Raw genomic sequence first — 115,343 nt, 5'->3', positions numbered from 1 at the left:
CCCTGCTGAGGGACGACGGCTTCACCGACGAAGAGATGCTGGAGTGGCTCTTCACCCCGGACCCCACCCTGCCGGGCACCCCCGCCGAGGCGCTCAGCGAGAATCGCGGTACGGAGGTGAAGCGCCGGGCCCAGGCGCTCGCCGTCTGAACCTTCCCAACCGGCGGATCCGTCCAGGCTCCTGTCCCGCCGATCCACACCGGATGCGCCGGATGCACCGGATGCGCCGGATGCGCCGGATGCGCCGGATGCGCCGGATGCACCGGACAAGGGTCGATCGGCGGAGTGCGGCCGGTCCGCCGGGCAGCGGCGTGTTCGGCGGACCGTGTTCCGTGAGCGGTCCGCCGTCCACCGCCGCAGCTGTCCGCACCGGGCAGCCGACAAGCCAACCAGCCACGGGGGAACAAAGCCATGTCCACCGCTCGCGCGCGTCTCTCCGACGCCCGGCTCTATCTCTGCACCGACGCCCGCAGGCGCCAGGGCGACCTGCCCGAGTTCCTGGACGCCGTGCTGTCCTCCGGCGTGGACATCGTGCAGTTGAGGGACAAGGGCCTGGAAGCCGGAGAGGAGCTCGACCACCTCGCCGTCTTCGCCGACGCCTGCCGCCGCCACGGCAAGCTGCTCGCGGTCAACGACCGGGCCGATGTCGCACATGCCGTCGGATCCGACGTGCTGCACCTGGGTCAGGGCGACCTGCCGGTTCCGGCGGCCCGGGCCATCATCGGCGGCGAGGTGCTCATCGGGCGTTCCACGCACACCCCGGAGGAAGCCGCCGCAGCGGCCGTGCAGCCGGGAGTCGACTACTACTGCACGGGGCCCTGCTGGCCCACGCCCACAAAACCGGGCCGCCTGGCGCCCGGGCTCGATCTGGTGCGCTGCACGGCCGCGCTCCCGCAGGACCGCCCCTGGTTCGCGATCGGCGGTATCGACGCGGGCAACCTGGAGCAGGTGTTGGAGGCCGGGGCCCGCCGCGTCGTCGTCGTCCGGGCGGTCACCGAGGCCGACGACCCAGGCGCTGCGGCGGCCGATCTCAGCATGCGGATACGCGGATACGGGAACCAGGCGGCTCCCGTCCTAAAGTAAACCTTTGGTGTCCGATGGGTGGACATCGGTTGGGTCCCCCGGTAGCCCCCGCTAACCTGCGAATATGGCCCTTGGCACAGCTTCGACCAGGACTGATCACGCGCACACCGTGCGAGAGCTGCTGGCGACCGGCAAGACCTCGTACTCCTTCGAGTTCTGGGCGCCCAAGACGGAAAAGGGCGAGCGCAACCTCTGGAACGCGTTGCGCAGGGTCGAAGCGGTGCGCCCGAGCTTTGTCTCCGTGACCTACGGAGCGGGTGGCTCGACCCGGTCCGGCACGGTCAAGGCCACCCAGGAGATCGCCGCCGACAGCACGCTCACCCCGGTGGCCCATCTCACCGCGGTCGGCCATTCCATCGCCGAACTGCGCAATATGATCGGTCAGTTCGCCGACGCGGGCATCCGCAACATGCTCGCTCTGCGCGGTGACCCGCCGGGTGACCCCATGGGCGAGTGGATCAGACACCCGGAAGGCTTGGACTACGCCGCCGACCTGGTACGGCTCATCAAGGACGCCGGCGACTTCTGCGTCGGGGTCGCCGCCTTCCCCGAGATGCATCCGCGATCCACGGACTGGGACACGGACGTCGGGTACTTCGTGGACAAGTGCCGGGCGGGTGCCGACTATGCGATCACCCAGATGTTCTTCGACCCCGATGACTATTTCCGGTTGTGTGACCGAGTCGCCGCGGCCGGCTGCTCGACCCCGATCATTCCCGAGATCATGCCTGTGACCAGCGTGAAGCAGATCGAGCGGTTCGGTCAGCTGAGCAATGCGGCCTTTCCTTCCGCCCTGGAGGAGAGGATGCGCGCGGTCGCGGGCGATCCCGCCGCTGTACGCTCCATTGGCATCGAGTTCGCGACGGAGTTCTGCGCACGACTGCTGTCCCAGGGTGTCCCCGGTCTGCATTTCATTACGCTGAACAACTCCACGGCAACACTCGAAATCTACGAGAATCTCGGACTGCACGAGCAGTCGTAACCGGCCACATCCGCCATCACCCCGCGGCGGCGGCCGATGAGGAGGGGCGGGCATGGGCTGGACGGCGCTCTACATCGCGTTCGGCATTGTCGCGCTGTGGCTGCTGGGCGAGGTACTGCTCCAGTACAAGGCACGGCTGCGCTGGCGCCTGCTCGCGTTCGGTGGGTTCCTGGGAGTGGTCCTGGGTGTGCTGCTACCGAACGTGATCGTCATCGGGCTCGGCGCCGCGTGCTTCGCGGTCGGCCAGACCTATGTCACCTTGTCGTTCCGGCGCGGGTTCTCCACCGGATGGGCCATTGGGGGCAAGCCCGGCTCCAGCCGCCGCCGCAAGGCATCCGGCCCCGCCGCGGGCCCCGCGGCCGAACGTGAGCCGACACTGGAGGTCTCCGACCTCTCGTACGAGCCGGGTTCGGGCGAGTCCTACGAGTCGTACGACCTGCACGCGGGCGCGGAGCCGGTGTACGAGCCCCTGCCGCTGCCGGATGACACGAGCCAGTACGGCGTCTACGAGGGCTACGGCAGCCAAAGCTCTCCGTACGAGCAGCCGACCGCCGCGCAGGCGCAGGACGCGTACGACTACGGCGCGGGACAGCAGCAGTACGCCGCCTACTCCGACCCGTACGTCGGGACCACGGGTTACGGGGCGTCGTATTCCGACCCCTATGCCGCGCAGCAGTACGCCGATCCGTACGCCACTCAGCAGGGGTACCAGGAGACCCCTCCGGGCGGAGTCTGGGTGCCCCAGCAGCGCGATGGCGCCGAGGCGCCTCAGCAGTCGTACGGTTACGGATACCCGAACACCGAGCCCGACCACGGCGGCTACGAGAACGGCCAGCCGTACCGCTACTGAGCGTCGCGCGCAGCGGGCCCGGCTCGCGCGGGGTGCGGCACACCCCGAAGCCCCGCAGCGCCACCCCATGGGCGGTCACCGTGGAACTCGCTCACTACGCGGCGCGAGACCACATGCCACCGGTTCGTGCCCGGGAGTGCACCGGCACCGCGAGGCCGTCCTCACTGCGAGCCGCGGAAGTCCTCGCCTTCCACGATCAGGCCCGCCACCAGCGCGCCCGACATACCGGCGTGGGCGAGACCGCCGCCGGGGTGGGACCAGCCGCCCGCGAGGTGCAGGCCCGGCAGACGGGTGCTGTTCGACGGGCGGAGGTAGGCGCCCCCCGAGCCCGCCAGCGCGGGCGGGCGGACCCGGCCCGTCTCCGCCGGGGTGAGGACCTCGTGCCAGAGCAGCCGCTCCCGTATGTCCGGGATCACCTGCTCCGCAGCGGTGGCGAGCGCTCCCGCGAAGCAGTCCCGGACCGCCTTCTCCGACCAGTGGGCCGGATCGCCCGGGGCCGTCGCGGTCAGCGTGACCGCCTCGTGGTCCTGGTCCGGACGCGTCGTCGGATCGTCGGGGCGCAGCACCATGACCGTCGGCCGCCCGGCCGGTCCACCGCCGAAGACCGCCGCTGCCTCTGCCGCCGTGTCGGGTGAGTGCACCACGGTCTGATGCGCTGCTTCCGAGGCCCGGGCTCCGCGTAGCGCCATCAGCATCGTGAACCTGCCGGGGGCCTGATCCGCGGCGCCCGGCCGCACATCGCCGTCCCGCCACGGCTCACGGTCGCCGAGTCCGCCGCGCCCGGCCGCCGCCACCACCTCGTCAGCCTCGACGGTGGAGCCGTCGGCCAACTCCAGACCGGCAGCCCTGCCGTCCCGTTCGAGCACGCCGACCACCTCGCTGCCGAAGGTGAAGTCCACCCCTCGCTCCAGGCAGCGCTCGTACACCGCCCGTGCGAGGGCCCGCATCCCACCCCTGACGTACCAGGCGCCGAACGTGTGCTCCATGTACGGCAGCAGAGCGGCGGCTGCGGGTGCCCGCCGAGGGTCGAGTCCGTAGGACAGCGCGCACACGTCGAGCAAAGACGCGAGCCGGGGGTCGGCCAGCTCCCAGGCGCCGACCTGGGCCAGCGTGGCCGCCTGCCGGACGCGCAGCATCCGGCGCTGCCGCAACGCCGGATACGGCTCACGGCCCAGCACCTGCCAGTTCGGCCACAGGGGCTCTTCGAGCAGGGGGCGGCGCGAACGGTCCCAGCACTCACGGGCACGCTTCAGGAAGTCGCCCCAACGCTCGCCGGTCCCGGCGCCCAACGCCGAGTCCAGCGCGGCTACGACGCCCCCGCGTGAGGCGTTCGGCAGGGACACCGCCGTGCCGTCGGCGAACAGATGGCGGCTCGCCGGGTCCACCTGGGCCATCTCGATCCGGCTCTCCAGCGGCTGCTTGCCGGTCTTGAGGAACAGATCGCGGTACACCGCGGGCAGGTGCAGCAGACCGGGGCCCGTGTCGAAGGCGAAACCATCCCGCTCGAACGCGCCCACCGCACCGCCGAAGGTCCCCGAGCGCTCGTGGACCATCACCCGATGCCCTGCCACCGCGAGCCTGGCCGCCGCCGCCATGGCGCCCATCCCCGCACCGATCACCGCAATCCGTGCCATGAGAAGGACTGTATCGGCAGGCACCGACACCGCCGCGGGCAGTGCCGGTGCGCTGGCTGGGGACGAGCACGGGGCTCTGAGTATCCGTACCTAGGCCACGAGATGAGTAGGCGCACGGATGGGGTCCCACCATGGCGGACGCAAGAGTGGAGCCAGGTGGAAGACGCAGCGCCGCACCGCCGACACGGGGCGGCGGAACGGCGCGGCGTACCCATCCGAATCGGGGGTTGCCCGGACCGGGGGACAGGGGAATCGCGGTCCCGGGCAAGGACACACCGGGGAGACGGGGAGACGGGGAAAGCCGGGGGACACGGAGAAAACGCCGGTCCGGCGAAACTCAGGGGGATCGAGCTTCGGCGGACCGGTTTCTCCGCTCGTCTCCGCTCGGTCGTCCGTGTCTCCGGAGGCCAGGGCTCAGCGCCCGCTCACCCGGCCGTGCAGCAGCCGGGACAGCGCCGAGTGGACATCGTCGATCGACCTCTCCGGCTGGAACGCCTGCCAGTCGAGCGCGGCCACCAGCACCATTCCGACCAGCGCCGCGGCGGTGAGCTGCACGTCGATCTCGTCGCTCAGCTCACCACGCTCGACGCCCTCCCGCAGTACGGTCTCGACCACGGCGACCGCCTTCTGGCGGACCACCATCAGCGTCGACTGCCAGGCGCGGTTGGTGCGCCAGAGCTCGGCGACGTAGAGCTGGGTGAAGGCGGGGTAGCGGTCGATGAAGACCAGACCGGCCCGCACCATGGCGTCCAGCGCCTCGACGCTGGTGCCGCCCCGCTCCTCGGTCTCCTCCGCCGCGGCCTGGAGGGACGAGCTGAGCAGGCCGACCCCGTACCGCAGCAACTCCTCGAAGAGCTCGGTCTTGCTCTTGAAGTTGTAGTAGACCGTGCCCTTGGCGACGCCCGCCCGCTCGGCGATCTCATCGACGGTCGTCGCGGAGAAACCCTGCTCGGCGATGAGGGTGACGGCCGCTTCGTAGAGTTTGGCGCGCGTCGCCTGCCGCCGGGTGCTGCTGCTGTTCATGGCGTTGATTCTCACAGGTTCGGCGATCTCACATGCTCAGCTCGGGGTGCAGGCGGTCGAACGTCCACACCTGCTTGCCCCGAGCGGCGAGCGAGGAGAGCGCCAGCGCCCCGGCGGTGAAGGCCAGCAGTACGGCGCAGGCTCCCCAGACCGATCCGGTGTCGCCACCCGTGATGAGCCGACGCAGGGACTCCACCACGTATGTCATCGGCAGGTAGGGGTGGATGGCGTTGAAGAAGCCGGGGCTGGTCTGGACGGGATATGTGCCCCCGGCCGAGGTCAGCTGGAGCATCAGCATGGCGAGCACGAGAATCCGGCCCGCCGCGCCGAAGCGGGCGTTGAGCCATTGGATGATCGCGGCGAAGCAGAGCACGGTCAGCACCAGGAACCCGAGCGTGCCGGCCGCGTGGGCCATCTCGAGCCCCAGCCCCCAGTGCAGCACCGACATCAGGGCACCGACCTGGACCAGGCCGATGGCGGCGACCGGAAGCCAGCCCGCGAGCGCGATGCGCCAGGCAGGCGACCCCGCAGCGAGAGCGCGACGGTTGAGCGGCTGGATCAGCATGTAGGCGACCATCGCGCCCACCCACAGGGAGAGCGGGATGAAGTACGGGGCGAAGCCGGTGCCGTAGTTGGACGCCTTGTGCAGTGACTGGGACGCGAGCTGGACGGGGTCGGACATGACCTCCGTACGGCGGTCGCGCTCGTCCTTGCCGTAGTCGGGGATCTTGGCCACGCCCTCGTTGAGGCCGCCGGCCAGCTCGGACGAGCCATCGACCAGCTTGAACATCCCGCCGTCGAGATCCTGGGCACCGGTCCACAGCCGCCCGACCCCGGAGTCGAGGTCGGCGGAGCCCGTCTGCGCGCTGCCGAGACCGGTGTGGATCCGGTCCGCGCCCTGGGCCACCTGCTGCGCGCCGGAGTTGAGCCGGTTGATGTCGCGGACGGCCTGCTCCACGTCCTCGTCCAGGCGAGGGGCGCTCTCGGCGAGCTTCCTGGCCTGCGTCTGCAGGGTGTCCAGTTGGGAGTCCAGCTTCCTCAGGTCGCTGTCGTTGTCCTTGACCAGCTGGTTGATGTCGGCGCCGATCTCGGCGACATCCGCGGCGTCGGTCTTGGCGTGGCCCAGGACGTCGCACAGGCTCTTGTCGGGCGGTAGGGCGCCGTCGCACCGCTCGTCGTAGTACCCGGCCAGGAGGTCCGCGCTCTTGCGTGACGCGGCGGCGGCCAGCGGAGCCTGCTCCACGAGGTCGTCCAGGTGCCGCTGGGTGGCCCGGGCGGAGTCCTCGACCAGGCGTGCGGTGTCGCCGATCGACTTGCCGTTGTCCTTGAAGTACGGGCGGATGGCGCCGGCGATGCCGTTCACACGGTCGGCCAGCTTCTGTGTGCCGCCCGCGACCTCCCTGGCGCCCTTCTCCAGGTCGCCCGCTCCCTCGTTGAGGCGGACGATGCCGCCCTTGAGCTCGCCGCTGCCGGTCTTGGCGCTGCCGAGGCCGTTGGCGAGGTCCTCGGAACCCCTCTTGGCCTTGCCGATGCCGCCCTTGAGCTCGTCGGCGCCGTTCGCGGCCTTCTCCGTCGCGTCGTGGATGTCGGAGAAGGAGATGAAGATCTTGTCGAGGATCGACCGGGAGGCGTTCTGCGACGCGGACTTGCGGACCTCGGAGAACACCGAGCGGGATATCTGCCCGACGATGTAGTTGTTGGCGTCGTTGGTACGCACTTCCAGGGCGCTGGTCTCCGGCGAGTCGCCGGAGTTGGAGGCGATCCGCTCGCTGAAGTCGGTGGGCATGGTCAACGAGAGGTAGTACCTCCCGTCCTCCACGCCCTCGCGGGCCTCGGCATCGCTCACCTGGTGCCACTTGAAGACCTTGCTGTCGAGCAGGCCTTCGGTGATCTCGTCACCAGCGGTGAGCTTCTTGCCCGAGGCGGTGGCTCCCTTGTCGTCGTTGACGAGTGCCACGGGTATCCGGTCGAGGCGGCTGTAGGGGTCCCAGAACGACGCCAGATAGAGGGCGCCGTAGAGCAGCGGCAGCAGGAGTACCGAGATCAGCGCACCCATCGGCAGCGGCCCCCTGCCGAAACGCTTCAGCTCAAGCGCGGCCAGTTTCGGCGAGCGCATCGTCCGCCCCCTCCTCGGTGTCTTCGGTGTCCTTGATTTCCCTGGTATCCGAGGCGTGCTCGGCGTGCTCGCTGCCCTCGGAGGCGTCGGTGCTCCCGCTGTCCGTGCCGGTGCCGTCGGCGCCCTCGGCGCGTGTCTCGCGGCCCTGGCGGACCTCGTGCTTCCCGGTGGCCGGGGCGATCGGGGCGGTGGTGTCCGCCGTGTCGGCGGCGGTCGTGCCGGTCGCTTCCGCCGGCTGCGTCCCGGTGCTGATCAGCACCACGCCATCCGGCGCCTGGCTGCACGCCACGAGGACGGTCGTGCCCTGGGCGGCGATGCCGCGCAGCAGATCCCAGGCCTCGGCCCGTTCCGCGTCGGAGAGTTTGAGGTCGATGTCGTCGACGGCCAGCAGCCGGGGCCGCCCGGTCATCGCGAGCGCGATCGACAGGCGCAGTGCCTCCAGGCGCTCCAGATCCCGCACGGATGTGCGGTTCCCCTTCGGTAGCATCTCCACGTCGAGGCCCGCGGTCCGCAGGGCCTCCTCGACACGGGCGAGCGCCGCCGCCCGCCGCTCGCCGCGCGGACGCAGCAGCGCCCGCAGGGAGCCGTCGTACCGCCGTTGGAGCATCGCGCGCTCCCGCAGGTGTTCGGCGACGGTGAGCGCGGGGTCCAGCTCGCTGACACCCTGGACCGGTCCGAGCGCGGTGACCTGACGTACGGTGGCCATCTTCCGCGGCAGTCGCAGCCCGGCGACCTCCGCATGCCCCTCCGAGGGTTTCATCCGGCCTGTGAGGGCGAGGAGCAGGCAGGTGCGGCCCGAGGCCGACGGGCCCTCGACCGCGATCAGCGAACCCGGCTCGGCCTTGATGCCCACACCCCGGAAGGCCCAGCCGCGCGGGCCCTTGAGCCCGAAGTTCTCGGCGGTGACGGCCGCCCCGTGCGTTTCCACGGACCCCCTCCATACTTTTGAACTGACTGGTCAGTTCAAAAGTTAGCGCCTGATCTCCGCGGAGACAAATTCGCCTTCCGGTGAGGCACGTTCAGCGCTCCGGACTGCGAGTACTGCAGAGGTTCAGCGCTCCGGACCGCGAGGGTTGCCGGGGTTGCCGGGGTTGCCGGGCTCGATGTTCGCGACCATCTCCTCCAGCCGCTTGCAGACCCGTTTGATCTCCTCATGGGTCTCGTTCCGCTCCGCAATGACTGCCGCGAGCAGCAGGGCCACCAGCGCCGTGGAGCCGTTGAACGCCTGGAGCGTGACCATGCTGGCGAACAGGTCCTGATCCGCGAACGGACCGGTACGCCGCGCGGAGGCGAGTACCGCCATGATCGAGACGCCGAGTGCGCACGGCGCCGCACCCGCCAACCGGAACCGGAACGCCGCCCAGATCAGCACCGGGAACACCAGGAACAGCAGCGATGAACTCGTGGACTGCGTGGCCAGCATCGTGGCCGCGATGGCGCACAGCGTCAGTGCCACCGCCTCCGCCCAGCGGACCGCACTGGCGTCGGCGGGCCACCGCAGTCTGCGCAGCACCAGCACGAACGGCGTGACCACCAGTACGCCCATCGCGTCCCCCGTCCACCACACGGACCAGGTCGGCCAGAAGGAGCCGGGAGCCAGTGCCCCCGAGATCATCAGCACACTGCTGCCCACCGTGGCACTGATCAGCATTCCGGTGAGCGCGCCGAGGAAGACCAGCAGCAGCCCGTCACGCAGCCGGTCGAGTTCTGAACGGAAGCCCGCGCGGCGCAGCAGGAGGTACGCCACGATCGGCGCCAGGGTATTCCCGGCGACGATCACCAGGACGGCGAGCGGAGTGGGACCGATGGACACATTGGTCAGGAAGGCGCCGAGCGCGATGCCGGGCCACACCCGCGACCCCAGCAGAAGCAGCGCGGCCAGCGCCAGCCCGGTCGGCGGCCACAGGGGGGTGACCTGGCCGCGCACCAGTTGCTGGAGGAGACCCAGCTGGGCGGCTCCGTAGTAGACGGCGGCGACAGCGAGGATCCACAGCACCGTGATCCCGTGGCCCCGGACCTCCTCCTTGCGCACCACAGCAGTCTGCGCCGCCGTGCGGCGCTCGGCGAGTCGGGTGGTCCGGGGGACCGGGGGGCGTCAGGGCACTTCCCCCCCGGGGGTCCGCGGACCGAGGGTCACGGGGCCGAGGTGCCGGGCGGATCGGCGAGGAGACTCTCGTCGGGAGTGCCGTCGTAGCGGGCGACCAGTACGGCTGCGTCGTCGCGGTGGCCGGTCAGCTCCGCCACCTTGATCACGGCGGAGGCCAGCACGTCGGGGTCGGCGTCGAATCCGGCGCGCACCAACCGGACCACCTCGGCGAGGCCGGACTCCATCGGGTAGTCGGGGCCCTCCACCACGCCGTCGGTGATCAGGACGAGCACCCCGGCCTCGGTGAGCCTCCGGTGCGTCACCGGATAGCGCTCTCCGGGGAGGATGCCGAGCGGCGGGCCGCCGCGGTCCAGGGCGATTCCCGAGTGGCCGCCGGCAGCTGCCCACACCATCGGGACGTGACCGGCTCGGGACACCGCGAGGTCTCTGCTGCCCGGATCGAAGCGCAGGAAGCAGCAGGTCGCGAACAGTCCGAAGCCCATGGAGATCAGCAGGTCGTTGGTGCGGCTCAGCACTTCGCCCGGATCGCTCGTCGCCTCGGCGAGCGCCCGCAGACTGGTGCGTACCTGGCCCATGAAGGCCACTGCCTCGGCGTCGTGCCCCTGGACGTCCCCGATCGCCAGTCCGAGCGATCCGTCCAGCATCAGGAAGGCGTCGTACCAGTCACCCCCCACGGCGAGCCCGTCCCGCGACGGTGCGTAGCGGGCGCCGATGCGCACTCCGGGGAGCCTCGGCAGCTCGGGCGGGAGCATATGGCGCTGGAGCGCCATGGCCAGCTCGACCCTGGCCCGCTGGAACTCGATCCGCTCCAGGGCCTGGTCGACGAGGCGCCCGAGGGTGAGCAGGAGCTGCTGCGCGTTGTCGGGCGGGTCCGCGTCGTGTTCCCGCATGACCGCTCCGAAGGGTCCCACCTGATCCCTCATCACCCTAACCGCTACTCCCGGAGCTCACCTCCGCAGGCAAAAGCACAGGTCAGGCTCAATTGTCAGTGGCGCCCTCCAGTATGGACACACACGGCCACCGTGTCGTGACACGACGACAGGAGGTTCGTCATGGCCAGCTCCTACGCCGCTGCCGCACACCGGCTCCGCACAGGCGGCCCTGCCCCCTCACTGCCCGGTTCCCCACTGCCCTCGCAGGGTGGTCCGGCGGGCGACATCCATCCCGTCCTGCGGCGCTCGTCCGCGCCGCCCGCCGCCGTCGAACTGCTCGCCCAAGCCCACGCCGGTCTCGAAGAGGCCGCCGGGCTGCCCACGCCCAACGAGCGCTATGCGACCGCCCACCTCGCGGCGCTGCGCACCGCCGCCGCCGTGCTCGCCGTTCGCGGGCGGCCCGAGACCAATCCGCGGCGCAGGGCCCGCATAAGGTCCGCCTGGGAGGTGCTCCCGGAGACAGCCCCCGAGCTCACCGAGTGGAGCGCGTTGTTCGCTTCCGGCGCGCGGCGCAGGGCGCGCGCGGAGGCGGGCATCCAGGGCGCTGCGAGCGCCCGCGACGCCGACGATCTGCTGCGTGACGCGGCCATGTTCCTCCGGCTCGTCGAGCGGATGCTCTCGCTCCAGCCGGTGCTGCCGACCGCCGGTGCGGAGTCCGGGGCCGGCCCCGGCGGAGCGGCGACCGCCGGACCCGGCCGGCCGACGGTGGATGACAGCGCTTCCGGCGCTGCCGGAAGGGGGAATGCCGCGGGGTGACGGGGAGGGCCGGGAGGTGTGCGGAGGCAATAGGGTGGGGCCTGCACCGTCACACGCCCCGCCGAGGAGTCAACTGCCGTGCCGGACCAGACGCGCCCCCAGCGGCCCCGCACCGAGGGCGGACCTTCCCGGGCTTCCCTCCGAACCGCTGTGGTCTGGGATGTCCTGAAGGACGCCCTCGACCGCCGCTCCAGGGCGACCGGGAAGGACGCGCTGGACGTCCTGGACACCGGCGGCGGCTCCGGCAATTTCGCCGTGCCCGCCGCCCGCCTGGGACACCGTGTCACCGTCGTCGACCCCAGCCCCAACGCGCTGTTCGCGCTGGAGCGCCGGGCCGCCGAAGCCGATGTCGCCGACCGTGTGCGCGGAGTCCAGGGCGATATCCACGGCCTCTTCGACGTGGTGGACCGGAGCGGTTTCGACATCGTGCTCTGCCACGGTGTGCTGGAGTACGTCGACGACCCCGCCGAGGGCGTGCGGAACACCGCGGAAGCCCTGCGCCCGGGCGGCTCGCTCAGCCTGCTCGCGGCGGGCCTGGGCGGAGCCGTCCTGGCCAGGGCGCTCGCCGGACACTTCACCGAGGCCAGGCACGCACTCGCCGACCCGGCGGGACGCTGGGGCGAGGGCGACCCGGTTCCTCGCCGCTTCTCCGCCGAGCAGCTCGCCGACCTGGTCGCCGCTGCCGGGATGAAGGTCGGTGCCGTGCACGGAGTGCGGGTGTTCGCGGACCTCGTCCCGGGCGTCCTCGTGGACACCGAGCCCGGCGCCCTCGAGGCTCTGCTGAAGCTGGAGGAGGCCGCGGCCGAGCTGTCGGCCTTCCACGCGGTCGCCACCCAGCTCCACGTCCTGGGCGAAAAGCACGCCTGAGACCGGCCTCCGCGCCGCTGATCAGCACGGCAGCCGCAGACGGAGTACGTCACTCATCCCCCTTTCGGGGCGTCGGCCCCGTATGATCGGGGGACATCGTCCGGCATGACGGGACGGCGGCTGGGGAATCAACGCTTCAGCAGTCGGGCCGCCATGACGGCCCTATGGCAGCGAATTGGGCAGTGGACGGGTTTCACCGGCGTGATTCCCTGCCTATCCTGAAAGGGCCGTTTACCGGTCGCCCCAGCGACCGACGACTAGGAGGACTCCGTGCCGCTCTCAGAGCACGAGCAGAGAATGCTCGAGCAGATGGAGCGAGCGCTGTACGCCGAAGATCCCAAGTTCGCGACAGCGCTCGAGGGAAGCGGGCTGCGTACGTACACCCGGCGACGGGTCTACCAAGCGATCGCCGGCTTCCTGGTGGGTATCGCGCTCCTCATGGCCGGAATGGTCACCACAGTGATCTGGATCAGTGTGGTGGGCTTTCTCGTCATGCTCGGTTGCGCGGTCCTCGCAGTCACCGGCTGGCGCAAGGCGCCCAAGCCGGGCGAGCAGGGCCCCGGGGCGCAGCAGGCGCGTCGGCAGCCCAGGCAGCGCCGGTCCGTGATGGACCGGATCGAGCAGCGGTGGCAGCGCCGCCGCGATGAGCAGGGCCACTGAGCCCCCACCACATCCTGATCGTCGCCGTCCACGACGCCACCCGAGCGTCCCGACCGGAAACCGCGTACGGGTTCGGGAAAACCACATACCACTCCGAGTCCGAGGGGTGACCGCTTCTCAGCGGTCACCCCTCGCTCCTTGATCCGTCACCGAAGCCGGGGAGACCCCATGCCGCCGCGCCGTGCGGAGACCTCCCACGGCGGCATCAGTGGGCCGGTCCCGCTCCGGGGGGAGCGGACCGGGACCCGACAGGGGGAACAATCACCCCTCGGCCGGGTCGCCAGGCGCGTGTGGACCCGGACAGTGCGGTGCCCGGCGGCCGGGCCCACTCACCTCACTCCGTCAGCCGCCATGGCGTACGAGTCGGCGGAGTCGGCTGGCCACAGGGGCGAGGAACCGGTCGCGAGTGGCTGCCCACTGCTCGGTCACCCCGGCCCACCGCTCGGCCAGCGCCCATACGATCCGCACGGATGAGCGCGGCAGCAACAGAGCCCGAAGACGGATGCCACGGCTCGCCTGGGCGGACAGTCCGGAGCGGACCCGCCGCACATCGTCCGCGAGCCCGGACACCGGACCCGGGGCCGGTGCGTACAGCACCTGCTCCACAGCCCCGGCCATCCGGTGGACGGCGTCGGCTGCGTCTCTCGCGCCGCTGCCGTCCAGGCGCCCGAGCCGGACGATTCGCGCCGCGGTCTTGCGCGGCGTCAGCGAATCGTCCGGGGGAATGCCGTGGTCCCAGGCCGAATCGCAGACCTCCCGCCAGGCGGCCAAGGTCCGCGCGCCAGCTGCCGGGGCGTCCGGCTCGCCCTGCAAGGCGGTCGAGTTCGCGTCCGGCTCCACCAGCGGCGCGTCGGCAGTCCCGGGGGTCCGTCCGGGCGTCTTCCCCGACGTACGGACATGCCGGTCCGAACCGAGCCTGCGCGCCCTCGCTCTCAGCCGCCACAGCATCGGCATCAGCGGTACGAGCACGACCGCGACCGCGACGAGGCTCCACCCCAGGACCGCCTGGAACGAGGGACCCTGGTCAGTGGTTCCCGTTGTGTCCTTGGGGGCCGCGGCACCGCACTCCCCAAGCCGCTGGTCTTGGGCCGAGCAGCTCGGCGAGCCGGACGGGGCGGCCGGAGCGGCCGACGGACTGCTCGGATCGGGTTGCGCCGGGGCACTGGGCGTGTCGGACGGCGTCTGCGACTGCGTGTAGTCCGGAGCGCTGCCGCGTGTGGGAGTGGGTTCGAAGCGGGTCCATCCGGCGCCCTCGAAGTACAGCTCCGGCCAGGCATGGGCGTCGCGATTGGTGACCGATATCGCCCCGCCCGTCACTGGCGAACCGGGAGTGAAGCCGACGGCGACCCGTGCGGGGATGCCCATCGAGCGGGCCATCGCGGCCATCGAGAACGAGAAGTGGACGCAGAATCCCTGCTTGCTCTTCAGGAACCGGGAGATCCCCTCGACCCCACCGCCCGAATCCACCCGGGTCGAGTACCTGAAGCCGCCCTTCGTCGCGAACCACTCCTGGAGTCTCACCGCCCGCTCGTAGTCGTTCGACGCGCCCGCGGTCACCCGCAGGGCGGTCTCCCGCACGTCGGCGGGCAGCTCCCGAGGCACCTGGGTGTATTCCTTCAGCACCGCCTCGGGAGCCCTGGGCGCGGCGGCGAGCTGCTCACGGGTCGGATTCACCACCAGACTGGTGACCTTGTACTGCAGTCCGCTCGTGGTCTGCCCGTGGTCGCCGATGATCGTCCTGCGGGCCGGGTCGAACCGCCACTTGCCGCCGACCTCCACCTTCGCCGCGGGAAACGGCATCGGAAGCCAACCCTGCCGGTAGGAACCGGCGACCGAGATGTTCGTACGCACCTCGGTGGTCGCCACGGAGTCACTGAGGCCGTCGGGCGTGGGCAGCTCTTCGGGGATGTCGGTCACCGGACGCTTGGAGAACTTCCAGGAGTCCCCGTCGAACTGGTTCAGCGCCATCAGCCGCAGATACATGCCGCTGACGTCGGGGGCGTTGGTCTTGTACTTCAGCCACTCGCGCTTCTCGGGCTGGTTGAGCGTGTCCTGGAGGGTCACCACCGGGTTGACCGCGCTGATCTCACCGCCGCCCCCGCTGCCTGCCCCTGGCCCGTCGCCCACTCCGCCCAGCAGCCCGCCGTTCAGCGCGGGAAGCATGGCGGGGACGGCCAGTGCCACCCCGAGGGCGAGCACACCGATCCTGCGACCGGTGCGCACCGGCGCCTGCGGCCCGCCACCACTTGGTTCGAGCCCGCCCGCCGTGCGGCTCGCGGCCTGCGGCGTACCACCGAAGACCCTGCCCCACTGCGACAGCCGGTCCCTGCCCTCCGCGAGTAGGAGCAGTAGATAGCCGGTAGCCGCGAGCAGGAACCAGAGCCAGCTGGCATCGCCACCGGACAGCGCCGCGGCCACCGAGTACAGCGCCAGCAGGGGCAGACCGGCCGGGGCGGCGCTGCGGAAGGTCACCGCGAGCGCGTCCACCAGGAGACCGATCAGCAGCACACCGCCGACCAGCATGAGTTTGATGCCCTCGGTGGCCGGCGCCGGGGCCGCGTAGCGGCCGACGTCCGCTACTCCCGACGACAGCAGATCGCCGAAGTGCATCCAAGCGTCCGGGCCCGGAACCACCCCGAGCAGCGCCTGCTCCCGTGCGAAGCACAGCGTGAGCAGCAGCACGGCCACGACGGCCTGTACGGCCACCGTCAGCGGCCTGGCCAGCGGCACCCGGCGGGTCAGAGCGCCGATCCCGCTCTGCACGCCCACCAGGAGTGCCGCGAGCAGGATCCAGGTCGCCGGTTCGACCAGTGGCGACAGGGCGCCGGAGGCCAGCACCGTGGCGGCGAAGGCACACAGGGCCAGCCGTGTGCGACCACTCATGACCGTCCCCCCGACGAACCGAATGAACTCGACGAACCGAATGAACTCGACGGGCCGAACGAATCCGACGAACCGGATGAACCCGCAGTCCCCGAAGGACCGGTGGGGACGGAGTCCGGCCGCTCACCGGCCGCGAGGCGCCACAGCTCGGGAAGCGGCCCACCCGCCGGTACCGCCACCGCTGTCCACCCCGCCTCGCGCAGCGCGCGCAGTCGCTCCTCGACCGCGCCCGCCACCGCCCCGCCGGTCAGCCAGGTGCCGCTGTCCAGCACGAAGGCCACAGCGGCGCCGCAACGCTGCCGCATCCGGGCGGCGACCGCCGCCTGCTCCTCGTCGAGATCGCCGAAGAAGGCGACCAGCAGGCCCTCGTTGCCGCCGCGCAGCACGTCATGGGCCCGGGACAGCCCCGCGCCGTCGGAGTGGTCGACGACCGCGAGGGTGTCCAGCATCAGGCCCGCCGAGTCCGCGGTGTCCTGGGTGGACCCGGCGTAGCCGTCGGCGCCCGCACCGGGCACCGAGCTCCCCGTGTCGGTCAGCAACCGCACCGTGAAGCCCCGCTCCAGCATGTGCACCAGCACCGACGCCGTCGCCGAGACGGCCCACTCGAAGGCCGAGTCGGGCCCCGTGCCCTGGTAGGCGATGCCACGGGTGTCCAGCAGCACCGTGCACCTGGTCCGCTGCGGCTGCTCCTCGCGGCGGACCATCAACTCGCCGTACCGAGCCGTGGAGCGCCAGTGCACCCGGCGCAGGTCGTCGCCGTGCCGGTACGCGCGCGGGATGATGTCGTCGTCGCCCGCGAGAGCCAGTGAGCGCTGCCGCCCGTCCCCGTGCCCCGCGGCCTCGCCGACCAGCCGCACCGGCGGCAGCGGATCGGTCCTCGGTATCACCGTCAGCAGGTCGGCCGCGCTGAACGAGCGGGTGAGCTCGCACATGCCGAACGGATCGCCCAGCCGCAACTGCAGCGGCCCCAGGGGATAGCACCCGCGCAGATCCGAACGGACCCGGTACGACACCTCACGCCGTCCGCCCGGCTCCACCCGGTCGAGCACGAACCGGGGCCGGGGACCCAGCACGTACGGCACATGGTCCTGGAGCATGAGCAGGCCGGTGGGCATCCGCGACATGTTGTCCATCCGCAGACGGACCCTCGCCTCCGACCCGGCCGGCACCCGTGAAGGGGTCAGCCCACGCCGCGCCGAGACCCGGTAGCGCGTGCGGTGCAGCACCGCGGCGGAGATCAGCGGGAGCACCGTGAGCAGCAGTCCGACCCTGAGCAGATCGCTCTGCCCCAGGACGTACGCGCACACCGCGGCGGCGACACCGGCCGCGAGGAAGGACCGGCCGCGTGTGGTCAGCCCGCCGAGAGCAGTCCGCAGCCCGCCCCTGCCCTCATCCCGAGAGGAGGGCCCTTCGCCCGCCGCGGGGCTCCCGGGCGCCATCACAGCCGCCGGGAACCGGGCTGCTGGTGGCCGTAGAGCGGCCCGCCGGACGTCGAAGACCGCGTCGCAGTGCCGTAACCGCTGTCGTTGCCGGAGGTCGGCACCGGAATGCGTCCCACGATCTCCAGTACGACCTGCTCCGACGTACGGCGGTTCAACTGCGCCTGGGCGGTCGCCAGCAGCCGGTGCGCCAGCACGGGCACGGCGAGCGACTGCACATCGTCCGGCAGCACGTAGTCCCGTCCGGACAGCGCGGCGGAGGCCTTCGCGGCGCGCAGCAGGTGCAGGGTGGCACGGGGCGAGGCGCCGAGTCTGAGATCCGGGTGGTTGCGGGTCGCTGCGACCAACTCCACCGCGTAGCGCCGCACCGACTCGGCGACATGCACCGTGCGCACCGCGTCGATCAGCTTCACGATGTCATGGGCGTGCGCCACCGGCTGGAGATCGTCGAGCGGGGACACCTCACCGTGCACGTCCAGCATCTGGAGCTCGGCCTCCGGTGTGGGGTACCCCATCGACACCCGTGCCATGAAGCGGTCCCGCTGCGCCTCGGGCAGCGGGTAGGTGCCCTCCATCTCCACCGGGTTCTGCGTGGCCACCACCATGAACGGGCTGGGCAGCTCGTATGTCTGCCCGTCGATGGTGACCTGCCGTTCTTCCATGGACTCCAGCAGCGCCGACTGGGTCTTCGGCGACGCTCGGTTGATCTCGTCGCCGATCACGATCTGTGCGAAGATCGCCCCGGGCTTGAACTCGAAATCCCGTCGCTGCTGGTCGTAGATCGACACACCGGTGATGTCCGACGGCAGCAGGTCTGGTGTGAACTGGATGCGGCGCACCGAGCAGTCGATGGACCGCGCCAGCGTCTTGGCCAGCATGGTCTTGCCCACGCCCGGCACATCCTCGATCAGCAGATGCCCCTCGGCGAGCAGCACGGTCAGCGAAAGCCGTACGACCTCGGGCTTGCCCTCGATCACGCCTTCGACCGACCTGCGGACACGCTCCACCGTGGCGGTCAGATCTGTGAGGCTCGCTCGATCGTCATAGGTCGTCACCCGGCCCTCCTCGGCCCTTTACACGGGCCGATGCGCTGCTGACGGCACGGCCCACCCCGAAACACGGACATCGCAGCGGCGGTCGCCGCCGCGATGTCACTCCCGCATTCTTGTTGCCGTTGCCGCTTCGTGTCACTCGCCTGTGGACAACCGGGCTCTCGTCCGGGTGCGTATACCGCTTACTACGGCCCGCGCCACCGGTTCACTCAGCCGCCGCGCCGATCTCCTTCAGCAGCCCGGTCCTGACGTCGAACACAAAACCCCGCACGTCATCTGTGTGCAGGAGGAACGGCGACGTGCGCACCCGCTGCATGGACTGCCGTACATCCTGGTCGACGTCGCGGAACGCCTCCACAGCCCAGGACGGCCGCTGCCCGACCTCGTCCTCCAACTCGTGCCGGAAGTCCTCGGTCAGCCTCTCCAGACCGCAGTTGGTGTGATGGATGAGTATCACGCTGCGGGTGCCGAGGGCACGCTGGCTGATGGTGAGCGAGCGGATCACATCGTCAGTGACCACACCGCCGGCGTTGCGGATCGTGTGGCAGTCGCCCAGCTTCAGGCCGAGCGCCTTGTGCAGGTCGAGGCGGGCGTCCATGCACGCCACCACGGCCACCCCGAGTACGGGCCGTGCGTCCATACCGGGGTCGGTGAACCCGGAGGCGTAGTGCTCGTTCGCCGAGACGAGCCGGTCGGTGACGGTGCCGCTCTCGACAGCGGCTTCGGCTGATGGGTGCGCAGAGGTCGACATGGCTAAGACGGTACTGGCCACGGTCCGTCCGGGCCTGCCGTGAGAGCTGGACGAAGAGCGACAAAGAGCGTCAATGAGCCGGGTTGTGAGGTAACCCACAGGCGGGACCCCGTCGAGCCCGTACGAGTGATGGGTGCCGGTCCCGACAGACGCGTCCCACCGGCCGTGCGACGCGCCAGCCGGTTGATTGACCGTCCCGTCCGGTGCACTAAAGTGACGCTCAGTTCATGTCCAGTCCATGCCCATGAGGGGCCCGGACAGCGGCCGTGGACGCAGACCCACCCGCACATACCGAACATTTCCATGATTTTCCCGCGTGTGCGGCCGTGGCACCGGCAACGGCGACGGCATACGTGCGCCTCCGGCGCCCAGGCGGCCGAGCACGTCGGACCTGAGAGGGCGCATTGAGCCAGCGACACGTCCCGGTGATGCTCCAGCGGTGCCTGGACCTGCTGGCACCCGCACTGGAGGCGCCTGAAGGGGCGCCCGCGGAGGGCGGTGGGCGGGCCCCGGTGGTCGTCGACTGCACGCTCGGGCTCGGCGGCCACAGCGAAGCACTGCTCACCCGGTTTCCAGGGATCCACCTCATCGCGCTCGACCGGGACAAAGAAGCCCTGCGGCTGTCCGGCGAACGGCTCGCCCCCTTCGGGGAGCGCGCGACGCTGGTGCACGCCGTGTACGACGAGCTGCCCGATGTGCTCGACCGGCTCGGCACCCCCCGGGTCCAGGGCGTCCTGTTCGACCTCGGCGTCTCCTCGATGCAGCTGGACGAGGCCGATCGCGGCTTCGCCTACGCCCAGGACGCCCCGCTCGACATGCGTATGGATCAGACGACGGGCATCAGCGCGGCGGAGGTGCTCAACACCTATCCGGCCGGTGAACTGGTGCGGATCCTGCGCGTGTACGGCGAGGAGAAGCAGGCCAAGCGGATCGTGTCGGCGATCGTGCGCGAGCGCGAGAAGGAGCCGTTCGACCGCAGCGCCAGGCTGGTCGAGCTGATCCGCGACTCCCTGCCGCAGGCGGCCAAGCGCACTGGTGGCAATCCCGCCAAGCGCACCTTCCAGGCGCTGCGGATCGAGGTCAACGGCGAACTCTCGGTCCTGGAAAGCGCGATCCCCGCCGCCGTGCGGGCCCTCGCGGTCGGCGGTCGGATCGCGGTCCTCTCCTACCACTCGCTGGAGGACCGGCTGGTCAAGCAGGTCTTCGCGGCTGGTGCCGCCAGTACCGCACCGCCCGGGCTGCCCGTCGTACCCGAGCGCTACCAGCCCCGACTGAAGCTGCTGACCCGTGGCGCCGAACTCCCCACCGACGAGGAGGTCGCCGAGAACCGCCGTGCCGCGCCCGCCCGGCTGCGGGGCGCGGAGCGGATCCGCGAGGACGCACAGTGACATCCGCCGGGTGAGGGAGGGCACGTGGTGAAGAAGGCCGCCGGTCAGCTCAGGGGACGCGCCGCCCGGCTGGCCGGGCTGATGCCGTCCGGCCCCAGCACTGCCGCCAGGACGCCGTTCGTCCTGCTCGTGGTGGTGCTGCTGGGGGGTGGCCTCATCACCCTGCTGCTGCTCAACTCCTCCCTCAACGAGGGTTCGTTCGAGCTGAGTGAGCTCAGGAGGAAGACCACCGAGCTCACCGACGAGGAGCAGGGCCTGCAACGGGACGTGGACGGCCGCTCAGCCCCGGACGCGCTCCAGCGGCGGGCCCGCGAGCTCGGCATGGTTCCCGGTGGCAACCCCGTCTTCCTGGACCCGGACGGCGAGGTCAAGGGAGTGCCGCGCAAGGCCAAGGCCGAGCCCTACGTGCCCCCGGAAGACTCCACGGCCCCGTCCGCCGTGCCCCGTACCGCGCCCGGATCCCCGTCCGCCGCCCCGTCGGCGGCTCCTTCCGGGGCCGCGCCCGCCACCTCCGCCTCGGCCCCCGCGGCTTCCGGAAGCCCTGCCGCGCCCGCGAGCCCTGGTGCACCTGAGAGCCCTGCCGCGCACGCGGGCCGCGCCGGGCACGCGAACCCCGTGCCACCGGTGGATCCGGCGGCACCCGCGAACCCCGCGGTGTCCGCCCCGGGCCGGACTCCGCAGCCGCCGTCCCCCAACCCCGGCAGGTGACGCAGTGCCTCCCAAGGAAACTCCGCGCCGCCGCGTTCCCGGTCCCGCCAGGCGACCCGGTCCGGGCAACCGCCCCCGCCCCGCCGCGAACCGCCCGCGCCCTCCCGCCGGCCGCCCGCGTACCGCGGCCCCGCCGCGCAGGATCCGCCTGGGCAGCCCCCGCCCCCGGCTGCGCCTCGTCAGCCTGGCGCTGACCCTGACCATGCTGGTGTTCGTGGTACGCCTCCTCCAGGTGCAGGCGGTCGACGCGAGCACCTACGCGGCCATGGCCGACAAGAACCGCTACATGAGCTACACGCTGACCGCGGAGCGCGGCGAGATCACCGACCGGTCCGGGATCGCTCTCGCCACCAGCGTCGACGCGTACGACGTCACCGCCGACCCGAAGATGTTCACCCCCGAGGAGAGCAAGGCACCGGACGCGCCCGAGCAGGCGGCGGCGCTGCTCGCCCCGATCCTCGGCAAGGACGTCGCCGAACTCGCCAACCGGCTCAAGACCCCCAAGTCCCGCTACACCGTCCTAGCCCGGCGCCAGACCCCCCAGGTGTGGAAGCAGATCAGCGACCTCAAGGGTGTCTTCGCCGAGAAGGCCAGGACCGACAAGGCCGCGGGCGGGACCGGAGCGAATGTGCTGGCCGGAGTGTTCCGCGAGGCGAGCAGCAAACGGGTCTACCCCAACGGCGAGCTCGGGGCCGGGATACTGGGATACGTCAACGCCGAAGGCCGCGGTGCGGGTGGTCTGGAGTCCATGCTGGACGCCGAACTCGCGGGCCAGGACGGTGAGGTCACCTACGCCCAGTCCGGCGGTCGGCGCGTCCCCACCGCAGGGGCTCGCGAGGTGCCGGCGGTCCCCGGCTCCGACATCGAACTCACCATCGACCGCGACATCCAGTGGGCGGCCCAGCAGGCGATCGCCGCCCAGGTCCGGAAGTCCAAGGCCGACCGGGGCTATGTGGTCGTGCAGAACACCCGTACCGGTGAGATCCTCGCCATGGCCAACGCCCCTGGATTCGATCCCAACGACATCTCCCAGGCCGACGCGGCGGCCATGGGCAACGCCGCCCTCCAGGACGTGTACGAGCCGGGCTCCACCAGCAAGGTCATGTCCATGGCGGCGGTCCTGGAGGAGCGGGCGGCGACCCCCGCCACCCATGTCACCGTGCCCAACCGGCTGCACCGCGGCGACCGGCTGTTCCACGACGACATCGACCACCCCACCTGGCATCTGACCCTCAACGGCGTCCTCGCCAAGTCCAGCAACATCGGCACGATCCTGGCGACCGGCCAGCTCGGCAGGACCCAGGCGGAGGCCAATCGGGTCCTCTACTCGTATCTGCGTAAGTTCGGCATCGGCAGCCCGACGGGGCTCGACTACCCCGGGGAGTCCCCCGGCATCCTCGCCAAGCCGCAGAACTGGTCCACTTCGCAGCAGTACACGATCCCGTTCGGCCAGGGCCTGTCCGTCAACGCCGTCCAGGCCGCGTCCGTCTACTCGACCATCGCCAACGGCGGCGTGCGCATCGAGCCCACCCTGATCCGGGGCACCACAGGGCCGGACGGACGGTTCACCTCGGCTCCCGAGCCCGGGAAGACCCGGGTGGTCAGCGAGAAGACCGCCCGCACCCTCGCCACCATGCTCGAATCCGTCGTCGGCGACGAGGAGGGCACCGGCACCAAGGCCAAGATCCCCGGCTACCGCGTCGCAGGAAAGACCGGTACGGCCAACCGGGTCGACCCGGAAACGGGCCGCTACAAGGGCTACACAGCCTCCTTCGCCGGCTTCGCACCCGCCGACGACCCGCAGATCACGGTCTACTGCGCCATCCAGAACCCGACCAAGGGCAGCTACTTCGGCGGGCAGATCTGCGGGCCCATCTACAAGAAGGTCATGGAATTCGCCCTCAAGACCCGACAGGTCGCACCCACCGGCGCACCGCCCGCGCGGCTTCCGGTGACGTTCGAGCCGGGCACGTGAGCCGGGAGGCACCCTCAGTGACAAGGATCACGCCCGATCCCCCCTCATTTAGCACCGGTCCCGGTACGCCCGGTACGCTCACCGCCGTGCCACATGCTGATCAGTACCGAACCGCCCCACCCCGTCCGGCCGAGGTCCGCCCGATCGACCTCAGTGAGCTGGCCGACCGGCTGGGGGTAGAGCCCCCGGGCTCCGGCGCGGTCACCGGCATCACCCATGACTCCCGCGCCGTACGCCCCGGCGACGTGTACGCGGCCCTCCCCGGAGCCCGGCTGCACGGTGCCGACTTCGTCGCCCAGGCGAAGGAACTCGGCGCCGCGGCGATCCTCACCGACCCGACCGGTGCCGAGCGCGCCGCCGCCACCGGGCTGCCGGTGCTGGTCAGCGGGAACCCGCGCGGACAGATGGGCGCCCTGGCCGCCGCGATCTACGGACATCCCGGTGCCGATCTGCTCCAGATCGGCATCACGGGCACATCGGGCAAGACCACCACCGCCTACCTCGTGGAGGGCGGGTTGCGCGGCGCGGACCGCCGTACCGGGCTCATCGGCACGGTCGAGATGCGCATCGGCGACGAGCGCATCAAGGCGGAGCGCACCACTCCCGAAGCCACCGACCTCCAGGCGCTGTTCGCGGTGATGCGCGAGCGCGGAGTCGAGTCGGTCGCCATGGAGGTGTCCAGTCACGCGCTGGTGCTCGGCCGGGTCGACGGCTGTGTGTTCGACATCGCCGTGTTCAACAACCTCAGCCCGGAGCACATGGAGTTCCATTCCGGCATGGAGGACTACTTCCAGGCCAAGGCGCAGCTCTTCACCCCCGCCAGGGCCCGGCGCGGCGTGGTCAACCTGGACGACGAGTACGGCAGGCGGCTGGCCGCCGATTCGGCGATCCCGGTCGTGACCTTCTCCGCAGAGGGGCACCCGGACGCCGACTGGCGGGCCGAGGGGGTCGAACTGGGCCCGCTCGGTTCGACGTTCACCGCCGTCGGCCCGGGCGGTGAACGAGTGGCCGCGCACGCCCCGTTGCCGGGTGCCTTCAACGTCGCCAACGCCCTCGCCGCGATCGCCACTCTCGCCGTCGCCGGGCTCGACCCGCAGGCCGCGGCCGACGGCGTCGGTGCTGTTCCCGGAGTTCCCGGCAGGCTGGAACGCGTCGACGCAGGGCAGCCGTATCTCGCCGTGGTCGACTACGCGCACAAGACGGACGCCGTCGAGTCGGTGCTGCGAGCCCTGCGCAAGGTCACCAAGGGCCGGCTGCATATCGTGCTCGGCTGCGGTGGCGACCGCGACACGACCAAGCGCGGACCGATGGGCGCCGCCGCGGCACGCCACGCCGACACAGCCATCCTGACCTCAGACAACCCCCGCTCCGAGGATCCGCTCGCCATCCTCGCCACCATGCTGGCGGGCGCCGCCGAAGTGCCCGCGCACGAACGCGGCGAGGTCCAGGTGTTCGAGGAGCGTGCCGCCGCGATCGCCGCGGCCGTCGCACGGGCCGAGGCGGGCGACACCGTGCTGGTCGCGGGCAAGGGCCACGAGCAGGGGCAGGACATCGCCGGGGTGGTCCGCGCCTTCGACGACCGCCAGGTGCTCCGCGAGGCGATCGAGGCGCGTACCCCGCGCCACGACGGCACAGCGGACGCAGGGGATGCAGCAGACGCAGTGGACGCAGCCCGTCACCAGAACAGTCAGGGATGAAGCAGTGATCGCCCTCTCCCTCGCCGAGATCGCCCATGTCGTCGGCGGGCAGACCCACGACATACCGGATCCGGCCATCCAGGTCACCGGACCCGTCGTCATCGACTCCCGGCAGGTCGAGTCCGGCAGTCTCTTCGCCGCCTTCGCGGGTGAGCACGCCGATGGCCATGACTACGCGGAGCGCGCGGTCGCTGCGGGTGCCGTCGCGGTGCTCGCGGTACGCCCCGTCGGTGTGCCCGCCATCGTCGTGGACGACGTGCAGACCGCGCTCGGCGCGCTGGCCCGCGCCGTGGTCGAGCGGCTCGGCACGGAGGTCGTCGCCCTCACCGGCTCCGCCGGGAAGACCTCCACCAAGGACCTCATCGCCCAGCTGCTGGAGCGTCACGCCCCCACGGTGTGGACACCCGGTTCCCTCAACAACGAGATCGGCCTGCCGCTGACCGCGCTGCGCGCGACGGCGGAAACGCGCCATCTCGTACTGGAGATGGGCGCCCGCGGCATCGGCCACATCCGCTATCTCACCGGTCTCACCCCGCCGCGCATCGGCGTGGTGCTCAACGTCGGCAGCGCCCACATCGGCGAGTTCGGCGGCCGTGAGCAGATCGCCCAGGCCAAGGGCGAGCTGGTGGAGTGCCTGCCGCCCGCCGAGCGGGGCGGAATCGCGGTGCTCAACGCCGACGACCCCCTCGTGCGCGCCATGGCCTCCCGTACGAAGGCGCGCGTCGTGCTGTTCGGCGAGGCGGGCGAAGCGGACGTACGGGCGGAGAACGTGCGGTTGACGCCGAGCGGGCAGCCCGCATTCCTGCTTCGCACACCATCCGGGTGCGGCGATGTGACCTTGCGGCTGTACGGTGAGCACCACGTGTCGAACGCGCTCGCCGCGGCCACCGTCGCCCATGAGTTGGGCATGCCCGCCGATGAGATCGCCACCGCGCTCTCCGAGGCCGGCACCCTCTCCCGCTGGCGGATGGAGGTCACCGAGCGTCCGGACGGCGTGACGATCGTCAACGACGCCTACAACGCGAACCCCGAGTCCATGAGGGCCGCCCTGCGCGCGCTCGTGGCCATGGGAGCGGCCGCACGAGCCGCCGGGGGACGCACCTGGGCGGTGCTCGGCCCGATGGCCGAGCTCGGGGACGAGGCGCTCGCCGAGCACGACGCGGTCGGACGGCTTGTCGTCCGGCTCAACGTCAGCAAGCTCGTGGCAGTCGGGGGCAGGGAAGCGTCCTGGTTGCAACTGGGCGCTTACAACGAGGGTTCGTGGGGTGAGGAGTCGGTGCACGTGTCCGACGCGCAGGCGGCGGTTGACCTGTTGCGCAGAGAGCTGCGCCCGGGAGACGTCGTGCTGGTGAAGGCTTCGAGGTCGGCCGGGCTTGAGCGGATCGCCCAGGCGCTGCTCGAGAACACGGGGACCTCGGCGGGCTCTTCCGAGGGGCAGGTAGCCGGTCGATGAGGCAGATCCTCTTCTCGGGGGCCATCGGGCTCTTCCTGACGCTCATCGGCACCCCGCTGCTGATCAAGCTGCTGGCCCGGAAGGGCTATGGCCAGTTCATCCGCGACGACGGCCCGCGCAGCCACGGCAGCAAGAAGGGCACGCCCACGATGGGCGGTATCGCCTTCATCCTGGCCACGCTCATCGCCTACGCCCTCGCCAAGGTGATCACCGGTGAGAAGCCCTCGTTCTCGGGCGTGCTGGTGCTGTTTCTGATGGCGGGCATGGGCCTGGTCGGCTTCCTGGACGACTACATCAAGATCGTCAAGCAGCGGTCGCTCGGTCTGCGGGCCAAGGCGAAGATGGCCGGACAGCTGATCGTCGGTATCGCCTTCGCCGTGCTGTCACTCCAGTTCGCCGACATCCGCGGCCAGACACCCGCGTCCACCCGGCTCTCCTTCGTCACCGACTTCGGCTGGTCCATCGGCCCGGTGCTGTTCGTGGTCTGGGCGCTGTTCATGATCCTCGCGATGTCGAACGGCGTGAACCTCACGGACGGTCTGGACGGTCTGGCCACCGGAGCCTCCGTGATGGTCTTCGGCGCCTACACCTTCATCGGGCTCTGGCAGTTCCAGGAGTGGTGCGCCAACGCGAACACGTTGACCAACCCCAACGCCTGCTTCGAGGTGCGCGACCCGCTCGACCTCGCCGTGGTCGCCTCCGCGCTGATGGGCGCCTGCTTCGGCTTCCTGTGGTGGAACACCTCACCGGCCAAGATCTTCATGGGGGACACCGGCTCGCTCGCCCTCGGCGGCGCGCTGGCGGGCCTCGCGATCTGCTCCCGTACCGAGCTGCTGCTCGCCCTGCTCGGCGGTCTGTTCGTGCTGATCACCATGTCGGTGGTCATCCAGGTCGGCTCCTTCCGGCTCACCGGCAAGCGGGTCTTCCGGATGGCCCCGCTCCAGCACCACTTCGAGCTCAAGGGCTGGTCGGAAGTGCTGGTGGTGGTGCGTTTCTGGATCATTCAGGGCATGTGCGTCATCGTGGGTCTGGGCCTCTTCTACGCGGGATGGGCGGCCGACAAGTGAGTACGCGGGACTGGCAGGGCAAGCACGTCACCGTCGCCGGGCTCGGCGTGAGCGGCATTCCGGCCGCACGCGTCCTGCACGGCCTGGGCGCGGTCGTCACGGTCGTCAACGACGGTGACGACGCGGGTGCGCGTGCGCAGGCCGCGCAACTGGAGGCGGAGGGCATCGCCGTCCGCCTCGGCGACGGGGCCACCCTGCCGGAGGGCACCGGGCTGGTCGTCACCGCGCCCGGCTGGAAGCCCGACAAACCGCTGTTCACCGCAGCCGCCGATGCGGGCGTGGAGGTCTGGGGCGATGTGGAGCTGGCCTGGCGGCTTCGCGGCCTGGACGGCAGGGAAGCGGCGCCTTGGCTCGCGGTCACCGGCACCAACGGCAAGACCACGACCGTGCGGATGCTGGCCTCCATCCTGGAGGCGGCCGGTCTGAGGACGGCGGCCGTCGGCAACATCGGCGTCTCGCTGCTGGACGCCGTCCTGGGCGAGGACAAGTACGACGTGCTGGCCGTCGAGCTCTCCAGCTACCAGCTGCACTGGGCTCCCTCGCTGCGCGCCCACTCCGCCGCCGTGCTCAACCTGGCGCCCGACCACCTCGACTGGCACGGCTCGATGGCGGCCTACGCGGCAGACAAGGGCCGGATCTACGAGGGCAACACGGTCGCCTGCGTCTACAACGCCGCCGACCCCGCCACCGAGGACCTGGTGCGCGAGGCCGACGTGGTGGAGGGCTGCCGTGCGATCGGTTTCACCCTCGGTGCCCCCGGACCCTCCCAACTCGGTGTGGTGGACGGCATCCTCGTGGACCGCGCGTTCGTCGAGAACCGGCAGAAGCACGCCCAGGAACTGGCCGAGGTCTCCGACGTCAACCCGCCGGCGCCGCACAACATCGCCAACGCGCTGGCTGCGGCGGCCCTCGCCCGCGCCTTCGGCGTCGCCCCCGCGGCGGTAAGGGACGGGCTGCGTGCCTTCCGCCCCGACGCCCACCGCATCGAGCATGTGGCGGATGTGGCGGGCGTCGCCTACGTCGACGACTCCAAGGCCACCAACACGCATGCCGCCGAGGCTTCCTTGGCGGCATACGACCCGATCGTATGGATCGCGGGCGGGCTGGCGAAGGGCGCGGAGTTCGACGAACTGGTCCGGGTGTCCGCGCAGCGGCTGCGAGCCGTCGTGCTCATGGGCGCCGATCGCGTGCTGGTCGCCGAAGCGCTGGCGCGACACGCCCCCGAGGTCCCGGTGGTCGACATCGACCGGACCGACACTGGTGCGATGGCCGCGGCGGTCCGCGAAGCGGCGGGGCTCGCGCAGCCGGGTGACACGGTCCTGCTGGCTCCCGCCTGTGCCTCGATGGACATGTTCACCAACTACAACGAGCGGGGCGAGGCCTTCGCGGACGCCGTCCGGACACTCGCCGCCGAACACGCCTGACCGGCCCGGTCCCCGTCGCCACCGCCCACGACTGGAGGGGGACACCGCCCATGCCGCAGCACGACCCCGCCGCAGCGCTGCCGCGCGGCAGCTCCGTGCGGAGCCCGGCGCGTGGCCGTCCCGCCGCGCGCCGCGCGGCGACGAGCCGTGGCAGCGGCTCCGGAGGACCACCTGCGGGCGGGCCCCGGCGGATCATCGAGCAGGTGCGACGAGCCTGGGACAGACCCCTCACCGCGTACTACGTGATCCTCGGCGCCGGGCTGCTGATCACCGGGCTCGGCCTGGTGATGGTCTACTCCGCCTCGATGATCACGGCGCTGACGTACTCACTCGCCCCCTCGTACTTCTTCCGCAAGCAGTTCGTGGCTGCGCTCATCGGCACCGTGCTGCTGCTGGTCGCGTCCCGGATGCCGTCCCGGCTCCACCGGGCGCTCGCCTACCCCCTGCTCATCGGCAGTGTGTTCCTGATGGTGCTGGTGCAGATCCCGGGGATAGGGCGTTCCGTCAACGGCAACCAGAACTGGATCTACCTCGGCGGTCCCTTCCAGCTCCAGCCCAGTGAGTTCGCCAAACTCGCCCTGCTCCTCTGGGGAGCCGACCTCCTCGCCCGCAAACAGGACAGACGCCTGCTCACCCAGTGGAAGCACCTGCTGGTGCCGCTGGTGCCGGTGGCCTTCATACTGCTGGGGCTGATCATGCTCGGCGGGGACATGGGCACCTCGATCGTCCTCACCGCGATCCTCTTCGGGCTGCTCTGGCTGGCCGGGGCACCCACCAGACTGTTCACCGGAGTGCTCGCCGTAGCCGTGGTGATCGGCGCCGTGCTGATCAAGACCAGTCCCAACCGGATGGACCGCTTCCAGTGCGTCGGCGCCACCGACCCGGGCCCCGGGGACATCTGCTGGCAGGCGGTCCACGGGATCTACGCGCTCGCGTCCGGCGGATGGTTCGGTTCCGGCATCGGCGCGAGTGTGGAAAAATGGGGTCAACTACCCGAAGCGCACACCGACTTCATCTTCGCTATCACCGGGGAGGAGCTGGGGCTGGCGGGGACGCTGTCGGTGCTCACTCTCTTCGCGGCTCTAGGCTATGCGGGTATCCGCGTGGCCGGACGCACGGAGGATCCCTTCGTGAGGTACGCCGCGGGAGGAGCGACCACCTGGATCACGGCTCAGGCCGTGATCAACATCGGTGCGGTGCTCGGTCTGCTGCCGATCGCCGGAGTCCCCCTCCCGCTGTTCTCTTACGGGGGCTCCGCCCTGCTGCCGACCATGTTCGCTGTGGGGCTGCTGATCGCGTTCGCGCGTGAGGACCCCGCCGCGAAGGCGGCCTTGGCCGTTCGCGGGTCCGGGGTGAGATGGAAGACGATGAGACGGCGCACGACGAAGCGTCCGTCCGGAGAGCGGTGAAATTCGGTGCATGTCGTACTCGCCGGCGGGGGGACCGCCGGCCACATCGAGCCCGCGCTCGCCCTCGCGGACGCCCTGCGCAGGCAGGACCCGACCGTGGGCATCACAGCACTCGGCACTGAGCGGGGTCTGGAGACCAGGCTCGTCCCCGAGCGCGGCTATGAACTGGCCCTCATCCCCGCGGTGCCGCTGCCGCGCAAGCCCACGCCCGAACTGATCACGGTTCCCGGGCGGCTGCGCGGCACCATCAAGGCCGCCGAGCAGATCCTGGAGCGCACCAAGGCCGACTGCGTCGTCGGATTCGGCGGCTATGTCGCACTGCCCGGCTATCTCGCGGCCAAGCGGCTCGGTGTGCCGATCGTCGTCCACGAGGCCAACGCCCGTCCGGGTCTGGCCAACAAGATCGGCTCCCGCTACGCGGCCGGTGTGGCGGTCTCCACCCCGGACAGCAAGCTGCGCGACGCCCGCTACATCGGCATCCCGCTGCGCCGCTCCATCGCGACCCTGGACCGGGCGCGGATGCGCCCCGAGGCCCGCGCCGCCTTCGGGCTCGACCCCAACCTGCCGACACTGCTGGTCTCCGGCGGGTCCCAGGGAGCTCGGCGGCTCAACGAGGTGGTCCAGCAGGTCGCTCCGCTGCTCCAGCGCTCCGGAATCCAGATCCTGCACGCGGTCGGCCCCAAGAACGAACTGCCGCGCGTGGACAACATGCCCGGAATGCCGCCCTACATCCCGGTACCGTATCTGGACCGGATGGATCTTGCGTATGCCGCGGCAGACATGATGCTGTGCCGCGCGGGCGCCATGACCGTCGCCGAGCTTTCCGCCGTCGGGCTGCCCGCCGCGTACGTACCGCTGCCGATCGGCAACGGCGAACAGCGGCTCAACGCCCAACCGGTGGTGAAGGCCGGTGGCGGACTCCTGGTGGACGATGCCGAACTGAGCCCGCAGTGGGTCCAGGGGAATGTGCTCCCGGTGCTGGCGGATCCGCACCGGTTGTACGAGATGTCTCGCGCCGCCGCGGAGTTCGGGCGCCGGGATGCAGACGATCTGCTTGTCGGAATGGTCTACGAAGCGATTGCCGCCAGGGCGCGCCGCTAAGGCGTGTTGCGAAAGTAGCTCCGTCCGCCCGCAGGGTGTGGCTCGCGGCGTTTGGTGCGTGCAATCGCAAGGCGGAGGTTCATCCTCGTACTGGGTGTACTCGGATGAACCCGACAACGCCGCGAGTGCGCGTGCCGGGGCGCGATCCAGGTGGGATCCGTCAGACACAGCCCAGGCCGCGGCGGGCAGGGCGCGGCAGCACGACGAAAGGCAGGGAACGGAGATGGCCGGACCGACGACCGCCGAACGCGGTGCGGGCAAGCAGAACGGCCAGTCTCCGTCCGGTCGGTCCGGTCGGTCCGGTCGGTCCGGTCGGTCCGGTCGGTCCGGTCGCCAGGGCCGGTCGGGTTCGTCGGGTTCGTCAAAGGGGGCTCCCGGTCGCAGTCGGTCCCGGGTGTTCCGGCTGCGGATGATGCTGTCCGTGTCGGCGCTGGTCGTCCTCTCGGGCGCGGGGGTCTGGCTGCTGTACGGCTCCTCCTGGCTGCGCACCGATGAGGTCCGGGTCTCCGGCGCGGCGGTGCTCACCCCGCGCGAGGTCGAGCGAGCCGCGGCCGTTCCGATCGGATCGCCACTGGTCTCGGTCGATCTGGAGGCCATCGAGGCGCGGTTGCGCCGGGAACTGCCGCGGATCGACTCGGTCCAGGCGGTCCGCTCCTGGCCGCACGGGATCGAATTGACCGTGGTGGAGCGAAAGCCTGTGCTTCTTGTCGAAGAGGGCGGGAAGTTTGTCGAGTTGGACTCACAGGGAGTGCGGTTCTCGACCGTCGACACCGCCCCCGAAGGTCTGCCCCTGCTGGAGCTGACTGCCGTCCAGCCCTCCAGCCTGCGTCGCTTCGGGGAACGGCGACTGGTGCGGGAGGCGGTCCTGGCCACTTCCGCGCTTCCGCGGGCCACCGCAAAGGCGCTGCGTTCTGTGGAAATCAGTTCGTATGACTCCATCACCCTGAAGTTGACGCGGGGCAGAACGGTGCTGTGGGGCAGCGGTGACGACGGCGAGGCCAAGGCGCGGGCGCTTACCGCACTGCTGAAAGCGCAGCCGGATGCCCGGCGCTTCGATGTCAGTGCCCCGACGGCCCCTGCGGCTGCGGGGAGTTGACGTGCAAACGCCCAGGTCAGCACCCTGGTTGGTCAGCGCAACGGCTGATCACATAGGGTGAAAAGAAAAACGGGAGGTTCGGCGTGTTCGTTGAACGCGTGCCGCTTGTCGACTTAGTGTCTCGTTCGAGAGAGTCCAGTAGGACGGACACTGGTAACCCTAAACTTCAACGTTAGGGTTTGGGTCGGCACTTCGAACCGTCCCATCGGCATCGTCGTCACGGCGCGGAACCCCCGCGAAGCGGCGACACGTATCTCGAGGCGAGAGGCCTTCGACGTGGCAGCACCGCAGAACTACCTCGCAGTCATCAAGGTCATCGGTGTCGGCGGCGGTGGTGTGAATGCCATCAACCGGATGATCGAGGTCGGCCTCAAGGGCGTCGAGTTCATCGCGATCAACACCGACGCACAGGCGCTGCTGATGAGCGACGCCGACGTCAAGCTCGATGTCGGCCGCGAGCTCACCCGCGGCCTCGGCGCCGGAGCCAACCCGGCCGTCGGCCGCAAGGCGGCAGAGGACCACCGAGAGGAGATCGAGGAGGTCCTCAAGGGGGCCGACATGGTCTTCGTCACCGCCGGCGAAGGCGGCGGCACCGGTACCGGCGGCGCGCCCGTCGTGGCCAACATCGCCCGCTCGCTGGGCGCCCTGACCATCGGCGTGGTCACTCGGCCGTTCACCTTCGAGGGCCGGCGCCGAGCCAACCAGGCAGAGGACGGCATCGCCGAGCTCCGCGAAGAGGTCGACACCCTCATCGTGATCCCGAACGACCGCCTGCTGTCCATCTCGGACCGCCAGGTCAGCGTGCTCGACGCGTTCAAGTCGGCCGACCAGGTCCTGCTCTCTGGCGTCCAGGGCATCACCGACCTGATCACCACACCGGGTCTGATCAACCTGGACTTCGCCGACGTCAAGTCGGTCATGTCCGAGGCCGGATCGGCCCTCATGGGCATCGGTTCCGCCCGTGGCGACGACCGCGCGGTGGCCGCGGCCGAGATGGCGATCTCCTCGCCGCTGCTGGAGGCGTCCATCGACGGCGCCCGCGGTGTGCTGCTCTCCATCTCCGGTGGCTCGGACCTGGGTCTCTTCGAGATCAACGAGGCGGCCCAGCTGGTCAGCGAGGCCGCCCACCCCGAAGCCAACATCATCTTCGGCGCCGTCATCGATGACGCCCTCGGTGACGAGGTGCGGGTCACCGTCATCGCGGCCGGCTTCGACGGCGGCCAGCCCCCGGCCCGCCGGGACAACGTGATCGGCTCGACCGCAGTCAAGCGCGAGGAGCCCGCGCCCCCGGCCCGCCCGGAGCCCCGCTCCATCGGCGGCCTCGGCGCGGTGCCCCCGCGGGAGGAGCAGGCGGCCCCCGCCGAGCCGGCTCCGGTCGCGGGCGACAGCTCGCTCTCCGGCGGTTCCGTACCGCAGGTCCCCCCGGCGCGTCCGTACGACAGCCAGGCCGAAGAGCTGGATGTCCCGGATTTCCTGAAGTGAACTCGCGGTGATACGAGGGCAGGACAGCGTGGGCGGCGCCCACTTCGCCTTCACCGACAGGTGGGGCGGAGTGAGCGCCGCTCCGTACGGGGAGCTCAATCTCGGCGGCGCGGTCGGCGATGACCCCGTCGCCGTTCGCACGAACCGCGAGCTGGCCGCCCATGCGCTCGGTCTCGAACCGGAGCACGTGGTCTGGATGAACCAGGTACACGGCCGTGATGTCGCCGTGGTCGACGGCCCCTGGGTGACGGCGGGCGCCGCGTCCGCCGGGGACGTCCCTGCGGTGGACGCGGTGGTGACCGCACGGCGCGGGCTCGCACTGGCGGTGCTCACAGCCGACTGCACACCGGTTCTGCTCGCCGACCCCGTCGCCGGAGTGGTCGGCGCGGCACACGCGGGGCGTCCCGGGATGGTCGCGGGGGTCGTGCCCGCCGCGGTCGCGGCCATGATCGAGCTCGGGGCCGCCCCGGACCGGATCGTGGCCCGCACCGGACCGGCCGTCTGCGGGCGGTGCTACGAGGTGCCCGAGACGATGCGCGCCGAGGTCGCGGCAGTGGTTCCCGAGGCGTGGTCGCGGACAAGCTGGGGCACTCCCGCCGTGGATGTCACGGCCGGGGTGCACGCCCAGCTCGCGGCTCTCGGCGTACGGGACCGCCGGGCGTCGCCGATCTGCACACGGGAGTCGGGCGATCACTACTCGTATCGCCGCGACCGCACCACCGGCCGGCTCGCCGGCTATGTCTGGCTGGCGGCCGAAGGCGGCGGAAGAGAAGAGCGATGAGCGACCGCAGGACCGAACTCGCCGAGAACCTGGCGCGGGTGGAGGAGCGCATCGCCGCTGCCTGTGCCGCGGCCGGGCGTAAGCGGGAAGAGGTGACCCTCATCGTGGTCACCAAGACCTACCCGGCGAGCGACGTGCGACTGCTGCACGAGCTCGGGGTGCGGCACGTCGCCGAGAACAAGGACCAGGACGCGGCGCCGAAGGCAGCCGAGTGTTCCGATCTCGACCTCACCTGGCATTTCGTGGGGCAGCTCCAGACCAACAAGGTCCGATCGGTGGCGACTTATGCCGATGTTGTGCAGTCGGTCGACCGCTTGAAGCTCGTTCGGGCACTGTCCGCCGCGGCGGTGCGCGAGGGGCGCGAACTGGGCTGCCTGATCCAGGTCGCCCTCGATGCCGAGTCCGGTTCGGCCGGCCGCGGTGGTGTTCCGCCCGGCGGGATCGAGGAGTTGGCGGCGGCGGTCGACGACTCGCCCGGGCTCAGGCTCGACGGGCTGATGACCGTCGCGCCTCTGGAGGGCCCCTATGCCGGGCGTCAACAGGCCGCCTTCGAGCGGCTTATGGAATTGGCATCGGGCGTGCGCGCGACTCATCCTGCTGCGAACATGGTGTCAGCAGGGATGAGTGCGGACCTCGAAGAGGCCGTGGCGGCCGGAGCGACACATGTGCGCGTCGGTACGGCGGTACTCGGAGTCCGACCTCGGCTCGGGTAACGTCGCGATGCAAGTCGGACCACAGTAGAAAATATGGTCATTTCCGTCGAATAGCGGACAGGCCGTGTGGATCGCAGGCACTTGGTGATGTAGCCGAACGAAGCCGATCCACCACAGAGCGGAGGACTCAGAGAATGGCCGGCGCGATGCGCAAGATGGCGGTCTACCTCGGCCTCGTGGAGGACGATGGGTACGACGGCCGGGGTTTCGATCCCGACGACGACTTCGAACCCGAGATGGAGCCGGAGCCCGAGCGGGACCGGCGCCGGCACCAGCCCCCGCACCAGATGGAACGGGACGAGCCGGTGCGTGCGGTGCAGCCGCCCGCGCCCCGTGAGCCGGTGGCCCATTCGGCGCCGCCTGCAGAATCCGGACGTCCGGCACGAATCGCCCCCGTGGCATCCATCACACCTGAACGTCCGAATCTGGAGAAGAACGCCCCCGTGATCATGCCCAAGGTTGTGTCCGAGCGGGAGCCCTACCGCATCACGACGCTGCACCCGCGGACCTACAACGAGGCCCGTACCATCGGGGAACACTTCCGCGAGGGCACGCCTGTGATCATGAACCTCACGGAGATGGACGACACCGACGCAAAGCGACTTGTCGACTTTGCCGCGGGACTCGTCTTCGGTCTCCATGGCAGCATTGAGCGAGTGACGCAGAAGGTGTTCCTGCTGTCGCCTGCTAACGTCGATGTCACGGCGGAGGACAAGGCCCGCATCGCAGAGGGCGGGTTCTTCAATCAGAGCTGAACACCGGGAACGAACGACCCGGCCGCGAGGCCGGACACGAGAGCCAGAGGAGAGGTACGCGCGGTAATGGGCGTCGCAGTGCAGGTTGTCTACATCGCGCTGGTGTGCTTCCTCGTCGTGCTCTTCTTCCGGCTGGTCATGGACTACGTCTTCCAGTTCGCCCGATCATGGCAACCCGGGAAGGCGATGGTGGTCGTTCTCGAGGCCACCTACACTGTCACCGATCCACCGCTCAAGCTTCTGCGGCGGTTCATCCCGCCGCTGCGTTTGGGGGGCGTGGCACTCGATCTGTCCTTCTTCGTTCTGATGATCATCGTCTATATCTTGATCTCCATCGTCCGCGGGGTGGGGAGCGGGATGTGAGCGATACGGTCTTGCCGACTGCCGACGACTACGTAGAGGTGAAGAAGAGATGCCGTTGACCCCCGAGGACGTGCGGAACAAGCAGTTCACGACCGTCCGCCTCCGAGAAGGCTATGACGAGGACGAGGTCGATGCCTTTCTTGACGAGGTCGAAGCCGAGCTGACCCGTCTGCTCCGCGAGAACGAGGACCTGCGCGCCAAGCTGGCGGCGGCGACCCGTGCCGCGGCGCAGAACCAGCAGCAGGGCATGCGCAAACCCCCGGAGCCGCAGGACGGCCGAGGTCCCGGGGCTCCCGTGCCCGCTGCCATATCGGGACCGCCGGTCCAGCAGCAGCCCCCGCAGATGGGTCCCCCCCAGCTGCCCGGTGGTGCTCCCCAGCTGCCGGCCGGTCCGATGCAGGGCGGTCCCCAGGGCCCCAACCCGATGGGTCCCGGTCCGATGCAGGGTGGCCCGATGGGCGGCCCCATGCAGGGCGGCCCCATGCAGGGTGGCCCGATGGGTGGCCCCATGGGCGGTCCGATGGGTGGTCCCGGTCAGGGCCCGGGCGGCGACAGCGCCGCGCGGGTGCTCTCGCTGGCCCAGCAGACGGCCGACCAGGCCATCGCCGAGGCTCGCTCCGAGGCCAACAAGATCGTCGGTGAGGCGCGTTCGCGCGCCGAGGGCCTGGAGCGCGACGCCCGCGCCAAAGCCGACGCGCTGGAGCGGGACGCACAGGAGAAGCACCGCGTCGCGATGGGCTCCCTCGAGTCCGCCCGCGCCACGCTTGAGCGCAAGGTCGAGGACCTGCGCGGCTTCGAGCGCGAGTACCGCACCCGGCTGAAGTCTTACCTGGAGAGCCAGCTGCGCCAGCTGGAGACCCAGGCAGATGACTCCCTGGCTCCGCCGCGTACCCCCGCGACCGCCTCGCTGCCCCCGTCCCCGGCGCCCTCCATGGCCCCCGCCGGAGCCGGTGCCCCGTCCTACGGCGGCCAGCAGACGATGGGCGGCCACGGACCTTCGCCGGCGGCCCCGTCCTACGGCGGCCAGCAGCAGATGTCCCCGGCGATGACCCAGCCGATGGCACCGGTGCGGCCCCAGGGCCCGCAGCCGATGCAGCAGGCGCCCTCGCCGATGCGGGGCTTCCTCATCGACGAGGACGACAACTGACGGGCTGCCGCGCGAAGCGCGCGTAGCCGTCGGCAGGCATGTCAGGGCCGGGCCCGGGACCTAGTGTCCCGGGCCCGGCCCTTTTGCTTTGCGTTGCCGTGGCGATGTGTCCGCGCGCCCGCCTCGTGGTGCGGCGATGGCCTGAGTGCAGCAGCCCCCGGGGCCCGGACTCTCAAGGCCCCGGGGGCTGCCGCACTCAGGCGGAGTGCACCGCGATCCGCACCCCGGGCGACGGGAAGCTCCGTGCCCCGGAGCTTCCCGTCGCCCGAGTGAGGGTGCTACGCCTTGCGGAGGCGGAAGGTCAGGGACAGGCCCTCGTCCGTGAACGGGGAACCGTACGTGCTGTCAGCGTCGCCCGAGGCGAAGTCCGTCGCGAGGACCTCATCCGCGATCAGGCCCGCGTGGTCCGTGAGGGCCCGGGTGACCTCGCGGTCCGCCGATGACCAGCGCAGCGCGATCCGGTCCGCCACGTCCAGACCGCTGTTCTTGCGTGCCTCCTGGATCAGGCGGATCGCGTCCCGCGCGAGACCGGCGAGCCGCAGCTCAGGAGTGATCTCCAGGTCGAGCGCGACCGTCGCGCCCTGCTCGGATGCCACTGACCAGCCTTCCCGCGGGGTCTCCGTGATGATGACCTCGTCGGGGCTGAGGCTGACGGTCTCCCCGCCCACCTCCAGCGTCGCCTCGCCGCCGCGCAGCGCCAGGGACAGCCCTGCGGCGTCCGCCGCCGCGATGGCCTTCGCCACGTCCTGGACGCCCTTGCCGAAGCGCTTGCCCAGAGCCCGGAAGTTCGCCTTGGCCGTGGTGTCGACCAGAGACCCGCCGACCTCGGACAGGGACGCCAGCGAGGAGACGTTCAGCTCCTCGGTGATCTGTGCGTGCAGTTCCGGCGACAACGCGTCGAAGCCCGCCGCCGCGACCAGGGCCCGAGAGAGCGGCTGCCGGGTCTTGACCCCGGACTCGGCGCGGGTCGCACGGCCCAACTCCACCAGCCTGCGCACCAGCAGCATCTGCTGGGACAGCACCGGGTCGATCACGGCCGGGTCGGCCTCGGGCCAGGCGGCCAGGTGTACCGACTCGGGAGCGTCCGGAGCCACCGGGACCACCAGGTCCTGCCAGACCCGCTCGGTGATGAACGGGGTGAGTGGTGCCATCAGCCGTGTCACTGTCTCGATCACGTCGTGGAGCGTGCGCAGCGCCGCGGCGTCACCCTGCCAGAAGCGGCGGCGCGACCGCCGTACGTACCAGTTCGACAGGTCGTCCACGAAGGCGGAGATCAGCTTGCCGGCGCGCTGGGTGTCGTACGCGTCGAGGGACAGCGTGACCTGCTCCACCAGCGCGTGCAGCTCGGACAGCAGCCAGCGGTCCAGCACCGTGCGCTCGGCCGGTGCCGGGTCGGCCGCCGAGGGGGCCCAGCCGGATGTGCGGGCGTACAGGGCCTGGAACGCGACCGTGTTCCAGTAGGTGAGGAGGGTCTTGCGGACCACCTCCTGGATGGTGCCGTGGCCCACCCGCCGTGCCGCCCAGGGTGAGCCGCCGGCCGCCATGAACCAGCGCACCGCGTCCGCGCCGTGCTGGTCCATCAAAGGGATCGGCTTGAGGATGTTGCCCAGGTGCTTGGACATCTTGCGGCCGTCCTCGGCGAGGATGTGGCCCAGGCAGACCACGTTCTCGTACGAGGACTTGTCGAAGACCAGCGTGCCGACGGCCATCAGCGTGTAGAACCAGCCGCGGGTCTGGTCGATCGCCTCCGAGATGAACTGCGCCGGGTAGCGCTTCTCGAAGATCTCCTTGTTCTGGTACGGGTAGCCCCACTGTGCGAACGGCATCGAGCCCGAGTCGTACCAGGCGTCGATGACCTCGGGCACCCGCGTGGTCTGCTCGGAGCACTCCGGGCAGGGGAAGCTGACGTCGTCGATGAACGGCCGGTGCGGGTCGAGCGAGGACTGGTCGGTGCCGGTCAGCTCGGTCAGCTCGGCGCGCGAGCCCACGCAGGTGAGGTGGCCCTCCTCGCAGCGCCAGATCGGCAGCGGGGTGCCCCAGTAGCGGTTGCGGGAGAGCGCCCAGTCGATGTTGTTGTCGAGCCAGTCGCCGAAGCGGCCGTACTTGACCGAATCGGGGAACCAGTTGGTGTTCTCGTTCTCGGCGAGCAGTCGGTCCTTGACCGCGGTCGTGCGGATGTACCAGGACGGCTGCGCGTAGTAGAGCAGCGCCGTGTGGCAGCGCCAGCAATGCGGGTAGCTGTGCTCGTACGGGACGTGCCGGAACAGCAGTCCGCGCTCGTCCAGGTCCTTGGTCAGTGCCTCGTCGGCCTTCTTGAAGAAGACCCCGCCGACCAGTGGCACCTCTTCCTCGAAGGTGCCGTCGGGGCGCACCGGGTTGACCACCGGCAGCCCGTAGGCGCGGCAGACCTTGAGGTCGTCCTCACCGAAGGCCGGGGACTGGTGGACCAGACCGGTGCCGTCCTCGGTGGTGACGTACTCGGCGTTGACCACGTAGTGGGCCGGCGCGGGGAACTCCACCAGGGCGAAGGGGCGCTGGTAGGTCCAGTGCTCGAGCTCGGCACCGGTGAAGCTCTGGCCTGTGGCCTCCCACCCTTCGCCGAGTGCCTTCTCCAGGAGGGGCTGGGCGACGATCAGCTTCTCCTGGCCGTTGGTCGCCACGACGTAGGTGACCTCGGGGTGCGCGGCCACCGCGGTGTTCGAGACCAGCGTCCAGGGGGTGGTGGTCCACACCAGCAGCGCCGCCTCGCCGGCGAGCGGTCCTGAGGTCAGCGGGAAGCGCACGAACACCGAGGGGTCGACGACCGTCTCGTAGCCCTGCGCGAGCTCGTGGTCCGAGAGACCGGTGCCGCAGCGGGGGCACCAGGGGGCGACCCGGTGGTCCTGGACCAGCAGGCCCTTCTTGAAGATCTCCTTCAGCGACCACCAGACGGACTCGATGTACGCCGGGTCCATCGTCCGGTACGCGCCGTCGAGATCGGTCCAGTACCCCATGCGGGTCGTCAGCTCTGCGAACGCGTCCGTGTGGCGGGTGACCGACTCACGGCACCTGGCGTTGAACTCGGCGATGCCGTAGTCCTCGATGTCCTGCTTCCCGCTGAAGCCGAGCTCCTTCTCCACGGCGAGCTCGACGGGCAGCCCGTGGCAGTCCCAGCCGGCCTTGCGGGCCACGTGGTAGCCCCGCATGGTGCGGAAGCGGGGGAAGACGTCCTTGAAGACGCGGGCCTCGATGTGATGGGCACCGGGCATGCCGTTGGCGGTCGGCGGTCCCTCGTAGAACACCCATTCGGGTCGACCCTCGGACTGCTCAAGGCTCTTCGCGAAGATCTTGTTGTCCTGCCAGAAGTCGAGCACGGCGTGCTCGAGCGCGGGCAGGTCGACCTGGGCGGGTACCTGGCGGTACTGCGGCGGGGGCGTCATGTAGGGGCTCCTCCAACGGACTGTGCCTGTTCCGTCGGAGGGACGAGAGCCGATGAGCTGCTCCCGCGGTACCACCCTCCTTGGCCCCGGGCGTGGTCGCCCCAGGCCCCCTCATTGAGGCCGCGAAGCCGGTTCTACTCGCCGGGTCGCCATCCGGTGACCGTGGGCTTTCTTCCGGCGGCTCCGGGGTGATGTTTCACCTCGCGCTCGCCCCCGGGCTCGCACCGTCCCCGGGTCGCTCATGGCTGCGTACGACGCTACTGGTCCCCATCCACGCCTTTCGCTTCGCCCAGTGTACGGGCCGGGCCCGTGCGGGGCCGACCGGTTTTCGCCGCGGCTCGCGGGGATCCGGTGCGGGCCGCGCGCGTGGTGGCTCTCAGGTGATCCTTCGTGCTCAGACGTGACCCGAATGGCCATACGTTCCCGCACCGACTCGACTACCGGTCATCAGGGCGGATTACCGGGCGGGGAGCTGGGCACAACGGATGCAGGCTCGCGTCGGAGCAGGCGCGGTGCGGGCCCTGTGGGCGGCGTGCCCCGTTGCCGCGGCGCTGGGGGCGATTTATCGTCCCAGCACCGATTCGCGCGCAAGATCACAATATGTGAAGGGGCCGCGGCCATGGTGGCGAAGAAGACCGCCCTGAAGAGGACGGCGTCCACGAGGTCCACCGCCGCGGCACCCGCGGCGGCGGTGGGAGCGAACGGCGGCAAGAGCGCCGTCGCGCACACGCGACAGGCTGCCGGCCGGACGTCGAAGACCGGCGGGGCCGGTGCGTACGCGCACGAGGCGACGGAGGTGATGGCCGTGGCACCGGCGAAGAAGGCCGCAGCGACGGCCGGGGGCGCGAAGCCCGCGGCCGCCGCGAAGAAAAAGGCCCCGGCCGGGACCGCGGCCAAGGGCCCGTCCAAGAGCACGTCCAAGAGCAGGTCCGAGAGTGCCGCCAAGGCCGCGGCCGTGGAGGCGACGGCGAAGAAGCCCCCGGGCCGCAAGACGGCGGCGCGGCACTCATCGGAGCCCACCCCGGTGGCGACCTCCGAAGCGCCGGCGAAGACGAAGAAGACGAAGAAGACGGCGAAGACGAAGAAGACGGCGACCGCCGGGAAGACAGTGGGCGCCGGTGCCGGAAAGGCCGCCAAGGCGGCCAAGGAGGCGGTGAAGGCCGCCAAGGAGACGGGAGCCAGGACGGTGGGAGCGAAGAAGACCGCGGCCGGAGCCGCAGCCGGTGGGGACAGCACGGCCACGGCACTCGCACCCGAGCGGGCCGCGGCAGCGCCCGGAGAGCTTGCGGTGCGCCCCGGTGAGGACCCGTGGACACCCGAGGAGGTCGCGGACGCGCGCGCCGAGCTGGAGGACGAGCTGGCCAGGCTGCGGGCCGAGATCAGCCACTCCGAGGAGGCGCTGACCGGTCTGATGCGTGACTCGGGTGACGGCGCGGGTGACGATCAGGCCGACACCGGCACCAAGAACATCACCCGCGAGCACGAGATCGCCCTGGCCAACAACGCCCGCGAGATGGTCGAGCAGTCCGAGCGAGCCCTGCGTCGCCTCGACACCGGCACCTACGGCCTCTGCGAGATCTGCGGGAAGCCCATCGGCAAGGCGAGAATGCAGGCCTTCCCGAGAGCCACCCTGTGCGTCGAGGACAAGCAGAAGCAGGAGCGCCGGGGCTGAGTCTCTCGCGTAAGCCCGCTCCGCGGAGCTGTGCCGTACCCTCGTGACCAGTCAGGTATCACCCAGGTACCCAGGTCGAGGGACTCACGTGGCAGAGGCGGAGCGCGTCATCGGTACGCCAGACAACAATGACGAGGCTGACGACGCGGCTGCGCCCGCTGAGGCACGTCCCGATGAGCGCTCATCGGATGAAGGCGCCGAGGAACGTCCCAGGGGCGGGCGCCGCGTGGTCGCGTTGTTCACCGTCGCCATCGTGGCGTATCTGATCGACCTCGGTACCAAGCTGCTCGTGGTGGCCCGGCTCGAGCACCAGCCGCCGATCCCGGTCATCGGTGACCTGCTGACGTTCACGGCGGTGCGCAACCCCGGAGCGGCCTTCGGCTTCGGTGGCGCTTTCACGATCATCTTCACGATCATCGCCGCCATCGTGGTCGTGGTGATCGCCCGGCTCGCGCGCAAGCTCTACAGCCTGCCCTGGGCCATCGCGCTGGGGCTACTGCTCGGCGGTGCGCTGGGCAACCTCACCGACCGGATCTTCCGCGCGCCAGGCTTCCTCCAGGGGGCCGTGGTCGACTTCATCGCCCCCGCGCACTTCGCAGTGTTCAACCTCGCCGACTCGGCGATCGTGTGCGGCGGCTTCCTCATCGTGATCCTCTCCTTCCGGGGGCTGGACCCCGACGGGACCGTGCACAAGAACTGACAAGGCATACTCGACGGGTGAGCACGCTTCCCGAAACCCGCACCCTGCCCGTTCCCGACGGCCTCGAAGGCGAGCGCGTCGACGCCGCCATCTCCCGTATGTTCGGGTTCTCCCGCACCAAGGCCGCCGAGTTGGCCGCCGCCGGGAAGGTGCTGGTCGACGGGATCGCCGTGGGCAAGTCCGAGCGCGTCAGCGGGGGCGCGTGGCTCGAGGTCGAGATGCCGCAGGCGCCCGCGCCGGTGCAGATCGTCGCCGAGCCGGTCGATGGCATGGAGATCGTCCACGACGACGACGACATCGTGGTGATCGTCAAGCCGGTCGGGGTGGCCGCGCACCCGAGCCCCGGTTGGACCGGGACCACGGTGATCGGTGGGCTCGCCGCCGCCGGCTACCGCATCTCCACATCGGGCGCCGCGGAGCGCCAGGGCATCGTGCACCGGCTGGACGTCGGCACCTCGGGCCTGATGGTGGTCGCCAAGTCGGAGCGCGCGTACACGCTGCTGAAGCAGCAGTTCCGCGACCGCACGGTGGACAAGCGCTACCACGCCCTGGTGCAGGGCCACCCCGACCCGCTGAGCGGCACCATCGACGCGCCGATCGGACGGCACCCGCAGCACGACTACAAGTGGGCCGTGACCGCCGACGGCAAGCCGTCCGTCACGCACTACGACCTGATGGAGGCCTTCCGGGCCGCCTCGCTGCTCGACATCAAGCTGGAGACGGGCCGTACGCACCAGATCCGGGTGCACATGTCGGCGCACCGGCACCCCTGTGTGGGCGATCTCACCTACGGGGCCGACCCGACGATGGCACGGCGGCTGGGCCTGACCCGGCAGTGGCTGCACGCGGTGCGGCTCGGGTTCGAGCACCCTGCGGACGGGCAGTGGGTCGAGTTCGGCAGCGACTACCCGGACGACCTCCAGTCGGCGCTGGACCGTATCGCGGCGGAGAGCGCCTGACGCCGACCGCCGCCGGCTGAGCCGGCAGTGCCGCCCCCGGGTGGGGTGACGGCTGTTTCACGGTGATCGCGTGGCAGGCTTACCGGGCCGACCTCAACGCACCGTCCTCCGGGAGGTACGCCCGTGGACCAATTGGCCCTGCTGTTCGTTCTGTTGCTGGGCGCCGTCGTCACCGTGCCGCTGGGGGAGCGGCTCGGGCTGCCCGCTCCCGTGCTGATGACGCTCTTCGGTGTGGTGTTCGCGCTGCTGCCGTTCGTGCCGAACATCGCCCTGCCGCCCGAGTACATCCTGCCGCTGCTGCTCCCGCCGCTGCTGTACGCCGCCGTCCAACGCACGTCCTGGCGCCAGTTCACCGCGAACATCCGCCCCATCCTGCTGCTGGCCGTCGCCTTGGTGTTCGTCACCACCGCGGCGGTCGCGGCGGTCGCGAACGCCGTCGTCCCCGGGCTGCCGCTGGCGGCCGCGGTCGTGCTGGGAGCGCTGGTCGCACCGCCCGACCCGATCGCGGCCACCGCCGTCGCGGGATCGCTCGGGCTGCCCAGGCGGTTGGTCTCGATCCTGGAGGGCGAGGGGCTCTTCAACGACGTCACCGCGATCGTGCTCTACCACGTGGCGATCGCCGCCGCGGTCAGCGGCACCTTCTCCTGGCCCGGGGCGGCCGGGGAGCTGGTGCTGTCCGCGGTGGTCGCGGTCGCGGTCGGGCTGGCACTCGGCTGGCTGTCGAACCGGCTGATGGGGCTCCTCGGCGACGCCACCCTCCAGATCGGACTGACCCTGCTGGTGCCGTTCGTGAGCTACGCGCTGGCCGAGGAACTCCTCGGATCCGGTGTGCTCGCCGTCCTGGTCACCGCTCTCTACCTCGCCGAGAACGCCGTCGACGCGGACGACGTGATGGGACGCCTGGCAGGGGACACCTTCTGGCAGATCGTGGACACCCTGGTGACCGGCCTGGCGTTCGGGCTGATCGGGCTTGAGCTCTCCCACGTCGTCGGGGCTGCGACGGCCGGGCACGAGGCCGGGATGGCCACGCTGGCCGTGTGGGCGGGTGTGGTCGTCGCCGTCGTCATCGGCGTACGGCTGCTGTACCTGCTCCCTGCCACCGCACTCGCCAAGCGGCTGCACCGCATCCGCGACTACGACGAGGAGATCCCGGTCAGTTGGCGCGAGACCGTCATCATGTGGTGGGCGGGCATGCGGGGAGTGGCGTCGGTGGCGCTGGCCCTGGCGATCCCGCTGCGTACCGCGGACGGTGAGCCGTTCCCGTACCGCGACGAGATCATCTTCATCGCCTTCGCGGTGATCATGACCACTCTGATCGTGCAGGCGCTTACCCTCCCCTGGCTGGTGAAACGCCTGGGTGTGCGGGCCGACACGGAAGCCGAGCGGGCCCTGGAACGCGAGCTGGCGCGCCGGGCCGCACGGGCGGCCAAGCACAGGCTCAAGGAGATCGAAGAGGTCGAGGACCTGCCGGAGGACATCGCCGAGCGGCTGCAGCGGGCCGCGTACGACGTCGGCACCCGGATCAGCCCGGACATCGTCGACGAGGAACGCCGCGACTGGTACACCAAGCGTGCGCACCGGCTGCGCACCGTGTCCCGGATCACCCGCGAGATGCTGTCCGCCGCACGCCATGAGGTGTTGGCCGCCCGCAGCGAGCCGGGTACCGACCCCGAGGTGGTGGACCGGGTGCTGCGGCATCTCGACGTACGCAGCCTGCGCTGAGCTGCCCCTGAGCCGGATCAGCCCCGTCCGCCCTGCCGAGGAGCGCCTTCCTCCGCGTGCGTTCCGGGTGCTTCCACGGCCATCGCCGTCGTGATGCGGGGCAGCGCGTGCGGATGGCGTTCGCACAGCCAGCCGATCAACTGCTCGCGCACCGCGCAGCGCACCGTCCAGAGGTCGTCGGCGTCCTTGGCGGTGACCACGGCCCGCACCACCATCGAGTTGGGCGTGCTGTCCGTGACCGCGAGCGACCATTCGCGGCCGTCCCACGCCTTGCACTCGTGCAGGATCTCCTGGAGCTTCTCGCGCATTGCGCCCATCGGAGCCGAGTGGTCGAGATGCAGGAAGACGGTGCCGGTCATCTGCGCCCCGCCGCGTGACCAGTTCTCGAACGGCTTGCTGGTGAAGTACGAGACCGGCATCGTGATCCGCCGCTCGTCCCAGGTGCGTACCGCGAGGAATGTGAGGGTGACCTCCTCCACCGTTCCCCACTCGCCGTCCACCACGACCGTGTCGCCGATCCGCACCATGTCGCCGAAGGCGATCTGGAAGCCTGCGAAGAGGTTGCCGAGCGTGGACTGCGCGGCGACACCGGCGACGATGCCCAGCACACCGGCGGACGCGAGCAGTGAGGCGCCGAGCTTGTCCATTCCCGGGAAGGTCAGCAGCATCGAGGCGACGGCCACCACGCAGATGACGGCGGTGACGATCCGCTGGACGAGCGCCACCTGGGTGCGCACCCGGCGCACCCGGGCCGGATCCCGGGTGCTGGTGTTGGCCGCGTAACGGGAGTAGGAGGACTCGACTACGGCGGCGGCGATCCGCATCACCAGCCAGGCGGAAGCGGCGATCAGCACCAGAGTCAGCACATGGCCGATCAACTGTTCGTTCCGCTCCACGACCGGGATGTGCGTCTCACCGTAGGTGCCCCTCAGGAGCGCGGTGAGCAGCACCACCTGGAGCGGTGCCCGGCAACGGCGCAGCAGGCCCCACAGCGGGGTCTCGGTGTGGTGGGCGTCGGCTCGGCGCAGTAGCAGGTCCGCGAACCAGACCAGCAGCAGCGTCAGTCCCACCGAACCGGCCAGGACGATCATCGGTCGCAGCACGTTCTCCATGACTTCGAACGTAACCTGACCGCATGCACATCATGCTTTTCCATTCTGTGTACGGTCCGCGTCCGGCCGTGCACTCGGCTGCCGAGCGGCTGCGCGCCGCCGGGCACCAGGTGTGGACACCCGACCTGTTCGGCGGGTCCGTCTTCGAGTCCGTCGAGGAGGCCAGGGAGTTCCGTGACGAGGTCGGTATGGACGAACTCCTGAAGCGGGCGGTCCTGGCGGCCGCCCCTCACTCGGAGCGCGGGCTGGTGTATGCGGGCTTCTCGTTCGGCGCCGCCGTGGCGCAGAACCTGGCGCTCGCCGACGAGAAGGCGCGGGGTTTGCTCCTTTTGCACGGAACGTCGGACATCGCGGATGACGTGCATGTCGATGAGCTGCCCGTGCAACTGCACGTAGCCGACCCCGACCCGTTCGAGCCGCATGACTGGCTGACGGCCTGGTATCTCGGCATGGGCAGGGCGGGGGCCGATGTCGAGGTGCACCGTCATCCCGGTGCGGGGCATCTGTACACCGACCCCGAACTCCCGGACTTCGACGGGGAAGCGGCCGAGCGGACCTGGCGGGTGGCGCTGGAGTTCCTCGACTCGCTGGCGACTCAGGAATAAGGGCGGTAGCACTGGCCCGTGGGATTGCTCGCCGGGGGCCTGCACTGGAATCCGAAGTCGTCCGCACTGGTGCTGAGATAGCGGCCGATACAGGAGTTCGCCGTGGTCCTGCCGCGTTCGGCGCAGAACATTAGCGCGGACGCTCCGCTGGTGAACGGGCCCGGCGCGTAGACCACCCAGAACCCGGGTCGCAGCGATGCGTAGTCGTCGCTGCGCAGTACCTCCGCCTCCGGGACATCGGCGCGCACGGCGGCCAGACGTTGGTCGCGGGCCGCCGTACCCGAGCTGACGGGCTCCGAGACAAGTTGGGCGATCCAGCGCCCGGTCTGCGGCGGCGGGCTCTGTGCCGGGGCGGGCGTGCTTGCGGCGGGCAGGCCGACCGAGGGCGTGGGCGTGGCGGCCGGAGCGGACAGCGAAGAGGCCGAGGGAGAGGCGGATGGCACGGATGACGCCGCCGGTGAGGAGACCGGCGCCACCTGTGCCGTCGCGGACGAGTGCGTACCGGTCGGGCCCTTGGCGTCGTCATCGGCGCCCCGATCCTGGCCGTGCAGGGTCAGGGCGAGCGCGGTGGCGGCCGTGATCGCGACGGCCACCGCGACCGCGGCGACCACCACGGCCGTGCGGCGGCGCTCCGGCTCCGGCGCGGCCGATGGGACAGTGGGGCGCGGGCTGTCCAGTTGAGTGGGAACGGGAGGTGCGGGGGACAAGGCCGGGGGCGGGGCCACCGGACCCGGGAGCAGCGGCCCGGTCAGCGTCGGCTGGGACCAGTTCGGTGCTGCGCCGGCCTCCACCCGGGCCAGCATCGCGTCCAGTTCCCCGGCGTTCGGTCGCGCAGCCGGATCCCGTACCAGCAGGGCCTCCAGTACGGGGGCCAGCGGGCCGGAGCGCGCCGGGGGCGGTACGGGGTCGTCGAGAACCGCCGCAAGGGTCGCCAGGGTGGAGTCCCGGCGCAGCGGGCTGATTCCCTCCACGCACACGTACAACACCAGTCCAAGTGACCACAGGTCGGACGCGGGGTTGTCCCGGTCATGGCCGCGGACCCGTTCCGGGGCGATGTACTCGGGCGAGCCGACCAGCTCGCCCGTCATGGTCAGCGAGGTCGCCCCCTCCAGTGCCGCGATACCGAAGTCGGTGAGCACGGCGACCGGCGACTCCGCGCCTTCCGTGCCCGATCCGGGGGAAACACCGTTCCGCAGCAGCACGTTGGCCGGTTTGACGTCACGGTGCTGGATGCCGGCCGCGTGCGCGGCGCTCAGTCCTGAGAGCACCTGGCGGCCGACGCGGGCGGCCTCCCGCGGGTCCAGCGGCCCTTGTGCGAGACGTTGTTGCAGCGAGCTGCCCGACACCAGCTCCATCACGATCCACGGATGCGGCTCCGCATCAACGATGTGATGGATGGTCACCACGTGCGGGTGGCTGATCCGGGCGAGGGCACGGGCCTCGCGCAGCACCCTCTCCCGCACGTCCGCGGACGCCCCCGCCTCGGATCTGACTGCCTTCAGAGCCACTTCGCGGTGGAGCACGGTGTCGCGAGCCCGCCACACCGTGCCCATTCCTCCGCTGCCGAGCGGCTCGATCAGCTCGAACCGCGCGTCGATCACATCCCCCGGCGCGTTCATGGCGCCAGATTAGAGGAACCAGGGGAGCGGAATCGTCCGGTTCACCGGACGGGTTGGTTCACTTTCTCGACCTTCTGGGTCCCGTTCAGGGTCCGATACGAGCGGGTCCAGGACGCCGTCGCGTCCTGCTTGGTCCGGTCGGAGAGCGTGTAGTAGTCCATCTGCGAGCGTTCGGCGGTCACATCGAGCACGCCGTAGCCGTGGTGGTCCATGTCCACCCACTTCACATGGCGGTTGGCGGCCTTGATCGCGGTCTGCGCGATCAAGGAGACCGTGCCCGGGGCGACATGCAGCATGTCGTCCAGGTTGTCCGAGGTCACCGATGTCACCACGAACTCGGTGGCGGCCGACTGCGACAGCGGATACGTCGCCGCCTTCACCGGGACGTCGTTGGCCCAGGCCATGTGGATGTCGCCGGTGAGGAATACGGTGTTCTTGACACCGCGGTCCGTCAGGTGCTTCAGCAGCTCCTTGCGGTCGTCCGTGTAGCCGTCCCACTGGTCGACATTGATCGCGAGGCCCTCGGTGGGCAGGCCGAGCAACTCGGCGATCGGCCCCAGCAGATGCGCCGGAAGCGAGCCGAAGGCGACCGGCGAGATCATCACCGAGGTGCCGACCAGTTTCCAGGTGGCGTCGGACGAAGCGAGGCCCGACTTGAGCCAGTCGAGCTGGGCGCGGCCGGTGATGGTGCGCTCGGGGTCGTCGACCTTGCCGCTGCCCACCGAGGCCTGCTGGGAGCGGAAGGACCGCAGGTCCAGCAGATGGAGGTCGGCCAGCTTGCCGAAGCGCAGCCGGCGGTAGACGGTGCCTTCGGTGGCGGTGCGCACCGGCATCCACTCGAAGTACGCCTGCTTGGCCGCCGCGGCACGGGCGGCGTAGTCGCCTTCGGCGCCCGGGGTGTGGTTCTCGGCGCCGCCGGACCAGGCGTCGTTGGCTATCTCGTGGTCGTCCCAGATCGCGATGAGCGGGTGGGCGGCGTGCATCGCCTGGAGGTCGGTGTCGGTCTTGTACTTGCCGTGCCGGGTGCGGTAGTCGGCGAGGCTGAGGATCTCGTGCGCGGGCTCGTGCCGCCGGACGACGTACTTGTCCTCCGGGTAGCCGCCCGTGCCGTACTCGTAGATGTAGTCGCCGAGGTGGAGGACCGCGTCCAGATCGGCGCGGGTGGCGAGGTGGCGGTACGCGGCGAAGTAGCCGGCTTCCCAGTTGGCGCAGGACACCACTCCGAATCGCACCCCGGAGGCGTTCGCGTCCACCGCGGGTGCGGTGCGGGTACGGCCGGTGGCGGAGACCGCGCCGCCGGAGCTGAAGCGGAAGTAGTAGGCGGTGGACGCGCGCAGTCCCCGCACGTCGACCTTGACGGTGTGGTCGCTCGCCGCGGTGGCGGTGGTACGGCCGCCGGCGGCGATGCGGGTGAAGTCCCTGTCCTCGGCGACCTCCCAGCTCACCTCCGTGGCGGGGCCCTTGCCGGAACCCGGCACGGCGTCCGGGGACGGCGTGACGCGGGTCCACAGCAGCACGCCGTCGGAGAGGGGGTCACCCGAGGCGACACCGTGCAGGAACGCGGTGCCCTGTGTGCCGTCGGCGTGAGCGGTGGAGGCGGCAGCGAGCGCGGGGGCGGCGACGGCCGCGGTGGTCACTGCGGTGGCGGCGGCCTTGACGACCGTGCGGCGGCTTGGAGTTGCGGGGAGCAGTCTGGTCACGGCCGATCAGACTACTGATCAGTAAGCCGAACGGGCAGACGAATGAATGAACTTTCGTCTGCCCGTTCGGAAAATCTGGTCTGCTGTCAGCCCTTGAGGGCCTTGGCGATCGCGGTCTGGTACTCCGCGGCGGTCCTCGGCGCGTAGTCGGCACCCTCGGCGGTGATCTTCTTGCCGTCCATCTTCAGGGTCGGGGTGCCCTGGACGCCGCTGGAGTCGAACGCCGCGGACATCTTCAGCGCCCACGCGTCGTAGGTGCCGTCCTCGACCGCCTTCCGGAACTCGGCGTTGCCCTTCAGCGCGGGCACCGAGTCCGCCACCTCGATGAGGTAGTCGTCCTTGGCGAACTTGTCGTCGCGCTCGTCGGGGTGGAACTTCGCGGAGTACAGCGCCGCCTTGTAGTCCAGGAAGGCCTCGGGGCTCACATTGAGCGCCGCGCCCAGCGCGGACAGGGCGTTCTTCGAGCCCTCGCCGTTGTCGGCGTTGTCGATGAAGGTGGCACCGATGTACTTGAGCTTGTACTTCCCGGCGTCCACGTCCTTCTTGATGGTCTCGCCGGACGCCTGCTCGAAGGAGGCGCAGATCGGGCACCGCGAGTCCTCGTACAGCTCCAGGGTCTTCTTGGCGGTCGGCTTGCCGATCACCAGGGCCGTGCCGTTGTCGCCCTCGGTGTTCTTCGGCTGTACGACCTTCGCGCTCTTCGCCGCCTCCCAGGCCGAGGGCTTGTTCAGGTGCATGACGAAGGCGGCGATGCCCCCCGCGGCGGCCAGCACGCCGACGACCGAGGCGGCGACGACCACCTGCCGCCTGATCTTGTCCTTCTTGGCCTGGCGCTCGCGCTCCGCGCGGAGGCGCTCACGGGCGGCTGCCTTGTTGGCCTGGCTGTTACGTGCGCTCATGTGTGGTTTCTCCGTGTAAACGTATGTTCTGCGTGTTCAGGGCGTGCTGGGAGGTGCCGCTTCAGACGAGGGCGGGAGCCCGGAGCGGCGGTCCTCTCCGTCCCACGGAGTGAACGAGCAGCAGGGCCATTCCGGAGCGTGGCCGACCGGAGGGCCGTACCGGACGTCCCGGACGGAGGGTGCCGTGCACGGCGGTGGCCACGGCGATCAGCAGCGGTCGGAACGCGAGGGCCGCGACCGCGCGCAGCAGTGCCGCGAGCGCCGCCTCGCCGTTCCGCAGCCAGGCGGCGGCGACCAGCCCCACGGCCGTGTGCGCCGCGAGCAGCAGCCACGGCGCGGCGGGGTCGGGCGTATCCACCAGCGCGGCCAGCCGTGCCTCGGACGACGCCACTCCCGGCAGCGGGGTACCGACCCCGCCGCCGCAGAGCACATCGACCCCGACCGCCCGGAGCGAACCGGCGACCGGGCCGCCCGCGGCGCCGTAACAGACGTGCTGCCCCGTGGTGAACAGGGTGTCGGCGGCCAGCTCCAGCGGGACCAGCGCCGCGGCGATCGGGCCGAACGCGCGCTCGCGTCCGGCCAGTGCGTAGGAGAGCGGGAACACCCCGGCGGCGACCGCGCTCACGGTGACCGGGGGGAGCGGTGCCCCGGAGAGCAGCACATGCGAGGCCACGGACAGCGTCACGACCACCGCCGTGAAGATCGCTGCCCGCAGCCCTCTGAGCCGGGTCCCTGATACGTCCATCGATCAGTGAGTGTGCCATGGTGCGCCGTAAACAGCCCTTAAGCCGTGTTTCAGGAGTTCCGGCCCGCCGCTTCCTCGGAGCACCGCCGGCCAGGCGCCCCGGGCCCGCCCACCCGCCGTGTGGTCAGGATCACCTGCTACCGAAGTCCCGGGATCCGCCCGTTGCGGAACAGGTCCACGAAGATCTGGTGGTCCGCCCTGGCCCGTGTGCCGTAACTGTGCGCGAAGTCCACCAGCAGCTCGGCGAAGCCGTCCTCGTCTGCGGCGATCGCGGCGTCGATGGCACGTTCCGTGGAGAACGGCACCAGCGAGTGGCCGCTCTCGTCGTCCGCGGCCGCGTGCATCGTGGCCGTGGCCCGGCCCAGGTCCGCGACGGTCTCCGAGATCTCCGCCGGATCGTCGATGTCCGACCAGTCGAGGTCCACCGCGTACGGCGAGACCTCCGCGACCAGCTGCCCCGCGCCGTCCAGCTCGGTCCAGCCCAGCCACGGGTCCGCGTGGTCCTGGAGCGCTCGCTGCGAGATCACCGTGCGGTGCCCCTCGTGCTGGAAGTAGCCGCGCACCCGCTCGTCCGCGATGTGCCGGGACACCTCAGGCAGCTGCGCCTGCTTCATGTAGATCACCACATCGTTCTCGAGGGCGTCGCTGTTGCCCTCCAGCAGGATGTTGTACGACGGCAGGCCGGCCGAGCCGATACCGATGCCGCGCCGCCCCACGACGTCCTTCACCCGGTAAGCGACGGGGCGCGCCAGGCTCGCCTCCGGCAGGGTCTCCAGATAGCCGTCGAATGCCGCGAGCACCTTGTAGCGGGTCGCCGCGTCCAGCTCGATCGCGCCGCCGCCGTCACTGAAGCGCCGCTCGTACTCGCGGATCTCGGTCATCGAGTCCAGCAGCCCGAACCGGGTCAGCGCGCGGGCGGTCCGCAGCGTGCCGAGCAGCGGTCCCTCCGCGGTGTCCAGCGTGAACGGCGGCACCTCGTCGTCCTTGGCGCCCGCGGCCAGCGCGCGGATGCGCTCGCGGTAGGCGGCCGCGTAGGTCCGCACCAGCTCGGAGATCTGCTCGTCGCTGAGCGCCTTGGTGTAGCCGATCAGGGCCAGCGAGGCGGAGAGCCGCTTGACGTCCCAGATGAACGGTCCGACATAGGCCTCGTCGAAGTCGTTGACGTTGAATACCAGCCGGCCGTTCGAGTTCAGGTACGTGCCGAAGTTCTCGGCGTGGAGGTCGCCGTGGATCCACACCCGGCTGGTGCGCTCGTCCAGGTAGGCGCCGCCGTGCTGCTCGCGCTCCAGGTCGGAGTAGAAGAGGCACGCCGTGCCCCGGTAGAAGGCGAAGGCCGAGCCGGCCATCTTGCGGAACTTCACCCGGAACGCGGCCGGGTCGGCGGTCAGGAGCTCGCCGAAGGCAGTGTCGAAGACGGCGAGGATCTGCTCGCCGCGCTCGCCGGCCGTGGGCTGGTGGACCGACATCGCTGGGTGCCTCCTGGTGCGGGGAGAGTGCTGAGAAACATAGCGAACTAGGGCTGGGGTGTCCGTCCCGCTCAACTCCCGACGGTAGTCCTGAGTGCCCCGCGGTTGTCAGTGCGGAGCCGTAGACTTCTTCGCTGTCCGCTCAGACAGGATCGGCGGGGCACGTACTGCCCGGCGGCCTGTCTCCTACCCTTCGCCGGAGGCCTTCCGCCGTGACCAAGCCGCCCTTCACGCACCTTCACGTCCACACCCAGTATTCCCTGCTGGACGGTGCGGCGCGGCTCAAGGACATGTTCAATGCCTGCAATGAGATGGGCATGACGCATATCGCCATGAGCGACCACGGCAATCTGCACGGGGCGTACGAGTTCTTTCACTCCGCGCAGAAGGCCGGGGTCACCCCGATCATCGGCATCGAGGCGTATGTGGCCCCCGAGTCCCGGCGGAACAAGCGGAAGATCCAGTGGGGTCAGCCGCACCAGAAGCGGGACGACGTCTCCGGTTCGGGTGGTTACACCCACAAGACGATCTGGGCGGCGGACGCGACCGGCCTGCACAACCTCTTCCGGCTGTCATCGGACGCGTACGCCGAGGGCTGGCTCCAGAAGTGGCCCCGGATGGACAAGGAGACCATCGCCCAGTGGTCCCAGGGCCTGATCGCCTCCACCGGCTGCCCGTCGGGCGAGCTCCAGACCCGGCTGCGCCTCGGCCAGTACGAGGAAGCCCGCAAGGCGGCCGGTGAGTACCAGGACATCTTCGGCAAGGAGCGGTACTTCCTGGAGCTGATGGACCACGGCATCGACATCGAGCGCCGGGTCCGCGACGATCTGCTGAAGATCGGCAAGGAACTGGGCATCCCCCCGCTGGTCACCAACGACTCGCACTACACCTACGCCCATGAGGCGGGCGCCCATGACGCGCTGCTGTGCATCCAGACCGGGAAGAACCTCTCCGACCCGGACCGCTTCAAGTTCGACGGCACCGGCTACTACCTGAAGTCGACCGACGAGATGTACGCCATCGACTCGTCGGACGCCTGGCAGGAGGGCTGCCGCAACACGCTGCTGGTCGCCGAGCAGGTCAGCACCGACGGGATGTTCCAGCAGCGGAACCTGATGCCCAAGTTCGACATCCCCGAGGGCTACACCGAGGTCTCCTGGTTCCGTGAGGAGACCATGCGCGGCATGGAGCGGCGCTTCCCGGGCGGTATCCCCGACGACCGCCTGAAGCAGGTCGAGTACGAGATGGACACCATCATCTCGATGGGCTTCCCCGGCTACTTCCTCGTGGTCGCCGACTTCATCATGTGGGCCAAGAACCAGGGCATCGCGGTCGGCCCCGGCCGTGGCTCGGCGGCCGGCTCGATCGTGGCCTACGCGCTCGGCATCACCGACCTCGACCCGATTCCCCACGGACTGATCTTCGAGCGCTTCCTGAACCCCGAGCGCATCTCGATGCCCGATGTCGACATCGACTTCGACGAGCGCAGGCGCGTCGAGGTGATCAGGTACGTGACGGAGAAGTACGGCGCCGACAAGGTCGCCATGATCGGCACCTACGGCACCATCAAGGCCAAGAACGCGATCAAGGACTCCGCCCGCGTCCTCGGCTATCCGTACGCCATGGGCGACCGGATCACCAAGGCCATGCCCGCCGACGTGCTCGGCAAGGGCATCCCGCTCTCCGGCATCACCGACTCCTCCCACCCCCGGTACTCGGAGGCGGGCGAGGTCCGCGGGATGTACGAGAACGAGCCGGATGTGAAGAAGGTGATCGACACCGCCCGCGGTGTGGAAGGCCTCGTCCGGCAGATGGGTGTGCACGCCGCGGGCGTGATCATGTCCAGCGAGACCATCACCGAGCACGTCCCCGTCTGGGTCAGGCACACCGACGGCGTCACCATCACCCAGTGGGACTATCCGAGTTGCGAGTCGCTCGGTCTGCTGAAGATGGACTTCCTCGGCCTGCGCAACCTCACGATCATGGACGACGCCGTCAAGATGGTGAAGGCCAACAAGGGGATCGACATCGATCTCCTGAGCCTTCCGCTCGACGACCCCAAGACCTTCGAGCTGCTCCAGCGCGGCGACACCCTCGGCGTGTTCCAGTTCGACGGCGGCCCCATGCGTTCACTGCTGCGGCTGATGAAGCCGGACAACTTCGAGGACATCTCCGCCGTGTCCGCCCTGTACCGGCCGGGCCCGATGGGCATGAACTCGCACACCAACTACGCCCTGCGCAAGAACGGCCAGCAGGAGATCACCCCGATCCACCCCGAGCTGGAGGAGCCGCTCAGGGAGGTCCTGGATGTCACCTACGGCCTGATCGTGTACCAGGAGCAGGTGCAGAAGGCCGCCCAGATCATCGCCGGGTACTCGCTCGGCGAGGCCGACATCCTCCGCCGCGTGATGGGCAAGAAGAAGCCGGAGGAGCTGGCGAAGAACTTCGTCCTCTTCCAGGAGGGCGCGCGGAAGAAGGACTACAGCGACCAGGCCATCCAGGCCCTGTGGGACGTGCTGGTCCCCTTCGCCGGCTACGCCTTCAACAAGGCCCACTCCGCCGCGTACGGGCTGGTCTCGTACTGGACCGCGTATCTCAAGGCCAACCACCCCGCGGAGTACATGGCGGGCCTGCTCACCTCGGTCAAGGACGACAAGGACAAGTCCGCGGTCTATCTGAACGAGTGCCGCCGCATGGGCATCAAGGTGCTGCCGCCCAATGTGAACGAGTCCGAGGCGAACTTCGCCGCCCAGGGCGACGACGTGATCCTCTTCGGCCTCACAGCGGTGCGCAACGTCGGGCAGAACGTGGTCGAGTCGATCATCAAGTGCCGCAAGGCCAAGGGGAAGTACAGCTCGTTCCCCGACTTCCTCGACAAGGTCGAGGCCGTCGTCTGCAACAAGCGGACCGTCGAGTCCCTGATCAAGGCCGGTGCCTTCGACGAGATGGGCCACACCCGCAAGGGGCTGGTGGCCCAGCATGAACCCATGATCGACAATGTGGTCGCCGTCAAGCGCAAGGAGGCCGAGGGCCAGTTCGACCTCTTCGGCGGCATGGGGGAGGAGGACAGCAGCGAGCCCGGCTTCGGCCTCGACGTCGAGTTCTCCGATGTCGAGTGGGAGAAGTCCTATCTGCTCGCCCAGGAGCGCGAGATGCTCGGACTGTATGTCTCCGACCATCCGCTCTTCGGTATCGAGCATGTGCTCAGCGACAAGGCGGACGCTGCGATCGCCCAGCTCACCGGAGGTGAGCACGGGGACGGCGCGGTCGTCACCATCGGCGGCATCATCTCGGGCCTCCAGCGCAAGATGACCAAGCAGGGCAACGCCTGGGCCATCGCCACCGTCGAGGACCTCGCCGGGTCCATCGAGTGCATGTTCTTCCCGGCCACCTACCAGTTGGTGTCCACCCAGCTGGTCGAGGACACGGTCGTCTTCGTGAAGGGTCGTCTCGACAAGCGCGAGGACGTGCCCCGGCTGGTCGCGATGGAGCTGATGGTCCCCGACCTGTCGAACGCGGGCACCAACGCGCCCGTGGTGATCACCATCCCCACGGTCAAGGTGACCCCGCCCATGATCAGTCGGCTCGGGGAGATCCTCGGCCACCACAAGGGCAACACCGAGGTGCGGATCAAGCTCCTGGGCGCCCGCAAGACCACGGTGCTCCGGCTCGACCGCCACCGGGTGCAGCCGGACCCGGCGCTCTTCGGCGACCTGAAGGTGCTGCTGGGGCCGTCCTGCCTGGCGGGCTGAGAGCCCCGAAAGCGTTCAGGGGTGCACCCGGTTCTCTCGGGTGCACCCCTCAGACCGTCGTCGGGCTCCTCAGCCACCGCCCGTCAGACGTGGACGTCAGTTGTGGCCGAAGCGCTTCTGGCGACCCTTGTGCGCCATTTCCGTGGGCGTGACCTGGGCCGCCCGCTGCTCGGCCTGAGCCTCCATCGAGGAGGAGCGGGCCTGTTGCGTGCTCCGCTCGGCGTTCGACGCGGCCGGCTGCTTGCGTTCTCGGTTCTTGTTCTTGGCCATGGTGTGCCTCCAATGGGGGATCCAGAAGCTGGGCCGCCCTCAGCCTCACACACCCGTTCATACGACGCATTTCGGAACGTCGCCCTCGGTAGTCGGCCCCGTTTCCAGGGGCCGATTCACCAATTCGCCACGCCGATGATCCAGTTCCGGACGTCAACACTCCGGCATTGGGGCAGACTCGAAGCACACCCGAGCACCTTCCGATCCCGAGGTTCCCGAAAGAGGGTGGAACACGTGGACCGCTGCGTCGTCCTGGTGGACGCCGGCTATCTGCTGGGCGCCGCCGCGAGCCTCCTCGCCGGAGAACCTGCCCGATCGCGCATCACCGTCGACCACGCCGCGCTCATCCACGGTCTGCGCGAGCGGGCCGAGGCCGACACGGAACGGCCGCTGTTGCGGATCTACTGGTTCGACGGAGCCCCCGACCGCGTCCCCCAACCGGAGCACAGGCGGCTGCGCGTGATGCCACGGGTGACCGTCCGCCTGGGCGCACTGACCCGGAGCGACGGCCGCTGGGCGCAGAAGGGCGTGGACGCCGCCATGCACGCCGAGCTCACCGAACTGGCCAGGAACCGCGCCTGCTCGGACATCGTGCTGGTCACCGGTGACGGCGATCTGCTGCCCGGGCTCATGTCCGCCAAGGAGCACGGAGTCGCCGTCCACCTCTGGGCAGTACAGGCAGCCGACGGCGACTACAACCAGTCCGAGGACCTTGTCGCCGAGGCCGACGAGCGCCGCGTGCTCGACCGGACCTGGATCACGCAGGCCGTGCGGGCCAAGGACCTCGGCGGGGTGTGCGCCCCACCGCCGGCGCCCCGTCCCGAGATCGCCGCGATCCTCTCCGCGCCGCTGCCCGAGGCGGCGCTGGCCGCCGCGGGCGGTGCGGTGGACGATGGCCGTGCGCAGGTCGCGGAGGTGGTACGGAACGGCGCGGCCGCCGCCGCGGCGGACACGGTCACCCCGAACGGTGCCACCATGGAAACCGCCACCGGGGCCAAGGGCGTACCGACTCCCAAGGACCTCGCCGGCCTGCGTGGCCCGGTGGCCGCCGGCCCCGCGGCGCCGGCGGATCGGACCACCCAGGCCGGCGCCACCCTGCGCTGGTCCTCCGACAAGGGGTGGATCGAGCGCCCCGGCGGCAGCACGCTCGGCGAGCCCCCGGAGACCGCCTCCCTGCCCACCCTCGCCCAGCTCACCAGCGCCGAGCAGCGCTGGGCGGACCGCGAGGAGGACATCACCACGGTCGGCGGCGATCCCTATGAGGTCGGGCAGGTGTTCGCGCGCCGCTGGATGGAGCGGCTCCCCGATCCGGCCCATGTGCAGAAGCTGTCCAGCATGTACCCCCGTATCCCGCACCGCATCGACGGCGAACTGCTCCGCTACGCCGCACGCTTCGGTCTGCTCGCACACAAGGACGACCAGATCGACGAGCACGATCGCTATGCGATCCGGGCGGGATTCTGGCGCGAGATCGACGTCCGGGCGGCGGCGGAAGGCGCCCCGGCGCGGGAATAGTCCCCGTGACCCCTTAGGCTCGTCCTTCGTGAGTACGGTGTGTGTGGTGCGGGACCTGGTCAAGACGTACCCGGCCGCGCGCGCCCGGCGCGGGACCCCGGCGACTCCCGAGGTGCGCGCCAACGACGGAATCTCGCTGACGGTGCGGGCCGGGGAGATCTTCGGGCTGCTCGGACCCAACGGCGCGGGCAAGTCGACACTGGTGCGCCAGCTCACCGGACTGATGCGCCCCGACTCCGGCGCGGTGGAGGTGCTGGGCCACGATCTGGTGCGCCACCCCGAGCGGGCGGCCCGGCTCATCGGATATCTCGGCCAGGAGTCCACCGCTCTGGACGAACTGACCGTGGCGCTCGCCGCCGAGACCACCGGGCGGCTGCGCGGACTCGGTGCCCGCCAGGCGAGGGCCGAGCGCGACGCCGTGCTCGGCGAACTGGGACTGGCCCCGCTGGCCGGACGCCCCCTGAAGAAGCTGTCCGGCGGCCAGCGCCGGCTGGCTTGCTTCGCGGCGGCGCTTGTGGGGGAGCGGCCGGTGCTGGTGCTGGACGAGCCCACCACCGGAATGGACCCCGTCGCCCGGCGCGCGGTCTGGGCCGCGGTCGACCGGCGCCGGGCCGAGCACGGTACGACGGTCCTCCTGGTGACCCACAATGTCATCGAGGCCGAGACCGTGCTCGACCGCGTCGCCGTGCTCGACCGCGGCAGGGTCATCGCCTGCGACACCCCGTCCGGGCTCAAGGAGCGCGTGGCGGGTGAGGTGCGGCTTGAGCTCGTGTGGCGTGAGCGGCCGCCCCTGGAGGTGCCTGAGGTCGCCGCACTGCGGGTCTCCGCCCAGGAGTCGGGCCGCCGCTGGGTGCTGCGCCTCGCCCCCGAGGAGGCTCGGGCCGCCGTGGCCGCGGTGACCGGAGGCCAGGCGTTCGCCGCCCTCGACGACTTCACGCTGACCACGCCCAGCCTGGAGGACGTGTATCTGGCACTCGGCGGCCATACGGCGAAGGGCCTGGTGAAGGCATGACCCGGGCACACCGCTTCCTCCGTGGCAGAGTAGGCCGAGCACCAGACCCGTACGGCCCGTACGTATCGAACAGGAGCAGCGCCAGGTGAGCATCGTGCCCGCGGAGGCCGTTTCCGCGAACGTGCGGAGCGGCGCGCAGACCGCGACCCGCACCGTCCCCGCCGCCGCACCGCTCGCGCCGCGAGCCCGACTGCTGCCGGCACTGGCGGCCGTGTACCGGGCCCAGCTCTCCCGTGCCAGGGTCGCGCGGATCCCGCTGTTGTTCGTGGCCACCTTCCAGTCCGTCGGGATCATGGTCCTGATGCGGGGCGTCGTCGACGGCGGGGACGAGGCACGTGCCGTGGTCGCCGGATCATCCGTGCTGGTGGTCGCCTTTGTCGCGCTCAACCTGCTCGCCCAGTACTTCGGTCAGCTCAGGGCCGGCGGAGGCCTCGACCACTACGCCACCCTGCCCGTGCCGCCCGCCGCGGTCGTGCTGGGCGCGGCGGGAGCGTACGCCTCGTTCACGGTGCCCGGCACGATCGTGACCGCTGTCATCGGCTCGGTGCTGTTCGGACTGCCGCTCACCCATCTGTGGGTGCTGGCCGCTGTGATCCCGCTCGCGGGTGCCGCCCTCGCCGGCCTGGGCGCGGCCCTCGGGCTGCTCGCGCCCCGCCAGGAGCTCGCCACCCTGCTGGGGCAGCTCGGTATGTCCGCCGCGCTCCTGCTGGGAGTGCTCCCGGCAGGGCGGCTGCCAGGGCCGATCGCGTACGCCCGCGACCTGCTGCCGTCGACCTACGGGGTCGAGGCGCTGGCTCGTACCTTCGACGCCCATCCGCACTGGCCCACGGTGGCCCTGGACCTCGCCGTCTGCGCGGCGGTCGGCATGGTTTCGCTGGGCGTGGCGACCTGGGCGTACCGCAGGGCCGCCGTCCGCTGACGACGGCCGGTGAGGCGCGGCTCGGGGACGTTTGGCACGATGTCCTGGTGACCGCACCTCTGACTCCGCCGCATCAGCCCCCGACCTCGCAGGACACGACCTGGTACGCCCGGCCCGTCTCGTTCGGGTACGGAGAGGGGCAGGGTATGCGGAGCGAACTGCGAGCAGCCTTGATCATCCTGCCGGCCGTGATGCTGTCCGGAATCGGCCTCGGCCTGCTGTGGCTCTGGCTGGCCCCCCGCGTCGGCCTGGTGGCCACGGACAACGCGGTGTTCGTCGCCGACACCGAGGGCGAGCAGGCAGCGGGTGCCGACGCCACCTTCACCCTGCTGGCCCTCGGCTTCGGTGCGCTCAGCGCCGCGCTGGTCTTCTGGCTCCACCGCCGCGGTGGAGTCGCGATCGTCCTCTCTCTCGCACTGGGCGGACTGCTCGGCTCGGGCCTCGCCTGGTTCCTCGGCTACTGGTTCGGCCCGGAACACGACATCGCCGCCCACGCCCGTGCGGTCGGCGAGGGCGTCACCTTCGACGCGCCCTTGGAACTGCACGCTCCCGCGGCCCTGCTGGCCTGGCCCTTCGCCGCCATGCTGGTCCACCTCGGGCTGACCTCGCTGTTCGGCCCCCGCGACCCGGAGCCCGATACGCAGTGGCCGCCGCTGCCCCAGGGCGGCGGCGGGAACTGAGGCCGGGTACGCGACTCTCCTGAGCGCCTGCCGTCATTCGAGGTCGTCGCGGGCCCCTGACGCCACTACGGGCACCGGGTGGTCCCGGCGCGCGGAGCCGTGGCACGCCACCTGGTGCCGTGACCGGACATCACCCGCGCCCGATGGGCGCGAGCACCGCACCCGTCAGGGACGCCAGGTCGGCCGGAGCGAGCTCGACCTCCAGACCGCGGCGGCCGGCCGAGACGCAGATGGTGGGGTGCCCGGACGCCGAGGCGTCGAGGACGGTACGCAGCCGCCTGCGCTGGCCGAGCGGGGAGATACCGCCCCTGACATAGCCCGTGGTGCGTTCCGCCGCCGCCGGGTCGGCCATCGTGGCACGCTTGCCGCCGACAGCCGTTGCCAGGGCCTTCAGGTCGAGCTGGCCCGCGACCGGGACCACCGCGACCGTCAGTTCGCCGTCCACGTCGGCGACGAGGGTCTTGAAGACGCGGTCGGGGGAGACACCGAGTGCCTGCGCGGCCTCGTCCCCGTACGACGGCGAGGCAGGGTCGTGCTCGTACGCGTGCACGGTGAAGGGCGTACCCGCGGCCGTCAGGGCCACTGTGGCGGGGGTTCCGCCCTGCTGCTTCTTGGGCTTCTTGGGCATGGTCCTCGTCCTTCGCGGCGTCAGTTGGGGCAGGTCGGCACGCGCGTCAGATCGACCGCCGGGACCGAGGGCAGATGGCGGATCACCGCGGTCTCCGAGCGCAGCAGCTCCAACTCCTCGCGCAGCCGGGTCGCCGTGTCCCGGGCCTGGAGCAGCCGCTGCTTCGCCGGGGTGTCGAGCACGGCCGCAGCGGCGACCAGATACGAGACCACCGACGGCTCGTCCGGCAGCTCGGCCGCCGTGGACAGCGAGCGTTCCCGGGCACCCGCCAGCCGCTTCTGGTAACTGCGGAACGCCCGCAGGACGCCCTCGGCGAGTGCACCCGCCCCGTCCCCCGGCTCCTCGGCGATCTCCTCCAGTTCGGCGGTCAGAAACGGTCCGTCGGCGCCCACGGACAGCAGCCTGAACCTGGTCGTGCCGGTGGCCAGCACCTCGAAGCCGCCGTCCGGGCGCTCCCGGATCGTCGCCGCGTCGGCGATACACCCCACCTCGTGGAAGGCCTGCAGCGGATCGGGGCCGAACCCCGCGGCCGGTCCCTTCTCGGGCAGCGCGGTCTGGTCCGGCATCCCGGGTGCGCTCGGTGCCACCTCGCGACCGTCGCGGATGGCGACCACGGCGAACCTGCGGGGCTCGGACTCATCGGTCTTCAGCAACTCGCGCATCATGGCGCGATAGCGCTCCTCGAAGACGTTCAACGGCAGCACGAGGCCCGGGAAGAGCACGGCGTTGAGCGGGAAGAGGGGCAGGCGAGCGGTGGTCACAGCGGTCAAGCGTAATGGCCACCGGACGGGCTCTGTCCTGGCCGTCTGCGGATCGGACGGTTCCGCTGCGCGGGCGGGGGCCGTAGCGGGATCGTGGAAGCGACCTCGATGCGCACGCCGTCGCGGGTTTCGAGGAACCGTCCCAGCGGATCGTCGGTCAGTCCCGACCAGGGGAACGAGGTCGCGTACGGGCCGATCAGCCGGAACTGCTCCAGCGCTTCGGCCCAGCGTCCCCGCGTGATCAGCACGTACGCCAGCAGGTTGCGGACCTCGGCCGGCCAGGGGTCGCCTGGCCCGTAGGTGGCGGAGAGCGCGATGGCCCGGTCCGCCGCGTGGTCGATCCGCTCCGCCTGGACGGAGTCGGCCAAGGCCCCGGTGCTGAGCAGGGTGAAGGCCGCCCGGGCCGGGAGAGCCTGGACCAGTGAGCCGGGCAGGGCGTCCTCCGCGGCGCGCTCGGCGAAGTCGAAGCACTCGCGATGCGAGCCGTACCAGACCGCGGACAGGTACTGGAGCGCCGCGACATGGCAGCCGTAGTGGTGTGAGGAGCGGCGCACCGCCTGTTCCCACAGCGCCTCGAACGCGGTGTGGGTGGCGTGGGTGCCCCGCGCGTGGTGGAGGGCGAGCCTCCAGGGCACCGGATCGCGGGGGGCCGCGTCCGCCGCCGCGCCGATCAGGGGGCCGATCTCGCGCAGCTGTTCGGCGCGGGCAGGCGACTCCCAGGCTCGGCGGACCGCGAGTTCGGCCTTCACCAGCAGGGCGTCCGGGTCGCGCGGGGCGGCGGCGAGCCACCGGACCAGCCAGTCGCCCCGGTTGTACGCGAAGGTGGCGAGTCGCATCACATAGCGGTCGCGGTTCTCCCACTCGGCCGCGTCGCGTGTGGCGGCGAGCAGCATGGCCGCCGGGCGGTGGTTGCCGAGCGCGGCGGCTACCAGCGCGGGCCCGAGCTGCCCATCGGGGGCGTCGAGCAGCACCGCCTCGTCCGGAGGCAGCCCGTCGCCGAGGCGTGGGGTGTGCCGGACCATGCGGGCGGTGCCGATCAGGGCGCGGAACAGAGACATGGTGCGGACCATTGAAAGACGCAGGTGAGAGGCGCGCCAGGGGGCATCTGTGAAGTTTTGGCGGAACTGGAAAGGTTGTCCTGGTGATGGTCAAGAGAGCGCAAAGGAGTGCGGTATTCCGGTGCCCGGTGCGGGGGTTGGGGAACCGCCCGCGCCCCGGATCCGCACTCCCGTCCGGGTGCGCACCGCCGTCGCCCCAGCCGGCGGGGGTCGGCCGCGTCACTCGTGACAGTCGGGTCACTCGAGCCGACCGGGTTGTGTCCGAGCCGACCGGGGTGTGCGGGGTGCGACGTGCAGACCGGGGTGTGCCGGGCGGTCGGGAAGGGGCCGGGTAGCCGGTAAGGGACCCGGGGAAGGCCGCCTCAGCTGCGCCGCAGCAGCCTGGTGGCGCCCGTCGCCACAGTCGTCGCGAGCACCCATCCGAGCAGGATGAGTGCCGCCGCGAGCCACTGCCAGCGGCCGTCGAGCCGCCAGTAGCCGTCCTGGCCCAGACTGATCACCGGAAGCAGCAGATCGAGGGCGTAGAGCGAGGGATTCCACTCGGGGTGCTCGTCCGGTTTGACGGGTGCCGGGTCGTGGTGCGAGAAGGCGAGGGCCCCCGCTGCCCACAGCACCGCCATCCACAGCGTCGCCCGCCCCGGGCGGTATCCGTATGCCACCGCCCAGTCCTGGATGTAGCCCCAGAGCTTGGCGGCCAGCGGGAGTGTCTCGCGCCGCCGCCGCTGCTTGGCGAGCAGCACCTCGCGCGCGTCGGCGTCCTCGCCGCTGTTGCGCAGCACCGTCGCCAGCCGCTCGTACGGCTCGGGCGCGTACTCCGGGGTGGCCGCGGCCACCCATTCGAGTCTTCGGGCGAGCGGGAAGCGGCTGTAGGGGACGAGGTTCTCGTAGACGAAGCCCCCCATCGCGAGCCCTCCGGGTCCCGGCCAGCTTGTCGACAAGTCGATCAGGGTGACGATCTTGGCCCCGTTCAGCACCACCCGCCCCTCCTCCGGGCGCTCTCCGGTGAAGCGCAGCTCCGGGGTGGTGATCCTGCGCAGGGAAAGTTCCTCGCGCCGTGCGTCCGACAGCACGAAGCGGGCTTTGTAGAGGTCGACGCCGTCACCGATCCGGCCGTCGTCGAGGCGCACTCCTCCATGGCACTCGAAGCGCTGCTCGCGCGAGCCGGGTGCCCGCCCGCCCGGTGCCGCGTTCGCGGGGTCCGCAGGGTTTGCGGAGTTCGTCTGCACGCCGAACGGGGGAGTGGCGCTCTGGTCGCCCGCCGTGGTCACCCAGGCTCTGGACATGTAGAGGGTGCGCTCCACCGTCAGCTGGGGCGCGTTCAGCGCCCTCCGCCCCTCGGCCCCGCGCAGTCGGCTGCCGCGCAGGCTCAGCGACACGCCGACCTTCGCGCCACGCAGGCTGACTTCGCCGTGGGTCTCCATCAGCTCGGCTTGCAGGTCCTGCCCCACCGAGAGCCCGTCTGCGGCGATCGCGCGGCCCCGTTGGTCCGGCCATGCCTGGATCTGGTTGATCAGCAGATCCGTGCCGATCTGCGCGTCGGTGAGCCGTATCCCGCGCGCCACTCGGCAGCGCGGCAGATGCAGGTCGCCGGCGGTGTGCAGCCGGGCGGCCTCAAGTCGGGGTATGGCGCAGCTCGCCAACCTGAGGGTGGTGAAGTGCGCCTCGGGAAACTCCAGTTCCTGCTCGAAACGGCAGCCGGTCAGCTCGACGTACGGGCCTATCGTCCCGCCCGCGAGCTTGAGCTTCCCGGTGATGAACGCCCCGCGCAGCTTGAGCGCGCAGACCCGGCCGGGCCGCGGCGGCGGTCCGCTGAGCAGCAGGCGGGCGATCACATCGGAACGCACCCGGCGCTCGGGTCCCCAGACCGGGCCCGAGAAAGGATCGTTCAGCAGGGGATTCGCGTCCCGCAGATCGCAGGTACCTCCGTCTTCGAACGAGGTCCACAGAGCCAGCTCGGCTCCGGTGAGATCGTCGGGCATGTTCATGCCCTGCGGCTCGGTCAAGGCCGCCCCCTCGCTTTCCCGGTTGCTCCCCGGTTTTCGTACAGCCGTTCTTCCCGCTGCGTAACGGACTGAACGCTAGTGGTCATGAACGACTGCTGTGACACGCGGTATGGCGAGAAGCGCTCGCTGCGGGCCGACACGCCGTCGGCGAGGGGTGGGCAGATTGGCGGGAAAATGTCTGGTCAGGTCACATCGGGTCGGGTCCGGCCGAGTGGCGCTGTTTCCGCGACAGTCCGCGCCGGTGACGGGGCCGACGGCGGGTGACGACGGCGGGATCCGAACCAAAGGCCCCGGTCCCGGCCGTCCCAGACAGTGATACGGGCGGCCGCCCCCCGGAGCGCGTCTGCGAGAATTGACCCGTGATCTCTCGAATCGATCTGCGTGGCGACGCTCTCCCCGAGGGCGCCGCTCTGCGCCAGCTGCTACCGCGTGCCGACTTCGACGTGGAGGCCGCCCTGGAAAAGGTGCGGCCCATCTGCGAGGACGTACATCATCGCGGTACCGCGGCGCTGATCGACTACGCGGAGCGGTTCGACGGAGTGCGGCTCGACCGGGTCCGGGTGCCCGCCGAGGCCCTCGCGCAGGCCCTTCAGCGGCTCGACCCCGAGGTCAGGGCGGCCCTGGAGGAGTCGATCCGGCGTGCCAGGATCGTCCACCGCGAGCAGCGCAGGACCGCGCACACCACCCAGGTGGTCCCGGGCGGCACGGTCACCGAGAAGTGGGTCCCGGTGGAGCGGGTCGGCCTGTACGCTCCCGGCGGCCGGTCTGTCTACCCGTCCTCCGTGATCATGAACGCCGTGCCCGCGCAGGAGGCCGGAGTCGAGTCCATCGCGCTCGCCTCGCCCCCGCAGAAGGAGTTCGGCGGACTGCCGCACCCGACGATCCTCGCCGCTTGCGCCCTGCTCGGCGTGGACGAGGTGTACGCGGCTGGCGGTGCCCAGGCCGTCGCGATGTTCGCGTACGGCACCGACGAGTGCGCGCCCGCGAACATGGTGACCGGCCCCGGCAACATCTGGGTCGCCGCCGCCAAGCGCTACTTCACCGGGCGGATCGGCATCGACACCGAGGCCGGACCCACCGAGATCGCGGTTCTCGCCGACGCCACCGCCGACCCGGTGCACGTCGCCGCCGACCTGATCAGCCAGGCCGAGCACGACCCGCTGGCCGCCGCCGTCCTGGTCACCGACTCGCCCGAGCTCGCGGAAGCGGTCGAACGCGAGCTGGAGCCGCAGATCGCCGCCACCAAGCACGTCGACGACCGGATCATCCCGGCGCTGTCCGGGAAGCAGTCGGCGATCGTCCTCGTGGACGGCATCGAAGAGGGTCTGCGGGTGGTCGACGCGTACGGCGCCGAGCACCTGGAGATCCAGACCTCCGACGCCGCGGCCGTGGCCGACCGGGTCCGCAACGCCGGTGCGATCTTCGTCGGACCCTGGGCTCCGGTCTCCCTCGGCGACTACTGCGCGGGATCCAACCACGTCCTGCCCACCGGCGGCTGCGCCTGCCACTCGTCCGGACTCTCCGTCCAGTCCTTCCTGCGCGGCATCCACATCGTGGACTACACGCGCGAGGCGCTGGCCGAGGTCACCGACCATGTGGTGACCCTGGCGGAGGCGGAGGACCTGCCCGCGCACGGTGCGGCGCTGAAGGCGAGGTTCGGTGGAGGTACCCCCGGGCGCGAAGCGCGGTGGGGGAGGAAGGTATCCCCGGGCAAGTGAGCACCGAGCAAGTGAGCACCGAGCAAGTGAGCACGACCGACACCGGCACGATCGGCATCGACGACCTCCCGATCAGGGACGAACTGCGCGGCAAGTCCCCCTACGGCGCGCCCCAACTCGACGTCCCCGTGCAGCTGAACACCAACGAGAACCCCTACCCGCTGCCCGAACCGCTGGTCGAGCGGATCGCCGAACGCGTACGGGAAGCGGCCCGCGGCCTCAACCGCTATCCCGACCGGGACGCCGTCGAGCTGCGCACCGAACTGGCGAGGTACCTCACCCGTACCGGGAAGCACCCGGTCGCCCCGGAGAACATCTGGGCGGCCAACGGCTCCAACGAGGTCATCCAGCAGCTGCTCCAGACCTTCGGCGGCCCGGGTCGTACCGCCATCGGCTTCGAGCCCTCGTACTCGATGCACGGACTGATCGCCCGCGGTACCGGCACCGGCTGGATCTCCGGGCCCCGTGACGACGACTTCACCATCGGCAGGGACGCCGCCGCGCGAGCCATCGCCGAGAACCGGCCGGACGTCGTCTTCATCACCTCACCCAACAACCCGACCGGTACGGCCGTCGACGCGGACACGGTCCTCGCGCTCTACGAGGCCGCCCAGCGGGCCAAACCGTCCCTGGTGGTCGTGGACGAGGCGTACGTCGAATTCAGCCACCGCCCCTCACTGCTGCCGCTGATCGACGGCAGGCCGAATCTGGTCGTCTCGCGCACCATGTCCAAGGCGTTCGGAGCGGCCGGTCTGCGGCTCGGCTATCTCGCTGCGCACCGCGCGGTGGTCGACGCGGTCCAGCTGGTGCGGCTGCCGTACCACCTCTCCGCCGTCACCCAGGCCACCGCGCTGGCGGCCCTGGAACACACCGATACGCTGCTCAAGTACGTGGAGCAGCTCAAGGGCGAACGGGACCGGCTGGTCGCCGAATTGCGTGCGACCGGCTACGAGGTGACCGCGTCCGACGCCAACTTCGTCCAGTTCGGCCGCTTCGAGGACTCCCACACGGCGTGGCAGCGGATCCTCGACCGGGGCGTCCTGGTCCGGGACAACGGTGTGCCGGGCTGGCTGCGGGTCACCGCGGGCACCCCTGAAGAGAACGACGCGTTCCTCGACGCGGTCCGTGAGTTGAAGAAGGAGCAGAGCGCATGAGCCGCGTAGGGCGCGTGGAGCGCACCACCAAGGAGACGTCGGTCCTCGTCGAGATCAATCTCGACGGCACCGGACAGGTCGATGTGTCGACCGGGGTCGGCTTCTACGACCACATGCTCGACCAGCTCGGGCGGCACGGTCTGTTCGATCTCACTGTGAAGACCGACGGCGACCTGCACATCGACTCGCACCACACCATCGAGGACACCGCACTCGCCCTCGGTGCGGCCTTCAAGCAGGCGCTCGGCGACAAGGTCGGCATCTACCGCTTCGGCAACTGCACGGTGCCGCTGGACGAGTCACTCGCCCAGGTCACCGTGGACCTCTCCGGCCGCCCTTACCTCGTGCACACCGAGCCGGAGAACATGGCCCCCATGATCGGGGCGTACGACACGACGATGACGCGGCACATACTGGAGTCGTTCGTCGCCCAGGCGCAGATCGCCCTGCACGTGCACGTGCCGTACGGCCGCAACGCCCACCACATCGTGGAGTGCCAGTTCAAAGCCCTGGCCAGGGCGCTTCGCTATGCGTCGGAGCGCGACCCGCGCGCCGCCGGAATCCTGCCTTCCACGAAGGGCGCGCTGTAACCGTGAACGGACTGTCCACCCTGCTGATCGTCGTCGGGCTCTTCCTGGTCGGCGGGATCATCTCGTTCGCCAAGCAGCAGATGCCCAAGGGCCTCATCGTGCTGCTGTCCATAGGAGCCGGGTTGTGCCTGGTGGCGGGCGTCCTGCGTCTGGACGTGTGGTCATGAGCGGAGCCGACGGGCGCAAGAAGGTCGTGGTCTTCGACTACGGCTTCGGCAACGTCCGCTCCGCCGAGCGCGCGTTGGCCCGGGTCGGCGCCGACGTCGAGATCACCCGCGATTTCGACAGGGCGATGAACGCCGACGGACTGCTCGTGCCCGGCGTCGGCGCCTTCGCCGCCTGTATGAAGGGGCTCCAGCAGGCCCGGGGCCACTGGATCATCGATCGCAGGCTGTCCGGCGGCCGACCCGTGATGGGCATCTGCGTCGGCATGCAGATCCTGTTCGAGCGCGGGATCGAGCACGGTGTGGAGACCGAGGGCCTGGACGAGTGGCCCGGGGTCGTGGCCCCGCTCAAGGCACCCGTCGTCCCCCACATGGGCTGGAACACCGTCAAGGCGCCCGAGGGCAGCGAGCTGTTCGCCGGGCTCGACACCGACGCCCGCTTCTACTTCGTGCACTCCTACGCCGTGCACGAGTGGAGCCTGGAGATCACCAACCCGGCCATCCGCGCCCCCAAGGTCACCTGGGCCGCACACGGAGAGCCCTTCGTTGCGGCCGTCGAGAACGGCGCGTTGTGGGCCACTCAGTTCCACCCCGAGAAGTCCGGCGACGCCGGTGCCCAGCTGCTCACCAACTGGATCGAGACCCTCTGATCATGGCCATGGCCCAGAAGCTTGAACTCCTCCCGGCCGTCGATGTCCGCGACGGCCAGGCCGTTCGCCTCGTCCACGGCGAGTCCGGTACGGAGACGTCCTACGGCTCCCCGCTGGAGGCCGCGCTCACCTGGCAGAGGGCGGGCGCCGAGTGGCTGCATCTGGTCGACCTGGACGCGGCCTTCGGCACCGGCGACAACCGCGAGCTGATCGGCGAGGTCGCCGGGGCGATGGACCTCAAGGTGGAGCTGTCCGGCGGTATCCGCGACGATGCCACACTGGCCGCCGCGCTCGCCACCGGCTGTACCCGGGTCAACCTCGGCACCGCCGCGCTGGAGACCCCCGAGTGGGTCGCCAAGGTCATCGCGGAGTACGGCGACCGGATCGCGGTCGGCCTCGACGTACGCGGCACCACCCTGCGCGGCCGGGGCTGGACCCGCGACGGCGGTGATCTGTACGAGACCCTGGCCCGCCTGGACGCCGAGGGCTGCGCGCGTTACGTCGTCACCGACATCGCCAAGGACGGCACGCTCCAGGGCCCCAACCTGGAACTGCTGCGCGATGTCTGCGCCGCCACCGACAGGCCCGTCGTCGCGTCGGGCGGGGTCTCGTCGCTTGACGACCTGAGGGCGCTCGCCGGTCTCGTCCCGCTCGGCGTGGAGGGCGCGATCGTGGGCAAGGCGCTCTACGCCGAGGCGTTCACTCTCGAAGAGGCGCTCGCGGCGGTGTCGCGATGAGCGATTCCGAACCGATGAGTGGCTCCGTACGCCGGATCGGGGGGAGCGCCCCCTGGGAGCAGGCGTTCGGCTCCTCCCGCGCCGTCGAACTGCCGAACGGGCTGGTCCTGGTGTCCGGCTGCACCTCGATGGTGGACGGCGCCGTCGTGGACGGCGGCCCGTACGACCAGGCGATGACGTCCTTCGACGTCGCCCTCGGCGCACTCGAGGAGCTCGGCCTCGGCGCCGGGGACGTGGTGCGCACCCGGATGTACATCACCCACGCCCGGGACGTCGAAGAGGTGGGCCGCGCCCACAAGGCGCTGTTCGGCGAGGCCCGCCCGGCCACGTCGATGATCATCGTCTCCGGTTTCGTGGACCCCCGGCTGGTCGTGGAGGTCGAGGTCGAGGCGTTCCGGGGAGCGGCAGCCGGGGAAGCGGGAGGAGCGGCGTCATGACACTGGCGATACGGGTCATCCCCTGCCTGGACGTGGACAACGGCCGGGTGGTCAAGGGCGTCAACTTCCAGAACCTCCGGGACGCGGGCGATCCGGTCGAGATGGCCAAGCTGTACGACGCCGAAGGCGCCGACGAGCTGACCTTCCTGGACATCACGGCATCGTCGGGCGACCGCGAGACCACCTATGACGTGGTGCGCCGCACCGCCGAGCAGGTGTTCATTCCGCTCACGGTGGGTGGCGGCGTCCGTTCGGCCGACGACGTGGACAAACTGCTGCGGGCGGGCGCCGACAAGGTCGGCGTCAACACGGCGGCCATCACCCGCCCCGATCTGATCCGCGAGATCGCCGAGCGCTTCGGCCGCCAGGTGCTCGTGCTGTCCGTGGACGCCCGCCGCACCCCCACGGGCTCGTTCGAGGTCACCACCCACGGCGGTCGCCGCGGCACCGGCATCGACGCCGTCGAGTGGGCCCACCGGGCCGCTGAGCTGGGCGCGGGCGAGATCCTGCTCAACTCGATGGACGCCGACGGCACCAAGGACGGCTACGACACCGAGATGATCGCCGCCGTACGCGAGCATGTCACCGTCCCGGTCATCGCATCGGGCGGCGCGGGCCGGCTGGCCGACTTCCCCCCGGCCATCGACGCGGGCGCGGACGCGGTACTGGCGGCGTCGGTCTTCCACTTCGGAGACCTGCGGATCGGCCAGGTCAAGGACACCCTGCGGGAGGCGGGCCACCCGGTCCGCTGAACGCCTTCCCCGCGCTTTCCCTGTACCACCCCTCCGGGCAGGCCCGTCCGGAGGGGTGGACGTATGTGCGCGCCGCGCTCGCATGGCGCCGCGGTGCCGTCCGGAACTCGGCATCGCCGAGGCGAAGGCGGCCGACCGTGTCGCCGACGCGCCGGCCCTGTCGCGGCGATTCCCCCTGAAACATTTCCGCCGTCCCATCGCGTCAGGGGGATGTAGGCCGATGGAGAGGACACGGGGTGGGGATGAGAAGGGCCCGGACGTGGGCATGGACGGAGGAGTTCAAGGAGTTCGCCTCTGGGAGCTCAGGCCACCTGTACCGTTCGGCCTGCCTGCTCACCAGCGGTGACACCCACTCCGCCGAGGACCTGGTGCAGGAGACGCTCGGCCGAATGTACGGGATGTGGGGCCGGATCTCCCGTATCGACAATCCCGCGGGATACGCGCACACCGTCCTCGTCCGTACGTTCCTCAGCCAGCAGCGACGGCGATCAGCGGGTGAACGCCCGCTGGGAGAGCTGCCGGACACGCCTGAGCGGCACTGCGAGGTGGACGTCGCGGCACTGCGGGTCACTCTCCTCCAGGCGCTCGGCGAGCTGGCGCCCAAGGACCGGGCTGTGGTGGTGCTGCGGTACTGGGAGGACCGCAGCATCGAGGAGACCGCGGAGGCCATGGGCGCCAGTCCGGCCGCTGTGCGCACTCGATCGACGCGCGCCCTCACGAAACTCCGTGCCCTGCTGGGAGCGAGCCTCCCCGAGTTCGCGGCGCTCTGACCGACCGACGGGGACATCCCCACTGCGACTTTTCTGGAACTGGTGATTTCCATGTCCTTCGAGGACGAACTCGGTGAGGCACTGCGTCGTACGGGCAATGCCTTCGAGGGTGACCCGCAGGCGATGCTGACGGCGAGCCTGGCGCGTGGCCGCCGGATCGTGCGCCGAAGGCGCGCGTTCGCGGTCACGGCGAGCGTGCTGGCCTTCGGCCTGCTGGGAACCGGCGCCTATGCCGGGGGACTGCTCGGCCGCGAGGTGGACAGCGTCGGCGTCGCGGACGCCGACCGCGAGGTGGACAGCGGGCGGATCTTCGAGATCTGGCGGAAGCTCGTCCCCGAAGGGACGTTCAGCCGGCGGCGGACCCTGCCGAGGGAGCCGGGGGAGTTCTCGCATGTCTCCTTCGTGTACGACGACGGGAAAGGCGCCGGCCTGGTGGACTTCCGGATGGGCGTCGCCGACCCCCGTCACCCCGAGGTGTGCCCGCCCGTCTCGAAGAAGTGCAACTCCCACGCTCTGCCGGACGGCGGCAGGGATCTGTCCGTCGAGAGCCACGAGGCTCCCTACACCACCCTCGACACCAAGTCCGTCCGCAGACAGGTCATCACGAAGGAGGGCTTCTTCGTCGAGATCACGGTGTGGAACACCCCAGACTCCGCTTCGCGCTCCGGCACCCGCAAGGTCCCGGTGCTCATGTGGGAGCTGTACCGGCTGCCGAACGCCAACGAGTGGCGCAAGGAGTTGCGGGAATTCTCCCGCCCCGACCCGCTGGAGGGTGAGCCCCCGCTCGATCCGGGCTTCGTCGCCCCCACCGGGAAGATCTCCGGTGCCGATCTGGCCGACACGCTCAAGTCGTTGCTTCCGCAGGGCACGTACGGAGCGGAGAAGAGCAGGGGCACCGCGGACCACCGCGGCCCGGCGGCCTCCCTGGTGTACGACGACGGCAGGGGGAAAGCCGGTGTCTCCGCCGAGCTCTACCGTGTCGATCCGAACGGTTACTCGACGCGGCAGTTCACCAGTTGCCGACGGGTCGCCAACTGCACCCTGACCACACTCGCGGACCGTTCGAAGGTGCGCGTCGTACGGACGGAATACGGAAAGACCGGCGGATACCGCAAGTTCTGGAAGGCCACCTACCTCTCCCCCGAGGGGAACATGGTCGAGATCAGCGAGTCGAACACGTCGGTGTCCAGCCCGGTCGTGGCACCCGGGGACCAACTTCCGGCCAGGTCCAGGGAGCTGCCGCCGCTCACCGTCGAGCAGCTCGGGGCCGTGGTGTCGAACGCGAAGTGGCGGGCCGCTCTTGACGAACTGCCGAAGGCTCCGGACGAACTGACCGGTGGACCCACCCGTCCATGGGGCAGCTTCTACCGCTTCCACCGCGAGTCGGCACACGGACCGTCGTCCGATCCAGGCGCTGAGACCTGCGGTACGACCTGCACGTCACGGTTGGTTCTCAACGAGGACGGACTGGGCGCCGGCTCTGTCCAGGTCACGATGGACAGGTCGAAGACCAACAAGAGCGCGGACGTGCTGCTCGACGTCCGTCAGGAGAACGTGGAAGGCGGCGGCGAGGGAGTCATCCGCTGGGTCGTGACCGGCAGTCTGCCCGGAGGACCTGAGGTGACGCTCACCGCCTACAACGCGCCCTCTCCGGAGGAGGACGCGACCCGCCGTACCCCGCCGCTCAACCTGCCGACTCTCAAGTCCATCGTCCTCGACCCCAACTGGAACAACCCGAGGCTGCGCGGCTCCAGTCCGCCGAGCTGACGGTCTCCCCCCATCCCCTCTTCGGCGAGGGTCCGTGAATCCGAGGGAACCTCCCGGGCGGCCCATGTTGTCGAGTGGGGGACGGGGTCTTCGCAGGAGCCGCGACTCGGGGGAGTGCGCATGGGGACAGCGTTCGGCGCGGAGTACGGAGTTCGCGATCCTGCGTGGTGCGCGGGTCGGCCTTCGGCGGCCACACCGTCCGCAGTGGCGCGTTGTGTCCCGCGGTCGCAGCACTGGGCCGCTCTCGAAAGGGTCGGTCCCACCGGGAGCGGTCCGCGCCCCGGGACTCGCCCCAGGGGTACTCCGTCCCCTGACGCCGCGCCGGACCGGCAGGCGTCGCCCCGGGTGTCCGCCGGAACCTGCGAACAGATGCGCGGGTTCGCGGCCGAACGCGGTAGGCCGGGGCCCGGTCGACCGTGCGCTCGGCCGATGGCCTCGAACTCCGCGTAGACCAAGGAAACACATGAATTCCACGACTCTTCCACGGAGCAGGGGCCTCGTGCTTTCACATCGGGCCCCGCACGTGAATCTCGCCCGTCTGGTCAAGTGGTGCCGCGATCGGATCGCGCCCCTTTCCAGTCCGCCGGTGGCAGAGGATTCGGCCCTGCTCCGCCGGTACTGCGAGAACTGCGGCCGGATGCGGTATGTCGAGCCGTCCGGTGACGGCTGTGCCACCTGCCTGCGGTGCGGCGAGGAGGACTTTTGCGAGGGAGCGTTCGAATGGAGCAGAACATGATCACGGGTAGGCGTTCTCCGTCCCCCGGCGATGCGCGGTCCGCACGTCTGAACCCTGAGACGTCATGGTGGACGCACGCGTATCGCCGTGGGATGCCGCTGACGGCCCGGAGGGCGATCGCAGCCCGGATCTCGCCTCGGACTCGCAGGCGGTGGAAGGCACGGCTGGCTGCCGCGCCATCGGCTCGATCCGGCGCGGCGAGGATGCGGGCGGCCTGGGAGACACGTCGGTTTCCAGAGGCGTTCACCGGACCGGACCGGGCCATGCACCTCGTACGGGGAGTACCGAAGGCGGTACTGGTCAGGGCGGACGTTTCGCCGCTGCAAGCGAGAAGCGACAATCTCGCGGCGGTTCGCTTTGCACTGGACGACGCCGGTATCGACTACTTCTGTGTACGCGGCCGCCGGGACGGGACGGCGACAGTCGGGGTCGCGGCCGATGACCGCCCTCGTGTGCTCGAAGCGCTGGCGGCGTCGACCGAGCGCCGGCCCGGCTATGTCTCCTTGATGGACGGTCAGCGCGGGGCGTCGCGTAGCGAGCTCGGATCCCTGCCCGGTGTGTGGCGCCGGGTGGCCCACGCCGATGTGATCCGCATGACCTGGTATTACGGCGACCCCGAGCTGCGTCTGGTGCTGGGCCCTGAGCACGGTTGCGACATCGAGTTCTGGACCCCTTGCGGCGACCGGCTTCTCGCGCCCCGTCCCAACCGGATCACCGAGCAGATCCCGCGGCACGGGAGACCGGTGCAGGTTCCCGACGCGACCTTCACACGCCTGGCCTCAACGGTCGCCGACCGGCCGGCGACCACGGTGCGAACCCGCCGGGAGTTCATCACCGTCCTGCCGGACGACATACGCTTCCCCATCGACGCCGTCTACACCTGGGTGGACGGGCAGGACCCGGCCTGGCTCCGTCGCCGTGCCGAGGCCACCGGCGAGGCATACCACGAGGAAGCGGCGAACGCCGCCCGCTACATCAGTCGTGACGAACTGCGCTACTCCCTGCGGTCCCTGTATCAGAACGCGCCCTGGATTCGCACGGTCTACCTTGTCACCGACGATCAGACACCGGACTGGCTCGACACCTTGAGCCCAGGCCTGAAAGTGGTCAGCCACAAGGACATCTTCGCTGATCCGGGTGTGCTGCCCACGTTCAATTCCCATGCCATCGAGAGCCAGCTCCACCATATCGACGGGCTGGCCGAGCACTTCCTCTATTTCAACGACGACGTGTTCCTCGGGCGGCCCACCACTCCTCAGGATTTCTTCCACGCCAACGGGATCACCAAGTTCTTTCCCTCACCGGCGCTCATTCCGCTCGGACAGCCGACCCCGGACGACGTGCCCGTATCGGTGGCCGGAAAGAACAACCGAGCGCTGCTCGGGTCCCGGTTCGGCGTCACGATCACCCAGAAGATGAAACACACCCCGCATCCACTTCGCCGCAGCGTCCTCGCCGAGATCGAGGACTCATTCCCCCGGCATCACCACGTCACCGCGGGCAACCGCTTCCGCAGTCTCGACGACCTGTCGATCGCCTCCAACCTGCATCACTACTACGCCCACCAAAGCGCCCGCGCCGTCCCCGGCACCCTCCGCTACGCCTACCTCGACCTGTCCCACCCCGACACACCCGCGCGCCTCGACCGGCTTCTCGCCGACCGCGACCGCCATGTCTTCTGCATCAACGACACCGTCTCCTCCGAGCACGACACGCAGGACCAGCAAGAGCTGCTCCAGCCCTTCCTCGACGGCTACTTCCCCGTACCGAGCCCCTATGAGAAGCACGCGCACCCCCACGATGGGCTGAACAGGACGCGCACCCAAGAGGGGCGGAACCCGTGACCCGGTGGGCGTCGCCGCAGACACGGGCACCCGCCGGGTGCGGCGACCGCGGCCCTCGGGGTGATCCACACGCTTCAGTCGGCTGTTCTGGCGGATAATGCCGGGCCTGCCCCTGGACGAGCTGCTGCGGCAGAGGACCATGGACCCGCTGGGACTCGCCGGCACCCGCAACGGCTTCACTCCCGAGATCCAGCCACCGGTGCTGCACGCCTTCATCGACGAGCGCGGACCTACGAGGAGTCGACCTTCTGGAACCCCTCCCGGACCACCGCACCCGGTGCCGTGCTCACCACGGACATCTGCGACCTGGCACGCTCGGCTGAGGCGGTCGGCACAGGCGAGCTGCTGTCGCCCGCGGCGTTCCGCACCCAGCTCGAACCGGGCACGGTCGAACTCGGCGGCGGAACGAAGAGCTGCCCCGTCTCGGTGTGCGTGAAGAACACCGAGGCTAAGCACTTCGGGCTCGGGGTGCTGGTGCTGAGCTCCGGCGGTGCGGAGCGGCGCGGGGGGGGCGCGGGTCAGGCCATCCCGAGCTGGGCCCGTCCCACCCGCTCGACGGCGTCCTTGTCGCCCTCGATCTCCACGTGTGCGGCGTCCTGCCGCCCGAACGCGTACAAGGTCAGCTCGCCCGGGTCGCCGGTCACCGTTACGACCGGGGTGCCGCGGTGTGCCACGGTCGTCTGGCCGTTAGGGCGGCGCAGCACCAGGCCCACCGGCGCCTTGCGCCCCAGCAGCCGTGCGCCCTTCTCCAGGCGCGACCAGAGGACATCGGCGAACAGCGGGTCCAGCTCGCGCGGGGTCCAGTCGGGCTGAGCCCGGCGTACGTCCTCGGCGTGCACGAAGAACTCGACGGTGTTCGAGGCCTCGTCCACCGGCTTGAGGGAGAACGGCGACATCCTCGGCGGACCGGTACGGATCAGCTGGATCAGTTCCTCGTACGGCTTGGCGGCGTACTCCGCCTGCACCCGCTCCAGCCTGCTCCTCAACGGGCTCAGCACGATCCCGGCCGCCTCGGGCCGGCGCTCGCGCACCACCACGTGCGCCGCCAGTTCACGGGTGGTCCAGCCCTCGCACAGGGTCGGGGCGGCGGGGCCGGCAGCCTCCAACAGTTCCGCGAGCAGCAGCCGTTCACGCTTGGCATGGGTCGACATGCCGGTCAGCCTACGTCCGGGGCCGCCCGTCCGCCCAGTGGACGCACGGCCGGATGCCACGTGGGGCACGGCACAATGAACCTCATGACAGGCACGCCCAGGACTCCCAGCGCACTGGCCCCCGCCATCGCCGCCCGCCTCAAGCGCAGCGCCGACGGACTGCTGCCGGCCATCGCCCAGCAGTACGACACCGGTGAAGTGCTCATGCTCGGCTGGATGGACGACGAGGCGCTGCACCGCACCCTCACCACCGGGCGCGCCACCTACTGGTCGCGCAGCCGCCAGGAGTACTGGGTCAAGGGCGACACCTCGGGCCATGTGCAGCAGGTCAAGTCGGTCGCACTCGACTGCGACGCCGACACCGTCCTCATCCGGGTCGACCAGACCGGCGCCGCCTGCCACACCGGCGACCGCACCTGTTTCGACGCCGATGAGCTGCCGCTCGGCGACCGGTAGTGCCGGCAGTAGGGTCATACGCCATGGACCTCGAGACCTTCCGCAAGCTGGCGGCCGACCGCCGTGTCATCCCCGTCAGCCGCCGCCTCCTCGCGGACGGCGACACCCCGGTCGGCCTGTACCGCAAACTCGCCGGAGAGCGCCCCGGCACCTTCCTGCTGGAGTCGGCGGAGGGAGGGCGCTCCTGGTCCCGGTACTCCTTCATCGGTGTACGGTCGGACGCCGCCCTCACCGTCCGCGACGGCCAGGCGCACTGGATCGGTACCCCTCCGGTGGGCGTACCCGTGGACGGCGACCCTCTGGCGGCCCTCAGGGCCACCGTCGAGGCCCTGCACACCCCGCGGGGACTCGACGACGGCATGCCGCCCTTCACCGGCGGCATGGTCGGCTACCTCGGCTACGACATCGTCCGCCGCCTGGAGAGGATCGGTGAGCACGGCCGGGACGACCTGCGGCTGCCCGAGCTGACCATGCTGCTCACATCGGACCTGGCCGTCCTCGACCACTGGGACGGCTCCGTGCTGTTGATCGCCAACGCGATCAACCACAACGACCTCGACACGGGTGTGGACGAGGCCTACGCAGGAGCCGTCGCCCGGCTCGACGCCATGGAGGCCGGCCTCGCCCGGCCGGTGCACTCCCCGCCGACCGCCCTGCCGCCGTCGGAGCTGCCCCCGTACACCGCGCCCATGTGGAGCGGCGAGCAGTTCCGGGAAGCCGTCGATGACGTCAAGGAGCGCATCCGCGCGGGGGAGGCTTTCCAGGTCGTGCCCTCGCAGCGGTTCGAGACCCCCTGCACGGCCAGTGCCCTCGATGTCTACCGGGTGCTGCGAGCCACCAACCCCAGCCCGTACATGTACCTGATCCGCTTCCCGCACGACGAGGAACCCTTCGACGTGGTCGGCTCCAGCCCGGAGGCACTGGTGAAGGTCGAGGACGGGCACGCCATGGTGCACCCCATCGCGGGCACCCGGCCGCGTGGAGCAACCCCGCAGGAGGACCACGACCTCGGGGACGAGTTGCTCGCCGACCCGAAGGAGCGCGCCGAGCATCTGATGCTGGTCGACCTGGGACGCAACGACCTCGGCCGGGTCTGCGAGCCGGGTTCGGTGGAAGTGGTCGACTTCATGTCCATCGAGCGGTACTCGCACGTCATGCACATCGTGTCGACCGTCACCGGCAAGGTCGCCGAAGGCCGTACCGCCTTCGACGTGCTGACGGCCTGCTTCCCGGCGGGCACCCTCTCCGGTGCTCCGAAGCCCCGGGCGATGCAGATCATCGAGGAACTGGAGCCGTCCCGGCGCGGACTGTACGGCGGCTGTGTCGGGTATCTCGACTTCGCGGGCGACTCGGACACCGCCATCGCCATCCGCACCGCGCTGCTGCGCGGCGGAACCGCGTATGTGCAGGCCGGGGCCGGGATCGTGGCCGACTCGGACCCGGCGGCCGAGGACGCCGAGTGCCGGAACAAGGCCGCCGCCGTGCTGCGGGCGGTGCACACCGCGAACCGGCTGCACGGCGGCTGAGCGCATAGGGGATAGTGGGGTGCGTGAGTGCCGCATCCGTACCCCAGCCCCGTACCGAGAGCGCACGGAGTTCGTCGGCGGCGAGCAGCAGACGAAGCCTTGCCGCCGCCCTGCTGCTCGGTGCCGTCGGCGCGGCCGTGGTGCTGCTCGCGTCGGGCCAGACCTGGGCGCAGGGCGCGGCCGACGCCGTCGGCGGCACCGTCCCGCTGAAGGCGGACGGTCGGGAGGTCACCGGGGTGCCCGCCGCACTCGCCGTCGTGGGCCTGGCCGCGCTGGTTGCCTTGTTCGCGGTGCGCCGCGCCGGTCGGCTGCTGGTCTCCGCGCTGCTGGCGTTCAGCGGTGCGGGCGCGGCAATCGCCGCGTTCCTCGGCGCCGGTGGCAGCGGGACGCTGGACGAGCAGGCCCGGCGTACCACCGGCACATCCGATGCGGCTGCCGAGGCCCTCACCCACACCGTCTGGCCTTACGTCACGGCGGGCGGCGGATTGCTGATCCTGCTCGCCGGGCTGCTGGCGCTGCGCTACGGCAGCTCCTGGCCGGCGATGTCCGGCCGCTACGAGCGCGAGGGCGGCGCTCCCCGCAAGACCCGCAAGGCCACCGACCCGGACCGGCCCGAGGAGCTGTGGAAAGCCCTGGACCGCGGCGAGGACCCCACCCGCGATCAGTGACGACCCCCACGTCCTGACACCCGTCCACGTACGGGACAATGGGGTACGAGCAGGTCTCCCGCGCCTCGTGCGCAGGGCGGCCCACCCACCCGACGGCCTGACCTCACGGCCTCACCTCACCCACAGAGCAACACCAACGAGGAGCACTTCATGGCGGGCAGCAGCCACGGACACGGTCACACCCCGGCCGCCTGGACCGGTGTCATCATCAGCTTCATCGGCTTCAACGTCGCGGGAGTCTTCATGGTGATGAACAACCCCCTCGGTTTCTGGGCCGGTATCGGCGTGACCCTTCTGGGCGCCGTCGTGGGCGGGGCGATGAAGGCGGCCGGTCTCGGCTCCAAGCTCCAGCCGGTGCGCGTCCAGGGCGGCACCGCGACCGCGAAGCCCGCTCCGGCCGAGGTCACCGCGACCGCCTGAGGCGCTGTGTGAGACGCGGTCCGGCGGGCCCGGGCTGCGTCTCCTCGCATACCGGGTGGACAATCAGCGGGTGGATGCCTTCACCGCCGCCCCTACCGAACCGGGAGCGAGCCGGTCCTCCGGACCGGAACCCGCCCGTGCGCCCTCCCTCGTGCGACGGCTCGCGCCACCGCTGGGCGGCCTCGCCGTCGTCGCCGCGGCCTTCGCCTACGTCGGCACCGTCGACCCCAATGAGCCGGGCCACTACCCGGTATGCCCGCTCCTGCGCCTCACCGGGATCTACTGCCCAGGGTGCGGCGGTCTGCGCAGTGCCCATGCCTTCGTCCACGGCGACTTCGGGGCCGCCCTGAGCTCCAACGCGGTCGCCACCGTCGGCTACGGGATCTTCGCCGTGGTCTGGACCGTCTGGATCCTTCGCCTGATCCGCGGACGCCCGTTCCGCCTCCGCCTGCCCACCGCGTGGGCATGGGCACTCGGCGGGGTGCTGCTGGCCTTCTCCGTGGTCAGGAACCTGCCGTTCGGGTCGGTGCTCGCGCCATGACACTCAGCGGGATGATGTTCCACGGATTGGGATGCCCGTCAACCGGATGTGAGGCCATCCCCCTCCTGCGGATACCATCGACATAGCTGACCGTGATCCACCAACAACCACCCGGAAGGGGGCCGCTCGCGTGAGTGTGCTCGACGAGATCATCGAAGGCGTACGCGCCGACCTCGCAGAGCGGCAGGCGCGGGTCAGCCTCGACGAGCTCAAGGAGCGTGCCGCCAAGGCGCCCCAGGCCAAGGACGGTGTCGCCGCGCTGCGCGGCGACGGTGTCAAGGTCATCTGCGAGGTGAAGCGCTCCAGCCCCTCCAAGGGTGCGCTCGCCGCGATCGCCGACCCGGCAGCTCTCGCCGCCGACTACGAGGCGGGTGGCGCGGCCGTCATCTCCGTCCTCACCGAACAGCGCCGCTTCGGCGGTTCGCTCGCGGATCTGGAGGCCGTGCGGGCCCGGGTGGACATCCCGGTGCTGCGCAAGGACTTCATCGTCACCTCGTACCAGCTGTGGGAGGCCCGCGCGTACGGCGCCGACCTCGTGCTGCTGATCGTTGCCGCGCTCGATCAGGAGGCCCTGGTCTCCCTGATCGAGCGGGCCGAGTCGATCGGTCTCACCCCGCTGGTCGAGGTCCACGACGAGGACGAGGTCGAGCGGGCCGTGGACGCCGGCGCCAAGGTCATCGGTGTCAACGCGCGCAACCTCAAGACCCTTGAGGTCGACCGCTCGACCTTCGAGCGGGTCGCCCCCGAGATCCCCGCGAGCGTCGTCAAGATCGCCGAATCCGGAATCCGCGGCCCGCACGACCTGATCGCCTACGCCAACGAGGGTGCGGACGCGGTCCTGGTCGGCGAGTCTCTGGTGACCGGGCGCGACCCCAAGGGCGCCGTGGCCGATCTGGTCGCCGCCGGCGCCCACCCGGCGCTGCGGCACGGGAGGGGCTGACCCCCGCCATGACCGCTGTCCGCCGCGCCGCCCCACACCGACGCCCGGGGCTTCGCCTCCGGGGCGGTGCCGCAGCCGCGCAGGCGCAGCTCCCGCACGCGCCCCTGGCGCGCGGCTGCCGCCCCCGCGGCTGCCGTGCACCGGCACGGCGGGTGCACGGGCGGCGGGTCCGCTATGTGATCGGGGACGAGCCCGGTCAGGTCAACGGCATGCGATGGCGTCGCTGAGCGACTCGCACTGACCGCGCGTGCACGCACGGACATCCGCCGAGTTCGCGCGGGTGCCTGCGCGCTCAGCGTGCCGCGACGTCGCGCGACGCCATCACCCCACACACTTCTTCTCGGCTTTCAGCTCACAAGGAGTTCTGGCATGCCCAGCGACTACTTCATTCCCGACCCCGAGGGCCTGGTGCCCGACGCCCGTGGTTACTTCGGTCACTTCGGCGGCAAGTTCATCCCCGAGGCGCTCGTCGCCGCCGTGGACGAGGTGGCCGTCGAGTACGACAAGGCGAAGGCCGACCCTGCCTTCGCCGCCGAGCTCGACGATCTGCTCGTCAACTACACGGGACGGCCCAGCGCCCTCACCGAGGTGCCCCGGTTCGCCGGGCACGCAGGCGGCGCGCGGGTCTTTCTGAAGCGTGAGGACCTCAACCACACCGGGTCCCACAAGATCAACAACGTGCTCGGGCAGGCCCTGCTCACCAAGCGCATGGGCAAGACCCGGGTCATCGCCGAGACCGGCGCCGGGCAGCACGGCGTCGCCACGGCCACCGCCTGTGCCCTCTTCGGCCTCGACTGCACCATCTACATGGGTGAGATCGACACCCAGCGCCAGGCGCTGAACGTGGCACGGATGCGGATGCTCGGCGCCGAGGTCATCCCCGTGAAGTCCGGCAGCCGCACCCTCAAGGACGCCATCAACGAGGCGTTCCGCGACTGGGTGGCCAACGTCGACCACACGCACTACCTCTTCGGTACCGTCGCCGGACCGCGCCCCTTCCCCGCGATGGTCCGTGACTTCCACCGGGTCATCGGTGTCGAGGCCCGCCGCCAGATCCTGGAGCGGGCGGGCCGCCTCCCGGACGCGGTCGTGGCCTGCGTGGGCGGCGGCTCCAACGCCATCGGCCTGTTCCACGCGTTCATCCCCGACACCGGCGTTCGGCTGGTCGGCTGCGAGCCCGGCGGGCACGGAGTGGAGACCGGGGAGCACGCGGCCACGCTGACCGCGGGTGAGCCCGGCATCCTGCACGGCTCGCGTTCGTACGTCCTCCAGGACGACGAGGGGCAGATCACCGAGCCGTACTCGATCTCGGCGGGGCTCGACTACCCGGGCATCGGTCCCGAGCACTCGTACCTCAAGGACAGCGGACGTGGTGAGTACCGGGCCGTGACCGACGACGCCGCCATGCAGGCGCTGAGGCTGCTGTCCCGTACGGAGGGCATCATCCCGGCGATCGAATCGGCGCACGCCCTGGCCGGGGCGCTCGACCTCGGCAGGGAACTCGGCGAGGACGGGCTGATCGTGGTCAACCTGTCCGGCCGCGGTGACAAGGACATGGACACGGCAGCCCGCTACTTCGGGCTGTACGACACCGAGGCGGCGGGCGCCGTCGTGGAGGCCGACGCTGCGGGCGAGGTCGCCGAGATCGAGGGGGACGCCAAATGAGCGGGACCGCATCCGCCGGCGGGAACATCCGGCTGCTGAGCGACACCCTGGCGCGTGCCAAGGCCGAGAACCGGGCCGCGCTGGTCGCCTACCTTCCGGCCGGTTTCCCGACCGTCGACCGCGGTATCGAGGCGATCAAGGCGATCTTCGACGGCGGTGCCGACGTGGTCGAGGTCGGTCTGCCGCACAGTGACCCGGTGCTGGACGGCCCGGTGATCCAGACCGCCGACGACATCGCCCTGCGCGGCGGTGTGAGGATCGCGGACGTGATGCGGACCGTGCGCGAGGCGCACCGGGCGACCGGCAAGCCGGTGCTGGTCATGACGTACTGGAACCCGATCGACCGCTACGGCATCGAGCGCTTCACCGCCGAGCTCGCGGAGGCCGGCGGCGCCGGCTGCATCCTGCCGGACCTTCCGGTCGAGGAGTCCGAGGTGTGGCGTGAGCACGCCGAAAAGCACGGACTCGCCACCGTCTTCGTCGTGGCGCCGAGCAGCAAGGACGAGCGCCTCGCCACCATCACCGACGCCGGTACGGGTTTCGTCTACGCCGCGTCACTGATGGGAGTCACCGGCACCCGTGAGTCCGTCGGCACCCAGGCCGAGGACCTGGTGCGGCGTACCCGCGCCACCCCTGCCGGCCGCGACGGCCTCCCGGTCTGCGTCGGGCTCGGCGTGTCCGACGCCGCGCAGGCGGCGGAGGTCGCCGGCTTCGCCGACGGCGTCATCGTCGGCTCCGCCTTCGTCAAGCGGCTGCTGGACGCCGACGACCACGAGGCCGGGCTCGCGGCGGTGCGTGAGCTGGCGGGCGACCTGGCGCAGGGCGTACGCCGCCGCTGAGCGGGCGCGCACGCGGGGGGAAACCGCCGCTCGTCCATCCGGGTGGACCTCTGACCGGGGAGGCGCATATGCGCCTCCCCGGTTCGTTGCTGTGGCGTGAGCGAGAAGAACCCTGATGGTGCCGACGGAAGTCGGGCCGCCCGCGAGCGGCTCGTGCGCGAACGTGAGCTGGACAAAGCCCGCGACAAGCGGCGGCGTCTGATGATCGTGTGCGCGGCTGTGGTCTGCGTGCTCGGTCTCGCCGCGGTCGTCGGTGTGATCGCCGCCAACGCGGGCCGTGAGGGCAGCCGGTCCACCAAGGACACGACGGTCCAGCCGTCCGGGCCGGTCGCCGCGCCCAGCGGGGCCACCGGCGGGGCCGAGCCGGCGATCACCGCGGGCAGGGCCGACGCGCCGTCCACCCTCACCGTCTGGGAGGACTTCCGCTGCCCGGTGTGCGCGCAGTTCGAGACCACGATGCGGGACGCGATCGACGAGCTGATGGACTCGGGGCAGCTCAAGGTCGACTACCACTTCGCCACGATCATCGACGGGAACCTCGGCGGCACCGGCTCCCTGCGCGCCGCCAACGCGGCGGCGTGCGCCCAGGACGCCGGGAAGTTCGTGGCGTACCACGACGTGCTGTTCGAGAACCAGCCCCCGGAGTCCGAGGACGCCTTCGGGGACAACGCCGAGCTCATCGAACTCGCCGGGCAGGTGGACGGGCTGGACACCCCCGCCTTCCGCGAATGTGTGGAGAAGGGCACGTACGACGCCTGGGTGGACAAGTCCGCCGATGCCTTCCGCACCGCCGGGCACAGGGGCACGCCCACGGTGCTGCTCAACGGGGAGCCGGTCTTTCCCGCCAAGGACAGCGAGCCCCTCACCCCCGACAGCCTGAAGTCCTGGGTCGCCGAGGCGAACAAAGGCAAGCAGCCGGGTACGGCTTCGGGCGCACCCGGGGCCTCCTAGTGCCGCGTCGGTCAAGGTTCGCCCGTCAGGGAACGGCGCTCGGTGCGGCGCATCGCGAGGCGCCGGATCGGCCTCGTAGTGGATCTACTCGGGCGATTCGGCAACGCCGCGAGGTGTCGTGCCGGGCGTCGCGACGGGGTAAACCCTGGCTGATGCGGCACTAAGGGCTGTCCCGTAATCCCCGGCGGGCGCGCGGCGACAGCTACGGCACTCCCCCCGGCTTCGCCGGGAGGTGCCCCCACGCTGCGTTGTCGAATCGCCCGAATACACCCGGTATGAGGGCGACCCTCCGCCTTGCGTTGCGTCCCCTCGGCCCCGAGGGTCGGGGGAGACCCCATACACCTCGGCCCCGAGGGTCGGGGGAGACCCCATACACCTCGGCCCCGAGGGTCGGGGGAGACCCCATACACCTCGGCCCCGAGGGCCGGGGGAGACCCCATACACCTCGGCCCCGAGGGCCGGGGGAGACCCCATACACCTCGGCCCCGAGGGCCGGGGGAGACCCCATACACCTCGGCCCCGAGGGCCGGGGGAGACCCCATACACCTCGGCCCCAAGGGCCGGGGGAGACCCCATACACCTGACGCCGCGCTCTGGTCCATTGCGGACTACGGGACAGCCCTTAGGCGACCGCTTCCGCCCGCAGGGGCCGGAAGCTGCCCTTCGACTGCTCGTTATCCAGACGTTGCCAGGCGGATTGCGACGGTTCCGGCCCGGCAAGGTAGCGTCGGTGGTGCCATGGACCTTGCCTACATTCCCAGCCCGTCGACCGGTGTGATCCATCTCGGACCGGTACCGCTGCGCGGCTACGCCTTCTGCATCATCATCGGTGTCTTCGTCGCCGTCTGGCTCGGCAACAAACGCTGGATCGCCCGCGGCGGCAAAACCGGCACGGTGGCCGACATCGCCGTCTGGGCGGTGCCGTTCGGCCTCGTCGGCGGCCGTCTCTACCACGTGATCACCGACTACCAGCTGTATTTCAGCGAGGGTGAGAACTGGGTCGACGCCTTCAAGATCTGGGAGGGCGGCCTCGGCATCTGGGGCGCGATCTCCCTGGGCGCCGTCGGCGCCTGGATCGGCTGCCGCAGGCGGGGCATCCCGCTGCCCGCGTACGCCGACGCCATCGCGCCGGGAATCGCCCTGGCCCAGGCCATCGGACGCTGGGGCAACTGGTTCAACCAGGAGCTGTACGGCAAGGCGACCGATCTGCCCTGGGCTCTTGAGATCAGCGAGGGCGTCAACCGGGAGGCCGGCCTGTACCACCCGACGTTCCTCTACGAGTCGCTCTGGTGCGTCGGCGTCGCGCTGCTCGTGATCTGGGCCGACCGCCGCTTCAAGCTCGGGCACGGCCGCGCCTTCGCACTCTATGTCGCCGCGTACTGCGCGGGTCGCGCCTGGATCGAGTACATGCGGGTGGACGAGGCGCACCACGTCCTGGGCCTGCGGCTGAACGTCTGGACCGCGATCATCGTCTTCGCGCTCGCGGTGGCCTACATCGTGGTCTCCTCGCGGCTGCGCCCCGGCCGCGAGGAGGTCGTGGAACCCCCGAAGGGGGAGGCGGCCGAGGCCGACCGTGCCGACGCCGACTCCACGGCCGACCCCAAGGGCGCCGCCGACGCCGAGGACGCCGCGGATGCGGGCCAAGGCAAGGCCCGACACGCCGACGCGACGGACGCGTCGGACGCGAATCCCGCTCGAAACGGCTGACTCCGAGGCTCCGAAGGCCGCCCGGCCATCATGGTCGGGCGGCTTCGCCGTTTCCGCCTTCCTCCGGCCCCACCCGCCCCGGCCCGGCCCTGCGCCGCCCACCGGTCCGATCCCGCCCCGCTCGCTCAGGCGCCGCGGCGGGCCAGGGAGAGCGTGCGGTGCGCCGTCGCCACCACCGCGGCATCGACGAAGCGGCCGTCCGGAAGGGCCAGCGCCCCCGCGTCGGTCTCGGCCGCCTTGACGATCTCCTCCGCCTGCTCCACCTCCTCGGGACTCGGCAGATACGCACGCTCGATGACCGCGAGCTGCCGCGGATGGATCGCCGCACGGCCCAGGAAGCCGACGGCTCGGCCGTGGGCGCAGGACTCCGCCAGGCCGTCCAGATCGCGGATGTCGGGAAACACCGACTGCGACGGCGGCGCGAGCCCGGCAGCGCGTGCCGCGACCACGATGCGGCTGCGCGGCCAGTCGAGCCCACGGTCGTCCCGTACGCCGAGGTCGGCACGCAGATCGGCCTCGCCGAGCGCGATGCCGTGCACCGCGGGCGTCGCGGTCGCGATGGCGTAGGCGTGCTCGACCCCGGACGCGGACTCCAACAGGGCGTACAGCCCGGTGCCCGGGGCGAGCGACGCCGGACCCAGGATGTCAGTGGGGTGTGTCACCTTCGGAATGCGCAGAGCGGCCAGCCCGGGCAGCCCGGCCAGCGCCGGGATGTCCCGTTCGGCGTGGATCCGGACATGGACGGGCACGGGCTGGGAGGAGGCGAGTAGTTCGGCGGTCGCGGCGAGGGCGTACGCCTTGCGTTCGGGCGGGACCGCGTCTTCGAGGTCGACGATCACGACGTCGGCGCCGCAGCCGAGCGCCTTGTGGACGACGTCGGGATGGTCGCCCGGCGCGTACAACCAGGTGAGCGGGGTCGTTTCGGGGGTCATGAGGGTGGTGGGAGTGACGAAGGCATCAGCGGCGACGGTGGTGGCGAAGGAGGCGGCATCGCCCTGGGGCGTTCTCACAGCGCGCCTTGGCGGCGCAGCGCGGCGATCCGCTCGGGCGTCAGCCCGAGCTCGCCGAGCACGGCGTCCGTGTCCGCGCCGTGCGGTCGGCCCGCCCAGCGGATCCGGCCGGGAGTGGCGGAGAGCCGGAAGAGCACGTTCTGCATCCGGATAGGTCCCAGCTCGGGGTCGGGCACCTCGGTGATGGCGTCCAGCGCGGTGTACTGGGGGTCGGCCATCACGTCCCGGACGTCGTAGACGGGCGCCACCGCGGCCTCCGCCTGCTCGAACGCCGCCAGTACCTCGGCACGGGAGTGCCGGGCGATCCAGCCGCCCACCGCCTCGTCCAGTACGTCGGCGTGCTCGGCCCGGCCGCTGCCGGTGGCGAACCACGGCTCGTGTGTCAGCTCGGCCCGCCCGACCAGCCGCATCACCCGTTCGGCGACGGACTGGGCCGAGGTGGAGACCGCGAGCCAGGCCCCGTCGGCCGTCCGATAGGTGTTGCGCGGGGCGTTGTTGCGGGAGCGGTTGCCGGTGCGCGGCTGCACATACCCGAGCTGGTCGAACCAGATGGGCTGAGGGCCGAGCACGGTGAGGATCGGTTCGATGATCGCCATGTCCACGACCTGACCGCGACCGGACGTGGCACGCGCGGTGAGCGCGGTCATCACGGCGTACGAGGTGGCCAGGGCCGCGATGGAGTCGGCCAGACCGAAGGGAGGCAGGGTCGGCGGTCCTTCGGGTTCACCGGTGATGGCGGCGAATCCGCTCATCGCCTCGGCCAAGGTGCCGAAGCCTGGACGATGGCAGTACGGCCCGAACTGCCCGAAGGCGGTGACCCTGGCGAGTACCAGCCGGGGGTTGACGGCGCTCAGCTCGTCCCAGCCGAGCCGCCACTTCTCCAGGGTGCCGGGGCGGAAGTTCTCGATGACCACGTCCGCCGTGGCGACCAGCCGCAGCAGCGTCTCGCGCCCACCGGGCGTGGACAGATCGAGGGTGATGGCGCGTTTGTTGCGTCCGAGCAGCTTCCACCACAGGCCGACTCCGCCCTTGTCGGGTCCGTGCCCGCGGGAGGGATCCGGTTTGGCCGGGTGCTCGACCTTGATGACCTCGGCGCCGAAGTCGCCGAGCATCGTGGCGGCGAGCGGCCCGGCGAAGAGGGTGGCGACATCGAGGACGCGCAGCCCGGCGAGCGGACCGTCCCCGGCGGGGTGAGGGGCGGTGACACCGTCGGCGTCGGGGTCGTGCATGAGGGCTCCAAGCTCCATCGGCGGCTGCTGGGTCGGACACGGCCCGGTGAGAGGCGTCGGTTTCAGCGGCCCGGGGCGGCGCCCCCGTCCACGGCCTTGTCGATCTCCGGGCGGGTGGGCATGGCGGACGAGGCGCCCTGACGCTGCACGGAGAGGGCGGCGGCGGCCGATGCCCAGACCATCGCCTCGTGCATCGGCCTGCCCTCGACCAGGGCCACCGTCAGGGCGCCCACGAAGGTGTCGCCCGCGGCCGTCGTGTCGACCGTGCGCACCCGCGGCGCGGGCACCCGCACCGGCTCGGCGCCACGGGCCAGATGGAGGCTGCCTTCGGCGCCCAGCGTGACGACCACCTCGGGCACCTGGCGCAGCAGGGCGTCGGCGGCGGCGTGCGGGTCGGCCGTTGCGGCGAGTAGGGCCGCCTCGTGCTCGTTCGGCACCAGCAGGTCGACGACCGCGAGTAGCTCGGGCGGCAGGGGCTGTGCGGGGGCCGGGGTGAGGATGGTGCGCACCCCGTGGCGCCGGGCCGCCTCGGCTCCGGCGAGCACTCCGGCGAGCGGCAGTTCGAGCTGGAGCAGCAGCGCGTCGGCCGCGGCGATCACGGCCTCGTCTCCGGGAGTGAGATGATCCACGGTGCCGTTGGCGCCCGGGATGACGACGATCGCGTTGCCGCCCTCGTCGTCCACGACGATGTGCGCCGTACCGGAGGCGGTGTCGACGGTGCGCAGCAGATCGGTGTCGACCCCGGAGTGCTCCAGGGTGTCCCGCAGCCGGGCACCGAACTCATCCGAGCCCACGGCCCCGATCATCGACACATCGGCACCCGCACGGGCGGCGGCGATGGCCTGGTTCGCGCCCTTGCCGCCGGGGATGGTGCGGAACTCGCGTCCCGTGACGGTCTCGCCCAGCCTGGGCGCCCTGGGGGCATAGGCGACGAGGTCCATGTTGGTGCTGCCGAGCACCACGATGCCGGTCATGCGCGAACGTCCTCCTGGGGGATGGGGGCTCGTGCGACGTGGTCGGCGGTGAGCCGGGCGAGGGTGTCGAAACCGATGCCGTCGAAGCCGCCGACGGTGGTGGCCAGCCGGTTTCTGAGCGGGGTGGTCCACCGCTCGGGCAGCCGGTCAGGATGCCCGGCGAGCAGCCCGGCGAGCGAGCCGGCGGTGGCGCCGTTGGAGTCGGTGTCCCAGCCACCGGAGACGGCCCGGCAGACGGAGCCGACGAAGTCCCCGTCGGCATGGGTGAGGGCCGCGCACAGCAGGGCGGTGTTGGGGACGACATGAACCCAGTGGTACCCGCCGTACGCGGCGTGAAGCCGGTCCACCACCGTGTCGAAGTCGGCATACCGCTGGGCGGTCCCGATCCCGGTGCGGATCGCCCCGGCCAGCCGCGACCCGGGCGGCACGACCCGCAGCCCCGTGCGCAGACACCGGTGCACATCAGCCCGGCCCGTCGCGGCGTCGGCGAGCGCTGCGGCGGTGAACATCGCGCCGTACACCCCGTTGGCGGTATGGGTGAGGGCCGCGTCCCGGTATGCCTGGGCCGCGGCGGTCGCGGGGTCGCCCGGACGGGTCCAGCCGTGCACGTCGGCCCGGATCGCGGCGCCGATCCACTCCCGGAAGGGGTTGTGGTGAGTGGCGGTGAGCGGGGGTTCCAGCCCGGCGAGCAGATTGCGGTACGCGACGCGCTCGGCGGTGAAGGTACGGGCTGCGGGGAGTTCGTCCAGCCAGAGCCGGGCGACGTCGGCGGTGGAGAAGCCGTCTCCGTACCGCTGCAGGAGGAGCAGGTTCAGCAGTGGATAGTTCAGATCGTCGTCCTCGGGCATCCCGTCGATGTTCTCGGCGAGAGAGGTCGGCGCGGACCTGCGATTCCAGGGGTGGGCGGCGAGCAGCTCCGGGGGAACGCCCTTGGCGGTGAACCAGCCGTCGAGCGGCCAGTTGCCCGCGGCGCGGGCCAGTGCGCGGATACCGGCGAGGGGCAGCTTCTCGACGGGTTTGCCCAGCAGGCAGCCGGCAGCGCGGCCGAGCCAGGCTGCATGCAGGCGGTCGGTGAGGCTCGTCGGTCCGCCTTCCGCTGGTGTCACACCCGGCCAGTCGGGGCAGGCGGCGATGATCCCCGCCAGCGAGGCCGGTTCGTTCCGCGCGGACGGGGAGGGCAGCGAGTCCAGTTCGTCGAGGAGCAGCAGGGCCAGCGAGCGGAGACGGGGTTCGGCGGGGACCGCGGACGCGCCCGCCGCCGGAGGGGCGTCGGGGCCGCCCGCGGCTCGCCAGCGCCCGGCGATCTCCGAGACGTCCCGCCCGTCCTCGGCGGCCTGGCGCAACTCATGGCCGACCAGGTCCTCGGGCTGGACCCAGGTGAGCCGCAGGTTCACCGGGCGGCGTCCGTCAGCGCGGCGAAGGCCGCCTCATGGGCACGGCGGCGCTCCTTGTCCCGGGCGAACACCTCCCGGGCGACCTCCGCCAGTTCCCGGGCGGGAGCGTGCAGATCCACTCGGCTGGCTTCGGCGACGGCCTTCGCCCATGCGGTCGGGATCGGCTCCGCGCCGTGCAGCGCCCCCGCGATGGCGCCCGACATGGTGGCGATGGAGTCGCAGTCGCGGCCGTAGTTGACGGAGCCGAGTACCGTACGGCGGTAGTCGCCGTCCCCGACCAGCAGCATCCCCAGCGCGATCGGCAGCTCCTCGATCGCGTGCAGCCGCGACGGTCTGCGGGCGCCGAGGGACGGCGCGCGGTAGTCGGGACCCACCGTGTCGAAGGGCGCGACGGCCTCCCGTAGCGGGCGCAGCGCGGGCTCGAAGTCGCGGTAGGCGGCCGCGACTTCGGCGACGGCTTCGATCGCGGCGCGGGTGCCGTCCTTGGCGAGTGCGAGACAGGTGTCCACGACGCCGCCAGGACCGGCCCCCGGCACACAGGCCGCGGCGACCGCCGCAGCGAAGACCCCCGCGGCCTCACGGCCGTACGAGGACTGGTGGGCACCCGCGACATCCAGCGCCTCGGCGTAGGCGGCGGCGGGATTTCCGGCATTGACCAGGCCGACCGGTGCCATGTACATCGCGGCACCGCAGTTGACGATGTTGCCGTTGCCCGCCTCGCGCGGGTCGATGTGCCCGTAGTGCAGCCGAGCCACGAGCCACTTCTCGGCAAGGAAGATCCGCTGGACCGGCAGCGCCTCGGCCTCCAGTTCGGGAATCCAGCGCGGTGTGCCGATCAGATCGGGTACGAGGTGCTCGGCGACGGCGTACGCGTCGAGGTGGTCGCGCACCGTCGTGTAGACCCGTACGAGGGCGTGGGTCATCAGGGTGTCGTCGGTGATGTGCCCATCGCCCTTGTGGTACGGGGCGATGGGGCGGGCGGTCGGCCAGTCGGCGCCGTGCCAGGGGCCGACGATGCCGTGGACCCGCCCTCCGTGGCGTTCCGTGATCTGTTCCGGTGTGTAGCCCTCGACCGGCCCGCCGAGTGCGTCACCGACCGCAGCGCCGAGGAGGGCGCCGGTGAGGCGGTCCTCAAGGGAGAGTGTCATGTCGGAATTGTCCACCCCGGGTGGCCCCGATCCGGGGTGTGCCGCGCCTCGCGTCGGCGGGTGACGTGGCCGGGCGGTGCACCGCGCCACGCGGTGCACCGCGGGTGCCACACCGTTCGGACCCGCGGCGCGGCACACCGTACGAACCGCACCGACCGTGCGAACCGCCCCCGGGATTCACCGGGCGCGGCACACCACGTCGGCGAGGTGTTCCGCGAGGGGGACGAGGTCCGTGTCCGCGAGGTGGGGGAGGGCGCAGCCTGCGAGGGTTCGGCAGGCGTCGCGCCATGTGGTGGGCACCGCGGCCCCACCGCCCAACGCGCCGGTCAGCGCACCCGCGAGGGCCGGAGCGGAGTCGGCCACCCGGGACAGGCAGGCCGCCGCGGGGATCGCCGAAGCGACCTGCCCGCGGGCGGCCGTCGCGAGGGCGAGGGCCACCGGGACGGTCTCAGCCGCGGCGACGCCGTAGCTGTAGACGTGGTCCACGATCTGGTGCTCCAGCAGGGGGACCAGGGAGAACGCGTCGTCCGCGTCCCGGGCGAGCTTGACCGCGTGCCGCGCGTTGCGGCCGACCTCGGTGACCTCGGGAAGCTCCGCGAGCGCCGCATCGACTGCCGCCCGCACGGTCGCCCCGCCGAGTGCCGCCGCGATCGCCGCGGCCATCGCGCGGGCGCCGTGCACCCCGTCGCCGTCCTGGGTGTAGCGGGCGTCGAACTCGGCGAGTTCGGCGGCGGCTCGCGGGTCGCCGGGATGGACGGCGCCGAGTACGGCGGCGCGGACGCACGCGGCGTCGTCGAAGTAGTGCGGATTGTCGTGGCCGGTCGCGGGCGGACGCAGACCGGTGGCGAGGTTGCCGAGCCCGGCGCGTACGGAGATCCGGGCACGCAGCGGGAGTACGGCGGACTCGACCTCGGGGGCGCGGGCGGCGGCTGCGGCGACCTTTCCGGCGAGGGAGTTCCAGGAGAGGTCCACGGCGGCACGCATCCGGCGGCCCAGCTCACCCCGGTCGCCGTCGGCGTCGCCGGTGCCGGCTGCACCGGCGAGGATCGTCTCGGCGGTGAACGCGGCCCACTCGGCGTCGTCCGAAGGCCCGAGCCGCAGGGGTTCGGGCGCCTGGTTGAGGGCGATCGGGACAGGGAGGGTCGTCGTCGCGTTCTGCTCCGCGAAGGTGTCGAGTTCGCGGGTGAGGCGGCGGGTCCACTCCGGCATCCGGGCCGCGCGGTGCCGTGCGGCGGGCCACCCCGCCGCGTCCCCGGCGGCCAGTCCGAGCAGCAGCCCCTGGATCCGGTCCCTGAGGTCGGCGGCCGGCTCGGACCAGGCGTGGCCGCCAGGGGCCGGCTCGTGGCGGATGTCCGGTGCCGTGGCCGGGGGAGTGGCCGTGGGCTCGGATACGGGGTCTAGTGGGCCGGGGGGCATGGCAGGGCCTCAGTGTCGGTGTCCGGGATCAGTAGGTCGGCGATGTCGAGCACGTGGTAGCCCCGCATGGAGGGGAGGCAGCTGCCGCGCACGGGGCCGATCGCCTTCGCCCACTCGCGGGGGATCGCGGAGGCGCCGGACAGCGCGCCGGCGAGGGCCCCGGCGACCGCTGCCGTGGTGTCGGCGTCGCGACCCATGTTGACCGCGGTGAGCACCGACGTACGGAAGTCGCCGCGGGCCGCCGCGAAAGCGCCGAAGGCCAGGCCGACCGCTTCCGGGGCGAGGTCCGTCCAGGGGTAGCCGCCGATGACGACCGCGGACCGTACCGCACGTTCGCGCAGCACGGGGTCGGGTTCTGCGGCCTGCTCCGCCGCGATCACCGCGCGGCGCATGGAGCGCGCCGTCCAGGAGTCCATCGGGACCACGGACAGCGCGGCGCCGATGACCCCGGCGGGTCCGGCGCCTGCCATCGCCGCCGCGACCCCCGCCGCGACGGCCTGGCCGCCGTAGATGCCCTCGCCGTCATGGCTGACGCGACCGTCGATCGCGACCAGCCGCGCCGCCTCCGCCGGGTCGCCCGCCGCGAACACGCCGAACGGAGCCGCGCGCATGGCGAGGCCGTCGCTCCAGGCGTGCCGGTGCTGGGCCGTGATGGGGGCCGCCAGACCGCGCCGCAGGTTCTCCAGGGTGCCCCGCTCGCTGAAGCCCGCGCCTCGGAACGGGCCCTCGTCGAGGTCGGCGATCCAGCGGTGCCAGGCGCTCTCGACATGCGCGATGGTCAGCGCGGAGCCGTGCCTGGCCAGCAGCAGCCCGGAGAAGATCGCGTACTCGGTGTCGTCCGTGCCCGTCGGGTTGTCGGTCACGAAACCTTCGATCCGTCCCCAGCGGCGGCGGATCTCGGACGGCCGCAGGTTCTCGGCGGGCGCGCCGAGCGCGTCGCCGACGGCCAGTCCGAGCAGTGCGCCGCGGGCCCGGTCGCATGAGATGCACTCCAACGCGTCACCCCGCATCCGAGTCTGTTCTGGATGCTTGCCACGTGCGCCGCCCGGTGCGCCGCCAGATGGCCTCATGTCACCCGGCTGACCCTGGCAGATCGCAGGTAAGTAAAGCCTGCCTTGCTGGCACGACCCTTACATCGCGCGTACTTTCGAGGTGCTGAGCAGAGCACGACATGAGCACGGAATCAGGGGAGAGCTGTGTCCATCATCGAGACCGAGGCCGCACTTCACGAGGCGCACCGCGACAACCACACGCACCGCGACGTGAACGGCGGCTGGCTGCGTCCCGCGGTGTTCGGGGCCATGGACGGGCTTGTCTCCAACCTCGCCTTGATGACCGGTGTCGCCGGTGGAGCCGTCTCCCAGCAGGTCATCGTCATCACCGGCCTCGCGGGACTCGCGGCGGGTGCCTTCTCGATGGCGGCCGGCGAGTACACATCGGTGGCCTCGCAGCGCGAGCTCGTCCAGGCCGAGCTGGACGTCGAGCGCCGGGAACTGCGCAAGCACCCGGTGGACGAGATGGAGGAGCTCGCCGCCCTCTACGTGGCGCGCGGCGTGGAGCCGCGCCTCGCCCGCGAGGTGGCCGTACAGCTCTCCCGCGACCCCGAGCAGGCGCTGGAGATCCACGCCCGTGAGGAGCTCGGCATAGACCCGGACGACCTGCCGTCGCCTGCCGTCGCCGCAGTCTCGTCCTTCGCCTCGTTCGCCCTCGGTGCTCTGGTGCCGGTGCTGCCGTACCTGCTCGGCGCCACCGCCCTGTGGCCCGCCGTGCTGTGCGCGCTGATCGGCCTGTTCGCCTGCGGTGCGCTCGTCGCCCGGGTGACGGCCCGCGGTTGGTGGTTCAGCGGACTGCGGCAGCTGGCGCTCGGTGGCGCCGCCGCGGCGCTCACTTATGGGGTCGGATCCCTGGTCGGGGCCGCGATATGATCCCTCTCACCCCTTTTGCGGTGCCACTCTGTGATGTACGTCCGGGTGTCGCGGGAGCATGGTCGATGCAACACTGTGCTTGGCGCCACAGGGCTGCTGTAACTCGACGGTTTCGAGGATGTAACCGCCGGGCATGAGCCGTAAGCGCCGCGGGCAACGAAGCTCGCTCTGTCAGTCGGGGCCACGGACGCCGAATCGGTCCGTACCCCTTCCCACCTGCGCCGCTGTCCCACTCCTTCGCAGCGTCGCCGCAGCCGACTGTCCGCATGCTGGAATGAGCTATCCACGTCTCGGGATTCACTCCATCATGTAATCTGCACGAAATTTCGCGAGGGCCAACGTCGTCCCTCGGCACTTGCACATGCCAATGACGACGACGGGAGAGCCGATGCGTTCCGACGCCTGGTCGCCCATGGACGGTCGCCCCGCCCCGCAGGGGATGTACGACCCTCGTAACGAGCACGACGCCTGCGGTGTCGGGTTCGTGGCCACCCTCACCGGTGTAGCCAGCCATGAGCTGGTCGAGCAGGCGCTGACCGTTCTGCGCAACCTGGAGCACCGCGGCGCCACCGGCTCCGAGCCCGACTCGGGTGACGGCGCCGGAATCCTCCTCCAGGTCCCGGACGCGTTCTTCCGCGAGGTCGCCGGATTCGAGCTCCCCGAGGCCGGCGCGTACGCCGTCGGCACCGCCTTCATTCCCGAGTCCGGGCAGGACGAGGCCGTCTCGCGCATCGAGGCGATCGCCGCCGAGGAAGGGCTGACCGTCCTCGGCTGGCGCGACGTCCCCGTCGCCCCCGAGCTGCTCGGTGCCACCGCCCGCTCCACCATGCCGCTGTTCCGCCAGCTCTTCGTGAGTGGCGGTACCTCCCAAGCCGAAGGCTCCGGCGGGGGCACCAGCACCGGGATCGTCCTCGACCGCAAGGCGTTCGTGCTGCGCAAGCGCGCCGAGCGCGAGGCCGGGGTGTACTTCCCGTCGCTCTCCGCGCGCACCATCGTCTACAAGGGCATGCTGACCACGGGCCAGCTTGAGCCCTTCTTCCCCGACCTGTCGGACCGCCGCCTCGCCACCGCCGTGGCCCTGGTCCACTCCCGGTTCTCCACCAACACGTTCCCGAGCTGGCCGCTCGCCCACCCGTACCGCTTCGTCGCCCACAACGGAGAGATCAACACCGTCAAGGGCAACCGCAACTGGATGCGCGCCCGCGAGTCCCAGCTGGTCAGCGACCTCTTCGGGAACGGCGGCGACGGCTCCCTGGAGCGGATCTTCCCGATCTGCACCCCCGACGCATCCGACTCCGCCTCCTTCGACGAGGTCCTGGAGCTGCTGCACCTCGGTGGCCGCTCGCTGCCGCACAGCGTGCTGATGATGGTCCCCGAGGCGTGGGAGAACCACGACTCGATGGACCCGGCCCGGCGTGCCTTCTACCAGTACCACTCCACGATGATGGAGCCCTGGGACGGCCCCGCCTGTGTCACGTTCACCGACGGCGTCCAGGTCGGCGCTGTCCTCGACCGCAACGGTCTGCGCCCCGGCCGCTACTGGGTCACCGACGACGGCCTCGTCGTGCTCTCCTCCGAGGTCGGCGTGCTGGACATCGACCCGGCCAAGGTCGTCCGCAAGGGCCGTCTGCAGCCAGGCCGGATGTTCCTGGTGGACACCGCCGAGCACCGCATCATCGAGGATGACGAGATCAAGTCGGCCCTCGCCGCCGAGCAGCCGTACCAGGAGTGGCTCGAAGCCGGTGAGATCGAGCTCGAGGACCTCCCCGAGCGCGAGCACATCGTCCACACCCACGCCTCCGTCACCCGCCGCCAGCAGACCTTCGGCTACACCGAGGAAGAGCTGCGCGTCCTGCTCGCCCCGATGGCCCGCACCGGCGCCGAGCCGATCGGCTCCATGGGCACGGACTCCCCGATCGCGGCGCTCTCCGAGCGTCCCCGGCTGCTGTTCGACTACTTCACCCAGCTGTTCGCGCAGGTCACCAACCCGCCGCTGGACGCCATCCGCGAGGAGCTCGTCACCTCGCTGTACTCGTCCCTCGGCCCCGAGGGCAATCTGCTGGACCCGAACGCGGCCTCCTGCCGCTCGGTCACCCTGCCGTTCCCGGTGATCGACAACGATGAGCTGGCCAAGCTCATCCACATCAACGCCGACGGCAACATGCCCGGCATGAAGGCCGCGACCCTCTCCGGCCTCTACCGGGTCTCCGGCGGCGGCGACGCGCTGGCCGCGCGTATCGACGCGATCTGCGCCGAGGCGGACGCCGCCATCGAGTCCGGCGTCCGGCTGATCGTGCTCTCCGACCGTCACTCCGACGCCGAGCACGCCCCCATCCCGTCGCTGCTGCTCACCGCCGCCGTGCACCACCACCTGATCCGCACCAAGCAGCGCACCCAGGTGGGCCTGCTGGTCGAGGCCGGGGACGTGCGCGAGGTGCACCATGTCGCGCTGCTCATCGGCTTCGGAGCCGCGGCCGTCAACCCGTACCTCGCGATGGAGTCGGTCGAGGACCTGCTGCGCGCCGGTACGTTCATCGAGGGCGTCGAGCCCGAGCAGGCGATCCGCAACCTGATCAAGGCACTCGGCAAGGGCGTGCTCAAGGTCATGTCCAAGATGGGCATCTCGACCGTGGCGTCCTACCGCGGCGCGCAGGTCTTCGAGGCCGTCGGTCTGGACGAGGCCTTCGTCGCCCGCTACTTCGCCGGCACCGCCACCAAGATCGGCGGCGCCGGTCTCGAAGTGGTCGCCAAGGAGGTCGCCGCCCGGCACGCCAAGGCCTATCCCGCCAGCGGCATCGCCCCGGCGCACCGCGCGCTGGAGATCGGCGGCGAGTACCAGTGGCGCCGCGAGGGCGAGCCGCACCTGTTCGACCCGGAGACCGTCTTCCGGCTCCAGCACGCCACCCGCGGCAAGCGCTACGACATCTTCAAGAAGTACACCGACCGGGTGAACGAGCAGTCCGAGCGGCTGATGACGTTGCGCGGCCTGTTCGGCTTCAGGTCCGACCGCGAGCCGATCTCCATCGACGAGGTCGAGCCGGTCAGTGAGATCGTCAAGCGCTTCTCCACCGGTGCCATGTCGTACGGCTCCATCTCCAAGGAGGCGCACGAGACCCTCGCCATCGCCATGAACCAGCTGGGCGGCAAGTCCAACACGGGTGAGGGCGGCGAGGACCCGGACCGCCTGTACGACCCCGAGCGCAGGTCCGCGATCAAGCAGGTGGCGTCCGGCCGCTTCGGCGTCACCTCCGAGTACCTGGTCAACGCCGACGACATCCAGATCAAGATGGCCCAGGGCGCCAAGCCGGGCGAGGGCGGTCAACTGCCCGGCCACAAGGTCTACCCGTGGGTGGCCAAGACCCGGCACTCCACCCCGGGCGTCGGCCTGATCTCCCCGCCGCCGCACCACGACATCTACTCCATCGAGGACCTGGCGCAGCTGATCCACGACCTCAAGAACGCCAACCCTGCCGCTCGTATCCATGTGAAGCTGGTGTCCGAGGTCGGTGTCGGCACGGTCGCAGCGGGGGTCTCCAAGGCTCACGCGGACGTGGTCCTGATCTCGGGCCATGACGGAGGTACCGGCGCCTCCCCGCTCACCTCGCTGAAGCATGCGGGCGGCCCCTGGGAGCTCGGCCTCGCCGAAACCCAGCAGACCCTGCTGCTCAACGGGCTGCGGGACCGGATCGTCGTACAGACCGACGGCCAGCTCAAGACCGGCCGCGATGTCGTCATCGCCGCGCTGCTCGGCGCCGAGGAGTTCGGCTTCGCCACCGCACCGCTCGTCGTCTCCGGCTGCGTCATGATGCGGGTCTGCCACCTGGACACCTGCCCGGTCGGCATCGCCACCCAGAACCCGGTGCTGCGCGAGCGCTACAACGGCAAGGCCGAATTCGTCGTGAACTTCTTCGAGTTCATCGCCGAAGAGGTCCGCGAGCTGCTCGCCGAGCTGGGCTTCCGCACCCTGGAGGAGGCCGTCGGCCACGCCGAACTGCTCGACACCTCACAGGCCGTGAACCACTGGAAGGCCCAGGGCCTCGACCTGGCCCCGCTGTTCCACGTGCCCGAGCTGCCCGAAGGCGCCGTGCGCCACCAGCTGATCGAGCAGGACCACGGTCTGGCGAAGGCCCTGGACAACGAGCTGATCCGGCTGTCCGCCGACGCGCTGGCCGCCGACTCGGCCGAGGAGGCGCAGCCGGTCCGCGCCCAGATCGCGATCCGCAACATCAACCGGACCGTCGGCACCATGCTGGGCCACGAGGTGACCAAGAAGTTCGGCGGCGCGGGCCTGCCCGAAGACACCATCGACATCACCTTCACCGGCTCCGCCGGCCAGTCCTTCGGCGCGTTCCTGCCGCACGGTGTCACGCTGCGCCTGGAGGGCGACGCCAACGACTACGTCGGCAAGGGCCTCTCCGGCGGGCGGGTCATCGTCCGCCCGGACCGCGGCGCCGACCACCTGGCCGAGTACTCCACCATCGCGGGCAACACCATCGCCTACGGCGCCACCGGCGGCGAGCTGTTCCTGCGCGGCCGCACCGGCGAGCGCTTCTGCGTCCGCAATTCCGGCGCGCTGGTGGTCTCCGAGGGTGTGGGCGACCACGGCTGCGAGTACATGACCGGTGGTCACGCCGTCGTACTCGGCGAGACCGGACGCAACTTCGCGGCCGGTATGTCCGGCGGCATCGCGTACGTCATCGACCTCGACCGCGACAGCGTCAACGTCGGCAACGCGGGCGCCGTCGAAGCGCTGGACGACACCGACAAGCAGTGGCTGCACGATGTCGTGCGCCGCCACCACGAGGAGACGGGCTCCACCGTCGCCGAGCGGCTGCTCGCCGAGTGGACCGTCGCCGTCGAGCGCTTCAGCAAGATCATCCCGACCACGTACAAGGCAGTGCTCGCCGCCAAGGACGCCGCTGAGCTCGCCGGTCTCTCCGAGCGGGAGACCACCGAGAAGATGATGGAGGCGGCGACCAATGGCTGACCCCAAGGGCTTCCTGACCACCGGGCGCGAGGTCGCCGAGACCCGCCCCGTCGCCGAGCGCGTCAAGGACTGGAACGAGGTCTACGTTCCCGGCTCCCTGCTGCCGATCATCAGCAAGCAGGCCGGGCGCTGCATGGACTGCGGTATCCCGTTCTGCCACAACGGCTGCCCGCTCGGGAACCTGATCCCCGAGTGGAACGACTACGCCTACCGCGAGGACTGGCAGGCCGCCAGCGAGCGCCTGCACGCCACCAACAACTTCCCCGAGTTCACCGGGCGGCTGTGCCCCGCTCCCTGCGAGGCGGCGTGCGTGCTCGGGATCAACCAGCCCGCCGTCACCATCAAGAACGTCGAAGTCTCCATCATCGACAAGGCGTGGGACGCCAACGACGTCAAGCCGCAGCCGCCCGAGCGGCTTTCGGGCAAGACGGCCGCCGTCATCGGCTCGGGCCCGGCCGGCCTCGCCGCCGCCCAGCAGCTCACCCGCGCCGGACACACCGTGGTGGTGTACGAGCGCGCCGACCGCATCGGCGGCCTGCTGCGCTATGGCATCCCCGAGTTCAAGATGGAGAAGCGGCACATCAACCGCCGTATCGAGCAGATGCGCGCGGAGGGCACGAAGTTCCGCACCGGTATCGAGATCGGCCGCGACCTGACCGCCACGGACCTGCGCAAGCGCTTCGACGCCGTCGTGATCGCCGCAGGCGCCACCACCGCCCGTGATCTGCCCGTACCGGGCCGCGAGCTGAACGGCATCCACCAGGCGATGGAGTACCTGCCGCTCTCCAACAAGGTGGTCGAGGGCGACTTCGTGGCCCCGCCGATCACCGCCGAGGGCAAGCACGTCGTGGTCATCGGCGGCGGTGACACCGGCGCCGACTGCGTCGGCACCGCCCACCGCCAGGGCGCCGCCTCGGTCACCCAGCTGGAGATCATGCCCCGCCCGGGCGATGAGCGGAACGCGGGCCAGCCCTGGCCGACGTTCCCGATGCTCTACAAGGTGACCTCGGCGCACGAGGAGGGCGGCGAGCGGGTCTACTCCGTCTCCACCACCCACTTCGAGGGCGATGAGGACGGCAATGTGCAGTCGCTGCACCTCATCGAGGTCGAGTTCGTCGACGGCAAGCTGACCCAGAAGCCCGGCACCGAGCGCAGCATCCCTGCCCAGCTCGTCACCCTCGCCATGGGCTTCACCGGCACGGACGTCCAGAACGGCCTGGTCTCCCAGTTTGGCCTGGACCTGGACGAGCGGGGTAATGTGTCCCGGGACGCGGACTTCGCGACCAACGTCGACGGCGTCTTCGTCGCCGGAGACGCGGGCCGCGGCCAGTCGCTGATCGTCTGGGCCATCGCCGAGGGCCGCTCGGCCGCCCACGGGGTGGACTGCTACCTCACGGGTGCGAGCGACCTCCCGGCTCCGATCCGCCCGACGGATCGCGCGCTGGTGGTCTGACACATCCCCCATAGACGTTGCGTACAACGGCGTACGGAACTGGCACGGCGCCTGCCCCGTCCCCGACCGGACCCCGGGCAGGCGCCGTGGTGTGTTCCGGGGCCGGGGCGCCGGAACGGCGCGGGCGCAGTGGACGGACACGCGTTCAGTGGACAGGCAGATCCGGGCCGTCGACATCGAACAGGCCGAGCTGCTCGACGGATTCGGCCTTGGCGTCCGCGGCGCGTTCGCGGAGCACGAACGTGGCCCGCTGGAGGGTGAGGCCGTAGCTGTGGTGTGCCTCCGTGATGACGTGGGCGTCCATGGCCCTGCCCACCCGGGGGTCCCGGAACCGGCGTGCCGACTGGTTGATCGCGATGTCGCCGTGGTCCGCGATCCATGCGGGCGCCTGGCTCCTTTCCCCCGTGCCGATGTCGCCTCGGCGCTGTCGCCACCCGCTCACACACGGTCTCGAACAGCTTACCGAGCGATATCCGCAGGTCGCGGGCTGAGATCGATCGGAAGCCCGGCCTGTGCGGATCGAACGGCAAAAAGGGAAAGCTGCCTTCCCTCCGCTGGCGCATCGTCGCGAACCGGCCATGATGGGGAGCACCCCGAAGGTGACCGAGTCACCGCCGGAGATCGCGACGACCACCGCGTCACCACATCCAGGTGGAGCGCTGCGACATGGCGGGGGTGGCACCCCCTCGCCGCTTCTCCACGGGGGTGGGAAGCGGTGCAAACGGGGATGGCCGCTCATCGGGGGTGCCACGGTCCGGTACGGCGAGCCGTCGACGGCTCGCCGTACAGCGGATCGGTCACCTGCCGCTCGGGAAAACCGAGTTGAGGACCGGGTGGCAGAGCGCGGGCATACGCTGTGGATCCCTTGGCCCACACGGCGACGGCACCGAACGCCAAGGTTCCACCGGCACCGCGAACGGAGTGCACCATGGCGGCCATCGGTCTTCGCAAGATGGAGGAGACCGCACCAGCCCTCGTCGACCTCTACAAGAGCGCGGGCGTCTCGTTGCGGAAGAGCGGACTCGACGGGCAGCGGGTCGCTGTCCATCTGGTGGTCGACTACTCGGGCTCGATGAAGCCGTACTACAAGGACGGGAGTGTCCAGGCGCTGGCCGACCGGGTGCTCGGGCTTGCCGCGAACCTGGACGACGACGGGCGGGTGCCCGTCGTGTTCTTCTCCACGGACATCGACGCGGAGACCGAGATCGCGCTCGCCGACCACCAAGGGCGCGTCGACCGGATCGTCGCCGGGCTCGGGCACATGGGGAAGACCAGCTACCACCTGGCCATGGATGCGGTCATCGACCACTACCTCGACAGCGGTGCCACCGCTCCCGCACTGGTGGTGTTCCAGACCGACGGCGGGCCCATCAACAAACCGGCCGCCGAACGCTATCTGTGCAAGGCGGCCAAGCTGCCGATGTTCTGGCAGTTCATCGGGTTCGGTGACCCGGTCAGCAAGCAGTTCGACTTCCTCCGCAAGCTGGACGAGCTGGCCGTTCCCGCCAAGCGGCCCGTCGACAACGCGGGCTTCTTCCACGCGGGCCAGGACCCGCGCGCCGTGCCGGACGCGGAGTTGTACGACCGGCTGGTGTCGGAGTTCCCGTCGTGGCTGGCGGAAGCCCGGCGGCTGGGCATCGTACGGTCCTGAAACCCATCGTGGCAGCGATGTCACCGTGGGTTCAATCCCACACCCACCGCAGCAGGTCAGACAACGCGCTGATCAGAGGGGGCCGACCAGGGGGGCACCCCTTCGTCATGAGGTCCTGTCTCACCCTGACTCGCCCATGTGCCGCTTTGGATCATGGCGTGTGGACCAGGTGCGGACCACTTCTTGGCCAGCCAGAGTGATGGCAGTCGTGACCGCCTCGTCGACTGATGGGGCATCAAGCAGGCGGTGTGGCTTTGAGGTACGTGCGCATTTGGCGTCGAATCGGACTGCGCTGTTGGGCTTCCCGTAGGGCGAGTTGGCGGGACACGCCACCATCCAAAGATGGGGCAGCAGTTGCTGCACAGGGCGTTGACGAGCGGGTCGTGTCGGAGGGATCGCTGCTGCTACGGTCATCCGTTCGCCGAGGAGGTCATGATGGCTGTTTCCCTGCCTGTCGCTGCCCGAGTAGACCTGCGTCGTCAGCCGGTCGAAGACGTGCTGGAGCGTGTGGAGGAGGCCCTGCGCGTTCGGTTGGACCGGGAGGCGCTGGTGCGCAAGCGCCGTTCCTTGGGGGGGCCGTACGGAGCGGGGCACGTGGGTGCGCATCGAGCGGCGGGGATTCGAGCGGATCGGCCCGCAGGGCTGGAATGGGACCGAAGCCGCTGCAGTGCTGCAAGGGGTCGCGATGCCCGAGTGGTACCAGGGCGTGGCGTGGCGCGAGCCGGGCGAACCGGTGATGTGGCGGGCGGATGAGCTGGAGCTGCTTGCATCGCCGTCTGTCGCCAAGGGCGCCTTGGTGCTCGAAGACCCGGGCATGCCGGATGCGTGGTGGTCGGCTCTGAACGCCTCTTTGGACGCCCTCGCTGAACAGCAGACACCGCGAATCGCGACGCCGGACACGGTGACGATCACCCAGGAGCAGGTGACGCAGACACTCAGCGAGGTCTTTCCCGGCATCGCCGATACACGGATCGAGCGGTGGACGCCGGCTCATGCGGATCTGACCTGGGCCAATGTGATGGGGCCGGAGTTCTCCATCATCGACTGGGAGGACTGGGGCATGGCACCCCGGGGTCTGGACACCGCCACGCTGTGGGGTAATGCGCTGGCCGTCCCGGCGCTCGCGGACCGCGTCCACCAGGAGCGGCGTGCGGACTTGGAGAGCCGAGACGGCAAGCTGATGTCGCTGTTCTTCCTGTCGAAAATCGTCGGACCCCACGCGTACGAGGAGGATCCGCTGCTCGTGCCGGCCCGGAAAGAGGCCGAGCGCCTGGTGGCCGAGCTTCAGCTATGACGGCGCCCATGCAGGGCGCGCAGGTACTGACTGACGGCGGTGGTATCCACCTCCGCGCCCAGGGCCATGACCAGCTCCGCCAGGTGACCGGGGTTGTCGGTGCCGACAGCCAGCGCGGCAGCACTCGGCAGGTGGAACGCCGTACGGAATGCTGCCTGCACGCGGGACAAGCCATCGTGGGGCGGTCGAAGGAACGGACGAGGGTCGAAGTCCTCCCACACCGTCCCGTTGCCGCCCCCGAAGGGGCTCATGCCCCAGGTCTCGCCCGCCCGCCAGGCATTGCGTAGGACTGTCGTGGTGTCGAGGAGATCGATGCTCACGAGGAAGCCGGCCCGGACCATGAGGACGTCCGGAGACGGCAGGGCGTCCACGCCGACCATGCCCAGCGGCCGGATGTCCCGACGTCGTGGTCGTCCCAGTGGAGTTTGAAGCCGCTGGCGTCCTGCGTGGTCAGATAGGCGTTGACCTGCACCAGCTCATGGGCCCACCACTGGAGCGCGCGGCAGGTGGCTTCCATGGCCGGGTCGAAGAAGTCGACCTCGTCCAGGACCATGGTGCAGCCCTCGCGCATCAGCGCGCCGACCCGGTGCATGTCAGCCATGGGGATGGCCTGTCCCCGCCGGGTGACGGAGGGGTGGATGTAGCGGCCGGGGTGCAGTTCGGCGCCGTCCTGGAAGATGCGGAACTGGGGGTCGTGACGCTGCGCCGCATCACCAGGTCCAGCAGTTTCTTGGGGCTGAGCAGGCGATCGAGCAGATCAAGATCCTCGATGGTTCCCCGGGCGAAAGCGGCTCCGAGTTCCCTGGGGCCGTTCCAGCCGAGGGCCTTCTCCATCGCGGTGACGAAGTGGTGGTCCATGTGCTCCTCCGGTCTGCGTCATTGGGCGTGAGGACCGGGGGCCCGCAGCGGATGACGAGCCCCCGGTTGGTGCTGTGGCGTAGTGGTGCTGCTACTCCTGCGGGAGGTTCAGGCCGTCGCGGTTCTCGCCGTCGTCGCCCGCGGAAGTGCTGGTCGGGTCGGACTCCGCAGCATCGGCGGTGAAGCGGTCCTGGACCCTGATCAGGCTCTCGACGCCGATCAGAAGGTCTTCGTTCTGCGCTGCCATGTGTGTCTCCACTTCCTGTAAGTCCAGAGCCGGCGGGCGCCGGCCAGCCCTGTTGGGGGGCATGTCTCACCAGCCCGGTGCTTCGGGCCGGTGAGGAGAGGGGGGTGGCGTAAGGCCACGGATGGAGCGAGTGCGGGACTCGGGCCGGAAGCCAGTTGCCGGTCAGCGGCCGGGATCACCAGCGATGGCCAGGGTGACCACCAGGACGATGACGGCAGCGGTGTAGAGGGGCATGGCGAACTGCTGGCGCCAGCCCCACGGTGCTCGGCGGCGGGACCGGGAATCCCGCTCCACGGAGGCTTTCAACGTCGGAAGGCGGCCACTACGCCGCCCCCGGTGCGATGGATGCCGGCCGCAGGGCACGGGCTGACGACGACGTACCGCCGCAGCGGGGGCACTCGCACGGGGGGTAGCGGCCGGGGTTGGAGAGGATGTCGAACGGGTCGCCTTCCAGGACCCCGTGTGCTCGGCGACCAGGTCCGGCCCGAGTCCCGCGATACCCGGATGCTCATCCGAACGCGGGGTTCTATGCCCAGGTCAGGGGTCTTCCTGAGGGCCGTTCGCTCTGTGTCGGGAGGGCCCGCCGAATCGTTCAAGGCGGTCGTCCTCGGTCGCTTCGCCATGTCCAGAAGGATCGCGATCAGGACGACGGGCCAGAAAGGCCCAGCGGATTACCCAACTTGGGTACCATCACGGTCGGTTGAGCCCTTGAAGCGATCCGTAGTCTTCCTCCGGAGCGTGCCTGCGCTTGTGGACCCTGTGTGGACCGCGTGATCGCCAACTCCCCACACGGGAAGCTTAAGTGGCAGGTCAGGCCCACAACCGGCGCCTACGGCAGCACTCTCTTGAAACCCGCCGCGGGGGGCCGGAATTCGGGTGCACGAGCCCCGTGCGCCGTGGAAGGGTGGCGCGCATGGCTACCTTGGTGCGGCATGTGACGATCGACAGCTCCGACGCCTACGAGCTGGCGACCTTCTGGGCAGGGGTACTCGAGTGCTCCCTGGGTGACGACGACCATCCCGGTGACGAGGAGGCGCTCGTGGAGGCGCCCGGGGTGGGCATTCTCTTTGTGACCGTGCCGGAGAAGAAGACCCGGAAGAACCGCGTCCACTTGGACCTCCAGCCGCAGGAACGCACCCGGGACCAGGAGGTCGAGCGGCTGCTGAAGCTCGGCGCCTCGCTCGTCGCCGACCGGCGCAACGCGGACGGCACCGGCTGGGTGACGCTGGCGGACCCCGAGGGGAACGAGTTCTGCGTGGAACGCAGTGCCGCCGAGCGCAGTGCGGGGGCCGGGGCCGTCGCTCAGGCGGGTTGAGGCTGCCGCGGCCCGGTCGCCGCCGGTCGGCGCGTGCGACGGCACCGCGCAGCCGAAGACCGGGCCTGGCCCACTGATAGCTTGCTGCTCCCGCCAGTTCGCCCCAGGGGGACCCATGAGTCAGCCGCCTTATCAGCCACCGCCACCGCCTTCACACCCGCCCCACCAGTCACCGCCGATGCCGCCTCAGGCACCGGCACAGCAGCCCGCGCCGGTCTTCCCCAACCCCTACGCCCAGCCGGTCCCGCAGCAGTTGCCTCAACAGCAGCCGCAGCCAACGGGTTTCGGCTACGCGCCCTTCCCCGGCCCGCCTCAGACGCATCCCGCGCCCCCATTCGCCGCGGCTCCCGGCGGCCCGCGGCCCGGCAGAAGTGGCAGTCCGGTCGCCGCGGTCGTCCTCGCCTTCTTCGTCTCGGTGCTCGTCTCGCTGCTCTACGGCGGCGCCATGGTGCTCACCTACGAGGACCAGTCGCTCACCATCGCCAACGCCCTTTACCTGACCCATGCGTCGGTGAACGCGGCGATCGTCGGTCTGCTGGCCGGCCTCCTGGGGCACCGGCGCAGCGGCGCCCACGTCGGCGCGGCCGTGGTCGCCGCGCTCGGCGCGTTCTTCGGCTACTGCAACGCCGTGCTGCTGATCGCCGTGGAGAGGCAATCGCCTTCCTTCGTCGTGGATGTGCTGGGGGAAGAACCGTTTTTCCCCGCCAAGGCCTGGTGGTACGGAGCGACCGGTGGCGAGATCGACTGGTTCTCCCCGCTCGGCCTGGTCCTGGCCGCCGTCATCGGCTGGGGCGTCGCCCGCCTCATCGGGTCCAGGCGCCGCCAGGGGTGACAGCCGGTGCCGTCCGACCACGGCGGAAACGGCGACGCGCGTTGCGCCCGCCCTGCGCCGTGGCACGGCACCTCTGGTCGTCGGTCCGTCGCCCGAAGGGCTTCAGCCCTGGACGGTACGGGCCGGACTCGCGTCGTTGCCGCGCCGGATGGTCCGCAGCGCCTGCCCCGGCCGCCAGGTCTGGAGCACCAGCTCATCGCCGTCGACGGCGGTCCGCACGGCCTCGGTGAGCTCCACCCGGAAGAGGTGGAACGGCAGCGGCTCTCCGTCATCGGACTGGAACCGGTCCTTTGTCGCCGGGTCGGCCACCTCCACCGCCCGCCCGGTGATCTTCACGTCCCCGTCCTCCATGGACGCGTCAGCTCCCGGGTTGGCGTGGATGGCAAGCCGTGGATCACACAGCAGGTCGAGCGCCTTGCGGGAGTTCGGCATCATCCCGAGCCACAGCTCACCGAACCGGAAGTTCACCTCGAGACCGCTCACCCGGGGCGAACCGTCCTTGCGGAGGGTGGCGAGGATGTGGTGGGTGTGCTTCTCGAAACGCTGTTGCACGGCGGCGGCGAAGTCGGGCTCCGCCGCCTGGAAGTCTGTCCAGCTGTAGGTCATGGATCCCATCGAAGCGTGAATACCGGACATCCGCTGTCGTGATTGGGCCGATGCGAGTATCGGGGACGCATACCCCATCGGGCGCGATGCGGACCCGTGCACCCGGCGATGCCGGCACCTGCCCGTGACGTGCGGTTTCACCGTGCGTGCGGGTTCGGCATGCCGCCGCCGTGGAGCCTTCTTCGGCTGAGAGCACCGTCTGTCATCGCAGTCGGTCGAATGCCTGGTCGGCGTCGGCCACGGCCTCGGGACGGACATCGTGGGCGGTTCGGCCGTCGGCGATCTTCTGCCAGTTGGTCCGGGCGAGCACCCGTTGGACCGCGAGTACCTGGGCGGCTCGCAGGTGTGCCTGGATGCCTTCGCCGAGTGCGTCCGCCAGTGCCTGCTCGTCCTCGAGCTGGTACTGCGTGAGCCGTCCCGCCAGGCTCGGTGTGGTGAACACCAGCCGATGGAACGCCACCACCTCGGGATGATCGTTGAGACCGGTGACGGGGTCGTACCGATCGAGGCCGGCCAGGAAGTGCCGGTGCAGCGCCATCACCGGCTTGATGTCGGACCCGCGGTCACGTACGACGCGTGCCGCCTCGCCCTGGTGGTCGGCGAATCGGTGCAGCACCAGGTCTTCCTTGGTGGGGAAGTACCGGAAGAGGGTGGGTTTGGAGATCTCGGCCGCCGCGGCGATGTCGTTGACCGAGACGCGGTCGAACCCGCGCTCAAGGAACAGTGAGACGGCGGCGTCGCCGATGGCGTCGCGCGTCCGCTCCTTCTTGCGGGCCCGCAGCCCCATCGGCTCGCTCATCTGACCAGCGTAACATTCGTTACCGGGTTGCTTTTTTAACCGGGTAACGTTTTCATGGGTGCCATGAATCAATCGGACGTTCCTCCCGTGCTCGTCACCGGGGCGACGGGTCGGATCGGCCGCGTCGTCATCGACCGACTCCTCGACGCAGGCGTGCCGCTCCGCGCCCTCGTCCGGCACCCCGAGGCGGCTGCGACGCTGCCGGCCGAGGTCGAGGTCTTCACCGGCGATCTCACTCTGCCCGAGTCACTCGACCCGGCACTGAAGGGCGCCGGTGCGGTCTTCCTCGTCTGGACCGCACCGCCTCGGACCGCCGCGGCAGTCGTCGAGCGGCTGGCAGCCCATGTGAGGCGGGTCGTCTTCCTCTCCTCCCCGCACCGGACGCCGCATCCCTTCTTCCGGCAGCCCAATCCCATGGCGGTGCTGCACGCCGACATCGAGCGGCTCATCGCGGCCACCGGACTCGAGTCGACGATCATCCGGCCGGGGATGCTCGCGTCGAACGCGCTGGCCTGGTGGGCGCCCGCGATCCGGGCCGGCGAGGTCGTCCGGTGGCCCTACGGCGCTGCCGAGACGGCACCGGTCGACGACCGGGACGTCGCAGCCGTCGCGGCGCGGACGCTCTGTCAGGACGGATATGTCGGAGGCGACTATGTCCTGACAGGCCTCGAATCGCTGTCCCAGGCAGCGCAACTGGACGTCATCGGTGACGCCCTGGGGCGCCGGATCGCATTCGAGGAGATGACACCTGACGAGTTCCGGAGCCTGTCGGATGGCACAGCGCCCGATGCGGTCATCGACATGCTGCTCGCCGCGTGGAGCGCGGCGGTCGGATGGCCCGCCTACGTCACCACTGGGGTGGCCGACATCCTGGGAACGGCGCCGCGAACGTTTCGCCAGTGGGCCGCCGACCACGCCACCGCGTTCACGGGGGGTTCTTGACCTCGTCGACCGCCTGCGCCCCCAGCCGCAGCCTCCAGTCCACCGTCGCCCCGGTCAGGCGCTGTTGCCCTCGCACACGACGAGAGGCACGCGTGCGGAGCCCCGCTCATCCGGCGGCGCGGTCGGTGCCCGGGCCCAGGTCGCCCCCGGGCGCTGGGTCCGATCGGCCGGGTGAGGGTCGGCCGGACAGCACAGCCGCCCGGCACTGGGACGGCGTCCCCCAGGCGTCCCGCAGCGGGCGCGCCTTGCGCAGCCACCACGACAGGTCGAGCTCCTCGGTGTAACCGACCGCGCCGTGCACCTGGAGTGCGGTGCGGGCCGCCGCGTAGGCGGCTTCGCCCGCCGCGACCTTCGCCGCCGCGATGTCGGCGGGGGTCATGGTCAGCGCCGCGCCGAACAGCAGAGGCCGCGCGAACTCCAGCGCGATCAACGTATCCGCCAACCGGTGCTTGACGGCCTGGAAGGAGCCGATGGCGACGCCGAACTGGGTGCGCTGCCCGGCGTACGCGACCGTACGGTCCAGCAGCGCCAGCCCGACGCCCAGGCTCTGCGCCGCCGTGGCCAGCCGTGCCCAGCTCTCCGCGGCCCGCGCGGCGCGCGCCACGTCAGGTCCCGCGGCCAGGATCTCGCCGCCGACGGGGGCCTCGGTCAGCCGGCGCGCCGGATCGGTGGAGGCGCGTGCCGGACCGTGGGGCCCGGACGCGAGGCGCAGCCGTGCGGCGGTCTCGTGCTCGCCCAGGTCTGCCACGAGCACGAGCTCGGCCGCGTCCCCGTCCAGGACGAACGGGTCCGAGCCCGCTATCCGCAGGGTCGCCGCCACCTCGCCCGAAGCGATCCCCGGGAGCAGCCGCTTCGCGGGTGCCGGGTCGCCGAGTCCGGCGAGCAGCACGGCGGTGGCGGCCGTCTCCACAAGGGGCCCCGGCAGCGCGTGGCGACCCAGCTCCACGAAGGCGAGTGCCAGTTCGACGGGGCGCTGCCCGAGTCCGTCGTAGAGCTCGGGTACGGCCAGCGCGAAGACCCCGGCCCCGCCCAGGCGGGTCCACAGGGCGCGACCCGGGGCCGGGTCGCCGGCGGCCCAGGCACGTGCCACCGACGGTGTGTCCGCCGCTGTCAGCAGGGCGTCCAGCGAGCGGGTGAACGCCTGTTGTTCACCGGTCGGCAGGAACTTCACGGGGGCGTCTCCTTCGCGTGCGGCGGCCGGGGCGGTCCGGGAAGTCAGCGGCGTCCTCTGGGCAGGCCGAGCAGTCGTTCCGCGATGATGTCCCGCTGGATCTCGTTCGTACCGGCGTAGATCGGCCCGGCGAGCGCGAAGACATGGCCCTCTGCCCAGCCGCTGCCCGGCTCGTCGGCCAACGCGCCTTCCCCGCCAAGCAGATCGAGCGCGGTCTCGTGCAGCGCGATGTCGTACTCGGACCAGAACACCTTGTTCACACTCGCCTCGGCGCCGATCGTGGCACCCGCGGCGAACCGGGAGGCGTGCCCGTGGGTGAACAGCTGGTAGGCGCGGGCGCCGATCACCGCGTCCGCGACGCGGTCGCGCATCGCCGTGTCGTCGGGGTCGCCGACCGAGTGCCACAGCTCCACCAGCCTGTCCGCGGTGGCGAGGAAGCGTCCGGGGGAGCGCAGGGTGAGGCCGCGTTCGTTGCCGGTGGCGGACATGGCGATGCGCCAGCCCTCGCCTGGCGCGCCGATCACGTCCTCGTCCGGTACGAACACCTCGTCCAGGAACACCTCGGCGAATGCGGGCTTGCCGTCGAGGCGCCCGATCGGGCGGACGGTGACGCCTGGTGCCCGCAGGTCGAACATCAGATAGGTCAGCCCCCGGTGCGGCGGCCCCGTGTCCGTCACGGGGGCGGAACGGAAGATGCCGAAGGCCCGGTCCGCGAACGCGGCGCGCGACGACCAGGTCTTCTGGCCCGACAGCAGCCAGCCGCCGTCCGCGCGTACGGCGCGAGAGCGCAGCGACGCCAGGTCGGAACCGGCGTCGGGCTCCGACCAGGCCTGCGCCCAGACCACCTCACCACTCGCCATGGCGGGCAGCACCCGTGCCCGCTGCTCATCGGTGCCATGGGCGAAGAGGGTGGGCGCGAGCAGGTTGATCCCGTTCTGCGAGACCCGGCCCGGCGCACCCGCCGCGTAGTACTCCTCCTCGAACGCGAGCCAGCCGAAGA

103 protein-coding genes and 1 pseudogene (2 of these 104 cut by a window edge) are annotated in these 115,343 nt (G+C 70.7%); 63 read left to right on the top strand and 41 right to left on the bottom strand.

The window, feature by feature from the left end:
• From V1460_RS26835 to V1460_RS26820, 4 genes are all read left to right on the top strand, one after another.
• Positions 1-149: the final stretch of an Rv2175c family DNA-binding protein gene (locus V1460_RS26835; protein WP_338676188.1), read on the top strand. It extends 217 nt beyond the left edge of the window; only the last 149 of its 366 coding nucleotides appear in the window; its start codon lies off the left edge, out of view; its stop codon occupies positions 147-149.
• Positions 150-410: 261 nt separating this feature from the next.
• Positions 411-1,082 (top strand): thiamine phosphate synthase, encoded by a 672-nt coding sequence (thiE, locus tag V1460_RS26830; RefSeq protein WP_338676187.1) that lies wholly within the window; start codon positions 411-413, stop codon positions 1,080-1,082.
• A gap of 64 nt (positions 1,083-1,146) precedes the next feature.
• A complete protein-coding gene (metF, locus tag V1460_RS26825) occupies positions 1,147-2,064 on the top strand; it encodes a methylenetetrahydrofolate reductase [NAD(P)H] (RefSeq protein WP_338676186.1) in 918 nt (305 codons plus the stop codon).
• Between the two features lie 52 nt (positions 2,065-2,116).
• Complete coding sequence (locus V1460_RS26820) at positions 2,117-2,914, top strand: hypothetical protein (RefSeq protein ID WP_338676185.1); 798 nt, start codon at positions 2,117-2,119, stop codon at positions 2,912-2,914.
• A gap of 161 nt (positions 2,915-3,075) precedes the next feature.
• Here the strand turns inward: V1460_RS26820 and V1460_RS26815 are convergent, their stop codons facing one another.
• From V1460_RS26815 to V1460_RS26790, 6 genes are all read right to left on the bottom strand, one after another.
• A complete protein-coding gene (locus V1460_RS26815; RefSeq protein ID WP_338676184.1) occupies positions 3,076-4,548 on the bottom strand; it encodes an NAD(P)/FAD-dependent oxidoreductase in 1,473 nt (490 codons plus the stop codon).
• 414 nt (positions 4,549-4,962) lie between these two features.
• A complete protein-coding gene (locus V1460_RS26810; RefSeq protein WP_338676183.1) occupies positions 4,963-5,571 on the bottom strand; it encodes a TetR/AcrR family transcriptional regulator in 609 nt (202 codons plus the stop codon).
• A gap of 28 nt (positions 5,572-5,599) precedes the next feature.
• A complete protein-coding gene (locus V1460_RS26805; protein WP_338676182.1) occupies positions 5,600-7,687 on the bottom strand; it encodes a YhgE/Pip domain-containing protein in 2,088 nt (695 codons plus the stop codon).
• Positions 7,659-8,615 (bottom strand): ATP-binding cassette domain-containing protein, encoded by a 957-nt coding sequence (locus V1460_RS26800; RefSeq protein WP_338676181.1) that lies wholly within the window; start codon positions 8,613-8,615, stop codon positions 7,659-7,661. Before V1460_RS26800 ends, V1460_RS26805 begins: the two co-directional genes overlap by 29 nt.
• A gap of 123 nt (positions 8,616-8,738) precedes the next feature.
• A complete protein-coding gene (locus tag V1460_RS26795; protein WP_338676180.1) occupies positions 8,739-9,719 on the bottom strand; it encodes an MASE1 domain-containing protein in 981 nt (326 codons plus the stop codon).
• 101 nt (positions 9,720-9,820) lie between these two features.
• Positions 9,821-10,684 (bottom strand): PP2C family protein-serine/threonine phosphatase, encoded by an 864-nt coding sequence (locus tag V1460_RS26790; protein ID WP_338676179.1) that lies wholly within the window; start codon positions 10,682-10,684, stop codon positions 9,821-9,823.
• Between the two features lie 162 nt (positions 10,685-10,846).
• On the opposite strand from V1460_RS26790, the gene V1460_RS26785 reads away from it, so the two are divergent.
• From V1460_RS26785 to V1460_RS26775, 3 genes are all read left to right on the top strand, one after another.
• Complete coding sequence (locus tag V1460_RS26785) at positions 10,847-11,482, top strand: SAV_6107 family HEPN domain-containing protein (RefSeq protein ID WP_338676178.1); 636 nt, start codon at positions 10,847-10,849, stop codon at positions 11,480-11,482.
• A 78-nt stretch (positions 11,483-11,560) separates the two neighbouring features.
• Positions 11,561-12,349, top strand: a complete 789-nt coding sequence (locus V1460_RS26780; RefSeq protein ID WP_338676177.1) for a methyltransferase — start codon at positions 11,561-11,563, stop codon at positions 12,347-12,349.
• A 270-nt stretch (positions 12,350-12,619) separates the two neighbouring features.
• Positions 12,620-13,009 (top strand): DUF3040 domain-containing protein, encoded by a 390-nt coding sequence (locus V1460_RS26775; RefSeq protein WP_338676176.1) that lies wholly within the window; start codon positions 12,620-12,622, stop codon positions 13,007-13,009.
• A gap of 342 nt (positions 13,010-13,351) precedes the next feature.
• On the opposite strand, the gene V1460_RS26770 is transcribed toward V1460_RS26775, so the two are convergent.
• The 4 genes from V1460_RS26770 to V1460_RS26755 all read right to left on the bottom strand — a co-directional run bounded on the left by V1460_RS26770 (position 13,352) and on the right by V1460_RS26755 (position 19,134).
• Entirely contained in the window at positions 13,352-15,892 is a 2,541-nt protein-coding gene (locus V1460_RS26770; RefSeq protein ID WP_338676175.1) for a DUF3488 and transglutaminase-like domain-containing protein, read from the bottom strand.
• Positions 15,889-17,331 (bottom strand): DUF58 domain-containing protein, encoded by a 1,443-nt coding sequence (locus tag V1460_RS26765; RefSeq protein WP_338676174.1) that lies wholly within the window; start codon positions 17,329-17,331, stop codon positions 15,889-15,891. Before V1460_RS26765 ends, V1460_RS26770 begins: the two co-directional genes overlap by 4 nt.
• Positions 17,331-18,386 (bottom strand): MoxR family ATPase, encoded by a 1,056-nt coding sequence (locus V1460_RS26760; RefSeq protein ID WP_338676173.1) that lies wholly within the window; start codon positions 18,384-18,386, stop codon positions 17,331-17,333. The genes V1460_RS26765 and V1460_RS26760 overlap by 1 nt, the downstream gene beginning before the upstream one ends.
• Positions 18,387-18,588: 202 nt before the next feature.
• The gene (locus V1460_RS26755) at positions 18,589-19,134 is read right to left on the bottom strand and encodes a carbonic anhydrase (RefSeq protein WP_338676172.1); all 546 of its coding nucleotides are present in this window, start codon (positions 19,132-19,134) and stop codon (positions 18,589-18,591) included.
• A gap of 404 nt (positions 19,135-19,538) precedes the next feature.
• Here V1460_RS26755 and rsmH point away from each other — a divergent pair, with 404 nt between their 5' ends.
• The 16 genes from rsmH to V1460_RS26675 all read left to right on the top strand — a co-directional run bounded on the left by rsmH (position 19,539) and on the right by V1460_RS26675 (position 37,693).
• Positions 19,539-20,522 (top strand): 16S rRNA (cytosine(1402)-N(4))-methyltransferase RsmH, encoded by a 984-nt coding sequence (gene rsmH, locus V1460_RS26750; RefSeq protein WP_338676171.1) that lies wholly within the window; start codon positions 19,539-19,541, stop codon positions 20,520-20,522.
• A gap of 27 nt (positions 20,523-20,549) precedes the next feature.
• Positions 20,550-21,230, top strand: coding sequence for a septum formation initiator family protein (locus V1460_RS26745; protein WP_407077638.1), 681 nt, complete (start codon positions 20,550-20,552; stop codon positions 21,228-21,230).
• A gap of 4 nt (positions 21,231-21,234) precedes the next feature.
• On the top strand, positions 21,235-23,205 hold the full coding sequence (locus V1460_RS26740; protein WP_338676170.1) for a penicillin-binding protein 2: 1,971 nt from the start codon (positions 21,235-21,237) through the stop codon (positions 23,203-23,205).
• Positions 23,206-23,222: 17 nt separating this feature from the next.
• Positions 23,223-24,902, top strand: a complete 1,680-nt coding sequence (locus V1460_RS26735) for a UDP-N-acetylmuramoyl-L-alanyl-D-glutamate--2,6-diaminopimelate ligase (RefSeq protein ID WP_407077532.1) — start codon at positions 23,223-23,225, stop codon at positions 24,900-24,902.
• Between the two features lie 4 nt (positions 24,903-24,906).
• On the top strand, positions 24,907-26,355 hold the full coding sequence (gene murF / locus V1460_RS26730) for a UDP-N-acetylmuramoyl-tripeptide--D-alanyl-D-alanine ligase (protein ID WP_338676168.1): 1,449 nt from the start codon (positions 24,907-24,909) through the stop codon (positions 26,353-26,355).
• Positions 26,352-27,422 carry a phospho-N-acetylmuramoyl-pentapeptide-transferase gene (gene mraY / locus V1460_RS26725; protein ID WP_338676167.1) on the top strand — a complete coding sequence of 357 codons (1,071 nt, stop codon included), beginning with the start codon at positions 26,352-26,354 and terminating at the stop codon, positions 27,420-27,422. Before murF ends, mraY begins: the two co-directional genes overlap by 4 nt.
• Positions 27,419-28,846: a UDP-N-acetylmuramoyl-L-alanine--D-glutamate ligase gene (gene murD / locus V1460_RS26720; protein WP_338676166.1), complete on the top strand. Its 1,428-nt coding sequence runs from the start codon at positions 27,419-27,421 to the stop codon at positions 28,844-28,846. Before mraY ends, murD begins: the two co-directional genes overlap by 4 nt.
• 77 nt (positions 28,847-28,923) lie before the next feature.
• A complete protein-coding gene (ftsW, locus tag V1460_RS26715) occupies positions 28,924-30,255 on the top strand; it encodes a putative lipid II flippase FtsW (RefSeq protein WP_407077637.1) in 1,332 nt (443 codons plus the stop codon).
• Between the two features lie 6 nt (positions 30,256-30,261).
• Positions 30,262-31,356 carry an undecaprenyldiphospho-muramoylpentapeptide beta-N-acetylglucosaminyltransferase gene (gene murG, locus V1460_RS26710; RefSeq protein WP_338676164.1) on the top strand — a complete coding sequence of 365 codons (1,095 nt, stop codon included), beginning with the start codon at positions 30,262-30,264 and terminating at the stop codon, positions 31,354-31,356.
• Positions 31,357-31,579: 223 nt separating this feature from the next.
• A complete protein-coding gene (locus tag V1460_RS26705) occupies positions 31,580-32,452 on the top strand; it encodes an FtsQ-type POTRA domain-containing protein (protein WP_338676163.1) in 873 nt (290 codons plus the stop codon).
• A gap of 276 nt (positions 32,453-32,728) precedes the next feature.
• A complete protein-coding gene (gene ftsZ, locus V1460_RS26700) occupies positions 32,729-33,934 on the top strand; it encodes a cell division protein FtsZ (protein WP_338676162.1) in 1,206 nt (401 codons plus the stop codon).
• Positions 33,935-33,962: 28 nt separating this feature from the next.
• Complete coding sequence (gene pgeF, locus V1460_RS26695; protein WP_338678214.1) at positions 33,963-34,715, top strand: peptidoglycan editing factor PgeF; 753 nt, start codon at positions 33,963-33,965, stop codon at positions 34,713-34,715.
• On the top strand, positions 34,712-35,428 hold the full coding sequence (locus V1460_RS26690; RefSeq protein WP_338676161.1) for a YggS family pyridoxal phosphate-dependent enzyme: 717 nt from the start codon (positions 34,712-34,714) through the stop codon (positions 35,426-35,428). Before pgeF ends, V1460_RS26690 begins: the two co-directional genes overlap by 4 nt.
• A gap of 134 nt (positions 35,429-35,562) precedes the next feature.
• On the top strand, positions 35,563-36,183 hold the full coding sequence (locus V1460_RS26685) for a cell division protein SepF (protein WP_338676160.1): 621 nt from the start codon (positions 35,563-35,565) through the stop codon (positions 36,181-36,183).
• Between the two features lie 66 nt (positions 36,184-36,249).
• Positions 36,250-36,546: a YggT family protein gene (locus tag V1460_RS26680; RefSeq protein ID WP_338676159.1), complete on the top strand. Its 297-nt coding sequence runs from the start codon at positions 36,250-36,252 to the stop codon at positions 36,544-36,546.
• A 49-nt stretch (positions 36,547-36,595) separates the two neighbouring features.
• Complete coding sequence (locus V1460_RS26675; protein ID WP_338676158.1) at positions 36,596-37,693, top strand: DivIVA domain-containing protein; 1,098 nt, start codon at positions 36,596-36,598, stop codon at positions 37,691-37,693.
• Positions 37,694-37,971: 278 nt separating this feature from the next.
• On the opposite strand, the gene ileS is transcribed toward V1460_RS26675, so the two are convergent.
• Entirely contained in the window at positions 37,972-41,112 is a 3,141-nt protein-coding gene (gene ileS / locus V1460_RS26670) for an isoleucine--tRNA ligase (RefSeq protein WP_338676157.1), read from the bottom strand.
• A 619-nt stretch (positions 41,113-41,731) separates the two neighbouring features.
• Here ileS and V1460_RS26665 point away from each other — a divergent pair.
• The 4 genes from V1460_RS26665 (at position 41,732) to V1460_RS26650 (ending at position 46,165) form a co-directional block, all read left to right on the top strand.
• The gene (locus tag V1460_RS26665; RefSeq protein WP_338676156.1) at positions 41,732-42,784 is read left to right on the top strand and encodes a TraR/DksA family transcriptional regulator; all 1,053 of its coding nucleotides are present in this window, start codon (positions 41,732-41,734) and stop codon (positions 42,782-42,784) included.
• An 88-nt stretch (positions 42,785-42,872) separates the two neighbouring features.
• Positions 42,873-43,484: a signal peptidase II gene (gene lspA, locus V1460_RS26660; RefSeq protein ID WP_338676155.1), complete on the top strand. Its 612-nt coding sequence runs from the start codon at positions 42,873-42,875 to the stop codon at positions 43,482-43,484.
• Positions 43,485-43,501: 17 nt separating this feature from the next.
• Positions 43,502-44,443 (top strand): RluA family pseudouridine synthase, encoded by a 942-nt coding sequence (locus V1460_RS26655; protein ID WP_338676154.1) that lies wholly within the window; start codon positions 43,502-43,504, stop codon positions 44,441-44,443.
• 123 nt (positions 44,444-44,566) lie between these two features.
• On the top strand, positions 44,567-46,165 hold the full coding sequence (locus V1460_RS26650) for a Na+/H+ antiporter (protein WP_338676153.1): 1,599 nt from the start codon (positions 44,567-44,569) through the stop codon (positions 46,163-46,165).
• Positions 46,166-46,182: 17 nt separating this feature from the next.
• Here the strand turns inward: V1460_RS26650 and V1460_RS26645 are convergent, their stop codons facing one another.
• Positions 46,183-47,277 carry a mechanosensitive ion channel domain-containing protein gene (locus V1460_RS26645; RefSeq protein WP_338676152.1) on the bottom strand — a complete coding sequence of 365 codons (1,095 nt, stop codon included), beginning with the start codon at positions 47,275-47,277 and terminating at the stop codon, positions 46,183-46,185.
• 23 nt (positions 47,278-47,300) lie between these two features.
• Between V1460_RS26645 and V1460_RS26640 the strand changes: the two genes are divergently transcribed.
• Entirely contained in the window at positions 47,301-47,882 is a 582-nt protein-coding gene (locus V1460_RS26640) for a dienelactone hydrolase family protein (RefSeq protein WP_338676151.1), read from the top strand.
• Here the strand turns inward: V1460_RS26640 and V1460_RS26635 are convergent.
• From V1460_RS26635 to V1460_RS26615, 5 genes are all read right to left on the bottom strand, one after another.
• Complete coding sequence (locus V1460_RS26635) at positions 47,873-49,501, bottom strand: serine/threonine-protein kinase (RefSeq protein ID WP_338676150.1); 1,629 nt, start codon at positions 49,499-49,501, stop codon at positions 47,873-47,875. The two genes, V1460_RS26640 and V1460_RS26635, sit on opposite strands and share 10 nt — an antisense overlap.
• A gap of 41 nt (positions 49,502-49,542) precedes the next feature.
• The gene (locus V1460_RS26630; RefSeq protein WP_338676149.1) at positions 49,543-51,201 is read right to left on the bottom strand and encodes an alkaline phosphatase D family protein; all 1,659 of its coding nucleotides are present in this window, start codon (positions 51,199-51,201) and stop codon (positions 49,543-49,545) included.
• An 86-nt stretch (positions 51,202-51,287) separates the two neighbouring features.
• Entirely contained in the window at positions 51,288-52,100 is an 813-nt protein-coding gene (locus V1460_RS26625) for a thioredoxin domain-containing protein (protein WP_338676148.1), read from the bottom strand.
• 61 nt (positions 52,101-52,161) lie between these two features.
• Entirely contained in the window at positions 52,162-52,845 is a 684-nt protein-coding gene (locus V1460_RS26620; RefSeq protein WP_338676147.1) for a hypothetical protein, read from the bottom strand.
• 137 nt (positions 52,846-52,982) lie between these two features.
• The gene (locus V1460_RS26615) at positions 52,983-54,311 is read right to left on the bottom strand and encodes a DUF2252 domain-containing protein (protein ID WP_338676146.1); all 1,329 of its coding nucleotides are present in this window, start codon (positions 54,309-54,311) and stop codon (positions 52,983-52,985) included.
• Positions 54,312-54,523: 212 nt separating this feature from the next.
• Here V1460_RS26615 and dnaE point away from each other — a divergent pair, with 212 nt between their 5' ends.
• Positions 54,524-58,063: a DNA polymerase III subunit alpha gene (gene dnaE, locus V1460_RS26610; RefSeq protein WP_338676145.1), complete on the top strand. Its 3,540-nt coding sequence runs from the start codon at positions 54,524-54,526 to the stop codon at positions 58,061-58,063.
• A gap of 96 nt (positions 58,064-58,159) precedes the next feature.
• Here dnaE and V1460_RS26605 read toward each other — a convergent pair whose 3' ends face one another.
• A complete protein-coding gene (locus tag V1460_RS26605) occupies positions 58,160-58,333 on the bottom strand; it encodes a hypothetical protein (RefSeq protein WP_338676144.1) in 174 nt (57 codons plus the stop codon).
• Positions 58,334-58,558: 225 nt separating this feature from the next.
• Here V1460_RS26605 and V1460_RS26600 point away from each other — a divergent pair, with 225 nt between their 5' ends.
• The 4 genes from V1460_RS26600 (at position 58,559) to V1460_RS26585 (ending at position 62,459) form a co-directional block, all read left to right on the top strand.
• Complete coding sequence (locus V1460_RS26600; RefSeq protein WP_338676143.1) at positions 58,559-59,848, top strand: NYN domain-containing protein; 1,290 nt, start codon at positions 58,559-58,561, stop codon at positions 59,846-59,848.
• Positions 59,849-59,894: 46 nt separating this feature from the next.
• On the top strand, positions 59,895-60,860 hold the full coding sequence (locus V1460_RS26595) for an ABC transporter ATP-binding protein (RefSeq protein WP_338678213.1): 966 nt from the start codon (positions 59,895-59,897) through the stop codon (positions 60,858-60,860).
• A gap of 85 nt (positions 60,861-60,945) precedes the next feature.
• On the top strand, positions 60,946-61,779 hold the full coding sequence (locus V1460_RS26590; RefSeq protein ID WP_407077531.1) for an ABC transporter permease: 834 nt from the start codon (positions 60,946-60,948) through the stop codon (positions 61,777-61,779).
• Positions 61,780-61,826: 47 nt separating this feature from the next.
• On the top strand, positions 61,827-62,459 hold the full coding sequence (locus tag V1460_RS26585; RefSeq protein WP_338676142.1) for a hypothetical protein: 633 nt from the start codon (positions 61,827-61,829) through the stop codon (positions 62,457-62,459).
• A 130-nt stretch (positions 62,460-62,589) separates the two neighbouring features.
• Here the strand turns inward: V1460_RS26585 and ybaK are convergent, their stop codons facing one another.
• The 4 genes from ybaK to V1460_RS26565 all read right to left on the bottom strand — a co-directional run bounded on the left by ybaK (position 62,590) and on the right by V1460_RS26565 (position 66,909).
• The gene (gene ybaK, locus V1460_RS26580) at positions 62,590-63,087 is read right to left on the bottom strand and encodes a Cys-tRNA(Pro) deacylase (protein ID WP_338676141.1); all 498 of its coding nucleotides are present in this window, start codon (positions 63,085-63,087) and stop codon (positions 62,590-62,592) included.
• A 20-nt stretch (positions 63,088-63,107) separates the two neighbouring features.
• A complete protein-coding gene (locus V1460_RS26575; protein WP_338676140.1) occupies positions 63,108-63,848 on the bottom strand; it encodes an LON peptidase substrate-binding domain-containing protein in 741 nt (246 codons plus the stop codon).
• 5 nt (positions 63,849-63,853) lie between these two features.
• On the bottom strand, positions 63,854-64,918 hold the full coding sequence (locus tag V1460_RS26570) for a hypothetical protein (RefSeq protein ID WP_338676139.1): 1,065 nt from the start codon (positions 64,916-64,918) through the stop codon (positions 63,854-63,856).
• Positions 64,919-65,268: 350 nt separating this feature from the next.
• Positions 65,269-66,909 carry an oxidoreductase gene (locus V1460_RS26565; protein WP_338676138.1) on the bottom strand — a complete coding sequence of 547 codons (1,641 nt, stop codon included), beginning with the start codon at positions 66,907-66,909 and terminating at the stop codon, positions 65,269-65,271.
• 359 nt (positions 66,910-67,268) lie between these two features.
• On the opposite strand from V1460_RS26565, the gene hisD reads away from it, so the two are divergent.
• The 11 genes from hisD (at position 67,269) to V1460_RS26510 (ending at position 78,228) form a co-directional block, all read left to right on the top strand.
• Positions 67,269-68,627, top strand: a complete 1,359-nt coding sequence (gene hisD / locus V1460_RS26560; protein WP_338676137.1) for a histidinol dehydrogenase — start codon at positions 67,269-67,271, stop codon at positions 68,625-68,627.
• Between the two features lie 26 nt (positions 68,628-68,653).
• On the top strand, positions 68,654-69,781 hold the full coding sequence (locus V1460_RS26555) for a histidinol-phosphate transaminase (RefSeq protein ID WP_407077636.1): 1,128 nt from the start codon (positions 68,654-68,656) through the stop codon (positions 69,779-69,781).
• The gene (gene hisB, locus V1460_RS26550; RefSeq protein ID WP_338676136.1) at positions 69,778-70,371 is read left to right on the top strand and encodes an imidazoleglycerol-phosphate dehydratase HisB; all 594 of its coding nucleotides are present in this window, start codon (positions 69,778-69,780) and stop codon (positions 70,369-70,371) included. Before V1460_RS26555 ends, hisB begins: the two co-directional genes overlap by 4 nt.
• A gap of 2 nt (positions 70,372-70,373) precedes the next feature.
• Entirely contained in the window at positions 70,374-70,538 is a 165-nt protein-coding gene (locus V1460_RS26545; protein ID WP_338676135.1) for a hypothetical protein, read from the top strand.
• On the top strand, positions 70,535-71,185 hold the full coding sequence (hisH, locus tag V1460_RS26540; protein ID WP_338676134.1) for an imidazole glycerol phosphate synthase subunit HisH: 651 nt from the start codon (positions 70,535-70,537) through the stop codon (positions 71,183-71,185). Before V1460_RS26545 ends, hisH begins: the two co-directional genes overlap by 4 nt.
• Before the next feature lie 8 nt (positions 71,186-71,193).
• Complete coding sequence (priA, locus tag V1460_RS26535) at positions 71,194-71,922, top strand: bifunctional 1-(5-phosphoribosyl)-5-((5-phosphoribosylamino)methylideneamino)imidazole-4-carboxamide isomerase/phosphoribosylanthranilate isomerase PriA (RefSeq protein ID WP_338678210.1); 729 nt, start codon at positions 71,194-71,196, stop codon at positions 71,920-71,922.
• Between the two features lie 14 nt (positions 71,923-71,936).
• The gene (locus V1460_RS26530) at positions 71,937-72,359 is read left to right on the top strand and encodes a Rid family hydrolase (RefSeq protein WP_407077635.1); all 423 of its coding nucleotides are present in this window, start codon (positions 71,937-71,939) and stop codon (positions 72,357-72,359) included.
• A complete protein-coding gene (gene hisF, locus V1460_RS26525; RefSeq protein WP_338676132.1) occupies positions 72,356-73,111 on the top strand; it encodes an imidazole glycerol phosphate synthase subunit HisF in 756 nt (251 codons plus the stop codon). The genes V1460_RS26530 and hisF overlap by 4 nt, the downstream gene beginning before the upstream one ends.
• A 242-nt stretch (positions 73,112-73,353) precedes the next feature.
• A complete protein-coding gene (locus V1460_RS26520) occupies positions 73,354-73,881 on the top strand; it encodes a SigE family RNA polymerase sigma factor (protein WP_338676131.1) in 528 nt (175 codons plus the stop codon).
• A gap of 51 nt (positions 73,882-73,932) precedes the next feature.
• The gene (locus V1460_RS26515) at positions 73,933-75,648 is read left to right on the top strand and encodes a hypothetical protein (protein WP_338676130.1); all 1,716 of its coding nucleotides are present in this window, start codon (positions 73,933-73,935) and stop codon (positions 75,646-75,648) included.
• A gap of 999 nt (positions 75,649-76,647) precedes the next feature.
• Positions 76,648-78,228 carry a stealth family protein gene (locus tag V1460_RS26510; RefSeq protein WP_338676129.1) on the top strand — a complete coding sequence of 527 codons (1,581 nt, stop codon included), beginning with the start codon at positions 76,648-76,650 and terminating at the stop codon, positions 78,226-78,228.
• A 230-nt stretch (positions 78,229-78,458) separates the two neighbouring features.
• On the opposite strand, the gene V1460_RS26505 is transcribed toward V1460_RS26510, so the two are convergent.
• Together V1460_RS26505 and V1460_RS26500 are read right to left on the bottom strand one after the other, a co-directional pair.
• Positions 78,459-78,671: a hypothetical protein gene (locus tag V1460_RS26505; RefSeq protein WP_338676128.1), complete on the bottom strand. Its 213-nt coding sequence runs from the start codon at positions 78,669-78,671 to the stop codon at positions 78,459-78,461.
• A 75-nt stretch (positions 78,672-78,746) separates the two neighbouring features.
• Complete coding sequence (locus V1460_RS26500) at positions 78,747-79,379, bottom strand: TIGR03085 family metal-binding protein (protein ID WP_338676127.1); 633 nt, start codon at positions 79,377-79,379, stop codon at positions 78,747-78,749.
• Positions 79,380-79,463: 84 nt separating this feature from the next.
• Between V1460_RS26500 and hisI the strand changes: the two genes are divergently transcribed.
• The 11 genes from hisI (at position 79,464) to lgt (ending at position 89,092) form a co-directional block, all read left to right on the top strand.
• The gene (hisI, locus tag V1460_RS26495) at positions 79,464-79,835 is read left to right on the top strand and encodes a phosphoribosyl-AMP cyclohydrolase (RefSeq protein WP_338676126.1); all 372 of its coding nucleotides are present in this window, start codon (positions 79,464-79,466) and stop codon (positions 79,833-79,835) included.
• 23 nt (positions 79,836-79,858) lie between these two features.
• The gene (locus V1460_RS26490; RefSeq protein ID WP_338676125.1) at positions 79,859-81,361 is read left to right on the top strand and encodes an anthranilate synthase component I; all 1,503 of its coding nucleotides are present in this window, start codon (positions 79,859-79,861) and stop codon (positions 81,359-81,361) included.
• A gap of 14 nt (positions 81,362-81,375) precedes the next feature.
• A complete protein-coding gene (locus V1460_RS26485; RefSeq protein WP_338676124.1) occupies positions 81,376-82,029 on the top strand; it encodes a TIGR02234 family membrane protein in 654 nt (217 codons plus the stop codon).
• 150 nt (positions 82,030-82,179) lie between these two features.
• Entirely contained in the window at positions 82,180-82,449 is a 270-nt protein-coding gene (locus V1460_RS26480) for an HGxxPAAW family protein (RefSeq protein WP_338676123.1), read from the top strand.
• Between the two features lie 70 nt (positions 82,450-82,519).
• Entirely contained in the window at positions 82,520-82,990 is a 471-nt protein-coding gene (locus V1460_RS26475) for a DUF2752 domain-containing protein (RefSeq protein WP_407077530.1), read from the top strand.
• Positions 82,991-83,120: 130 nt separating this feature from the next.
• Positions 83,121-83,930 carry an indole-3-glycerol phosphate synthase TrpC gene (trpC, locus tag V1460_RS26470; protein WP_338676122.1) on the top strand — a complete coding sequence of 270 codons (810 nt, stop codon included), beginning with the start codon at positions 83,121-83,123 and terminating at the stop codon, positions 83,928-83,930.
• Positions 83,931-83,938: 8 nt separating this feature from the next.
• The gene (trpM, locus tag V1460_RS26465; protein WP_338676121.1) at positions 83,939-84,157 is read left to right on the top strand and encodes a tryptophan biosynthesis modulator TrpM; all 219 of its coding nucleotides are present in this window, start codon (positions 83,939-83,941) and stop codon (positions 84,155-84,157) included.
• A 142-nt stretch (positions 84,158-84,299) separates the two neighbouring features.
• Positions 84,300-85,595, top strand: a complete 1,296-nt coding sequence (gene trpB / locus V1460_RS26460; protein WP_338676120.1) for a tryptophan synthase subunit beta — start codon at positions 84,300-84,302, stop codon at positions 85,593-85,595.
• Positions 85,592-86,434: a tryptophan synthase subunit alpha gene (gene trpA, locus V1460_RS26455; protein WP_338676119.1), complete on the top strand. Its 843-nt coding sequence runs from the start codon at positions 85,592-85,594 to the stop codon at positions 86,432-86,434. Before trpB ends, trpA begins: the two co-directional genes overlap by 4 nt.
• Positions 86,435-86,530: 96 nt before the next feature.
• A complete protein-coding gene (locus tag V1460_RS26450; protein WP_338676118.1) occupies positions 86,531-87,385 on the top strand; it encodes a thioredoxin domain-containing protein in 855 nt (284 codons plus the stop codon).
• A gap of 738 nt (positions 87,386-88,123) precedes the next feature.
• Complete coding sequence (gene lgt / locus V1460_RS26445; protein ID WP_338676117.1) at positions 88,124-89,092, top strand: prolipoprotein diacylglyceryl transferase; 969 nt, start codon at positions 88,124-88,126, stop codon at positions 89,090-89,092.
• A 125-nt stretch (positions 89,093-89,217) separates the two neighbouring features.
• Here the strand turns inward: lgt and V1460_RS26440 are convergent, their stop codons facing one another.
• The 7 genes from V1460_RS26440 to V1460_RS26410 all read right to left on the bottom strand — a co-directional run bounded on the left by V1460_RS26440 (position 89,218) and on the right by V1460_RS26410 (position 97,273).
• Positions 89,218-90,024 (bottom strand): CoA ester lyase, encoded by an 807-nt coding sequence (locus tag V1460_RS26440; RefSeq protein ID WP_338678208.1) that lies wholly within the window; start codon positions 90,022-90,024, stop codon positions 89,218-89,220.
• A 74-nt stretch (positions 90,025-90,098) separates the two neighbouring features.
• Positions 90,099-91,331 carry a CoA transferase gene (locus V1460_RS26435; protein ID WP_338676116.1) on the bottom strand — a complete coding sequence of 411 codons (1,233 nt, stop codon included), beginning with the start codon at positions 91,329-91,331 and terminating at the stop codon, positions 90,099-90,101.
• Between the two features lie 62 nt (positions 91,332-91,393).
• Positions 91,394-92,305 carry a ribokinase gene (rbsK, locus tag V1460_RS26430; RefSeq protein WP_338676115.1) on the bottom strand — a complete coding sequence of 304 codons (912 nt, stop codon included), beginning with the start codon at positions 92,303-92,305 and terminating at the stop codon, positions 91,394-91,396.
• Positions 92,302-93,699 carry an ADP-ribosylglycohydrolase family protein gene (locus tag V1460_RS26425; protein WP_338676114.1) on the bottom strand — a complete coding sequence of 466 codons (1,398 nt, stop codon included), beginning with the start codon at positions 93,697-93,699 and terminating at the stop codon, positions 92,302-92,304. Before V1460_RS26425 ends, rbsK begins: the two co-directional genes overlap by 4 nt.
• Positions 93,696-94,847, bottom strand: coding sequence for an ADP-ribosylglycohydrolase family protein (locus tag V1460_RS26420; protein ID WP_338676113.1), 1,152 nt, complete (start codon positions 94,845-94,847; stop codon positions 93,696-93,698). Before V1460_RS26420 ends, V1460_RS26425 begins: the two co-directional genes overlap by 4 nt.
• A 177-nt stretch (positions 94,848-95,024) precedes the next feature.
• Positions 95,025-96,263: an ADP-ribosylglycohydrolase family protein gene (locus V1460_RS26415; RefSeq protein WP_338676112.1), complete on the bottom strand. Its 1,239-nt coding sequence runs from the start codon at positions 96,261-96,263 to the stop codon at positions 95,025-95,027.
• The gene (locus tag V1460_RS26410; RefSeq protein ID WP_338676111.1) at positions 96,245-97,273 is read right to left on the bottom strand and encodes an ADP-ribosylglycohydrolase family protein; all 1,029 of its coding nucleotides are present in this window, start codon (positions 97,271-97,273) and stop codon (positions 96,245-96,247) included. Before V1460_RS26410 ends, V1460_RS26415 begins: the two co-directional genes overlap by 19 nt.
• Before the next feature lie 186 nt (positions 97,274-97,459).
• On the opposite strand from V1460_RS26410, the gene V1460_RS26405 reads away from it, so the two are divergent.
• From V1460_RS26405 to V1460_RS26395, 3 genes are all read left to right on the top strand, one after another.
• On the top strand, positions 97,460-98,188 hold the full coding sequence (locus tag V1460_RS26405; RefSeq protein ID WP_338676110.1) for a VIT1/CCC1 transporter family protein: 729 nt from the start codon (positions 97,460-97,462) through the stop codon (positions 98,186-98,188).
• Positions 98,189-98,576: 388 nt separating this feature from the next.
• Positions 98,577-103,175 (top strand): glutamate synthase large subunit, encoded by a 4,599-nt coding sequence (gltB, locus tag V1460_RS26400; RefSeq protein ID WP_338676109.1) that lies wholly within the window; start codon positions 98,577-98,579, stop codon positions 103,173-103,175.
• Positions 103,168-104,628 (top strand): glutamate synthase subunit beta, encoded by a 1,461-nt coding sequence (locus V1460_RS26395; RefSeq protein ID WP_338676108.1) that lies wholly within the window; start codon positions 103,168-103,170, stop codon positions 104,626-104,628. The genes gltB and V1460_RS26395 overlap by 8 nt, the downstream gene beginning before the upstream one ends.
• A gap of 145 nt (positions 104,629-104,773) precedes the next feature.
• Here V1460_RS26395 and V1460_RS26390 read toward each other — a convergent pair whose 3' ends face one another.
• On the bottom strand, positions 104,774-105,070 hold the full coding sequence (locus V1460_RS26390) for a hypothetical protein (protein WP_338676107.1): 297 nt from the start codon (positions 105,068-105,070) through the stop codon (positions 104,774-104,776).
• Positions 105,071-105,556: 486 nt separating this feature from the next.
• Here V1460_RS26390 and V1460_RS26385 point away from each other — a divergent pair, with 486 nt between their 5' ends.
• Both V1460_RS26385 and V1460_RS26380 read left to right on the top strand, forming a co-directional pair.
• Positions 105,557-106,279: a VWA domain-containing protein gene (locus V1460_RS26385; protein WP_338676106.1), complete on the top strand. Its 723-nt coding sequence runs from the start codon at positions 105,557-105,559 to the stop codon at positions 106,277-106,279.
• A gap of 435 nt (positions 106,280-106,714) precedes the next feature.
• A pseudogene (locus V1460_RS26380) lies at positions 106,715-107,573 on the top strand (hypothetical protein).
• Here V1460_RS26380 and V1460_RS26375 read toward each other — a convergent pair.
• The 5 genes from V1460_RS26375 to V1460_RS26360 all read right to left on the bottom strand — a co-directional run bounded on the left by V1460_RS26375 (position 107,564) and on the right by V1460_RS26360 (position 108,972).
• Positions 107,564-107,893 (bottom strand): hypothetical protein, encoded by a 330-nt coding sequence (locus V1460_RS26375; RefSeq protein ID WP_338676105.1) that lies wholly within the window; start codon positions 107,891-107,893, stop codon positions 107,564-107,566. The pseudogene V1460_RS26380 and the gene V1460_RS26375 sit on opposite strands and share 10 nt — an antisense overlap.
• Positions 107,890-108,174, bottom strand: coding sequence for a JmjC domain-containing protein (locus tag V1460_RS36505; protein WP_407077529.1), 285 nt, complete (start codon positions 108,172-108,174; stop codon positions 107,890-107,892). The genes V1460_RS26375 and V1460_RS36505 overlap by 4 nt, the downstream gene beginning before the upstream one ends.
• Positions 108,144-108,431, bottom strand: a complete 288-nt coding sequence (locus V1460_RS36500; RefSeq protein ID WP_407077528.1) for a hypothetical protein — start codon at positions 108,429-108,431, stop codon at positions 108,144-108,146. Before V1460_RS36500 ends, V1460_RS36505 begins: the two co-directional genes overlap by 31 nt.
• 91 nt (positions 108,432-108,522) lie before the next feature.
• Entirely contained in the window at positions 108,523-108,678 is a 156-nt protein-coding gene (locus V1460_RS26365; protein WP_338676104.1) for a hypothetical protein, read from the bottom strand.
• Between the two features lie 162 nt (positions 108,679-108,840).
• Positions 108,841-108,972 (bottom strand): hypothetical protein, encoded by a 132-nt coding sequence (locus V1460_RS26360; RefSeq protein ID WP_338676103.1) that lies wholly within the window; start codon positions 108,970-108,972, stop codon positions 108,841-108,843.
• 619 nt (positions 108,973-109,591) lie between these two features.
• On the opposite strand from V1460_RS26360, the gene V1460_RS26355 reads away from it, so the two are divergent.
• Entirely contained in the window at positions 109,592-109,993 is a 402-nt protein-coding gene (locus tag V1460_RS26355; RefSeq protein WP_338676102.1) for a VOC family protein, read from the top strand.
• 178 nt (positions 109,994-110,171) lie between these two features.
• Positions 110,172-110,825, top strand: coding sequence for a hypothetical protein (locus V1460_RS26350; RefSeq protein WP_338676101.1), 654 nt, complete (start codon positions 110,172-110,174; stop codon positions 110,823-110,825).
• Between the two features lie 102 nt (positions 110,826-110,927).
• Here V1460_RS26350 and V1460_RS26345 read toward each other — a convergent pair whose 3' ends face one another.
• Complete coding sequence (locus tag V1460_RS26345) at positions 110,928-111,431, bottom strand: pyridoxamine 5'-phosphate oxidase family protein (protein ID WP_338676100.1); 504 nt, start codon at positions 111,429-111,431, stop codon at positions 110,928-110,930.
• 202 nt (positions 111,432-111,633) lie between these two features.
• Positions 111,634-112,230, bottom strand: a complete 597-nt coding sequence (locus V1460_RS26340) for a TetR family transcriptional regulator (protein ID WP_338676099.1) — start codon at positions 112,228-112,230, stop codon at positions 111,634-111,636.
• A 63-nt stretch (positions 112,231-112,293) separates the two neighbouring features.
• Between V1460_RS26340 and V1460_RS26335 the strand changes: the two genes are divergently transcribed.
• Positions 112,294-113,172: an NAD(P)H-binding protein gene (locus V1460_RS26335; RefSeq protein WP_338676098.1), complete on the top strand. Its 879-nt coding sequence runs from the start codon at positions 112,294-112,296 to the stop codon at positions 113,170-113,172.
• 106 nt (positions 113,173-113,278) lie between these two features.
• Here the strand turns inward: V1460_RS26335 and V1460_RS26330 are convergent, their stop codons facing one another.
• Together V1460_RS26330 and V1460_RS26325 are read right to left on the bottom strand one after the other, a co-directional pair.
• Entirely contained in the window at positions 113,279-114,343 is a 1,065-nt protein-coding gene (locus V1460_RS26330; RefSeq protein ID WP_338676097.1) for an acyl-CoA dehydrogenase family protein, read from the bottom strand.
• A 44-nt stretch (positions 114,344-114,387) separates the two neighbouring features.
• Positions 114,388-115,343 carry the 3' portion of an acyl-CoA dehydrogenase family protein gene (locus V1460_RS26325; protein ID WP_338676096.1) on the bottom strand. 205 nt of this gene lie beyond the right edge of the window, so the window shows 956 of its 1,161 coding nt (coding positions 206-1,161); its start codon lies off the right edge, out of view; the stop codon is at positions 114,388-114,390.

It is taken from the genome of Streptomyces sp. SCSIO 30461, assembly GCF_037023745.1.
In the GTDB taxonomy this organism is placed as follows: domain Bacteria; phylum Actinomycetota; class Actinomycetes; order Streptomycetales; family Streptomycetaceae; genus Streptomyces.
This window is presented reverse-complemented; position numbering and strand designations above follow the sequence as displayed.

Bases quoted from the DNA above. Each gene is read 5' to 3' on its own strand.
- V1460_RS26350 (WP_338676101.1), top strand. From the start codon at position 110,172: ATGCCGCCTCAGGCACCGGCACAGCAGCCCGCGCCGGTCTTCCCCAAC.
- hisB (WP_338676136.1), top strand. From the start codon at position 69,778: ATGAGCCGCGTAGGGCGCGTGGAGCGCACCACCAAGGAGACGTCGGTC.
- V1460_RS26785 (WP_338676178.1), top strand. From the start codon at position 10,847: ATGGCCAGCTCCTACGCCGCTGCCGCACACCGGCTCCGCACAGGCGGC.
- mraY (WP_338676167.1), top strand. From the start codon at position 26,352: ATGAGGCAGATCCTCTTCTCGGGGGCCATCGGGCTCTTCCTGACGCTC.
- V1460_RS26500 (WP_338676127.1), bottom strand. From the start codon at position 79,379: ATGTCGACCCATGCCAAGCGTGAACGGCTGCTGCTCGCGGAACTGTTG.
- V1460_RS26395 (WP_338676108.1), top strand. From the start codon at position 103,168: ATGGCTGACCCCAAGGGCTTCCTGACCACCGGGCGCGAGGTCGCCGAG.
- V1460_RS26605 (WP_338676144.1), bottom strand. From the start codon at position 58,333: ATGGCCAAGAACAAGAACCGAGAACGCAAGCAGCCGGCCGCGTCGAAC.
- V1460_RS26385 (WP_338676106.1), top strand. From the start codon at position 105,557: ATGGCGGCCATCGGTCTTCGCAAGATGGAGGAGACCGCACCAGCCCTC.
- V1460_RS36500 (WP_407077528.1), bottom strand. From the start codon at position 108,431: ATGGACCACCACTTCGTCACCGCGATGGAGAAGGCCCTCGGCTGGAAC.
- V1460_RS26415 (WP_338676112.1), bottom strand. From the start codon at position 96,263: ATGCCCCCCGGCCCACTAGACCCCGTATCCGAGCCCACGGCCACTCCC.
- hisI (WP_338676126.1), top strand. From the start codon at position 79,464: ATGACAGGCACGCCCAGGACTCCCAGCGCACTGGCCCCCGCCATCGCC.
- V1460_RS26355 (WP_338676102.1), top strand. From the start codon at position 109,592: ATGGCTACCTTGGTGCGGCATGTGACGATCGACAGCTCCGACGCCTAC.
- rbsK (WP_338676115.1), bottom strand. From the start codon at position 92,305: ATGACCGGCATCGTGGTGCTCGGCAGCACCAACATGGACCTCGTCGCC.
- V1460_RS26645 (WP_338676152.1), bottom strand. From the start codon at position 47,277: ATGGAGAACGTGCTGCGACCGATGATCGTCCTGGCCGGTTCGGTGGGA.
- thiE (WP_338676187.1), top strand. From the start codon at position 411: ATGTCCACCGCTCGCGCGCGTCTCTCCGACGCCCGGCTCTATCTCTGC.
- V1460_RS26510 (WP_338676129.1), top strand. From the start codon at position 76,648: ATGCACCTCGTACGGGGAGTACCGAAGGCGGTACTGGTCAGGGCGGAC.
- trpA (WP_338676119.1), top strand. From the start codon at position 85,592: ATGAGCGGGACCGCATCCGCCGGCGGGAACATCCGGCTGCTGAGCGAC.
- V1460_RS26530 (WP_407077635.1), top strand. From the start codon at position 71,937: ATGAGTGGCTCCGTACGCCGGATCGGGGGGAGCGCCCCCTGGGAGCAG.
- V1460_RS26620 (WP_338676147.1), bottom strand. From the start codon at position 52,845: ATGGACGTATCAGGGACCCGGCTCAGAGGGCTGCGGGCAGCGATCTTC.
- V1460_RS26680 (WP_338676159.1), top strand. From the start codon at position 36,250: ATGGGCGTCGCAGTGCAGGTTGTCTACATCGCGCTGGTGTGCTTCCTC.
- V1460_RS36505 (WP_407077529.1), bottom strand. From the start codon at position 108,174: ATGGCTGACATGCACCGGGTCGGCGCGCTGATGCGCGAGGGCTGCACC.
- V1460_RS26420 (WP_338676113.1), bottom strand. From the start codon at position 94,847: ATGACACTCTCCCTTGAGGACCGCCTCACCGGCGCCCTCCTCGGCGCT.
- V1460_RS26625 (WP_338676148.1), bottom strand. From the start codon at position 52,100: ATGAGCGCACGTAACAGCCAGGCCAACAAGGCAGCCGCCCGTGAGCGC.
- V1460_RS26765 (WP_338676174.1), bottom strand. From the start codon at position 17,331: ATGGCGCCCGGGAGCCCCGCGGCGGGCGAAGGGCCCTCCTCTCGGGAT.
- V1460_RS26805 (WP_338676182.1), bottom strand. From the start codon at position 7,687: ATGCGCTCGCCGAAACTGGCCGCGCTTGAGCTGAAGCGTTTCGGCAGG.
- V1460_RS26520 (WP_338676131.1), top strand. From the start codon at position 73,354: ATGAGAAGGGCCCGGACGTGGGCATGGACGGAGGAGTTCAAGGAGTTC.
- hisF (WP_338676132.1), top strand. From the start codon at position 72,356: ATGACACTGGCGATACGGGTCATCCCCTGCCTGGACGTGGACAACGGC.
- V1460_RS26515 (WP_338676130.1), top strand. From the start codon at position 73,933: ATGTCCTTCGAGGACGAACTCGGTGAGGCACTGCGTCGTACGGGCAAT.
- V1460_RS26755 (WP_338676172.1), bottom strand. From the start codon at position 19,134: ATGTCGACCTCTGCGCACCCATCAGCCGAAGCCGCTGTCGAGAGCGGC.
- V1460_RS26480 (WP_338676123.1), top strand. From the start codon at position 82,180: ATGGCGGGCAGCAGCCACGGACACGGTCACACCCCGGCCGCCTGGACC.
- V1460_RS26815 (WP_338676184.1), bottom strand. From the start codon at position 4,548: ATGGCACGGATTGCGGTGATCGGTGCGGGGATGGGCGCCATGGCGGCG.
- V1460_RS26340 (WP_338676099.1), bottom strand. From the start codon at position 112,230: ATGAGCGAGCCGATGGGGCTGCGGGCCCGCAAGAAGGAGCGGACGCGC.
- V1460_RS26635 (WP_338676150.1), bottom strand. From the start codon at position 49,501: ATGAACGCGCCGGGGGATGTGATCGACGCGCGGTTCGAGCTGATCGAG.
- trpM (WP_338676121.1), top strand. From the start codon at position 83,939: ATGACCGCTGTCCGCCGCGCCGCCCCACACCGACGCCCGGGGCTTCGC.
- V1460_RS26820 (WP_338676185.1), top strand. From the start codon at position 2,117: ATGGGCTGGACGGCGCTCTACATCGCGTTCGGCATTGTCGCGCTGTGG.
- hisH (WP_338676134.1), top strand. From the start codon at position 70,535: ATGAGCGGAGCCGACGGGCGCAAGAAGGTCGTGGTCTTCGACTACGGC.
- V1460_RS26570 (WP_338676139.1), bottom strand. From the start codon at position 64,918: ATGGTCCGCACCATGTCTCTGTTCCGCGCCCTGATCGGCACCGCCCGC.
- V1460_RS26770 (WP_338676175.1), bottom strand. From the start codon at position 15,892: ATGAGTGGTCGCACACGGCTGGCCCTGTGTGCCTTCGCCGCCACGGTG.
- V1460_RS26705 (WP_338676163.1), top strand. From the start codon at position 31,580: ATGGCCGGACCGACGACCGCCGAACGCGGTGCGGGCAAGCAGAACGGC.
- V1460_RS26335 (WP_338676098.1), top strand. From the start codon at position 112,294: ATGAATCAATCGGACGTTCCTCCCGTGCTCGTCACCGGGGCGACGGGT.
- V1460_RS26690 (WP_338676161.1), top strand. From the start codon at position 34,712: ATGAGCGACCGCAGGACCGAACTCGCCGAGAACCTGGCGCGGGTGGAG.
- gltB (WP_338676109.1), top strand. From the start codon at position 98,577: ATGCGTTCCGACGCCTGGTCGCCCATGGACGGTCGCCCCGCCCCGCAG.
- ileS (WP_338676157.1), bottom strand. From the start codon at position 41,112: ATGACGCCCCCGCCGCAGTACCGCCAGGTACCCGCCCAGGTCGACCTG.
- V1460_RS26410 (WP_338676111.1), bottom strand. From the start codon at position 97,273: ATGCGGGGTGACGCGTTGGAGTGCATCTCATGCGACCGGGCCCGCGGC.
- V1460_RS26810 (WP_338676183.1), bottom strand. From the start codon at position 5,571: ATGAACAGCAGCAGCACCCGGCGGCAGGCGACGCGCGCCAAACTCTAC.
- trpB (WP_338676120.1), top strand. From the start codon at position 84,300: ATGCCCAGCGACTACTTCATTCCCGACCCCGAGGGCCTGGTGCCCGAC.
- V1460_RS26440 (WP_338678208.1), bottom strand. From the start codon at position 90,024: ATGACCCCCGAAACGACCCCGCTCACCTGGTTGTACGCGCCGGGCGAC.
- ybaK (WP_338676141.1), bottom strand. From the start codon at position 63,087: ATGCCCAAGAAGCCCAAGAAGCAGCAGGGCGGAACCCCCGCCACAGTG.
- V1460_RS26435 (WP_338676116.1), bottom strand. From the start codon at position 91,331: ATGCACGACCCCGACGCCGACGGTGTCACCGCCCCTCACCCCGCCGGG.
- V1460_RS26490 (WP_338676125.1), top strand. From the start codon at position 79,859: ATGGACCTCGAGACCTTCCGCAAGCTGGCGGCCGACCGCCGTGTCATC.
- V1460_RS26365 (WP_338676104.1), bottom strand. From the start codon at position 108,678: ATGGCAGCGCAGAACGAAGACCTTCTGATCGGCGTCGAGAGCCTGATC.
- V1460_RS26665 (WP_338676156.1), top strand. From the start codon at position 41,732: ATGGTGGCGAAGAAGACCGCCCTGAAGAGGACGGCGTCCACGAGGTCC.
- metF (WP_338676186.1), top strand. From the start codon at position 1,147: ATGGCCCTTGGCACAGCTTCGACCAGGACTGATCACGCGCACACCGTG.
- V1460_RS26615 (WP_338676146.1), bottom strand. From the start codon at position 54,311: ATGTCGGTCCACCAGCCCACGGCCGGCGAGCGCGGCGAGCAGATCCTC.
- V1460_RS26790 (WP_338676179.1), bottom strand. From the start codon at position 10,684: ATGCGGGAACACGACGCGGACCCGCCCGACAACGCGCAGCAGCTCCTG.
- V1460_RS26685 (WP_338676160.1), top strand. From the start codon at position 35,563: ATGGCCGGCGCGATGCGCAAGATGGCGGTCTACCTCGGCCTCGTGGAG.
- lgt (WP_338676117.1), top strand. From the start codon at position 88,124: ATGGACCTTGCCTACATTCCCAGCCCGTCGACCGGTGTGATCCATCTC.
- V1460_RS26640 (WP_338676151.1), top strand. From the start codon at position 47,301: ATGCACATCATGCTTTTCCATTCTGTGTACGGTCCGCGTCCGGCCGTG.
- priA (WP_338678210.1), top strand. From the start codon at position 71,194: ATGGCCCAGAAGCTTGAACTCCTCCCGGCCGTCGATGTCCGCGACGGC.
- V1460_RS26345 (WP_338676100.1), bottom strand. From the start codon at position 111,431: ATGACCTACAGCTGGACAGACTTCCAGGCGGCGGAGCCCGACTTCGCC.
- V1460_RS26675 (WP_338676158.1), top strand. From the start codon at position 36,596: ATGCCGTTGACCCCCGAGGACGTGCGGAACAAGCAGTTCACGACCGTC.